Raw genomic sequence first — 115343 nt, 5'->3', positions numbered from 1 at the left:
GGTGACTGTTTGAGCTTTCAGCGCTGTAAAAATGTCGTCTACCAGCGGGGTGGGGTCTTTACGTGTGCGCTTGATCATCCAGTTCAACACTCGTTGGTATCCGGCTCTTTTTAGCCCCTGCGGTCCCTTGTAATGGATCAATAATTCCAGGATCGGCGTGCGAGTCAGGGTGCTACCAGCAAAAACTCGTTCCAGGCTGGGGTAGATCTGGGTGAGGACACTGCGAAGCCGATTGACAGTGCGAGTGCAATCGCGGGCGATGTCATCATCGAAGCCGGACAGCATCTTTAGGGCGGAGAGTACCTCATCATTGCGGTCGACGGCACGTAGCGTGTGGGGCATTGTGCGGGCGGTGTCGGCGATGATGAATGCGTCGCGTTTGTCTGTTTTTGCACGTCCCGGATAGAGATCTGCAGCTTTGCGCATCGCAAGACCTGGCAGGTATCCGACTTCGCAACCGCAGTCCCGGGCTACAGCAATCGGTAGTGCGCCGATGGTGTTGGGTTGGTCGACGATCACGAGCACGGTGCCAAGCTTCTGAAGCTGGTGAAAAACGCCTGCTAGTTCGGATTCGAGTTGAGGCAACGGTTTGTCGAAGACCTTGTTGCCATCACGGTCTAAGGCGCAGGCGTGGTGTTCAGATTTGCCGACGTCTAACCCAAGGAATATGTCGATGGAATGCTCCGGAGACATGATGAGCTCCTAGAAAACGAGATGGGTATGGCGTTGTTCCAGTCGCTGGTGTCATGACCTTCGTTGCAAGCACCCACGTTACAAAGAGACCTAGTTTAAAACTGGCCGTGTCCCTATCAGCTGTCATCGAAAGTCCTGGCACCCGGCGGCAACACCCCCCGGATTATGGAAACTACAGGGCAGGTAAGCCATACCGGACCAGCGACTATCCCCATTATCGGGGACACTCACAAGGTAACGGGCACCTTCCAGTTCCACTCACCAGGAGGCCAAACCGAGATTATCTACGCAGAGGAGGAATGTGCGCCGCTGCCGGGCTTCTCCTGCCCGTCGTTGATGGAGGAAAGTGAGGAGATCAGCCTGTCTGATTTTGAAGGCGAGGTCGTCGTCTTCAACGCTTGGGGCTAGTGGTGTGCACCGTGCCGGACGGAAGTCGATGACCTGCAGCTTGTCCAGGAGACTCTCGACCCCCTCGGTGGCACGGTGCTGGGCATCAACGTCCGTGACTACAACCAGACCATCGCCCAGGACTTCAAACTCGACAACGCGGTGACCTATCCCTCGATCTACGACCCGCCGTTTCGTATCGCTGCGGCCCTGGGAGGTGCCGACCTCGGTCATCCCGACCACCATTGTCCTGGACCGAAGCCACCGCCCGGCCGCGGTGTTCCTGAGGGAGGTCACCGCCGATGACATCCTTGATGTCGCTCTGCCGCTGGCCGAGGAGGCACCAGCATCATGACCGTTGATGTGATTGCGCAGTTGGCGATTGGCCAGCAGTTCGCCGACGCCGCGGCCACCGGGCCACTGATGATCGGCATCCTGGCTGCAGCAGCTGCAGGTCTGATCTCGTTCGCCTCCCCGTGCGTCGTACCCCTGGTACCCGGATATATGTCGTATCTGGCCAGTGTGGTCGGCGGGGAGGTCGACTACGACGCCGAGGGGGGCGCGGTGGTCACCAAACGCCAGTGGGCGGTAGCGGGTGCGGCCGGGTTGTTCATTCTCGGCTTCACCGTCGTCTTTGTGCTGGCCACCGTCACCGGGGGTGTCTCCCGAGTAAAGGACACGGCGTTGGTGTCAATCTATTGCGCAGTAAACGTGCCAATCGAATGGCTGGCTACTTCACTGTTTAATTAACGTGTCAATGAAATGGCTGCCTAGTACATAGTGCAATCTACGTGTCAATAAAGTGGCTGGGACAGAAGAGAGCACGCAAGAAGGGCCAATTGAAGCAGCAATGCACTGCACGCTGGCGATATCGCGCATGGAATTACCGCGTTCGATAGCACGATAGATACCAAGTACAGCCTCCGCCTCAGCAGGGATGATCTCGCCTGTTGAGCTGTAGCCAATAGGACGTACACCGTCGGAACACCAGCGCCCTTGCTCAGCACGCTGCTGTTGGGCGCGTGACTGCCTAGCGCCTTTACGCTCGGGTACACTGGCGGAAGCTTGCTAGCGGTAGTCAACGATTTCACCCTCCCCTGGGCCCCGTGATGGTGTAGTCACGTTGAATATGCGCTGTTGCCTGACCCCACTCGCTCGCTTTAACCCGCGCTTGGTGCGAATCGAACGATGCTTGATCAGTGAATTGTTCTGATACATTCCATACGAGCGGGTCGTCGGATTGAGTGACCTCGAAGCGCAGACACCCGGGTTCATCACGAGAGAGCTCAACGTGTTTTGGAAGGAACCGTTCAACGATTGAAACATCACTGTGGTCTTTGCAGATCAAGATGCCGTTCAGCTCGATCATGCTCATAGAACACCTTCGCTATAAGTCAGACGCGGCGCTTAAACGTTGAACTTGAACTCGACGGTATGTCGTTGCAAAGTTACTCCCTCTCGTTAACACCATCAAAAGGAGTGTTATCCAATGAAAGCGTTCGGCTTCTTAAGCTTCGGGCATTACGCCTTCGGTGGCCAGCGCGGGCCATCTGCGGAAAAGATCGCCAAGACTCATCTGGAGATCACCCAGGCTGCGGACGAAATCGGCGTGAACAACGCGTCCTTCCGAGTCCACCACTTCGTGCCGCAGGCCTCCGCCCCGATGCCGCTGCTGGGTGCTGTCGCGGCCACCACCAAACACATCGAGATGGGCACCGGTGTCATCGACATGCGCTAGCGCATATCGGGGTTGTAGCGTTTGAGTCATTGAGTCCCGCCGTCTACAAGTACCTACACACTTGATCGGTGCTGCACGTTTCAGGGTCCGGGTGTGCGGCGTCCTGTCTGAGGTCCGCGATAGTGTCGCGCAGCACGGAGAGCTGCGCGATCTGCTGCTCGATCTCAGCGAGGCGCACGTCAAGCAGGTCGCGCACGTGCTCGCAGGGCGCCTGGCCGCCGTCGCGGATGTCGAGGATCTGGCGGATCTGGGCGAGGGTCAGCCCGGCGGCCTGGCCCCGGTGGATGAACCCGACCCGACCCACGGCATCCTCGGCGTAGTCCCGATAGCCGGAGGCCAATCGCTCGGCCGGAGGGAGCAGCCCCGACTCCTCGTAGAACCGCAGGGTCTTGGTCGTGGTTCCGGTTGCTTCCGCAAGCTGTCCGATCCTCATGTTCGCCAATTCCCCTTCCAATGGCCACCACACTTGACCTTCCATTGTACTGGAAGGTTCACAATGGTTCCATAGGAACTTTTGAACCACAGGGAAGAGACATCTGGAATGACAAACGAAAAGTTCGATCTGGCGATTATTGGTTCCGGCGGCGGAGCGTTTGCGGCCGCGATCCGGGCCACCGGACTGGGCAAGCGCGTCGTGATGGTGGAGCGCGGCACCGTGGGCGGGACATGCGTGAACACGGGCTGCGTCCCGTCGAAGGCGCTCCTGGCTGCCGCGGAGGCCCGCCACGTGGCGTTGGATTCGGCCCGCTTCCCTGGGGTGGCGGCCTCGGCGGGCCCGGTGGACATGCCGGCCCTGATTCAGGGCAAGGCCGCGCTGGTTGAAAGCATGCGCACGGAGAAGTACGTCGATCTGGCCGCGGACTACGGGTGGAAGATGATCTCGGGGGACGCGTCGTTCACCGGAACCCAGGACGCACCGCTGCTCCGGGTGATCTCCCCGGATGGTGCAGTGAGAACGATCGAGGCCGGGCACTACCTCGTGGCCACTGGCTCCGCACCCTACGTACCGCCCGTTCCCGGACTGGCCGAGGCCGGGTACCTGACCTCGACGACGGCGATGGAACTGGACGAGGTGCCCGAATCAATGCTGATCCTGGGCGGAGGCTATGTTGCCCTGGAGATGGCACAGCTTTTCTCCCGGCTGGGCTCCCGGGTGACCATGCTGGTCCGTTCCCGGTTGGCCTCGCAGGAGGAACCGGAGGCATCCAAGGCGTTGGCGGGGGTGTTCGCCGACGAGGGGATCCGGGTGGTCCGGCGGGCCATGGCCGACTCCGTGGCCTCCGGCCCGGACGGGGTCTCGGTGACGGCAAACGTGGCCGGGGGCGAGGAGGTGTTCCGCGCTTCCCGCATCCTCGTGGCACTGGGCCGCCGCCCGGTGACCGAGGGACTGGATCTTGACGCCGTCGGGGTGAAGACCGGCGCATCCGGCGAGATCGTGGTCGATTCCCGCCTGGCCACGTCCAACCCGCGGGTTTGGGCCGCCGGGGACGCGACCGGTCATCGGGAGTTCGTTTACGTCGCAGCGGCCCACGGCGCCCTGGCCGTGGACAATGCGTTCACCGATGCCCTGGCCGAGGTCGACTACCGGCACCTGCCCCGGGTCACCTTCACCAGTCCCGCCATCGGGGCGGTCGGGATGACGGAAAAGGAAGCTGTCGCCGCCGGGATCAGCTGCGAGTGCCGGGTCCTCCCCCTGGAGTACGTGCCGCGAGCCGTGGTCAACCGCGACACCCGCGGCTTCATCAAGGTTGTCGCGGACCGCGACACCGGACGGATCCTGGGCCTCTCCGCGGTGGCCAAGGACGCCGGGGAAATCGCCGCCGCCGGCGTCTACATCCTCGAAGCGGGCATGACCACCGCGCAGGTCGCCGCCGCCTGGAGCCCCTACCTGACGATGGCCGAGGGCATCAGGAGCGCCGCCAAGGCCTTCACCACCGACGTCTCCAAGCTCTCCTGCTGCGCCTGAGCTGCAGCCCCCACTACCGAAGCAAAGGAATGCCATGACCGCCACCGACCAGGCCCTCACCTATCTGTTGTCCCCCGAGCACCACCGCACCGACCACGGCACCGCCTGAGTCCCCATCCCCATTCCTGGAAGGAACCACCAGACACCATGACATACCCGAGATCCCGCCGTTCTCTGTCCATTCCCCGGCCCAGGCACCTCGCCTCCGCCCTGTTTCTGGCAGCGGTCATGGCACTGACAACCGCCTGCGCCAGCTCACCGAGCGGCCCGTCGGCCGCGCCAGGCGGTTCGTCGCCCGACGCGGCCGGTGCCGTTGCTGTTACGGTCTCCGACATTGACGGCACTACCCGGACCATCCCGGACGGTAAGCCCGCAGCACTGTTCTTCTTCTCTGTCGGATGCGGTGAGTGTGTGGAAGGGGCCGATTCCCTGAACAAGGCCTCCACGGCCCTGGGAAGCTCGGCCGACTACCTCCTGGTGGACGTGGACCCCCGAGAACCGAAGGAGACCATCAACGGATTCCGCGATTACATCAAGGCCCCTGAGCTCCCTGCCGTCATCGACACCGGGGCCACACTGACCACCCGGTACAACGTCACCTCCATAAGCACCCTGGTGGTGGTCGACGCGAAGGGCGACGTTACCTTCCGGGCCACCGACCCGTCTGCGGAAAAGATCCAAGAAGAACTCACCAAGGCCAGTGCCCAATGACAGCCCTGCTTGCCCTGGCCTTCGCCGCTGGAATGATTGCCCCGGTCAATCCCTGCGGTTTCGCCCTCCTGCCCGCCTGGATAGCCCAGACCATCGGGGACGCCCGGACGCGCCCGCTCGCGCTGCGTCTGGCCCACGGGCTCCGGGCCGGGCTCGCGCTCAGCCTCGGCTTCGCCGGGACCCTGGCAGCCTTCGGGCTGATCGTCAGCGCGGGCGCCAGGACCCTGATCAGCGCAGCGCCCTGGCTGGGAATGGCCACCGGGGTGATCCTTCTCCTGCTGGGCCTGGCCATGCTCACCGGACTCACACCACGGCTCCGTCTGCCGGCCTGGGCCACGAAACCCCGCACACAAGAAGCCGCAGGGGCAGGTCGCAAAACCGGGCGCATGGTGGCCTTCGGGATCGGATACGCCGCAGCATCCCTCGGCTGCACCCTCGGGGTGCTCCTGGCCGTGATCGCCCAAGCCCAGGCCGTCGCCAGCTACGCCGGGCTGCTCGCGGTCTTCGCCGCCTACGCCGCAGGCTCGGCCACTGTCCTGATGCTCGTTTCGGCAGGCACGGCCATCGCCGGGGCCGCCCTCGGGCGAAGAATCACCGGCCTGGCCAAGCACAGCAACCGCATCGCCGCCTTCATCCTCACCATAACCGGCGCCTACCTCAGCTGGTATTGGTATCCCGCCGCCACCGGCGGAACCGCACAGGCCAACAGCCTCGCCGTATGGTCAGCCGCCGCCAGCGCCTGGATCAGCGACAACAGCACCCTGATCGCAGCCCTCGCCGCAGCCGTGGTGCTCGCATCGGCATTGGCCGCCCTCAACCGGCGCAGGAGACTGCGCATTAGACAGGGAACGCCGCCCACAGGCGAGGGCCCCGGGCAAAGCGGGGAACCCGACTGCTGCACACCAACTCCGGACAACAACTCGACCGAGGACCGGCCAGGCACGATCCCGTAGCTGGCCGAGGACTCCCAAAAAGCAAGGGGGAGAGGGAACCTTGCCCATCTTCTGGCAAACGAGGCGCCAGCCTATCAGGACAGGTTGGTACAGCGGCATCAGGCCGGAAGTCAATTCGTGCAGAGGACTTCGGGCAATCCGTCAGGAGCCCTCTGTACCGCCCCCGCAATGACGGGAACGTCAGTGTGGTGGACTTCGGAAAGCCACAGTGACACCCACTAGTTGTACTCGACCGTGACGTTGGTGGCACTTTCGGTCTTGTGAAATAGCTAGGCCTCCTGGCTTAGTGGAGCTGTCTAGTTCTTCACTGCCAGGAGGCCTCTATGCCCAACGGTAACGCCCGCTTGACCACGCATGCGAGAGCGTTGCTGGTGGCCAGGCAAGCTCATCCATATCGATGTGAAGAAACTCAGCCGCATCCCCGACAGCGGCGGTTGGCGAGTCCACGACCGATCCGCGACCGGAAGACCCGATCGGGTTCGACCACGTCCATGCCGCTGTCGATGACCACACCCGACTCGCTTATATGGCCCACTAGCGGTCGCGGAGCGTCCTGAAAACCTAAAGTTTTATGAGACACCCGGCAGGAACTGGAATGTGAGACCGTTTCATGGGGCAATTGGCCTCCTCCCCGTCTCACTAAAGCGTCTCGCCCTAAGTTGTCGCAGGGTGGTGCTCGGTAGGGGTTTGTGAGGCATAATCGAGACATGCGGCTTTTGGGGTACACCTCAAAAGAACAGTTTTAGAATTACTGTCAGAGTCAGAAGGCGTTGGCACAGATGGCCCCGGTGACCAGGGTTGTGACGACGGCTTCGGAACACCATCCGGTCAGTACTCGTGCCTAAGGGTGTGGATCCACAGCTGTTGCGCGAGGTTGACCGCGTGATCATCCTGGGAGGTGATGCCCAGCTGGAACTTCCCGACGACGCCCACGGAACGTGCGAACGGTGGGTGACTGACGAGCCGTCCAGGAGGGGGATAGAGGCGATCGAGCGCATGCGTCTGGTCCGTGACGACATCGACACGCGTGTACGCCGGCTCGTTGCCGAGTTGCTCGAGAACTGACCACCCCACCTCACACCATCAACGACCCCGCGCGAACTCGCGCGGGGTCGTTGATGCCTGAACTGATCATCAGCGTCGTCGGCCTGAAACCGGACATGCTGGTAGATACCAGGAGCGTGGCAGGTTAGGACTGAGCCTGCGGATGCTCCTCCTCCTGGTTACTGGTGGTGTCGGTGTCGTCGTCGGCGACGATCTCGACACTGCAGCAATCGGAGTTCGTATTCTTCTTGTGAAACAGGTCTTTGAAGCCCATGAGGGTCTCCTTTCGTTAGAGGTACGTGGTTTAGAGGATGATCGTCATCGCGTAGCCGGCCAGCATGGCCGCCAGCAGAATGGTGATCACGAAGGTGGCCAACAGTTTCGGCTTGAACACTGCCGCCAACATCGAGATTTCCGGTGGCGAGGCCCCGGACCCGCCGATCATCATCGCGAAGATCGGGCCGATGGCCACCCCGGCACCCGATAAAGCCAGGGCGACCGGCAGCATCGTCTCCAGTCGGACATACAGCGGGATACCGATCGCCGCAGCCAGTGGAATCAGCCACCAAACGTTTTCACCGGCCATAAATCTCAGGCCGTCTTCGGGCACGACCCCGTAGATGAATGCACCGATGGCCACGCCGATGATCATCGGAAGGAGCATGGGGCGAAGATCGTCCCATGCCTGACGGATCGCTGCCGGGGTTTCTTGTTTGATTCCACGCCACGGGGTCCCGTCCAGCTGGCGCCCGCCCTTGACCTTGACCTTGCGCAGCTGGTCTTCCATGCCCAGCGCGGTCCAGACCCAGGGTGCTCCCAGCGACAGCAGCACCATGATCACCGCGTAGCTGATCGCGACCTGCCAGGAAAGGGTCAGCCAGATCCCGCCGACGATAACCGGGTTGAGCAGCGGCGAAGCGATCAGGTAGGTCACGGTGGTACGAAAGGCCACCCCGGCTTTGAGCATGCTGACAAACATCGGGATCGTCGAACAGGAACAAAACGGAGTGATCGCCCCCAACGCCAGTCCCTTGACCTGACCGGGAACCGCTCCACCAGCCATCCAGCTCTGCAACCGCTCCGGGCCGAAGCGCCGGTTGATCAACGCGACCGCATAGGAGATCACCAGAAACAGCAGGAGCAGTTCGACCAGGAGGGTAGTGAACGTGCCGAGCGCGTTAATCAGCATCGACGACCTCGCTTTTCAGGGAGGTGTCCGTGCAGCAGGCGCGTTGTCCCTCCGGGGTCAACGTCGCCAGGTGCGCCAGCCAGCGCACCGGATCAGCCAGCTGAGTACAACACACCGAATTCAGCGTGGCACGACCCGTCGGCTCCGAGTCCACCAGTCCGGCCTTGCGTAGGGCAGCCAGATGATGGCTGACCAACGCCTGACTCATCCCGGTGGCCTCATGGAGCTGGCGGTTGGTCATCGACTTCTCCGCCAAGGTGAGCAGGATCGTCAACCGGTTTTCATCCGACAGCGCGGACAGGGTGGGTACGAGTAACTGGGCCCGCTCGGCGGGACTGAGATCCGACGCGGGGATGGATAAGGAAATCTCTGTAAGCACACCCCGATCTTAACAAGCGACTACTTGTATTTCAAGCAATGGTTTGAACGTCGAGAAAGAGGCCCCTTCCGGCCTTTCCCGAGCGCCTCACTTTCAAGGAAGTGGGACACCATCAATGGCAATGGATTGAAAATACATATCCCCAGGAGGAGCATGTCTCACAAGTCACACCCAAGCGCCACAATCTGCACCGTTCGCCATGGATTGCCCCAGCTTTTTGCTGTAGTTTTTACTGCTTCTACAGAAAGCAAGCACGCTTTGAGCTCGTTCGAGTTACTGGAGCTTGAACTCTACGATGTCGACTTTGTCATCGGCAGCTAATCCGGGATAGTGAGTATCTAGCGCTTCCTGAAGCTCGGAAAGGGAGCCAAAACCGTCATTTCTAGCTTGCTTTTCCGACAATTCACTTCGCTGGGCAGAGGCAACGGACGTAACCTGTGCCTGGATAGTGACGACCTCTCCGGATTCTTTCTCGAAGACAATTTGGGCACTTCCTTCATGGAAAGGATCATCTACCCGGATGGTTTGTTGCTTTTCTCCGCTACGAATTGATTCCTCGTAGCCTTCCCACATGTAGATGCGCTGCTCTTGTTCCATATCTCGCCAGTTGAATGCGAATGGCAAGAGTTCTTCTACGGTAGGTGCTTCAAGTCCATTGCTTCCGCGCACGATGCACCGGATGGACGGATCAACATCAAAAAGCACCTGGCGGCATTTACCGCAGGGAGGAATAATTTGACCAGTAGGTCCGTATACGGCGACTACTGCTTGGATTGGGTCCTCTGGATAACTAGCAGCATGGTTGGCTAAAGCCGAGATCTCCCCGCAAGGACCACCGAGGAAATGGTGCGCGTTCAAACCGAGTACGTGTTTTCCTGATTTGGTAAGGAGCGCTGCGGCTACAGTGTGGTCTTCTCCGTCCTGAAAACGCTGTGCATGGGTGGTTGCTTTGGCCAGTAAATTTCGAAGTTCGTTGGTAATCACTCTTTAAGGGTAATAATTGCCAACGCGCTTTATCTATGTGAAGACAGAGATCGTGAACACCGGGGTTTCTGAGATGTACCAATCGCTTACAAAGCAAGACAGGACCATACGAGGACGTTGAGTGGATAGAGCGTCGAGTTTTAAGTTCAATGTTAGCTAAGGGCCTTATTAAAAGCGTTTGGCAACACGCGCTCCTATTTACCTTCGTATCTCGCGAGACGCTGACGTGGATGGCCTCACCATCGACCGGCAGCGTCAGGACTGTGAAGCCATTGCAAAGCAGCGTGGCTTGGACGTTGGACATAGGACATAACTACGTCGATCAGTCCATTTCCGCGTCAAAGAAGAATGTGGCTCGCCCCGACTACGACGCCATGGTGGCATCCTTTGAACGCGGCGAAATCGACGCGATCATCTGCTGGGACCTCGAACTACCCGCCCCACGTCGGTGGGTAGTCCGATCAGTCGGACAAAACTACTCCCGCACCACAGCGTAATAAGGGGTGCACCTTAAAAACATCCGGAGGTGGGGGTAACTCCCCCTCGTTGCCCAGAGACAAAATACGCCAGTGGCGTCTGTACGACGAGCCGAAGGTAGGACAAATTCCAATCCAGAGAGGTCTTGCACTGTTGCGGTGCGGTTGTCTTCTTTCTCACCGTATTGGACCCTGCGAAATTAATTGGATACGATAGGCCCATGTTGATTTCAGGTTCCGTTTTCATGCGGCCGCTCACCAGCCGCTAAGGCGGTTTTCTCCCTCCCGCAGGTTAGAAACCGCTCCGGTCCTTTAGCCGGGCGGCCATTTGCCATGCCCGGCTCCGTTTCAACTCCACGGAGCACACCTGATGTCTACATACGGATACGGCCGTCACGAACATGGCCAAAATTTTCTCACAGACCACAAGATCATCAACTCCATCGTCGATCTTGTAAAACAAACCTCCGGCCCCATCATTGAGATCGGGCCAGGAAGCGGTGCCCTCACTCACCCGATATCCCACTTGGGGAGGGCAATAACGGCAGTTGAGGTAGACGCAAAACTAGCTGCCAAACTCACAAAAAAGACCGCCTCGGCGTCGGTCGAAGTGGTCCATGATGATTTCCTCAACTTCCCGTTACCCGCCACTCCCTGCGTCATTGTGGGAAACATTCCCTTTCACCTCACCACTGCCATTCTTCGAAAGCTGTTGCATGCGCCGGCATGGACTGACGCTGTACTCCTCATGCAGTGGGAAGTCGCTCGCCGCCGGGCCGGGGTAGGTGCAAGCACGATGATGACAGCTCAGTGGTCCCCATGGTTCACGTTTCACCTTGGTTCCCGAGTACCAAGGTTTGCTTTCCGGCCACAGCCAAACGTTGACGGGGGGATCTTAGTGATCCGCCGGGTGGGTGACCCGAAGATCCCGATAGAGCAACGCAAAGCCTTTCAGGCGATGGTGCACACCGTTTTCACCGCCCGGGGACGCGGGATAGGGGAAATTCTCCGAAGGGCAGGGTTGTTTTCATCACGTTCAGAGACACAATCATGGTTGCGCTCGCGAGGAATCGACCCCGCAACCCTACCTCCCAGATTGCACACCAGCGACTGGATCGATCTCTTCCAGGTGACTGGTTCCTCTTCACCGCGCCATCGGCCCATTTCACAATCGGGAAGTAGTCAACGCCCTCCTCAACGGAAAAATCGAGGCCGGCGGCGGTAATCCCCCCCACCACCAAAACCGAAATCCACCAGTAGTAGTGAACGACCCATGTTCGTCTACCGTGAGCCGCGTTATGGCAGTGACGTGTTCTCGTCGGGCACAGTCATAGTTCCCGGCGTTGCCAGCGACAGGGTTCTACACCCAGCAGCGGGACCGATCAAAATCACCCGCACGGGGAACGACCCTGCTGGTGGTTTAGATTTTGATGAAAGCGAGGAGACATAGCCCCTCGCCAACTCCCCGTAGCTGGCGAACAGTAGCTCCTGGCGCTGGCGCTCGTTGGTGAGTTTGCGTGCCACATCGAAAGCCTTATCGACTTCCCGGTCCAAGTTGTTGTGAGCCTTGAGCAGAATTGGGTCCATCGATAACGGGTTGTAGTGCTCCGCGAGTGACCGCTGGGGGTGCCGCTCGCGTGCCCGCAGCACCAACTGTCCAGCGTCGATGATTCGCTGCTGCGCCTTCTCATCTAGTTCACACAGAGCTGGTCCGCAGTTGTAGCTCCCGATGTACTCCGAAAAACGGAAAAAATAAATAGTGGGGATACATCAACCTTCCACTTTCCATTCTTCCGGCTCAGAGTATTGAGGGGTCTGGGACCGGGTCCGTAAACCCTTTATGTTTTTCGCGCACAGCGGTTTTTAGCGACGCACCCTATAGGTTTTCCGCAGAACTTATATGTGTTTCTGTGCACCCCATATGTTGTCTGTTTTAGCGGTATTTCGTTGTTAATTCCGCACGCGCGCATCAAATGGTTATTTATCGACGACACTCCGTGCCGCACCCCTATATTTAAGGATGTGGAATCGCCTACCCCTCCGGGTTAGAGCCCGCTAGATCCACTTCGCAATCGGGTACACCCCAAGCGAACAATTTGTGAATGACAAAACTTCCTGTTCGCTAGGGTTAGTTCCAAGACTAACGGAACAGAACCGTCACTGCCTCTGGAGATCACTGAACAGTTGGGGGCGATCTCAGGACAAAAGGTGGGCTATGCCCGGGTGAGTTCGAAAGATCAGAACCTTGATCGTCAGATTGAACAACTCAAGGCAGAGAAGGTCTTCACCTATTACACGGATAAGGCCAGTGGTGGATCGCGTGAGCGCCCTGGACTTGATGAAGCAATGCGATATGTCCGTGCAGGAGATCAGCTTGTCGTCACGTCGATGGATCGGTGCGCGCGTTCACTGACGGATCTGTACGCCATTGTTGACGAGCTAGTCAGCAAAGGAGTGTCGGTGAAGTTCCTCAAGGAGGGACAGACCTACTCAAAAGACTCCACCCCGATCGCCAAGCTGATGCTAGGGCTGTTGGGTTTTGTTCAGTTGGGTAAGGCCGTGAAAGAGCTGGATCAACACCGTGAAATAGTTGAAAAAAAATAACCCCGCAGGTTTCCCTGCGGGGTGTCGTTGTTAGAACGGTGCTTCGTCGTTGTCGGCGTCAGCGCCAGCCAGGGCGGCGTTCGCTGCCTCGCCTCCGCGACGGGCTGCGCGCGCAGCGGACTCCTTCTTGGAATCGATCAGCTGCACCGTGTCGATGCGTGCGACCAGCGGGTACTGCTTCTGGCCGTCCTTGTCGGTGTAGACGTCGGTTTTCAGCGAGTAGCTCACCGCGACACGATCGCCGGAGCCGATGCAGCCGAATACGCCGGGGTTCTTAGCGTCCTGGACGTAGCCGGTCAGCTCCACGATCTCGCTTTCCACCTTGCCGGTGGCCTTGTTCTTGAAGGTGTTGCGCGCATAGACGCTGAGCTTCACCGTCGCACCACCGTTTGCGTGCTCGAACAGCTTCGGTGCGCGAGCTGCGTTGCCGACGATGGTGCCGTTGTTGAAGGGGTTGGACATGATGGTTCTCCTTACGTGAGTGGGTGTGAATTGCTGTGCAATTTGGGTGTTGAAGCAGCGGCTTTGCTGCTGCGGGGGTTGCGCTGCCGTTACAGCACTGCCCAGGGCAGCGGTGTGCCTGCCGCCTCTAGGTCGCGCAGTTCTTGTGCTGCGCCCGGATCGGCGTCCTCGCCGTCGATGCCGTCGGCGAGCTGGTAGAGCAGTTCCAGGTCGGTGTGGATGAAGTCGCGCATCACGTGCCTCCTTGTTCGGATTGGTGGTCAATCCGTCTGTTGGAGACAGCTCTGCTGTCTAGGGGTCGCTCCCCTACCTCGTTGAGGTGTCTGTCGTCGCAAGCCACGGCCGACGAGAAAAAAGAAACCCCGTTGCATCGCTGCAACGGGGTATGCGGTGTTACTCGGCAAACAAGATCGTGCGGGTCTTCTCGGCGCCCTCACGGACAAGCTCGACCATCCGCTCGCCTTGGCCGATATCGGTTAGCTTCGCGACCAGCGACGGGAAGTTCTCGTCCGGCCCGATCTCGGTGGCTCGCTGCGCAGCCACGCCAGCTAGCCCCGGCTGGCCTGTGGCGTGGGCGAGCACGGCAACAGTGGCGGTGAGCTGCGCCCGCATCCCTGGCCAGCTGGTCGGGACAGCGCGCATAACCTTCTCTATGAACGCAAGGCCCGCCTGCGGGTCATCGAGCAGTGCGGCAAGCAGCGTGTCCCGCAAGCGCGGCGTGGTGAAGCATTTCAGCGCCGATCGAACAGCACGAGCGCTCGGCTGGGTGATCCCTGCCGCCGCCTGCTCGTATTCACGCTGCAGCATGTCTGAGAACATCGGCGGGATATACGCCAGCGCGTCTTCGATGATGTCGGCGTGCTCGGCAGCGTCGATGCCGTGATCGGTGCTGTTCAACCGTGCCTCGATGTCGTCTTTGCTCGGCTCCGGCAGCTCGCCGGTGTGCTCTAGCATTTGCCGCAGCGCCGCTGATGCGGCGACCTCACCGATAACGCCGTGGCGAGGCTCGTCGATGAGCGGATGCTGGTACACAGACCACCAGGCAGCCCCGGTGACGATCTCGGGTACCTGCACCACCCCGAGCAGCGGCGGTAGGTGCACGGCCCCGCTCGTGAGATACGTGGCTGTCTCGTCGAAGACCGGCTGCGCAATGTCATCGCTGATCATGTACGCGATAACAGCGTCGAGTTCCAGGTGGTGGACCCACGCTGCGAACCGCTCGCGGCTCTCGGTGAGCTTCTCCACGGCCTCGTCCAGGTCGAACCGCGCGACCGGGCCGAGGCGGATGGTGTCGACACCCTCGTCGTCGACGAAGAACGCGAGGATCAGCGAGTTGTTCGGGTAGAAGCCGAGGATGCCGGGGAGGTTCGCGAGGATCTCACCGTGGGATGCAAGCGTGTGGGAATGAGTGGACATGGCAGTGCTCCTTTGCACGAATACGGGGTGTATATGGTCAATCCCGAATTCGGCCCGGCTCTGCCGGTCGCAGGCGTATCCCAGCAGTGCAGTGCCTATGTGCCCGGGCGTCGCTAGCGCAGCCTGATGTTGGGCTTTACCGGGTGCGGGCGCTAGCGACGCAGCCTGTGCTTACACGTCGGCTTCGATGCGCTTGAGAGCGCGATAGATCGTCGGCCGTGAGACGTTGAAGGTGCGCGCTACAGCGCTGACGGACTTGCCGCTCTCAATAAGCTCCTTGGCGATCTGCGCCTGCTCGTTGCTGAGCTTCGGCTTGGGGCCGGCGACTCTGCCCTGGGCGCGGGCGTGCGCCACGCCCTCACGGGTGCGTTGGACAAGCAGGTCACGTTCCCACTCGGCCAAACTTGCCATAACGTTGATAACCACCTTGTCGGTGGGCTTCGACGTGTCCAGCGCTGGCTCTAGCACCTTGACGTTGATGTCGCGCTCCGCCAGGTCAGCGATGGTGTTCACGGTGTCTGCGAGGCTGCGGCCGAGCCTGTCGAGGCGTGTCACAACGAGCGTGTCGTCGGGGCGCATGTACGCCAGCGCGTCATCGAGGCCGGGCCGCTGCCAGTTGGTGCCGGAGATGGTGTCTGAGTAGATGTGGTTCGGGTCGCAGCCAGAGCCTGAACGCTCAGATGACTTCGAGCCTGACTTCTAGCCTGGAACCGCTGGTAGAAGTAGCTGTATCTGAGGCAATGTCGAAAGAGCCTAAGAGCCTGCACGAGGCAGCAGAAGCCTCTAAGAAGGCTCGCAGCGCTCTGCTCCAGGAGAAGGAGTCCAACGAAAAGCTGCTGGAGGAGATACGCGCAGAACGCAAGCAGTATAACGACGATATGGAAAAGTCGAACACGAACTTTATTAAGGCCTGCATGTCTGCCTCGTGGATTGCAGCCAGTGTTCTCTTCGTTGCTATTGCACTCGTTGCTGTCGGAGCCTTGGGGAAGGGGCTGCTAAGTATGCTCGGCATACCCGACGGCGTGTCTGCCTTGTGGGGTCACGTCCAGGAGGCCAACGGCATCGGCCCAACACTGGGCTGGTTGGCGTTAACACTTATCGTCATAGGGGTTCTTATAGCGCTTATGACCTGGATGTTGTCCCAGGCTGCGCCGGGTATTGCTCACTTAGTCGAGGAATACCGTCGCAATCACCCGAGGAAAGAAACGAACCACTAACTAGAACACGTGCACCGTAAAAAGTAAAAATCCCCACAACACAGCGTAGCGGTTAACCGCTACGCTTCTTTTATGCTCTTCCTATGCCCCAACTTTGCAACAGCACCAATAAACTGGCGCCCCGGTTATAAGTTGGGGCGCCAAGTCGATGTGCTCGAGTCGGGGGATGTTAGTGGCCGGTGCCAAGCCGGCCAGACAGGCGGTTCAGCCGGTCCTGACTGGGACCGTCGAGCCCGATAATGGACACGGTTTTGCCTCTGTCCTGGAACTTCTGCGTAATCGCGTCAAAGGTCGCGACCGTGGAGGCATCCCAGATCTCCGCCTCAGTGAGATCAATAGTGATATGACGGGCAGAATCGGTGTAATCAAAGCGATAAACCAGGTCATTGCTTGATGCCCAAAACAACTGGCCATGCACCCGGTAGGTACGAGTATCAATCTCGCCATCGCCGTCGCCGTCGATCTCGGAGACCTTTTCAATGGAAGCGATATGTGCCATCCGACGGGCGAACATGATCATCGCGGTGACCACACCCAACACCACACCAATGGCCAGGTTGCTGGTGGCTAGGGTGGCAATAATCGTCACGGCCATAACAATGGTCTCAGAGACCGGCATGAGTTTAAGGGTGCGTGGATGCACCGAGTGCCAGTCGATGGTGCCGACCGAGACCATGATCATGATTGCCACCAGCGCAGCCATCGGGATCATGCCAACGATGTCGCCCAGTGCCAGGACCAGGACCAGCAGGAACACACCGGCTAACAGGGTGGATAGGCGGGTACGTGCCCCGGATTCGCGGACGTTGATCATGGTTTGACCGATCATCGCGCAGCCACCCATGCCGCCGAAGAAACCGGAGGCAATATTAGCCACCCCCTGTCCCCAGGATTCACGAGTTTTATCGGAATGAGTGTCGGTGATGTCATCGACGAGCTTGGCGGTCATCAACGATTCCATGAGACCGACCACGGCCATGGCCAGGGCATAAGGCGCGATGATCTGCAGGGTCTCCAACGTCCACGGCACGTTCGGAATAAACAGGGACGGTAAGGTCTCCGGCATCTTGCCCATGTCCGAGACCGTCGGGACAGTCAAACCGGCGGCAATGACCAAACCGGTGAGCACGATAATCGTGACCAGCGGGGCGGGGATCACACTGGTGAGCTTGGGGAAGAAAATCATGATCACCACACCCAAGCCGACGAGTGGGTAGACTATCCAAGGCACATCAATGAGGTGTTCGAGTTGGGCGGTGAAAATCATAATGCCCAGTGCATTGACGAAACCCAGCATCACCGATCGGGGGATAAAACGCTGAAGTTTCGCCACACCGAGGGCGCCGAGCACGATTTGTAGGACACCGCCCAACAGGACGGTGGCGATGAAATAATCCATCCCGTAACCACGCGCCACAGGAGCAATGACTAGGGCAATAGCCCCGGTGGCGCCGGTGATCATTGCCGGGCGGCCACCGGTAAAGGCGATCGCAATGGCCATGACTACCGAGGAAAACAGACCCATGGCTGGGTCAACACCGGCAAGGATGGAAAAGGCAATGGCCTCAGGGATCAGCGCCAGGGATACCGCCAGTCCGGCCAGAATCTCTATACGGATACGGGCGGGGGAAGAAAATGCGTAACGGAAGGATGCGATGATCCCGGTAGGGGCATCAGCGCCGTCTGGACTCAGGAGGGGGCGGGGGGCCGCCGTGCTAGTTTCAGTCATAGATGTCCAATCTTTGAGGGGATAGGTAACTGGGCGAACGCCCGAAAGGAATCCAACCCTCTAGTAACTTTAGGTTTGGTGATGGTGGTCATGGTAGCGGGAGTTTTACTCAACCGCCAACCCAGGCACAGGAACCCGTGGGCAACATCACCGTGAAGGAGAACAGGCAATGCAAAACAGTAATTTCAAGATCGGCGAGGTCGTTGACCAGACGGGGTTGTCGATTCCCACCTTGCGTTATTATGACAACGTCGGCCTGATTACCCCATCGGGGCGTAGCCCTGGTGGGTTCAGGCTTTATAGTGAGGCTGATGTACGTCGTGTTTTGCTGGTGCGACGGATGAAACCGCTGGGGTTTACTCTGGATCAGATGCGGGAATTCCTGGAAGCTGCGGAGATTCTTCATAGTTCAGATGGCGGGCAGGACAGTGATACCGCACAGCAGGCACGGAGTAATGCCAAGGCCACCCTTGCCGACATTCGTGAGGAGACGCGCACCCGCTACGAAAAGCTACGCAAGCAAATTGCCTACGCTGAGGAATTCCTCGATCTGGTCAACACCCTGGCACCCTAAACTGCCCCCATCCTTCGCAGGGAGAAAAAGACCATCGTATTGAATGCGCTCTGTCGAATCGCGTTCCAAATGAAGTGGACGAACGCCCGCGGCCTCTCCGGAGTGGATGGCGATAGTACAGAGGACTTCTGAAATCCGTGCAGACGACTCCTCAAAAAGACACAGTCATCCAAGGTCACAAAATCGAAAAATTGTCACTTAACCCCATCACTTCCAAACCGGCTTAAGTGACAAAATGCCATCGCTAAAGTCCCGATTTGAGTCCCAGGACGTGCGCCTTAAGAGAAATAACTAAAGCCCCTACCAGTGTTTCTCCTGGCAGGGGCTTGGAAGTTGGTAGCGGGGGCAGGATTCGAACCTACGACCTCTGGGGTAACAAGAGCCGTGTCATACTTCCTGCGAACGCCACGGTTGAGCAGTGTCACCCCCGATACACGAAGGCAGATCCCCCGAACTGCCGGCTCCCGTGGCGTTCCTTCGTAGAAGCGTTGCGCACTACAGCGCATGCGCGCGATTGTTGACGTGTCACACACTGCAACCTAGTTCCACACGATCTGCACTGATTCAGGGTTGAAGGTCTTGCTTCCGCGCACGCCACGGCGCAGGCGCACCTGGCACAGGGTGTTGATGACACGGCGCTGCACGGCAAGCTCTGCGTTGTCGAAGGCGTCCACGGGCGAGGCGTAGCCGGTTGTGTCGAGCAGCGCCGATGCGCCAGCAAGGCGGGCACGGCGCGTTTCGAGTTTCTCGATCTGCGGCTCATAGCGGTTACGCGCGCGCTTAAGATCACGGGCCTCGATAAGCTCCTCGTCGTAGTCAGCCTGGACGCGGGCGAGCTTTGCGCGAAGCTCAGCGAGTTCCTCGTCGATGGCGCCCACCTCGTCGTCGTCCGCAGTCGGCAGCAGGTCCGCCAGGTCGTCACGGCCAAGGCGGGCGCGGATCACGGCGAGCACAAAATCATCGACGCTGTGCGTGCGCACTAAGCCACAGGCCGCACAGCGGTAGCGGTCGGCATGCGTGCGCACGGGGTTGCCACACTCGTCGCAGACATACAGGCCCGAGCCAAGATGGCGGCGAGTGTTCCGTCGCTCCTTGTTCGTTAGCCGGTCGGGATCATCGAGCACGTTTTGCACACGCCACCACAGATCGGGTGTGACGATCGGCTCCCACTGCCCTTTCACCGGCTCGCCGGTATCGGGGTCGCGGACGATATGCGTGACACGGCGGTATTTGTCCTTCACGCCTTTGCGCTTGGCCTTCTTGTACGTGGAGTAGCCGGCATACACGGGGTTGCGCAGGATCGAGTGCAACGACGTATAGGCCCACGGCTGCGCGTCAGGCACCGGCTTTTCTTCCTGGCCAGCAGCGCGGCGGCGTGCGTTGCGCTCTGTAACCACGGTGTGCATATGGCGCGGCGTGGTAGGGATATCTGGCAAGCCCGGCTGATCGACCCCAGATAAGGCGCGTGCGATGTCGCGCATGGAGTTGCCCCGCTCGACAGCGCGGAACATACCGAGCACGGCGGCGGCTTCGGATGGGATGATCTCGCCGGTGGAGGTGTAGCCGATAGGGCGCACACCGCCGGAGTACCAGCGGCCCTGCTCGGCGCGTTGCTGTTGCGCACGGGATTGGCGCATGCTTTTGCGTTCGATCTCGCCGCGCGCCACGGCTGCTTTGATACGCGCGTACATTCTGCCGCCGTCGGTGGCAAGGTCAGCATCACCGTTCGCAGTGACGAGTTTCAGCCCCTGCTCTTCCGCCCTGTCGATCCACTCTTCGAGCTGCCAGGGCTGCCGCGTGAGGCGGTCGAGGTCCCAGCAAATGATCGCGTCGATCTCGCCGCGCTCAAAAGACGCCACCATCGCGTCGTAGTCAGGGCGGTCCACATCCTTTTTCGACGCGGAGATCGACTGATCGACGTAGGTATGCACGACGTCCCAGCCGCGTTGTTCGGCAAGGGCTTCGCAGTCCTGACGCTGCCGGTCGATGGCAAGGCCGTCCATGGCAGCATCGAGCGAGATACGGAGGTAAATAGCAGCACGTGTTGTCATGCCGCTAACACTAGCGCGCCTCAGGTTACATTGAAACGAAACTCCACCACATCACCGTCGTGCATGATGTAGTCCTTGCCCTCCTGGCGAACCTTGCCCTTGGCCTTCGCCTCGGCAATCGAACCGGCCTCGACCAAGTCGTTGAAGGACACAATTTCAGCCTTAATGAAACCGCGCTCAAAATCAGTGTGAATCACGCCGGCAGCCTGCGGAGCCGTAGCACCCTTCGGAATGGTCCAGGCGCGAGACTCCTTCGGGCCAGCGGTCAGGTAGGTCTGTAGCCCCAGGGTGCGGAAACCAGCGCGAGCAAGCGAATGCAGGCCCGGCTCAGTCTGACCAATTTCGGCCAGCAGCTCATTGCGGGATTCCTCATCCAGCTCCAGCAGGTCTGACTCGGCCTTCGCATCGAGGAATACACAGTCCGCCGGTTCCACAGCAGCGGCCAAATCCGCGCGGCGGTCCTCGTCGGCAAGCACTTCCTCGTCAGCATTGAAGACGTAGAGGAACGGCTTTGCGGTGAGCAAGTGCAGCTCGCGCAGAGCAGAGAGCTTCACATCATCAGAAGCAGCGAAGAGAGTGCGCCCCTCTTCCAGCACGGCAAGAGCCTGCTTGACGGCTTCAACCTCGCCGACCTTGTCCTTATCCTTCTTGGCTTCCTTTTCCAGACGCGGCAGCGCCTTCTCAATAGTCTGGATATCAGCCAGAATCAGCTCGGTTTCAATCACACCGATGTCAGAGGCCGGGTCGACCTTGCCGTCGACATGCACAACGTCATCATCATTGAAGACACGGACGACCTGACAGATAGCGTCAGCCTCGCGGATGTTGGCGAGGAACTTGTTACCAAGACCTTCGCCCTCCGATGCACCCTTGACGATGCCGGCGATGTCCACAAACGACACCGTAGCCGGAAGAATACGCTCGGAGCCGTAAATTTCGGCGAGCTTATTCAAACGGGGATCGGGAAGCTCCACAACGCCGACGTTCGGCTCGATGGTGGCGAACGGATAATTCGCAGCCAGCACATCGTTGCGTGTCAAGGCGTTAAACAGGGTTGACTTTCCGACATTGGGCAGACCGACGATTCCAAGTGTAAGACTCACATTGCTCATCTTACGGGCTCGGGGAGAAAGATTTGAACTCGCCCTAACTTCGTGAAGTTGCCCCCTATCCCCTCCGAACCCCCATAATGAATACGTGAGCAATAAACCCAATGAAGGCGAAGAGTGGACTGCGCAGTCCGAAAAAGACGCTATCGATCACGTAATGGGATCGGAGCCTCTGCGGATAGAACAGTCTCTGTCTATCCCCTCCGACGCCCATAAGTCAGCGGCAACGCAACCGGATCTGCCGGAAGATGCTGAAAACCTCGATGAGCTTATGAGCGAAAATGACTCCGAGTCCATCGACCGCGCCGACGTCATTGGCGAGGGCGCCCGATGGTTCGCAGGTTGGTGCCTGCGTTTCCTCATCACCGCAGCGGCGCTGTACGTCAGCGCTATGATTCTGGGAAAGATTTGGGCTGGCGTTCTGCCGATTCTGTTGGCTTTGATTGTCTCCACGGTGCTGGCCCCGCCCGCCGTGTTCCTGATGAAGCACCGCTGGCCCCGCGCACTCTCCGCACTGACGGTCATCCTAGGCGCGCTGGCGCTGCTTGGCGGCGTTGTCGCGTTCCTCGCACCGACTGTGCAGTCGCAATTCCCAGAATTGCGTCGCCAGTTCACCGACGGCATTCAGGAAGTCCAGAACATCATTCAGGCTCCACCATTTAACGTCAAGGATGAGCAGATTCTCGACGCACTGGACCAGGGGTCCACATGGCTTCAGGAGCGCTCCGGCGATATCGCCAACACAGTCTTCCAGGGCATCTCGGTGGTCTCCTCGGCCGCCGTAACCTTGATGGCAATGCTGGTTCTGACGTTCTTCTTCATCAAGGACGGCCAAGACTTCCTGCCGTGGCTCCGCCGCCTGACTGGACGTCGCCTCGGCTGGCATCTCACGGAGGTGCTCACCCGCTCCTGGAACACGCTGTCGGGTTACATCCGCACGCAGGCTATCGTTTCGCTTATCGACGCGGTCTTCATCGGTGCCGGTCTTGCGATTTTGAATGTGCCGCTGGCAATGGTCCTGGCCGTGGTGACTTTCTTCGCTGGCTTCATTCCTATTGTCGGTGCGTTCACCGCCGGCTTCATTGCGGTGGTTGTCGCACTTGTTGCCAACGGCCTGACCACAGCAATCTTTGTCTTGCTCATCATCATTGCCGTCCAGCAGATTGAGGGCAATATTCTCTCCCCGATTCTGCAGTCCAAGGCTATGGACCTGCACGCCGCAATCGTCCTGCTGGTTGTCCTACTCGGTGGCGGTATCTTCGGCATCATCGGCGCCTTCCTGGCGGTGCCGGTCACTGCAGTCGTCGCGGTCTGGTTCCGCTACCTCGGCGACCTCACTGATTTGCGTACGGGCGACAAGACTGCAAAGGATATCGAGTTCGCCACGGACGCCGGATCAATCTCCGGCATTCAGATTGAAGCTGCCGGCCGTGCGATGCGCGACCGACTGGCTTCGTTCCGTCTGGGCAGTGATGACTCCGACAGCTCCGCGGAGAGCGCTGTGAAGGCAGATGCTCGCACCGCCGGTAAGGTTTCCCCCGATGCTGGTCCGACCAAGCAGGAAGAGGGAACGATGACCAAGGCCTTCCACAAGGTCACTGAAGTCGTCTCCGGGCCTTTCTCTAAGAAAAACAAGTAGGGCGAGATTCCAAGACACGGGCAGGCTCTTATACCGGGCTTGCCCGTTTTTATCACTAATAACCGGTAGGATACGCATTCGTGTCGAACAGATCAGCAATAACCCGTAAAGGCAGTGGGAACAAACCCCTGCTTCCACGCGTGCCAATGTTTGTGCCGCCGTTGCTGATGCTTCTGGCCGGAGTTTTTGGTTTGCTCTTTTCTGTTCCCAACGGTTCGCTTGGCAAGCCCTACTTCATTGCTTTTGCCGTGGCTGCTGTCGCCGGAACACTGTTGGTGGTTCCTCGCGGCCTGGTAGTTACCGTCGCTCAAATCCCCATTTTGTTCGCGCTTGTCACGTTTTTCACAGCGTGGTTTACCGGTTCTCTCGCCGATCCCGAAAATGGTGGCGCGACCGCGACGACCTCTAAACGCGCTCGCCTGGTGACCTCGGCATATCCCATCATCCAGCAGTTCCCGTGGCTGCTGATCTTGATGATCATCTGTGTCATCATCGCAGTATGGCGTTACCTCGAAATCACCCGCACCCAGGAGAAATCCCTCAACACCCAGCGCAAGGCCGCTAAACAGCGCCAGCATCGTGACGAAGCCGCTGTCGAATCCAGCTCTCAGGTGCGCCGTCGTCTCGCCGAATCTGATCGCCGCGTAGCTTCTCGCTCTCAGGAACGCCCTGCTTCACGACGTCCCGCTGCGGACATTATCCGAGATGCCGAAGCTCGCCGCCAGGCGCGCCAGCAGGCTGCACGCTCTCGGCAGGAGACTTCTCGTTCTGGTGCCCGACCGGCAGCGAGCGCCAGCTCGGCATCGCGCAACGCCGAGCAACTGCGTGAGCGACCAGTTGACCGCTCTGGGGAGCGCGCCCAGCAGCGCTCGAATTTCGCACAGCGGGCCCAGCAGCCAACATCCCGTTGGCAGTCTCGCCCGCATCCGGGACAGGCGCAGTTCACTCAGGATTCCACTTCGCCGAACTCGACTAGACAGCAGCCTCGTCGTCCGATTGAACGGCCAAACGCACCGCAGCGGCCAACGCAGGAGTTTCCCCGTCGTCAAGCGGCAGGAACGGCACGGATGTGGGGAGAACAGTCTTCGCCGGAGTCTCGGTCCGAAAAGCCTCAACAGAGTCCCGCACGCCCGGGGAGCAACCACCGTCGCACCGAGGAGTGGCCACCGCGACAGCAGCGCCCTCGCCAGGAACGCATAACCGGGCGCGATAGCAGGTCTCGTTACCGCAAGTAGCTCGGGCTTGCACTTTTACCGTCACAGTTGCCCACAGGCAGATTTAGCCTGTGGGCAACGTGCGTTTATTAGCAGGGCGATCCGCACCATCGTGTAAGTGTTGATGTATGTCGAAATTGGAAACGTCGGCCGAGAAACCGGTTCAGGTTCGACGCCTGAACCAGTTAGTCAAGGACTACATTGAGCGCCTTGGACAGATTTGGGTAGAGGGGGAAATCGCCCAGGTCAACTCCAAGCCGAGCTGGAAGCTCTCTTACATCACTCTGCGTGACACCTCCGCGGAGTTTTCGGTGTCGGTGACTTGTTCTACGGCGGCTCTGCGCAATAATCCGTTGCGCAACGGCGACCGCGTAGTGGTTTTGGGCAAGCCTGCGTTTTATGCCGGGCGGGGGCAGTTTTCCCTGTGGGCTACGGAGTGGAGGCCCGTGGGGTTGGGGCAACTATTGGCGCGGCTGGAACAGCTGCGCCAGGCGCTAGCGGCGGAAGGACTTTTTGATCCACGGCTGAAACGCCCTCTGCCCTACCTCCCCAACAAGATCGGGTTGATTACTGGTCGCGGTTCGGCGGCTGAACGCGATGTGCTTTCGGTCGCGGGTGCCCGCTGGCCCGAAGTGGATTTCCGGGTAATCAACACAATTGTGCAGGGCGCCAAGGCTGTTCCGGAGATTATTGAGGCGCTTGCACAGCTCGACGCCGATCCGGAGGTTGATGTCATCATCGTCGCCCGTGGCGGTGGCAGTGTCGAAGATTTGCTGCCTTTTTCAGATGAGGCTCTGATTCGTGCGGTGAGTAAGGCGACAACACCGATGGTTTCTGCAATCGGGCACGAGCCGGATACTCCGCTGTTGGATTACGTCGCTGATTTACGTGCTGCCACACCGACGGATGCAGCAAAGAAAACAGTGCCCGATGCTGCTGAGGAACGACGCCTCATTGCACAGCTGCGTGAGCGCTCCTCGGCATCCCTGCGGCGATGGGTTGACCGTGAAGTAGCTACTCTGAGGGATTTAACGTCGCGGCCGGTACTGCGCGATCCGCTCACTCCCATCCGCGTGCGTGAAGAGTTTGTCACGGCGCAAGTGGATCGGCTGCGTTTTCTCATCCACCGCAGTCTGGAACGCGAGGAGGCAGTGGTATCGGGATTGCGCGGCAAGGTTTCAGCACTTGGCCCCTCTGCCACACTCGCTCGCGGCTATGCCATCGTGCAGGCACAATCGGCTACTCAGCCGGAACCACAGATTGTGACCTCTATTGCAGATGCTCCGATGGGTTCCCAACTGCGAATTCGCGTCAGTGACGGCTCCATCTCTGCAGCGACGCTAGCTACGAAGCCGGCGAATTAGTAAGCAATGACTTTTCCAACCTTGAAGCTTTAACTACTAAATGTGAAGGACGTATTCGCTAATGAATGACAATGTTTTCGGCGCGGGTCAGGCTCCCTCTTCGGAGGAACAGGTACCGGTGGAGAACCTGAGCTACGAGCAGGCTCGAGATGCGCTGGTCGAGACCGTCAAGCTCCTAGAACTCGGACAGATGAGCCTGGATGAATCCCTGGCGCTGTGGGAGCGAGGCGAGGCGCTGGCCCGCCGCTGCGAGGAGCATTTGGCTGGCGCCCGGGCAAAGGTTGAAGCCGCCTTGGCCAGCAAGAATCAGGATGTCTCGGCTTCTGCCGAGAATGTGGGCGATGAGGACTAAAAAGAGACGAGAAACGATCGTCGGTTCATATCGTTTCTCGTCTCTTCGCTGATAGCTGAGTTCAGCTATTTTATGGCTCTAGTCGGGATTACCACTCCAGGTGAGTGCTCGACTCGGCCTACTTTGCTGGTGCCGACGGCATCTCGGACGCAGTCGGCTGCGGCTGTGACGAATCCGGCATTGTCGCGTCCGGATCGATTGGCTCGGCCTTCTGCATAGCCGCCGCCAACTGTGTGAACTCCTCGTCGTTGGCAGTGCCCTCGATAATTGCGCGGGAGTCACCGAGGTCCCCAACCCATACGCGACGCACGTTGTCCTCAGCCGGCTCATACTTAGTCCAGGTTGTACCTTCCACGTCAGTAGTACCGTCCCGGAGACGGTTCTTACCATCATCCGGCAGCTGACCTGCTTCCGCATCTGTTTGCGTGACCTGAATGAATGCTCCGCTAGCGGTGACATAGCCAATAATGGTCGTCTGCTTCCCCGCCGCCATACCCGCGCGGGTCGAGTTTGAAGTCCAGCCCTCAGGCACCTTCGGCAGGCGAACTGGATAGTCCACGCGCCGAGCCTCCACGTTCACGAATGGGGCAGCATCGACTTCGTGCACCGGACCGTTTTCCGGCTTCCCGGGGTTAAAACTGCACAGGCCGGTAAAGCCAATGGTGACAGCCACCGCAAGAAACATCACCACGAGGGTGAGAATCATGTCTCGACTGTCCTGCAAAATCCTAGGTTTCTCATTCGCCACGCGCTCAAGTATGCCAAAGGCCCCGCAACGAACCTAGTCATCATTCGCACCCGCACAGCTGCAGCTAGCAATACTTGATGACGGACGCTGTCGACGTCGTCAAGCGAACTGACACCGGAACAAACTTTTGATAACCGCGTGATGTGGGGGTTTAGCCCTGAAACTCCCCCCACTTTGGCGCTGCGTCCACCCCCGAACACCAAAAAGGTGGAACACTAGTAACAGATGCAAAGGCGCTAAAACTGATGCGCCAAACATCAATCAATAGAAATTGTTGCAACGCTAAACCCCAGTTTCCTGGCGTGGCGTCTCCCAGCACATTCTCAAACCTCAAAAGAGTTCTCAAAAACCACGGAAGGGCCAGAAGTCAATGAACGCCTCGAATCCTGAAGCACCAGATCGCAACCTTGCGATGGAGCTCGTCCGAGTTACTGAGTCCGCTGCACTGGCAGCTGGTCAGTGGGTCGGTCGTGGTCAGAAGGAAAAGGGCGACGGCGCTGCCGTCGATGCCATGCGTCAGCTCATCAACACCGTGGCTATGAACGGTGTCGTTGTTATTGGCGAGGGCGAAAAGGACGAAGCCCCGATGCTGTTCAACGGCGAAAAGGTCGGCAACGGCCAAGGCCCGGCCGTTGACATCGCGGTTGACCCGATTGACGGCACGACTCTGATGGCAGAGGGCCGCCCGAACTCTATCGCTGTTCTTGCTGCTGCAGACCGCGGCTCCATGTACGACCCGTCGGCTGTGTTCTACATGGATAAGATTGCTGTTGGCCCGGAGGCTGCCGGCAAGATTGACATCGAGGCTCCAGTTGAGCACAACATCAAGGTCGTTGCTAAGGCCAAGGGGCTGCGTCCGGAAGATGTCACTGTTGTCGTGCTGGATCGCCCGCGCCACGCTGACATGATTCGTGACATCCGCGAAGCTGGCGCCAAGGTTCGACTGATTGGCGATGGTGACGTTGCTGGCGCTGTTGCCGCAGCTCAGAACACGAACTCGGTCGATATCATGATGGGCGTCGGCGGCACCCCAGAAGGTGTCATCACCGCATGCGCCATGAAGTGTATGGGCGGCGAAATCCAGGGCAAACTGCACCCGCGCGATGAGGCCGAAATTAAGAAGGCTCTCGACGCTGGGCACGATCTTTCTCGTGTTCTGACCACCGATGACCTGGTCGCATCCGACAACTGCTACTTCGTTGCCACTGGTGTCACCAACGGTGACATGCTGCGCGGTGTCGCTTACCGCGGTAACGGCGCGTGGACCCGCTCGCTGGTTATGCGCTCCAAGTCCGGCACCATTCGTCGCATCGAGGCTTTCCACTCCCTGGAGAAGCTGCGCAAGTACGCCAGCATCGACTACGGCAAGGGCGAGATGCCTGACATCGATCTGTAAGTAACTACCCCTTTAGTGGTGCCCTCAGGGCACCACTTTTTTAACAAACTGATTCATACTTGAAGACGAATGCGCTAACGGTTCTGCATCGCATGAAAATTGCATGCGCAATGAGGGGTCGTTCTGCGCGCACTCAAGTTCCCCTAACTGAAAGAGGCAACGAATGACAGAGCAGCAGTTCCGCATCGAGCACGACACCATGGGCGAGGTTAAGGTTCCGGTTAACGCCCTGTGGCGCGCACAGACTCAGCGTGCAGTTGAGAACTTCCCGATTTCCGGCCGTCCGCTGGAGTCTGCACAGATTCGCGCTATGGGTCTGTTGAAGGCAGCTTGCGCCATCGTCAACAAGGAGCGCGGCCTGCTGTCTGCTGAGCAGGCAGATGCCATCGTCGCCGCTGCCAAGGAAATTGCCGAAGGCAAGCACGATGCTGAGTTCCCGATTGACGTCTTCCAGACCGGTTCGGGCACTTCTTCCAACATGAACACCAACGAAGTCATTGCGTCCATCGCAAAGGCCAACGGCGTTGAGGTTCACCCGAATGACCACGTCAACATGGGTCAGTCTTCCAACGACACCTTCCCGACTGCCACTCACGTCGCAGCAACCGAGGCAGCTGTCAAGGACCTCGTCCCGGGACTGAAGGTTCTGCAGGAGTCCCTGGCTAAGAAGGCCAAGGAATGGGAGACCGTTGTTAAGTCCGGCCGCACTCACCTGATGGACGCTGTCCCGGTGACCCTGGGTCAGGAGTTCTCGGGTTACGCTCGCCAGATTGAGGCTGGCATTGAGCGCATCGAGGCCACCCTGCCGCGTCTGGGCGAGCTGCCAATCGGTGGTACCGCTGTTGGCACCGGCCTGAACACCCCGGCGGACTTCGGTGCCAAGGTCACCGCTGAGCTCGTCGAACTGACCGGCATCAAGGAGCTGCGCGAGGCTCAGAACCACTTCGAGGCTCAGGCTAACCGCGATGCCCTGGTCGAATTCTCCGGCGCTATGCGCACCGTCGCAGTCTCCCTGAACAAGATCGCTAACGACATTCGCTGGATGGGCTCCGGCCCGCTGACCGGCCTTGCTGAGATTCACCTGCCGGATCTGCAGCCGGGTTCCTCCATCATGCCGGGTAAGGTCAACCCGGTTCTGTGCGAGACTGCCACCCAGGTCGCAGCGCAGGTTCTGGGCAACGACACCGCTGTTGAGTTTGCTGGCGCTAACGGCGCATTCGAGCTGAACGTCTTCATCCCGGTCATGGCACGTAACGTGCTGGAGTCCGCTAAGCTGCTGGCGAACACCGCACGCGTCTTCGCCGAGAAGCTGGTGGACGGCATCGAGCCGAACGTTGAGCGTATGAAGACTCTGGCTGAGTCCTCCCCGTCGATTGTGACCCCGCTGAACTCCGCCATCGGCTACGAGAACGCAGCTAAGGTCGCTAAGACTGCTCTGAAGGAAGGTAAGACCATCCGTCAGACTGTTATCGACATGGGCTTCGTCGACGGCGAGAAGCTGACCGAGGAAGAGCTGGACAAGCGCCTCGACGTGCTGGCAATGGCCAACACTGATCGTGACTAGTTCTTTCTGAACTCGAAGGTGTGAGAGCACCTTACGCATAAGACCCCGTAGTCTCACTTCGCTGAAAGACTTCGGGGTCTACTATTTTTCCTTAACGTCGGACAAGTTTCAGAGAGTGACTAACTATTCCCACCTATCGCCACACCATCGCATTTCCTCGCCGTTGCGTCGCCGAGTGGTTCTCCCGCCCAGGCGCTGTCACCCGCCTAACACCGGGGCTTCTCCCGATGTCACCGAGATCCGAATCCGCCAACCTCGCCGACGGCACGACCGTATTCTCCATGCCGGCTGGCCTCAAATGGATTGCACGTCACGACCCGGCCGGTTTCCTCCCCGGCCAGAGATTCATTGACGAAGTCACCAGCGAGCCCTTTCGCCGCATCACGGGGTGGAAGCACACCCACGTTCTCTCCGATACTCCGCTTGACGACGGCAGCGCTGGCACGGTTTTAGAGGACACCGTTGACACCAAGGTTCCGGTACCCGGGTTGGATTCGATGTTCGCCTACCGTGCTACGAAGGTTGCTGGCGACCTTGCGGCCGTCGATAGGCTTTCGGAGTATTTGGGGCATGTGCCGGAGCCGCTGACAGTGGCGATCAGTGGAGCTACGGGGACCGTCGGAACGCAGCTGCGCGCGCTACTGACCACGGCCGGACATGAGGTGATTTTGCTGGTGCGCTCACGTGAACAGACGGGTGTGGACAAGCGATATTGGGATACTGCGGCACCCGCAGCTGACTTGCTGGAGGGAGTCGACGCGGTCATCCATCTGGCCGGCGCACCGATTGCGGGGCGCTTCACGGAGGCGCATCTTCGAAAGGTTCGCCATTCCCGTGTCGAACCAACGCGAGCTCTGGCAAAGCTCGTTGCATCTACTGACAGCGTGAAGGTCGCGGTTGGAGCGTCGGCGGTGGGGTTCTACGGTGCGGATCGTGGCCCAGAGGTGCTCACCGAGGACGCTGGCCCTGGCGCGGAAGCGCAGCGTTACGACGGCAGCGCCGCCGCGGACAGTCTCTCGGCTATTGTGCGCGATTGGGAAAATGCATGGGATCCCGCTCGCGATGCAGGCAAGCGGGTCGTAAACGTCCGCACTGGTCTCGTGCTTGCTGGTGGCGGCGGTCTCTTGCCGCTACTAGCGGGCGTGGTGTTCACCGGGCTTGGAGGCAGATTGGGGTCGGGCGAGCAGTGGTTCCCGTGGATTGCTTTGGACGACCTGTTGGACATCTATCACCGGTCGTTGGCAGATTCCGGCCTTGCCGGACCTGTCAATGCGGTGGTGCCACTGGCTTTCGGAGTGAATAATGCGGAGTTCACGAGGGTATTGGGAGAGGTCTTGCACCGCCCGACGGCGGTTCCGATTCCTTCACTGGGGCCTGCAGTACTGCTGGGCAAACGCGGTGCTGCGGAGTTGGCTCTCGCGAATCAGAGAGTAGAGGCAGCAGCGCTGCAAAAGGCGGGGCACAGGTTCCGCTTCACTTCGCTTAACGACGCCCTGCGCCACGAGCTATTGAAGGAGAGGTAGCCTTCCACCGTGCCTACACAAAACACGAAGGTTGTGTAATTGAATGGCGCGTTGCGACTATCAACAACCCGACCCCTGCGCCTGAGTCCACGGCATCCTGAACAACCCAAAGATGCTCTCTGCATAGGTACTTAAACACCTGTTGACTCATCAACTTGCCATCACATTGCACTCGGTGTAACTTTGCACCTCGTGCAAATTGATGAGAATACCTATCACAGATTGGATCCGGGCCAACACCCCGAGTGCGGTCTCCGGGAGCTCAAAAGGTTTCAAACACACTGCGCTTTGGCCGATGCCGCGACCGCCCTTGTGTTGGATCGCGGATACGACCAAGTCAACATCGAAGACATCTGTCAGCGGGTCAATATCAGTCGACGCACATTCTTCAATTACTTCGACTCCAAGGATCAAGCCATCTTCGGCAACGGCATCATGTCATTCGATGCTGACGATGAAGAGGTATTCCTCGCCCAAATTCACCAAGACCCCATCGCGGACATGCTCGATTTCATCGAGAAAAAGCAGCAATCCCAGCTACTCCGATATAAAGAGCTGGGGGCAACCGAAGAGTTTCACCGTCTGCTCAAGGAGCGTATCCGCGAGATTTTGCGCAATGAGCCAAAGCTATCGACGGTTGTCATTTCGAATTTTGGCAACTCAATGCGCCGCGTCCGTTCTGCCTTTGAGCGCTATTTCGAGATGAATCCACAGTCGCGCACGCACCCCGAGCTGCCCGTCGGGCACGAGGTAGCACTGTCGGTCGGTTTCGTCCGCGAATGCGTGCTGTACTCATCGGCTCATCGGGACGAATTCACAACAGATACACCGCTTCACGACGCCGCCGACGTCGTTAAAAATTTCTGGAGGAGGAATAGTGACAGCTAGCAACACCACTGCTCAAGATCAAACCGACACCACGGTTTCTGACAACAAGTCCCACTTGGGAATCATTTTCTTCGCGCTCATTCTCACTATGCTGATGAGCTCGCTGGGGCAGATGATTTTCGCCACTGCCCTGCCGACCATCGTCGGCGAGCTCGGCGGAGTTGACCACATGTCGTGGGTTATTTCTGCATTCCTGTTGGCACAGACTGTGGCAATGCCGATTGTCGGCAAGCTCGGTGACATGATTGGGCGCAAGGGCCTGTTCATGATGGGCATCGCGCTGTTCATGGTCGGTTCCGTCATGGGTGCAATCACCAACTCCATGAGCCTGCTCATCGCCGCCCGCGCTTTTCAGGGATTTGCTGGCGGTACATTGATGGTTTCCTCACAGGCCATCCTGGCCGAGGTTATTCCCGCACGCCAGCGCGGTAAGTACATGGGCATCATGGGTGCTGTGTTCGGTCTGAGTTCCGTGCTGGGACCAGTGCTGGGAGGCTGGTTCACCGACGGCCCGGGCTGGCGCTGGGGCCTGTGGATCAACGTCCCGATGGGCGTGGTTGCACTATCGGCAGCTGCGGCCTTCCTGAAGCTGCCCCGACGCCAGAGTGAAGGAAACTTCGACTACATCGGCACGATGTTCTTGACTGCCGCTGCCTCGACGCTAATTCTCACCACCACGTGGGGCGGTACACAGTACGACTGGAACTCCGGGGTCATCATCTCGCTTATCGTTGCCTCTGTCGTTTCCTGGGTGCTGTTCTTCCTCACCGAGACTCGCGTTTCCAACCCACTGATTCCGACGCACTTGTTTAATAACCGGAACTTCGTGCTCACGACTGTGTCGGGTCTCATTCTGGGTATCGCGATGTTCGGCACTATGGCCTATATTCCGACCTACCTGCAGATGGTGCACTCAATGTCACCGACCGCTGCAGGTTTGATGATGACGCCGATGATGGTCGGCATGCTGCTCACCTCAATTGGCGTTGGCCAGATTATTTCGCGGACTGGTAAGTATCGCTTCTACCCCTTCGTCGGCCTGATGATTATGGCTGTCTCCCTCTACTTGCTGTCCACGCTGGAGACCACCACCCCGCTGTGGCAGGTTGGTGTGTACCTGTTCATCATGGGCTTCGGCCTGGGCACCGGCATGCAGGTTCTAGTTCTCATCGTGCAGAACTCCTTCCCGGTCGCGATGGTCGGTACCGCTACCGCTGCGAATAACTTCTTCCGCCAGATTGGTGGTGCGGTCGGTTCCTCCATTGTGGGTTCGATTTTCATCCACCGCATGAAGGACCTGGCAGGCGAACGCGTTCCGGCTGCTGTCGAACAGATCAAGGCCGCATCACCGGAGGCTGCAGCAGAGTTCGCAAAGCAGATGGGCCCGGAGGGCTTTTCCTCTAAGTCGATTGGTTCACTGACGCCGCATGTGCTGGATAGCATGCCGGCGCCAATCCATGAAGCGCTGATCTCCAGCTACAACGATGGTTTGACGCCGATCTTCTTGGTACTAATGCCAGTGATTATTCTGGCAGCAATCATTGTGTTCTTTGTTCGCGAGGATCCGTTGAAGGAAACCGTCGAATAATTAATTCGCGGGAGCCGCGGCTCCCGGCAGCTATGCCCCCACCTGGCCGTCGGCGCGGTCGAGCTTGTCCAGAATCGGACGGTTCGGCTCACCGGCGGCTTCTGCTTCTTCCTGGACGCGCTTCAGTGCGCGCTCCTCTGGCTTTTCCAGGAGCTTTTCCAAAATAATGACATCGCGCCACTGCCCCGCCATTGGGCCGTAGGTCATCTTTGCCATGTGGTGGTAAATCCCCACTTCACGGAAGCCGAGCTTTCGATGCAGCTTTAACGATCCCACATTCTCCGGGAAGACCCACGAGTGAATCGACCAGCAGTCGAGCTCCGTGGCATCGTCGATAAGCTTCTGCAGCAGCGTCGCCGCCAGCCCCATGCCCTGCCCGTCAGGATGGACGTAGATGGAGTCTTCGATGACGCCATTGAAAATCGGGCGCTTGGATACCGGCGCTGCCGATGCCCAAGCCAGAATCTTGTCCGGGTTTTCTGCGTCGACGGCGACGTAACACAAATCCACTCGTTTGAGTGCGATGAATTCGTCCCACTCGGGAGCGGAGTGCTCCCAGGACGCGTGCCCCGTATCCAGGCCAATCTCGTAGATCTCTTGGATCTGTGGATAGTCCTCTTCACGCATCATTCGAATCGTGAAATCGCGCTTCTTTTCAGCCATAACTACAAGTGTGGCTAATTTTTCCGCGCACGTCGAACGAAACGGCAAAAATATTGTAAAAAGATTACTTTCGCCTGCGCGGTCGACCGCTTCCACCGCTGCTTCGACGCCCGCTACGGCTACTACGCGCATGCTTTACGACGGCCCCAGCGCGCTGCCGGCGGGCTTGCTTAGCAAGCGTCTTTTCTCGGGCCGACAACTTCTTTGGAGCTTCATCAGCCTTCTTGCGCCCCAACTGCGTGCGCGTCGAGCCCTCCCTGCGCCCCTGGACAATGCCGACGAACTCCTGCCGGAGCTCGTCGTCCTCTACTTTCGGCCACACCAACCAAATAGCTGTCCGAGACAGCGGTTCCGTGGCGCCTTCCTCGGCCACCAAGTTCGATGAGGCCACCGCCTTCTTCGACAGCGCCTTCAAAATCGTGCGAGGTCCCACCACGACACCTGCACCAGTGGCCGCAACGGGCAGCATCTGTCGCAGCTCATCCGGATCCACGGAGGTCAACAGCACAGTTTCGTCCGCCAACAGCTCCTCCGGCACGGACTCTGTGAGGGAGAACACGTGCTCTTTCTCGAAGGCCACGCCCCAGGCTTCGTCGTAAAGCCGGATGCGATGGAGCGACTCGGGCAGCGAGCTTTCGGACTCTAACCGAACCAGCGCCATGTCAGCGGCGCCGCCGACCAGGTCGGACATCGGATCGTCGGCGGCGTGGGTGTGCAGTGTTGCCGGAATTCGATCCCTAAAGCGGCGAAACCACTTCTCGGGACTGGTGCCGGTGGCGAACACGATGCGCAGGACGGCGGGTTCAGGAGTCGACATACTCCGCAAGGTTACTCGAATGGGTGCTAGCGTTGAACCCATGAAACCCCTAACCGCAGCCAAAAAACTTGGCATTTTCCTCCCGGCCACACCCGAGGAATTTCGCACTGGTGAGATTTCGCACGCGCAGTTTGCCGAACTGCAATCCAATCCGCCGGAATGGCTCGCTGAGCTACGCCGCAACGGACCGCACCCGCGTCCAGAAGTTGCCCGCAAGCTGGGCATCACTATCACGGCGTTGAAGAAGAACGACATGGACAAGCCGCTGACAACGGCGGAGATTAAGGATTTGCTCGAGCAGATGCCGGAGTGGCTGGAGGCCGCTCGTGAGTCCATGGCGAAGCAGCGCGTGGAAGCCGCTGAGGCAGAGGCCAAGAAGGACGACGGCCCTGGTCGGGCTGCCGCTGAAGCTGCTCGCAACGCCGAGAATTAGCAGACACAGCTGGCACAGCTGACACAGCCAACACCTTCAAGGAGGATCTCGTGGCCATCGACTACACCGCACATGCAATCAACCACAAGGACAACGGTACGGTTGTCCTGATTGGCTCGCTGGGCACCACACAGGAGATGTGGGAGCCCCAGGTAGCCGCTTTGAGCGAAAAGTACCAGGTCATCACGCCAGATGTCCGCGGCCATGGCGATTCCCCTATCCCCGAGGGTGAGTGGGACATGAGCCACTTGGCCGCCGACATCATCGAGGTCCTCGATGAGGAGGATGTTGACCGTGCACATTTTGTGGGACTATCTCTCGGCGGCGCTATCGCCCAGACCATCGCACTAGAACACGCCGATCGCGTGGTCAGTCTGACACTGTCGTCGACGGCGCCGAAATTCGGCACACCCGAGGCCTGGCAGGAAAAGGCCCAGCTCGTGCGTGACAAGGGCACAGGCGCGCTCGCGGACACTGTCGTCCGCAACTGGTTTACCGACGAGTGCTTCGACACTACCCCTGAGCTCCCCGCCCGCTTCCGCGACATGATCGCAGATTGCCCCGATGACGGCTACATCGGCGCCTGCGGAGCACTCTCTCGCTTCGACACCCGCGAGCGCCTCGCCGAGATCACCGCTCCGACGCTGGTCATCGCCGGTAAGCAGGACACCTCTACGTCTCTCGACGTCGTCACTTCGCTTCACGACGGCATCGCGGGCTCGACCATGGTCGTCATTTCGCCGGCCAAGCACCTGCTCAACCAGGAAACCCCGGAGTACTACAACTCGGCCCTGCTGGCGCACATTGATGGGATTGCCGACTAGCGCCTAATCGCAGCAATAAAAAATAAAAATAACGCGACCTGCTCGCTGTCCATTCCACGGGGACGGCGCACAGGTCGCGTCATTTTTTCGAGTGCAATTGGAGGTTGCTATGACTGCAGTGGAAGAAGCTCGGATAATCAAGGGAACCGGTCTCCACCTGATGCTCATACTAACTACCACCAGCACTAATGGGAATAAGAAAACGAGAATGTTTCGTTAATCACCCCCATGATGACCATCCAAAACGCCTACCCTATCGACCCCAAAGCCCCAGGGTCCCGCCTGTCAGATATGACAAAAATAGCCATTCACCTGGCTTTGTAGGTTAGCATTACCTAACATTGCCGACTGTCGAGGATAGTCTGGATTCAATAGCAACCTCCAACCGCAACGGGGGTAGTTTTCCGGGAAGGTTGGGCACAATATCCGTCGTCAAGCGATTTCACGTCATCAATCGGGAAAAAACTTTTAAAAAAACAAGTGTCTCTCATCACACTCATGCATAATGGGGTACAACAGTCATAGTCACTATGACGATGAACCGAGGCCATCGCGTTTATCTGCAGCGTTTATCTGCGACGTACGAAAAGGCCTTAAGACAAAAATTCCACGACAATATTTCTAGGAGCATGTCATGAAGGACTTTCTGCCCCGTACTCACTTCGAAGAAGAGCACAACATGTTCCGCGACATGGTTCGCGGCTTCGTCGAGAAGGAAATCACCCCGAACGTAGAGCGCTGGCACAAGGAAGGTCAGCCGGACCGCGAGATTTTCAAGAAGGCCGGCGAGCTGGGCCTGATTGGTATGTCCACTCCGGAGGCATACGGCGGCGGCGGAGAGATGGACTTCCGCTACAACCAGGTCCTGAACGAGGAGCTCTCCAACGCTGACTGTGGCTCCATCGTCGTTTCCTTCGGCGTTCTCAACGACCTGGTCGCTCCGTACCTGGCCAAGTTCGGTAACGAAGAGCAGAAGCAGAAGTACCTGGCTTCCATGAACGCCGGCGACACCATCGGCTGCCTCGCTATGACCGAGCCGGGCGCCGGTTCTGACCTGGCAGGTATGCGCACCTTCGCCAAGAAGGACGGCGACCACTACGTCCTCAACGGCACCAAGATCTTCATCTCCAACGGCATGATGGCCGACTTCGCTCTCGTCGCAGCTATCACCGACCCATCCAAGGGCCGCGCTGGCGTCTCCATGTTCATCGTCGACGCTGATCTCGAGGGCTTCACCAAGGCTGGCCCGCTGCAGAAGGTCGGCCTGAAGGCTCAGGACACCGCTGAGCTCAACTTCGACAACGTCCGCGTTCCGGCCGAGAACCTGCTCGGCGAAGAGGGCGCTGCCTTCGGCTACCTGCGCACCAACCTCGCTCACGAGCGCCTGACCCTGGCTTGCGGCTCTGTCGCAACTTCCCGCCGCGCCTGGACCCTGGCTTACAAGTACGCTCAGGAGCGCGAGGCATTCGGTCGCCCGATTATCCAGCACCAGGTCCACGGCCACTACCTGGCTGACATCGCCACCCGCGTCACCGCCCTGCAGGCTTTCGTTGACCAGGCCGTTATGGCCCACAACGCTGGCCAGCTGGACGAGACCGGTGCTTCCATGGCCAAGTACTGGACCACCGAGGAGCAGCAGGACATCGTTACCCGCTGCCTGCAGATGTTCGGCGGCTACGGCTTCATGCTCGAGTACCCAATCTCCACTCACTACCTCGACTCCAAGGTCCAGACCATTTACGGTGGCACCAACGAGATCATGAAGGAGATCATCTTCCGTCGTATCGCCAAGGGCGGCGCAGAGTAAACAGCGCACGTCGGTCTAGCCGATTCGCCCCAAACCCCGTCAGGTCTTCCTGGCGGGGTTTTTGCATACCTCAAAGTAGGTGGCTGGCGATTATTTACGAGGCTGGATTAGAGCTCCCTTCCCCCGTGCCACACCCCCACTAAAAACATTACCCCCTACAAAACCGAAACTATACAATGAGATACCCATCTCATATACTAAGATTCTGTTAGGTAATGGTGATGCACTTCACCAAATTCCCTCCTAGGCCGCGCGAGCGCGTGACCGGAGATGAAGGATTGGAGTTCCAGAGGTATGAGCACAACCAACTCGACCGCTACCCCTCAGCGAAGGGAGGTGTTTTCCACCCGAGCAGCCTTCATTTTCGCCGCTATCGGCTCGGCAGTCGGGCTTGGAAACATCTGGCGTTTCCCCTATGTCGCGTATGACTCCGGCGGTGGCGCTTTCCTTATCCCCTACCTGGTCGCACTTCTGACCGCAGGTATCCCACTGCTCTTCCTCGACTTCGCCATCGGACACCGCTTCCGCGGGTCCGCACCGAAGTCGATGCGTCGCATCAAGCCCTGGGCTGAGCCAATTGGCTGGATTCAGGTCGGTATCGCCTTCTTCATTACCGTCTACTACGCCGTTATTATCGCGTGGTCCTTCATCTACGCCTGGAAGTCCATCCGCAAGAGCTGGGGCCCAGATGCCGAGACCCACTTCATGAAGGACTTCCTCCAAGTAGACACCGAGAGCGTCTTCTCTCTGGACTTCGTCCCCTCGATTTCCATCGTCCTGCTCATTGTCTGGGTACTCGTCATCGGCATTCTGGCCGCTGGTGTGGACAAGGGCATCGGTAAGGTCTCGATTATCTTCATCCCGCTGTTGACCATCCTCTTCGTCGCAGTGGTCATCTACTCCCTGACGCTCGACGGCGCTGCAAAGGGCCTGGATGCATTCTTCACCCCAGACTGGTCCGCACTGACTGACTCCAGCGTATGGATTGCCGCCTACGGCCAGATCTTCTTCTCCCTGTCCGTGGCCTTCGGCATCATGCTGACCTACGCCTCCTACCTGAAGCCACGCACGAACCTCACCGGTTCCGGCCTGGTCACCGCGTTCGCAAACTCCTCCTTCGAGGTTCTCGCCGGTATCGGTGTCTTCGCCACCCTGGGCTTCATGGCAGCGCAGTCGGGTGAGGCCGTTGACGAGGTCGCAACCTCCGGTATTGGTCTTGCCTTCATCGCATTCCCGACGGTCATCTCTGAGATGCCCAAGGTCATCGGTTCGGTCTTCGGGCTGCTGTTCTTCCTCTCCCTGGCAATCGCCGGTGTGACCTCCCTGATGTCGCTGCTCGAGGTCGTTGTCTCCGCAGTAAAGGACAAGCTGAACCTCGGCCGCGTCCAGGCCACCCTCACCGTCGGTGGCGCCATGGCCGTCATCTCGCTGCTGGCCTTCCCGACCACCTCAGGTCTGGTAACCCTCGACATTGTCGATAAGTTCACCAACAACGTCGGTATCGTCCTGGTTGCACTGCTGACCATCATCGCAATCGACTGGATCCTGCGCCGCACCAACGAGTTCGCCATGCACCTCAACGCCGTCTCCTCGTTCAAGGTCGGCACCATGTGGCAGATCTTCGTCGGAAACATCACGCCGGTCATTCTCGCCGTCATCCTGTTCCAGGAGCTCATTGGACTTTTCCAGGAAAACTACGAAGGCTACTCCGACACCCAAATCGACATCTTTGGCTGGGGTGTCATCGGCGTGATTCTCATCGGCGCTCTGATTATGGCCATCCTGCCTTGGCGCGGCCAACACCGTCTCGATGGCCCTCCGGGCTCGGACTTCGGTGTGACGCCAGATTTCAAGCGGTCCTCACACCTGCCACGCAAGCACACTCCGGAAACCGAGGAGGTTTAAGCCAAATGTCCGGTATCGCAATTGTCATGATGGCACTGTTCATCATCGTCATCTGGGGCGGTCTGGCAGTCTCGCTGGTCAGCCTATCCAAGCACCCTGACGAGGTTTCCGGTGAGCTGGGAGATCACCCAGAGCTCACCAGTGAAGTACTAGGAGCACAGGAAGAGCAGTAGTTCTTCACTACTATCTCTCCCCTGCCACTCCAGGTATCTGTCTTACTCACCTACGAAATGCGGTGGTCGCTTCTCCAAGAACGCGGCCACCGCTTCCTTATGGTCGGCCGAGACCGCCAAACGAGCCTGCGCGTCCGCCTCCGCCGCAGCAGCAGCCAAGGTATCCCGGCGCAGCAGAGCCTTAATCTCCTTCAGCGCGGCCGTCGGCCCCGCCGCAAACTGGGCAGCCAACTCGCGTGCCCGAGTCGCTGGATTATCCACCACTTCGGTGACCAGGCCGAGGCTCAGGGCCTCGTCGGCAAGCACCTTCTTATCGAAGAACAACAGCTCACGCGCCTTCGCGTCGCTGACCATACGCGGCAGCAGCGCCGACATGCCACAGTCCGTGGCCAGGCCAATCGACGGGAACGCCGCCTTGAACGACGCCTTCGGGCCCGCGATACGGAAATCACAGTGCAGCGCCAACGACCAGCCGGCACCCGCCGCAGCACCTTCGATAGCTGCAATAACCGGAACGTTAATCGCGGTCAGCTCCGCGACCATCGGGTTGTACTCCTCGACAACCTTGCCCATGCCGGCGCCGGACTGCAGGTCAGAAATGTGCTCCTTCAAATCCTGGCCCGTACAAAACGCCTTCGGCCCGCCGAGCAGGATAACAGCGCGCACATCCGGCTCCTGCGCACGCTCAAAAGCGGCTTTCAGCTCCAAGCGAAGATTCTTATCCAGGGAGTTATAGGCATCCGGGCGGTCGATGGTGATGGCTAGAATGCCGTCGGAAAAGTCTTGAGTAACGTTGCTCATAACTTCGCAGGTTATCGCAATCTCCCCCGCCTCGGACGCACTTTTGCACCAAATCACCCGCCGCGAGTAACAAGGGACACATGACACTTCCACGCCCCGCCACGCCTGACGACGTCCACGAGATCGTCGACCTCATCAAAGACCTGGCGGCCTACGAAAAAGAACCCGATGCCGTCCGACTGACCCCCGAGCGCCTGCGCGAACAGCTCTTCGGGGACAACCCTGCGATTTTCTGCCACGTCGTCGACTCCACATCCGGAAATTTGGACGACGGCGCCGGTGGCGGTGATGGTGGCGATGGCGTTGGTGGCGGTGTTGAAGGCAGCCCGCGCCTCGACGGCATTGCCCTGTGGTTCCTCAACTACTCCACCTGGGAAGGCACCCACGGCATCTACCTCGAAGACCTCTACGTCCGCCCCGAGGCACGCGGCACCGGCAAGGGCAAAGCACTGCTGCAGAACCTCGCGCGAATTGCCGTGGAGCGAGGCTACTCACGTGTCGAGTGGTGCGTCCTGAAGTGGAATCAACCCTCCATCGATTTCTACCGCTCCCTCGGCGCCTTCCCCATGGACGAATGGGACACCTTCCGCCTCACCGGACAGCCGCTCGCTGACTTCGGGGCGTAACAGACGGCAGCGCGTGGTGCGGCGGTACGGCGGTGCAGCTGCGGTGCGTTTGCGCGGTGAAAAGTCCGGATGTGGATAACTGCTAAACCGGCTGACTTATCCACAGCCTGCCCCCATAGGCGTTGTCCCCCTACATCCGGACTTTTACCTTCAAAGGCATGACAGTTCTTGGGACGCTCGCCGCACTGGCCTCGCGCGGAATGGACACGCTAGCGGAACTCCACGCCGCGCGTCCCGACGGCCACGACGCCACCTCCCACCTGGCGGCAACCCTCGGCCTTGACCCGGCGCGCCTCCGGCTTTTGCTACGCGTCGCCGCCCACTACCTCCAACCCGCTGACACCGAGGAAAACACCAAAGCCCGCGAAGACGCCACCGCCCTTGCGCGCCAGCTCGGCCTCAGCCTGGACACCTGCGTGCTTATCGACAAGCGCAGCCGCCAAGCCAACAACGCCGAACTCCACGACAACCTCCGCCTCACATTCGTCGCTGCCGCCGAACGCCTCGGCTTCGAAGAACTCGATCTCTACATGCGGGAAACTCTCACCGAGCTCAACACCGAAGACGAGCCACCCCAGCATCTGCGCGCCCGATTTTCCCGGAAGGTAGACATCCGGGGAATGAAGCACTTCCACATCTCCGGCCCCTCGGATATGCTCGACAATCTCCTGTCGCCGCTTACCATCCGTGCCGCAGAAATCCGGAAGTCCCATCCGGAGTTTTCCCACGACCGCTGCGTCGGCCAAGCGCTTGCCGAGCGCCTCGAGCATGCCGATGCCGCAACGCCCGTCGACAAGCTCGATGAAATGCGCTACCAACCCGCCATCATCATCACCGCACAAGACCTCATCGACTACAGCCCGCGATTCGCCGCCACCACCAACGGCTCTGCGCTCGCCCCCGACGTCTTCCTCAACGCCCTACTCGCCGACACCGGGTGGGCCGTGCTTTACGACGAACACAGCGCCATTACGGACTTATTTCCCATCGGCAACCCCCGCCTGGCGACTGAAGAGCAGCGCATCGCGATGCTCATCGACAACCCCATCTGCGCCTGGCCCGGCTGTGAACGCCCCGCCTATAGCGGACAAGCGCACCACCTAGTCGCCCACAAACACGGCGGCACAACCACGCTGGACAACCTCACCATGGTCTGCCGCGAACACAACGGGCTTAACGACGACGACCGGGAAGGACGCAACGGCCACCTCGAACGCATCCCCACATCCGGACATATTCGATGGCGCCCACCTGACAAGACTCGGCCGCCGCTGTTTAGCAACTCATTCGTGACATCAATGTCCGGGAGGTCCTACGCCGGATACCGGGCAGGCACGACGAAACAGCTCGGGCCGGAGCCACCACCTCCGGACCAAAACCCGGATGTACGGGAAAACCCGTCCTAGCGCACTGCTAGAACGGGTACTTGCGCTGCAAAAACGCAGAATTAGATGAGGTTCCAGTCCTCGATGCCGTCGTAAAGCGGGAATTCCTGAGCAATCTTCGAAACACGAGCACGCAGGGAGTCAACATCCGCATTCTTGCCGGCGGCGAGAGCAGTACCGATGACATCGGCGACCTCGGTGAACGCCTTCTCGTCGAGACCACGGGTGGCCAGCGCCGGAGTACCGATACGAAGTCCGGATGTAACCATCGGAGGACGCGGGTCAAACGGAACGGCATTACGGTTAACGGTGATGCCAACAGCGTGGAGCAGATCCTCGGCCTCCTGGCCGTTCATCTCAGAATTGCGCAGATCCGCCAGAACCAGGTGGACATCGGTGCCGCCAGTGAGAACATCGACGCCAGCCTCGGCGCAGTCGGAAGCGGTGAGACGCTCAGCCAGAATGCGGGCACCAGCGAGAGTGCGCTCCTGGCGCTCCTTGAACTCCTCGGTACCAGCAATCTTCAGCGCCACGGCCTTGCCGGCGATGGCGTGCATCAGCGGACCACCCTGCTGCCCCGGGAAAACAGCGGAGTTCAGCTTCTTGGCGTACTCCTGCTTAGCCAAAATCATGCCCGAACGTGGACCACCGAGGGTTTTGTGAACGGTGGTCGACACAACGTCAGAATGCGGAACCGGCGACGGGTGCAGACCGGCGGCAACCAGGCCTGCGAAGTGCGCCATGTCCGTCCACAGCTTCGCACCGACCTCATCGGCGATGAAACGGAAAGCTTCGAAGTCGAGGTGGCGCGGGTACGCCGACCAACCTGCGATGAGAACATCCGGCTTTTCTGCGAGCGCCTGCTCACGCACCTTGTCCATATCGATCCGCATGGTGTCCTTGTCCACACCGTATGCGGCGACGTGGTAGAGCTTGCCGGAGAAGTTAAGCTTCATGCCGTGGGTCAGGTGACCGCCGTGTGCCAGGTCGAGGCCCATAATCTTGTCACCGGCGTTGATCAGCGCATGCAGAACGGCAGCGTTTGCCTGCGCACCTGCGTGTGGCTGAACGTTGGCGAACTCAGCGCCGAAGAGCTCCTTGGCGCGGTTGCGTGCCATGTCCTCGACGACGTCGACGTATTCGCAGCCGCCGTAGTAACGACGGCCCGGGTAGCCTTCGGCGTACTTGTTGGTCAGAACCGAGCCCTGAGCTTGCAGCACTGCACGTGGAACAAAGTTCTCACTGGCAATCATTTCGAGCATGTCACGCTGACGAGAGAGCTCCCCTGCCATTGCCTCTGCGAGGTCGGGATCGAGTTCACGCAGCGATTGGTAGCGGACATCGTTATTGTTAGACCCGGTCATGAGTAGGTTTTCGACCTTTCAATGAAACTTCAATGCCACAGGCCATGCTAGCCCTTTATGGGGCAAACCACGAAAGCAGCACCATTCAGGTATGCCCCCTTTATTGACTCGTTTTCCGGTTTTCGGCACCCCCTTGGCACAATTGGAAGTATGACGCGCGCAACATCCCCCAGCCCGTACGTCGAGTTCAAACGCGAGCAGTGGCGCGAAATGCGCAAGAATATGCCTCTGGTGCTGACGGAAGAGGAAGCTGAACGACTTTCCGGTATCGGTGAAAACATCGACCTGGACGAAGTCGCCGAGGTCTATCTTCCGCTTTCTCGTCTGATTCACATGCGTGTGGCGGCGCATCGGGAGCTGAACGCCGTAACGTCGAACTTTCTTGGGGAAAATCCTTCGAAGGGGGCGTCGGTGCCGTTTATTATCGGCGTCGCGGGTTCGGTGGCGGTCGGCAAGTCAACGACGGCGCGTTTGCTGCAGGTCCTGCTCGAGCGCTGGGAGACTAATCCGCGGGTGGACTTGGTTACTACTGATGGCTTCCTCTATCCTTCTGAGGAATTGAATCGCCGTGGGATTATGCAGCGCAAGGGGTATCCGGAGTCGTATGATCAGCGTGCGTTGATGCGGTTTGTCACGGCGGTGAAGTCGGGGGCGCGGCATGTGAAGGCGCCGGTGTATTCGCACACGCTCTATGACCGGGTGCCGGATGAGTTCGTCGATGTCGATCGTCCGGACATTCTCATTCTCGAGGGGCTCAACGTTTTGCAGACGGGCCCGACGCTGATGATTTCCGATCTTTTCGATTTCAGTGTCTACGTCGATGCCCCGCGCGCGGACATCGAACGCTGGTACATTAATCGTTTCCTCAGTCTCCGCCAGACGGCGTTTCGCGCTCCGGGCGCGCACTTCGCGGATTACGCCACGCTTGACGACGAAGCTGCGGCCGAGGTGGCCCGACGCATTTGGCAGCAGGTGAACTTGCCGAACCTGACGGAAAATATTTTGCCCACTCGAGTGCGGGCGTCATTAGTTCTTACGAAGTCTCGGGACCACAAGGTTTCGAGGGTCCGGATGCGCAAACTCTAACATCCGGAAATTTTTCCGGATGTAGGGAGGTTATTTGCCGAAGCGGCGTGAGCGCTGCGAAAAGTCTCGAAGTGCGCGGAGGAAGTCGATGCGGCGGAATTCGGGCCAGTAGGTATCGGTGAACCAAATCTCGGAGTAGGCGGTTTGCCAGAGAAGGAAGCCGCTGAGCCGCTGTTCTCCGGAAGTGCGGATGACTAGATCGGGGTCCGGTTGTCCGGATGTATAGAGGCGGCGAGAAATGGCGTCGGTGGTGATGCTCTCCTCGAGCTCGGAAGCATCAATTCCTTCGGCGACTGATTCCCGGATGATTCTGCGTACTGCGTCGACGATTTCCTGCCGACCACCGTAGCCAACGGCGATGTTGACCTGGATGCCGGTGTTGTTCGCGGTGACTTCTTCGTCGTGACGCAGCCGGGCGGTCATTCTTTCCGGAAGGAGCTCGAGGTGGCCGACCATGCGCAGGCGCACGTCGTTAGGCGATTGCGCCAATTCGTCGACGACGTCGGCGATGATGTCGAACAGTAATTCCAGCTCTTCGGGGTCTCGCCCGAGGTTTTCGGTGGAGAGCAGGTAGATGGTGACCAGCTCGATTTCCTGCTCGGCGCACCAGCCGACGAATTCTGCGATTTTGCGGGAGCCGACGCGGTGGCCGTGGCTGACGTCGGTGAATCCAGCCTCCCTCGCCCAGCGGCGGTTGCCATCGGCCATGATGGCAACGTGCTTGGGGCGAGGTTTTCCTTCTAGCTCTTGGGCTAGTTTGCGCTCGTAGAGCGGATAGGCGATCCGCCGGAGTGAGGACGGCTGGTTTTCTTTCACATATGTAACCCTACCCAATGGGCACGGCCACTTTGTGCTTAGTCGCGTGCCTGCCGACGCTTCCGAACTTCTGCCGCAAGCGTACGCAGCAGCCGGTCGGTGGTTTCCCAATCCATGCACGCATCGGTGACGGACTTGCCGTATACGAGGCCCTTACGACCATCGGTAATTTTTTGCGCGCCGGCTTCGAGGAAGGACTCCATCATGATGCCGGTGATGCGCTCGTCGCCGCCCCCGATGAGCTTGCCGAGCTCCTCAACGACCTCGGCCTGGCGCACCTCGGATTTTCCGGAATTGGCGTGGGAGGCATCCACCATGATGCTGACGGTTTGCTCGGCCTTGTTCAGGCGCGCTTCGGCGTCGTTAAGCGATTCTTCGTCCCAGTTCGGGCCGGAGGTGCCACCGCGGAGGATGATGTGGCAGTTGTGGTTGCCGGCGGTTTCGACAACGGCGGCGCGGCCTTGGTCGTTCATGCCGAAGAAGAAGTGCGGGTTTGCTGCGGAGACCAGCGAGTCCACGGCGACCTGGACGTTGCCGTCGGTGCCGTTCTTGAAGCCGATGGGCACGGAAAGTCCGGAAGCGAGCTGACGATGGACCTGCGACTCCGTGGTGCGCGCACCAATTGCACCCCAGGAGACGGCGTCGGAAATGTACTGCGGGCTGTTGGGCTCGAGGAATTCGGCGCCGGCGGGCAGGCCGGTGCGCAGGACCTCGATGAGTACCTCGCGGGCCATGTGCAGGCCCTTGTTGATTTTGAAGGAGCTATCCAGGTCGGGGTCGTTGATGAGTCCCTTCCAGCCGACGGTGGTGCGCGGCTTTTCGAAGTAGACGCGCATGACGACCAGCAGGTCCTCGTCGAGCTCATCGGCGGTGGCCTTCAGGCGGCGGGCGTAGTCGATGGCGGCCTCAGGGTCGTGAATGGAGCACGGGCCGACAACGACCAGCAGACGATCGTCTTCACGGGCGATGACGCGGGCGACGTCGAGTCGCGACTGCTCTACCTCGTTAACCAGGTTTGGGGTCAGTGGCTGTTTGGCCATGACCTCTTCTGGGGAGGGCAGGTCGTGGAAGGCTACGACGCGGCGGTTCGCGGTCGAGGCGGGGGCTTCGAGGGAAGTTGGAGGGGTCATCTGAGGTCTCTTTTCTCTGGGTGATTAGTTGCGCATTTTGGCTGTAGATACGACAAAAGGCAGCGCCCCGATTGGTTGGGGCTGCTGCCTTTGGCTCCGGTTGGTGGCGACGTGACGATTAGCCGCCGGCTGTGACTATGTCGTCACTGCCTCCGGAGCCTTCGAAAAATAAAATCGCCACATACGCATGTGCTTGACTGTAGCGCACTGCCTAGAATCCCGCAATTCGAACTCCAAATCCCGCCACATGGGAAACAATCAGGGGTGCACACATTGCCCGTCGTCAAGCGGCGCGCACATGCCTTGACGCTAACTACTCCGCTTCACGACGCTGCTCTGCTGCAGCCATCGCTTTATCCACGGCCTCGGAATCAAAGGGATCCATACCGTGCGCCTCGGCAAACTTCCGGCGGGCGGCCATGCGCTTCGCGCGCCGCGAGAGATCCCAGCCGAGAGCCAGGATGACGATGAGCAAAACGACAATGATGAGCAGGCCAATAGGAGAGGCCTTACCGAAGTCAGCACCCCGCGGACCAGTGGGGTTCTGCGCCAGGAAAATTGTCGTGCGAGCCGCCAAGGCATCGAAGCTTTCAATCATGAGTTCCAGCTTAGCGTTAATTCCGGACTATTCCGCGTCGGGGTCGATACCGGCGAAGAGATCGGTCTCTGGCAGCTCAGTCTGCACGCGAGTGCGGGCGAGCTCAAACTCTTCGGTCGGCCAAACGCGCTGCTGAATGTCTACCGGCACGGCGAAGAATGGCCCGTTCGGATCGATCTGCGTGGCGTGCGCCAGCAGCGCCTGATCCCGCTGCTGGAAGTAATCGCCGCACTCGACCTGCGTGGTCACGCGGGTCATGATGTCGCCGGGAGTCTTAGTCCAACGACGGAAGGACTCGGCCAGCGGACTTTCCAAGCCGTTGTCACGATAGTAGTTATCCAGCGCGATGAGGCGCGCCTTGATGAAACCGTGGGTGTAGTAGAGCTTGGAAATCTCCCATGGTTCACCGAGTTCGGGGTACTTATCCGTTCCGGACTCCAGCCAAGCGCGCATGGACACGATGTGGGTCATGATGTGGTCCGGGTGCGGGTAACCACCGTTTTCGTCGTAAGTAATGACAACGTGCGGGCGGAATTCCCGGATGGTCCGAATGAGAGGCTTGGTCGCATCCTCGACCGATTGGCGCGCAAACACACCGTGCGACAGCACCGGCACCGGGTTCCCCGCAGGCAGACCGGAGTCGGTAAAGCCGAGCCACTCATGTTCAACGCCGAGGATCTCAGCGGCTGCAGCCATTTCGTGAACGCGCACCGCGGCGATATTCTCCCGCACCTCCGGCCGATCCATCGCCGGGTTGAGAATGCTACCAGCCTCACCGCCGGTGCAGGTCACCACTTTGACGCGATGCCCTTCCGCCGCATATCGGGCCATCGTTGCGGCGCCCTTGCTCGATTCGTCATCAGGATGAGCGTGAATTGCCATCAGACGAAGTGTCAATTGAAGTCACTCCCGCTACTATCTCAGTCCATGTTTTCTGGCCAAGGCCGGAGCCCTTCGACCGCAACGATGCTACTCCAGCACCGTTTCAATACCGCCCCACTATAGCGCTGCACCATCATATGACCACGCAGCATCGCTACTCGGCGGAACGACATAGCAGCAGGACACCGCGCCACACCAGAAAGATTGTTTAACTGTCAACATTTTACCACGTCGACTGAGAACTCCGATAGGCTAAAAAGCATGGCTGAAAGTTCGGAGCGAAACACCCGAAATACCGCAGCGCCTAACGAGCAGCGCGAGCGCTATGGGGACAACAGTCGCACTCTCCCCGCAAAATTGGTTGTCATCGCTATTGTTGGCATGCTCGTCATCGCCGGCGCATACATCTTCGTTCAGATGAACCGCGTCTCCGCCCCGGATGTCTCTGCAACGCAAGCGGGCTGGAGCCGCACTCCAGGTAAGGAAGATGAGCAGTTCATCTTCACCCTGGACGTCACCCGCGAAAAGCCGGAGCTGGATAGCTACTGCATTATCTATGCGCTGAACTATGACGTGGCAGAGGTCGGGCGTCGCGACGTATTCATTCCGGGCGGCGGCCCCGCTACGGTGCGTATGGACGTCCCCATTGCCACCCGCGAGCTGGCCGTCGCAGGCGATGTCTACGGCTGCTCCACCGACATTCCGGAGTTCCTCGCACCTGCGAAGTAACCTCCTTTCGCAACTGAGGATTATGCGCTTCCACGGCACATCGTAAAGCGTGCGCAACAACACTCCGATGCGCCTGTTATTGCCATGTGGCGTGACAGTGCTATCCTGTGACGCAGCCGACGGCCCCACGCGGGGCCGCTTTTGTATTAAATAGCCAAAAACACAGGAGGAACCATGACTGAGGCAAAGAACAATAGCCCATGGCTCACCCAGGAGTCCTACGACAAGCTCAAGGCCGAGCTTGAGGCGCTATATGAAAACCGCCCGGTCATCGCCGCCGAGATTAACGAGCGCCGCGAAGAGGGCGACTTGAAGGAAAACGCCGGCTACGATGCCGCTCGTGAGCAGCAGGGACAGGAAGAGGCACGCATCCGCTACCTCGAAGACCTGCTCCAGCGCGCCACCGTCGGCGAGATTCCGCAGGAGTCCGGTGTGGCTCTGGTCGGCACCGTGGTCCACGTCTACTACGACGGCGACGAAGACGACACCGAGACCTTCCTCATCGGTACCCGTGGCGCTGACTCCTCCAACCCGAACCTGGAGACCTACTCCACCGATTCCCCGCTGGGCAAGGCTCTGGTCGGCGCTAAGGAGGGCGAGACCCGCACTTACGCTTCCCCGAGCGGCGACGAAGTGTCTGTCACTGTGGTCAAGGCTGAGCCGTACGACCCGGAGATGGACGCCTAAGCGCTCCCGGCGTTAGACCGCCTCAACCCAGGCGGCAACTTCGGGCCACAGTGCCCGATTCTTGGACCGATAGAAGCCCATATGGCCTATCGGTCCATTTTTTGTGCCCTCTCCCGCTTCAATAACGCGCTTTACGACGTCACACTGAACAGCCTGATCGGTCAATATGTCGACTGCCAACAACAAAGCGCCGGCCACCCGTAATAACGGGCTAACCGGCGCTTGTGCGTTAGTTAGTTTTCTAGCGTTTAGTCCCTGAAGTAGGACAGCAGACGCAGAATCTCGGTGTAGAGCCAGACCAGGGTCACAGCCAGGCCGAGGGCGACACCCCAGGCGTACTGAGCCGGAGCGCCAGCGCGGACCAGGCGGTCAGCCTGATCGAAGTCAATCAGGAAGCTGAAGGCTGCCAGGCCGATGCAGACCAGCGAGAAGATGATCGACAGCATGCCGCCGTCACGCAGCGGGAAGCCCAGGCCGAACAGGGAGAGCACCAGGTTGCCCAGCATGAGGACCAGGACACCAATCAGAGCCGCACTCATAAAACGGGTGAACTTCGGGGTCACGCGGATAGCGCCCGACTTGTAGACGAAGAGCATACCGATGAAGACACCCAGGGTGGCCAGCACTGCCTGCATAATCAGCGCACCTGCGGCAACGCCCTGAATTGGAGCGGTGAACATGAAGCTGATGCCACCGACGAAGAGCCCCTCGAAGGCCGCGTAGGTGAGGGTAACCGGCGCGGAGCCGTACTTCTTGCCGAAGGTGGACACCAAAACAGTAATCAGACCACCGATGGCGCCGACAATGGTCAGAATCATGGCCAGGCTGGTGGAGACACTGACGGCAATGAAGAAGTTGACTGCAGCCAGAACAATGATGGTTGCCAGCGTGATGCCGGTCTTGGAAACGACATCGTCGACCGTCATCGGACGGTAGTCGGCGGCAACCTGCGACTGGTACGGGTTATCCCCGTAGCCAGCGCCCATCTGACCTTGGCCGTAGTGATGTGCGCCCGCCTGTCCGCGGGCGACGGTCTTAGTAAGTGAACTGAATGCAGGATTGCTGCTTTCGCGCACGTCGTCCTTCTTTCTTTTCTCAGTTTTTCTTACGTTTTGTATTCAGGCACACGCGCGTACGTTTGCCTACACTTTCTACAACGGGCGATGTAAAGGTATTGTTCCCAACCCTGAAAAACAGTTAGTATCAAGGTAATTCCTCGCCTGCTGGCGGTGATTTTGTAATCGCGGAAACACTCACAGTCGCCAGGCGTGGGCACCACATGAGTGATTATGAAACAGGAGGTTGGTCAAGATGTCTGATGGCCTTGACTACGATCCGGATACCACTGGTGATTTCGACGAGACCACGCTCGATGGCTCGGAAGGGCTCGATGGCGACTTCCTCACCGGTGATGGCGAGAATTATGTAATGGATCCGCCGGACCGCTGGCGGGGCGCTTCTCCGCATGACACCCTCGGCAAGCGGTTGGCCGAGGAAAAGCCGGACATCGACGTCGACGACGATCTGGATGATGACCCGGAGATGCGCTACGGCGATGTCGACGGCCACGAACCGTTCGAGTTCGGCAACGATGGCCCGCGCGACCCGGACCGCAACCGTCGGATGGGCTGGACTACTTACTAAAGTTTTCTAAGTTTTTGTAGTTTTGCCAAATTTACTATCTCGGGGCGCCGCGCAACAGTAGTATCTGTGCCATGACAGCATCTACTGCTACGACAAACCGAACTACCATCCGCAATCCGCTTAACGACGAGCTCGTTGCCCGCCTTCTTCAGCGCGTCACGGTAGCTGATAAGTCGAAGACCGCCACTATCTCGGCACCATTTACCGGCCAGGAGCTGGCGCAGATTCCTGTCGGTACCCAGGCCGATGTCGACGAGGCCTTCAAGCGTGCCCGTGCCGCGCAGAAGAAGTGGGCCCGCATGGCGCCGGAAAAGCGCGGCGAAGTGCTGCACCACTTCCACGACCTGCTCTTTACCCACTGCGACCAGGTGCTGGACCTGCTGCAGGCCGAGACCGGTAAAAACCGCGCCAGTGCCCACGAGGAGCTCGTACACACCGCTATCACCGCCCGCTACTACGGCAATCAGGGCCCGAAACTGCTTGAGCCGAAGCGAGCGCACGGCGCGGTCCCGGTACTTTCCAAGACCACCGTCTACCACCACCCAAAGGGCGTCGTCGGTGTTATTGCTCCGTGGAACTACCCGCTGACCCTCGCGGTTTCCGATGCGCTGGCTGCACTGATGGCCGGTAACGCCATCGTGCTCAAGCCGGACAGCACCACTCCGTTTACCGCTCTCTTCGCTGTCGATTTGCTCTACCGCGCTGGCCTTCCGGAGGATCTCTTCCAGGTCATTCCAGGACCCGGTCGCGTTGTCGGCCAGGGCATTGTCGGCCAGTGTGACTTCCTGATGTTCACCGGCTCCTCCGAGACCGGCCGCTCGCTGGCACAGCAGTGCGGCGAACGCCTGATCAGTTTCTCCGCGGAGCTCGGCGGCAAGAACCCGCTGATTGTCGCTGAGGATGCCAACATCAACCGCGCGGTCGAGGGCGCACGCATTGGCTGCTTCACCAACTCCGGTCACCTGTGCGTGTCCATTGAGCGAATCTATGTCGTGGACTCAGTCTGGGACGAGTTCGTCCCGGCATTCACCGACCGCGTGAAGGCAATGTCCATCGGCGCTGGCTACGAGTGGGAAACCGAGATGGGCTGCCTGCAGTCTCAGGGCCAGTTCGACACCGTCAAGTCCATGGTCGACGAGGCTATCGAGGCCGGCGCCACCGTGCTGGCCGGCGGTCGTCCTCGCCCGGATCTGGGACCGCTGTTCTACGAGCCGACCGTGCTTACCGACGTCCCGGAGGGCGTCGCCCTGCTGACCGAAGAGGTATTCGGCCCGGTGGTAGTCCTCCAGCGTGTCTCGGACGTCCATGAGGCTATCGCCAAGTCCAACGATTCCCGTTATGGCCTCAACGCTTCGCTGTGGACCTCCCCGCGTCGCGCAAAGGAGCTGGCTCCACAGCTTGAGGCCGGTACCGTCAATGTCAACGATGGTTTTGCTGCGGCCTTCGCGTCTGTCGATGCCCCGATGGGTGGTTTCAAGGATTCGGGTGTGGGCCGTCGTCAAGCAGCGGGCGGCCTGCTGAAGTACACCGATGAGCAGACAGTGACCGTGCAGCGTCTTTCCCCGGTGTCGATGCCGCAGATGCCGCGTGAGCTGTACTCGAAGGTGTTCAACACGGCACTTGTCCTCGGCAAGAAGTTCAACGTCCTGCCGTAATCCGCATGTAGCGCGCACAAATAGCAAAAGGCCAGGTCAGAAAACTCTCTGACCTGGCCTTTTGGTGCCCCCAGTGGGACTCGAACCCACACTGAAAGGATTTTAAGTCCTCTGCCTCTGCCAATTGGGCTATAGGGGCCCCTAAGAAAGATTAATGGGCGATATGGGTGTCTACCAAACTCGCCACAATTCCGTCGAGGATATCCTTCTCGCTGATGTAGAAAAAGCGCTGCTCTTCCTTCGCTGCCTCGGAAAGCGGCAGCGCCTCAAACATGTCCATCAGACCGTCCACAATGATGGAACCGCCGGCGAAGACATCCGCGCGCTTCGGATGCATCACGGGATTGGCAGCGAGGGACTCCGCGTCGGTCTCAATCACGGACGCGGTCAGCGCACGCAACGCCGCAAAGCGCAGCTGCGACAGGTGGATTGCCTCCGGGTCGTAGGTTTCTAGCCCCTGTGCCAGCGCCGACAGCGTGGTGAAGGTCCCGGCGCAGCCGACGATGGTGCGAGCCTTGTCGACAGGCACCTTCGCAACAATCTCGTCGGCCAGCTCCGCAACATACGAACGCGCCTCCTGGACCTGTTCCGCCGTCGGTGGCGAGGCCTGCAGGAACCGTTCGGTCAAGCGCACACTGCCCATAGCCACGGAATCAGAACCGGCTACCGTACCATCGTGGTCACCGACAATAACCTCGGTGGAGCCACCGCCGACGTCAATGACGCAATACGGACCGAGCTCGGGCTCCAAGTCATCTACCGCCCCGCGGAAGGACAGCGCGGCTTCCTCGTCGCCGGAAATAACCTCGGCCTCTGCACCCCACGGAGCGAGAATCTCGCGGGTCATGGCGAAGAAATCGTCGCGGTTGCTTGCGTCGCGTGTCGCCGATGTCGCCACCATTCGGACTGCTTGCACTTTTTCGACCTGCATAAGCTCCGCATACTTCGTCAGAGCCTCCCGCACGCGCTCCAGCGCCTCTGGAGCCAGCATGCCAGTGGCATCCACGCCCTGGCCAAGGCGGACGATTTCCATCAGTCGGTGCAGTTCTGTGATTTCGAGAACTCCATCGACAACCTCGACCCGGCTGATAAGCAGGCGAAGCGAATTAGTGCCGCAGTCGACGGCAGCGAGGGTCGTCATTTATCCCTCCACCCCCGGATACGCAATACCGAGCTCGGCAATCGTGGGCCAATCTGCGGGAATCGCGGTGCCGCGCAGCTTCTCGTTCTCCGCCGCCAGCGCCACCGACTCAGTACCCAGTCGGAAGTGATTCGGCCCCTTGGCCAGCGCGTAGGCAATAAGAACGTGGAGGCACTTCACGCGCGTCGGCATGCCGCCACCGGAGAAGTCCGTGCCCAGGTCTTCCATCTCATTGCGCTCTGCCAGAAACGCCTCGTGCGCGCGCTGGTAATCGGCGGCGAGCTCTTCGTCGCTTTCCAGACGCGCGGTCATTTCCTTCATCACGCCAGTCGTCTCCAACCGGGAGGCCTCCGCGGTGAGTCGCGGATCAGTTAGGTAAAAGAGCGTGGGAAACGGAGTGCCATCGTCCAAGCGCGACTTCGTCTTGACCACACCAGGAGTGCCGTCGGGGCTGCGGTAAGAGATGTCCACTACACCGCGCGGTTCACGTCCGAGCTGCTCCGCTATCACTTCCAAATCTGCGGTATCCACAGACATCGGTCACACTCCTTTTGCTTCCGTTTTACTGACACATAATCTCACAGTCGCCTTACAAGCGCGTTGCTTCGCTTTACGACGGCACACTCCGCCGCGCATGCAACCTCACCGAGAGGCCCCAGGTAGCCCTACGGAGGTTTAGGACTCCGGTACCGTCGGCAAGCTCTCTGGCCTCGTTGCCTGATCGCGCCCCGGATTAGGGCGAGTCTCTTCGGGTTCGGGCGGGATGGAAATGGAATCCCACAGCGTCTCGTACCACTTCTTGGCCTGGTGCTGCGGAATTTCCTCCGGCTGCGTCACAGGCTGTTCGCCCACGGCCGGATCGAGGATACGGAATGGGGTCTCCCCCGGCTCTACCAGCCCCAGGCGCAGACGTGCCTGCTCCTTAACATAGGCGGGGTTGGAGTACAGCTCCTTTTCATCCTCTAACTGCTTAATTCGCTGTTCCATGCGAGCAATATTGTCCTGCGTTGCGGCTACATCCGCCTGCTGTTGTGCAAAAGTCCGCAGCGGAATTGCGAGAACAGATACTAAGAAAAGCACCAGCAGACCAATACCGATCTTCTGTGCCGTGCTCAGCGAGCGCATTCCCGATGCGATTGCCGCTGCCGAACGCTGCCCCGCCCCTGCAGGGCGCGACTGTGTTCCGCGGCGAGATCGGTCCGATGCACTCATGCCCCACACTCTACCCGACCGCCAGCCGATGAAATAACAAAAACCCGCCCACAACCACGTGCGTGGTGCGGACGGGCAGTGCTAGACGCAGCTTTCGCAGCGCCTCAGCTCTTTACTTGAAACGCGGGAATGCGCTGCGACCAGCGTAGACAGCAGCGTCACCCAGGTACTCCTCGATGCGCAGCAGCTGGTTGTACTTAGCAACGCGCTCGGAGCGAGCCGGAGCACCGGTCTTGATCTGGCCACAGTTCAGGCCGACAGCCAGGTCAGCGATGGTGGTGTCCTCAGTCTCACCGGAGCGGTGGGACATCATGGACTTGTAGCCGGCGTTGTGAGCCATTGCGACGGCCTCGAAGGTCTCGGACAGGGTACCAATCTGGTTGACCTTGACCAGCAGAGCGTTAGCGGCCTTCTTCTCAATGCCCTCTGCCAGACGCTTCGGGTTGGTGACGAAGAAGTCGTCGCCGACGATCTGGACCTTGTCACCAAGCTGAGCAGTCAGGGTGGTGTAGCCCTCCCAGTCATCCTCCTGCAGCGGATCCTCGATGGAGACGATGGCGTAGTTCTCAACCAGGTCAGCGTAGACAGCTGCCATCTCCTCAGCGGTGTGCTCGCCGCCCTCGAAGTGGTACTTGCCGTCCTTGAAGAACTCGGAAGAAGCGACGTCGAGAGCCAGAGCGACATCGTCGCCCAACTTGTAGCCTGCGGCCTCAATTGCCTCAACAATCAGGTCCAGTGCAGCCTTGGTGGAGTCAACCGACGGAGCGAAGCCGCCCTCATCACCGAGGCCAGTGGACAGGCCCTTGTCCTTAATGACCTTCTTGAGTGCGTGGTAGACCTCAGCACCGACGCGCAGTGCTTCCTTGAAGGTCGGGGCGCCAATCGGAGCAATCATGAACTCCTGGACGTCAACGCCGGAGTCAGCGTGTGCGCCACCGTTGAGGATGTTCATCATCGGAACCGGCAGAACGTGACCGTTCGGGCCGCCGACGTAGCGGAACAGATCCAGGCCAGCGGACTCAGCAGCAGCCTTGGCAACAGCCATGGAAACACCCAGGATTGCGTTAGCACCCAGGCGGGACTTGTTGTCGGTGCCGTCCAGCTCAATCATGGTCTTGTCAACCAGACGCTGGTCCTCAGCCTCGAGGCCAATAATTGCGTCCTCAATCTCCTCGAGCACAGCGCGGACAGCCTTCTCGACACCCTTGCCCAGGTAACGGTCTCCGCCATCGCGGAGCTCGTGTGCCTCATGAACGCCGGTGGAGGCACCGGACGGAACCGCAGCGCGGCCCACAGCGCCGTCTTCCAACAGCACCTCAACCTCAACGGTCGGGTTACCACGGGAGTCCAGAATTTCGCGTGCGTTCAACTCGATGATTGCAGCCATAGGTCACCTTTCCGCCGGAACCGTTCCGGCACATGACTCCAATTGTGGCACGGTTTGCCAACCTTCGCCTTAAATCCTTTTCACCCTATGCGGGCTGATTCAGCGCATAGTTCGCCGCAGCGTCCCGAACATCGCGAAGATACTGCTCAGACTGGTTATATGAGCGAATTGCAGATGCCCACCCTTCCGGGGTGGCGAGGTCGCGTTCCCCACTGCAGAGCATCCGTGCGGTGGTCGCAGTTGCGTCGTCGATGTTGTTGGGGTCGGCGACACCATCACCAGACGCATCCATCGCAAAACGATGCCAGGTCTCGGGAATAAACTGCATCGGCCCCACAGCGCGGTCATACTCTGTGTCACCGTCGAGTTCGCCGTTGTCAGTATCGAGAACCTCAGCAAACCCACTCGTGCCGTCCAGCGGCGGACCGATAATCGTCGGACTGACTACCCCATCGGCGCCGATATGAGCCGGCTTGAGCCAATTGCCCGAGTACGTGCCGTGATTAGTCTCCACTTTGCCCAGTCCTGCAAGCGTGTTCCACTCCAGGTGGCAGTTCGGGAACTGTTCTGCCGCAATCACATATGCGTTGCCGTAGGCGCGGAGAGCGTCCTCAGAAATACCCGTCTTCGGGGAAATCTGCTGCGCCCACTGTCGGAGCTGTTCCGAGGTGCGCCCGGGCGCGTTGACATCAATCATCGGCGGTGGCTCAGCCGCAGCAGGCGGCACATTATCCGGAATCGGCTTCTTGGTCAACGACGGGATTACGGGTCCAGTGAACATAGCCAACGCCCCAACCGTGCCAATGATGATCAGCACCGCCAGGGAGGTTAGACCGAGGCAGCCACAGCCTCTCGAGGACTTCTTTTTCCCCTTACTGCGGCCACGCGGCTTCGCCCCGCGGGGTGCGGGGTGCGCGTATTCATCAAAGGGAGAATTAGAAGGCATGGGGAATTACTCTACGGGGTAGACCGTAAAAATCACTCAAACTCGAGGACAGAAATCACTTTTGCTGGAAACTAGCTGTCGCTTTCCGACGGGCCGAAGTCCTCAGCCTCTTCGTTATCTTCGCTGCCCGCTGCCCACTGCTCAGCACTGCCGGCCTGCTGATTCTCCATCTGGGCCAGCTCAGTCAGGAATGTGCGTGAAGCCTGTCGGGTCCGTTCTTCCGCACCGGACTCAGTCTCCAGCCCCGGGGTCGGGACCAGAATCTCCACTGGAATGTCTGCATCGGACAGTCCCAGTGCACGTGCGCGGCGGATGGCTTCCTCAGCCAAAGTCAGAGCTGGCAGCTGTGTGGCCGGGTTCGAGCGCGGACGTCCGCGGCCGTAAGCCCACAGTCGCTCCTGTTCTTCCTCCGACACCATCTCTCCCTCGGCCACAGTGCCGTCGAAGAGGTACGGCTGACGAGCGCGCATCTTCAAAATAAAGTCGGTCGCCACATCGTCGAAGTCGAAGTCCTCCGCGATTTCAGCGTGGAAGAGGATCTGCAGCAGCAGATCCGACAGCTCGCTACGAATGTCACCGCCCTCGTTGACTGCGTCGACAAACTCGTAGGCCTCTTCAATGAGATACGGCAGCAGGCTCTTGTGCGTCTGGCGAGCTTCCCACTGCCCCGTGCGCCGTGCTGCCGCCATGATGTCCACGGCCTCGACGACGTGGGGCAGACGAGCTGCGGCAAGCTGTTCCTGCGGAGTCAGCGGTTCTGCAACAGGCTCTGCCCCTGGCTCTGCAACCGGTTCTGGCTCAGGTTCTTTCACCGAGTCCTGCTGGGGAGCCGCCGCAACCTGAGCTGCCGGAGCTGCTGGGTCCGGCGCATCATCCAGCTCGACCGAGTAGACCTTCTCGCCCGCATCGAGGCGATCGAGTACCTCGTCGTTTTCCATATCGGTGGTGACCAGAATCTCCGCTTGGGACACCGAGTGCCCACCGGCGTCGGCGATTGCCCAGCGCACACGGATCGGGACTTCTTCGGTGTAGCTGACTTCACCGGTCAGCAGGCTAGCGGCTTCCAGCGGAATCGCTGTTGGAAAGCGGCTATCGAGCTTGATGATAGTCATACGGTTTCTAGTCCTTTCCCATGTGCGAGATATCCATACGTGGAATTCCCGCCATCGATGTCAAGAAGTCTGCTACCCACTGCACCAATGCAATGTCGCGGACAGGTTTTGCCCGCAACCCTCGCCCTTCCTTCGGCATTCCGACGGAAACCGTGCGCGTTGCCGCACGATAGGTCGCCTGTGGATACAGGCGCTTGAGACGCACCTGCTTGGAGTCAGCAAGCTCCATAGGGGTTATTCTAATGTGCGCACCCATGGCTTGAACTTCATGCACGCCGAATTCCCGGCAAATAATTCGAAGTCGTGAAATAACCGCCAATCTCTCCACCTCAATGGGTGGGGTTCCGTAACGGTCAACGAGCTCTTCGAGCACTACGTCGATATCGTCCAGCGCACTGGCAGCAGCAAATTTGCGGTACGCCTCTAGACGTAGGCGTTCCGACGACACATATTCGGCCGGAATATTCGCATCGACCGGCAAATCGATCCGAACTTCCTTCGGTTCGTTATCGGAAGCATCCGGAGTTTCACCATCGGCCACTGCCTTCAGTGCGGCCACGGCCTCGCCAACCAGTCGGACGTACATGTCGAAGCCGACGCCGGCAATGTGACCGGACTGCTCCGCACCGAGGATATTTCCGGCGCCACGCATTTCCAGGTCCTTCATGGCCACAGCCATGCCGGCACCCAAGTCATTGTTCTGCGCGATCGTGGACAGACGGTCGTAGGAAGTCTCCGTCAGCGTCTGATTTTCCGGGTAGAGGAAGTAGGCATAGGCGCGCTCGCGGGAACGGCCCACACGACCACGCAGCTGGTGCAGCTGGGAAAGACCCATATGGTGGGCGTTTTCCACAATCAACGTATTGGCGTTGGCAATATCCAGGCCGGTCTCCACGATGGTGGTACACACCAGCACGTCGTACTCGCGCTGCCAGAAGCCATCGACCGTGCGCTCCAGCTGCTCCTCCCCCATCTGACCGTGGGCCACTACCACGCGGGCCTCGGGCACCAAATTGCGGATAGTCTGGGCGACTTTGTCAATGGTTTCCACCTTATTATGCAGGTAGAACACCTGGCCGTCGCGAAGCAGCTCTCGCCTGATAGCTGCGGCGACCTGCTTGTCGGACTGCGCGCCGACGTATGTCAGCACCGGGTGACGATCCTGCGGCGGGGTGAGAATCTGGCTCATCTCGCGGATGCCAGCAATCGACATTTCGAGCGTGCGCGGAATTGGCGTTGCGGACATGGTGAGTACGTCGACGTGGTGCCGTAGCGCCTTGATGTGTTCCTTGTGTTCGACGCCGAAACGCTGCTCCTCGTCAACGATGACCAGGCCGAGTTCTTTCCACTGCACGCCGGTCTGCAGGAGACGATGCGTGCCGATAACAATGTCGACCGTCCCGTTCTTCAACCCTTCGAGGACCTCCTTGGAGTCCTTCGGCGAGGTGAAGCGGGACAGTCCACGGATGGTGACCGGGAAGCCCTCCATACGTTGGGTGAAAGTGGTCAAGTGCTGCTGCGCCAGAAGTGTGGTCGGCACCAACACTGCCACCTGACGGCCATCTTGAACAGCCTTGAAGGCAGCACGCAGTGCCACCTCGGTCTTGCCGTAGCCGACATCGCCGATGAGCACGCGATCCATCGGCACCGGCTTTTCCATGTCGGACTTAATTTCGTCGATGGCCTGCAGTTGATCTTCGGTCTCGGTGAAGGGGAAGTTATCCTCCATCTCCTGCTGCCATGGCGTATCCGGCGCGAACGCGTGGCCCGGCGCGGCTTGGCGCTCGGCGTAGAGCTTGACCAGCTCTTCCGCAATCTCGCGGACAGCGCCACGGGCCTTGCGCTTGGTGGACTTCCAGTCCGACCCGCCCATCTTCGACAGGGTGGGCTTTTCGCCGCCGACATAGCGCGACAGCAAATCCAGGCTCTCCATCGGCACGTAGAGCTGGTCCGAGGGACCTCCGCGCTTGCTCGGTGCGTACTCGAGCACCACGTACTCGCGGCGTGCCTGATCCTCGCCCGTGCCGATGGTGCGCTCAGTGAGCTTCACAAACCGACCAATGCCATGCGTGTCGTGCACGACATAGTCACCGGCCTTCAGCGCCAGCGGATCCACGCGACCACGGCGCTTCGCCGGCTTGCGGCGCCCACCAAGCGCACCTTCCGCGATGCGGTTACCTGTGATGTCCTGCTCGGTAATCAGAGTCAGCGCGCCACCGGGAATACGCGGGAATACCAGACCACCGTGCAAAACACCCTGGTAGACGGTAATTCTTCCGGACTCGGGATACTCCGGACCTGCCGCCATGCGCGTCGCAATTCCGGCTTCCCTAAACTTTTCCGCTTGCCGACGCGCCCCCGCGGGCGTCGCCGCCACGTACGCCACTCGCTCCCCCGCGACCGTGGCATCGCGCAGCTGCTTCATCAGGTGACCAATTTCCTTTAAGTCTCCGCGTGGCGCGGGCCCAGGCTCGAAGGTCAGTGGCAGCACATCATCTTCGGTGACTCCCGCCTCCAGCATGCCGGGCGGGGAAATATGCCACGAAGTGGGCATCGGGATAGAGGCCAAGCTGCGGTACGCGCTGGGCTCCAGCCCATCCGTGGCGATTGGCGCCGAGCCACCCATCGCAGCAGTTTCCCACGCTGCGGCCATAAACTCCTCGCCTGCACTGATAAGGTCCTGTGCGCGGGAGCGAATGCGCTCCGGCCCGCACATGAGCACATGCGTTTTCTCCGGCATGACCTCGGTGAGCATCTTCATCGGATGCTGACTAATCAGTGGGATCAGCGATTCCATGCCCTCCACCCACTGGCCATCGCCGATGCGGGTGAGCATTTCTTGGACCTGGCCAGAGCGCGTGGTGGCGAGTTTCTCCGCGGCGGCCTTCACGTCGTCGTCGATAAGCAGTGCACGACACGGGAAGATATCCAGCTGGTCGACCTCTACCTCAGAGATCGTGCGCTGGTCAGCGACGGAAAAGGCGCGCAGGTCGGTGACCTCGTCACCCCAGAGCTCGATACGTACCGGCAGCTCTTCGGTCGCAGGGAAAACATCGACGATGCCGCCACGCACGGCAAATTGGCCACGCCTGCCGACCATGTCCACATGCGAATAGCCGTGATGCACCAACCGCTCAACTAGGTTCTCGCAGTCCTGGTCCAGCTGAACGTGAATGGGGGCACTGGTTTCAGCCTCGAGGTCGTCCACAATCGGCTGCACCAACGAGCGCACCGCCGCAATCAGAACGTCGACTTTGCCCCGGCGAACGTCGTAAAGCGCCTTACGACGCTGCGCCACAGTATCCACGGCCGGCGAAAGCTTCTCATGCGGGAGCGTCTCCCACGAGGGGAACATAGCTACACGGTCGCCGATCATCGACTTGACCTCGGCGGTCAGGTCCTCCGCCTCGCGGCCGGTAGCCGTGACGACCAGCACCGGCACCTTCGTAGACATGGCGTAAATAAGGTGCGAACGCACCGCGTCCGCACCCGTGAGCGCCAGCTCGTCTTCGCCGATGCGCCCGAGCACGCCGACAAATTGAGGATCCGTGACAACGAGGCTTTCCAGCCCCGACAGCGGGTTCGGCAGAATGCTGGGTGTGGCTTTCGCCGAGGAGGACGCAGAAGTTGGCATAGCCCCAATATAACCATGCACCCCGGATCCACCCTGCGTGCTGGTTAGCCGTTCTCCGCCACCTGCATCGGGTCTGCTGCAGCACCTGCCCCGAACTTCGCGCCCTCAGCGGCCGCTGGCACATCAGCGGAACCATGCAGAGTCGGAGAACCCTCCATGCCGGCCAGCCCGTTCCAGCACAGGTTTACGATGTGCGCCGCCACTGTCTCCTTATCCGGACTGCGCTTCTCCATCCACCAGCGAGCGGTCTGCGAAACCATACCGACCATGCAGTTTCCGTAGAGCACCGACATGGCCGGGTCGAAGCCGGCGCGTTTGAAAGCCTCGGCGAGGATAGGCGTAACCGACTCAGTGGCATTATTCAGCAGCGTCTCATAGCCACCCGCCACGCCGGGGTCGCGAGAAATAATCGAGAATCCCTCCGGGTTTTCCTCCACATAAGTCAGCAGTGCCAACACCGCCTGTTCGATGCGGTAACGCGAGCGTCCCAGGGACAACGCTTCCCTAATCGTGGCCTCCAGGGTCTTCATCTCCTGGTCGACGACTGCCTGGTAGAGCCGCTCTTTGGTGCCGAAATGCTCGTAGACAACCGGCTTTGAGACCCCGGCTGCGGCAGCGATCTCCTCCATTGAGGCGGCATCAAGCCCCTTGGCGGCAAAGATTCCACGGCTGACTTCTGTCAGCTGAGCTTTGCGCTGTGGACCGGTCATACGTCGTCTCGGAGAATTGGAGGCCATGCTTTTAGATTAGTGGCTAAAGTCTTGCTATCGTATATCGCAGGCGCAAGCGAGTTGGCTGAGTCGAATCAGCCATGCAATTTTTCGCGTTTGCCCCATTCTCCCATGGTGTAATGGCAACACTCCGGTTTTTGGTACCGGCATTCTAGGTTCGAGTCCTGGTGGGAGAGCAAGCGGGGGGCCGGCCCCTTAATTAAGAAGTGACTTTTCGCCCCGCCGTGACCGTGATGCACCCTGACCGAGGAGTAGCAAGTTTCATGTCGAACGGTTCGGCCACCGCTGTGGTCATTCTCGCCGCGGGTCAAGGCACCCGAATGAAATCCGATACGCCGAAAATGCTGCACGCTATCGGCGGTCGTACCATGTTGGAGCACGCGCTCTATGCCGCCAAGGGCATTAATCCGGATGAGATTGCTGTTGTCGTTGGCCACCAGCGCGAAAAGGTAATCGACGCCATCGGGACTTGGGCTTCGGATACCGAGCACTCCAACGGTGTCGTCATTGCCCACCAGGACGAGCAAAACGGTACCGGCCACGCTGTTCAGTGCGCGCTGGAGCACCCCGAGCTGCAGAACTTCGATGGCACCATTCTGGTGACCACTTCCGATGTTCCGCTGCTGGATTCCGAAGCGCTCCAGGCACTGCTCGAAGAGCACAACCGCAAGCCACGCGCTGCCGTGACTGTGCTGACCTCCACTGCTGACAACCCGCACGGCTACGGCCGCATCGTTCGCAACGCCGACGGCGAAGTTCTGCGCATCGTGGAGGAAAAGGACGCCTCCGACGAGGAACGCGAGATCACCGAGGTCAACTCCGGTGTCTACGCATTTGATGCCGAGACCCTGGCAAACGCTCTCAAGCAGCTGGACACCAACAATGCCCAGGGCGAGCTCTACCTCACCGATGTCATCGGCATCGCCCGTGAGGCCGACCGCTCAGTACGCGGTCACCGCCTCGCCGACGCCACCGTCGTCGCCGGTGTCAATGACCGCGTCCAGCTGGCTACCCTTGGCCGTGAGCTCAACCGTCGCACCTGCGAGGCAGCTATGCGCGGGGGCGCCACTATCGTCGATCCGGACACCACGTGGATTGACGTTGAGGTGGAAATCGGCCGCGACGTCACGATTCTGCCGGGCACGCAGCTGCACGGCAAGACCGTGATTGGCGACGGGGCCACCGTGGGACCGGACACGACGCTGACCAACATGGTCGTCGGCAAGCGCGCCAGCGTCGTACGTACACACGGTTCCGATTCGGAGATCGGCGAGGATGCGACGGTCGGACCGTTCACCTACATTCGCCCGAACACCAAACTCGGTGTCGGCGCGAAGCTCGGCGGCTTCGTAGAAGCGAAGAACGCGCAGATTGGAAACGGTTCGAAGGTTCCGCACCTGACCTACGTCGGCGATGCGGAGATTGGCGAGCACTCCAACATTGGTGCCTCCAGCGTGTTCGTGAACTACGACGGCGTCAACAAGCACCGCACCGTTATCGGCTCGCATGTTCGCACCGGCTCCGACACCATGTTCATCGCTCCGGTGACCGTGGGTGATGGTGCGTACTCAGGTGCAGGTACTGTTATTAAGGACGACGTTCCTCCGGGAGCATTGGCGGTCAGTGGTGGCCGTCAGCGCAACATCGAGGGATGGGTCGAGCGGAAGCGTCCAGGTACCGCTGCTGCTGAGGCAGCGCAGGCGGCGCAGGTAGCTGACAACGCTGACAACAACAAGGAAGACCAGGAAGGCTAGACGGCAGATGACCGGCCAGTGGATCGATAACCAAAAGAACCTCATGCTCTTCTCCGGAAGGGCACACCCGGAATTGGGCGAGGCAGTTGCCAAGGAGCTCGGCACAGAGCTGACTCCGATGACCGCTCGTGATTTTGCCAACGGCGAAATCTTCGTGCGCTACGAGGAATCCGTCCGCGGTTCCGATGCCTTCGTACTGCAGGCGCACCCGGCACCGCTGAACAAGTGGCTCATCGAGCAGCTGATTATGATTGACGCGCTCAAGCGCGGTTCAGCCAAGCGCATCACCGCTATCCTGCCGTTCTTCCCATATGCCCGCCAGGACAAGAAGCACCGTGGCCGTGAGCCGATTTCCGCTCGCCTGGTCGCTGACCTGCTCAAGACCGCAGGCGCTGACCGCATCGTCTCCGTGGACCTCCACACCGACCAGATTCAGGGCTTCTTCGACGGCCCGGTCGATCACATGCACGCCATGCCGATTCTGTCGGAGTACATCAAGAAGAACTACTCCCTGGACAACCTGGTCGTGGTCTCCCCTGACGCCGGCCGTGTGAAGGTTTCCGAGAAGTGGGCCAACACCCTGGGCGACGCCCCGCTGGCCTTCATTCACAAGACCCGTTCCGTCGATGTCGCAAACCAGGTTGTCGCCAACCGCGTGGTCGGCGAGGTCTCCGGTAAGACCTGTCTGCTCATCGACGACATGATTGACACCGGCGGCACCATCGCCGGCGCTGTCAAGGTGCTGCGTGAGGCTGGCGCTGAGGATGTCATCATCGCTACCACGCACGGCGTCTTCTCCGACCCAGCTCGCGAGCGCCTGTCGAAGTGCGGTGCCCGCGAGGTCATCACCACCGATACCTTGCCGCAGTCCACCGAGGGCTGGGACAACCTGACCGTCCTGCCAATCGCACCACTGCTGGCTAAGACGATCCACGAGATCTTCGAAAACGGTTCCGTCACCACCCTCTTCGAGGGTCAGGCATAAGTTCTTTCCGCTTGCCGACGGGCATCCCGCCGCGACCAGCAACCTAGTTTTGCTGGTGGTGGCGGGGTTTGCTGTTTGACCTGTTAGTCCACTACAATTTCTCCGGTAAGTCTCGGCGAGGGCGGCCACAGTAGGTGGTTGCCGTTATCGACGCGACGCTCGCAGCCCAACTTTTGCGCCCACGGTGGCATGGATGCGGCACGTGCTCGACTCGACGACTCAATATCGAATCGTTTAGGAGTCCATTTTCATGGCAAAGCCCAACATCATCAAGATTGATGCTCGTAACCGCACCGAGTTCGGCAAGGGTGCCGCTCGCCGTGCCCGCGTTGCTGGCGACATCCCGGTTGTCATCTACGGCGCTGACCTGGATGCCCCGAAGCACATCCTCGTTGACACTCTGGATTTCCACGCTGTCATCCGTAACCACGGTGTCAACGCTGTTCTGGACGTCAACATCGAGGGTGAGTCCCAGCTGTCCATGGTCAAGGCTGTTGACCAGAACCCGCTGACCCTCGACATCGACCACGCTGACCTGCTCGCCATTCACCGTGACGAGAAGGTTGAGGTTGAGGTTCCGGTCGTTCCGACTGGCGAGCTCGCTCCGGGCGCCCTGCTCATGCAGGATGCCGAGACCATTCTGGTCAACGCACCGGTTCTGGCTATTCCGGAAGAGATCGAGGTCTCCGTCGAGGGTGCAGAGGTCGGCACCATGGTTCACGCCGGCGACGTTACCCTGCCGGAGGGCCTGGTCCTCACCGACGACGCTGACCTGCTCATCTTCAACATTGTCGAGCCGGAGGAAGAGCCGGCTGGTGACGTCGATGCCGATATCGAGGGCATGGGCGAGGCTGAGACCCCGGATGAGCCAGCTGAGGAAGAGGCTGCTGAGTAGTTAACCTCTCGCATGCTTAGCTAACACAGCTGCGTAAGAAAGGGACGGACTTTTGTCCGTCCCTTTCTTTTTTCTGAAACTCCCCGAAGTCAGAAGTCCGCGCGCTGTGTGCCAAGATTGAACTCATGAACGCCTCCACCACACCTCTGCTTGTCGTGGGGCTCGGCAACCCTGGGCCCAAATATGAACTCACCCGCCATAACGTCGGGCATCTGGTGCTAGATGAACTAGCCAGCCGCACTTCTCCGATGCCGTCGTCGTTTAGCGTGCACAAGAAGTCGAATGCTGAGATAGTCCAGACTCGGTTCAAGACTTCCGACGGTGGCGAGCGGCAGGTGATTCTGGCTAAGCCCCGGACGTACATGAACCTGTCGGGTGGACCGGTCGCGGCGCTGACAAAGTTCTTCAACGTCGCACCTACCGACGTCGTGGTAGTCCACGATGAGCTGGACCTGGACCCGGGCGTGGTGCGCCTCAAGCGCGGCGGGGGCGAGAATGGCCACAATGGCCTGCGCTCGACCACGAAGTCGTTGGGCACGAAGGACTACATGCGGGTACGTATTGGCATTGGCCGTCCTCCGGGCCGCCAAGATCCGGCGGACTACGTGCTGCGTAATTTCAATGCTAAGGAACGCGAGGAGCTCGCTTTCACTCTGCCCACTGCTGCGGAGGCGGTGGAGCTAATCGCCAGCCACGGGCTGGAGATTGCGCAGAACCAGATTCACGGGCGGTAGCAGTAGCGGGAAGGGGGCTATTTTCACGTTCCCGGGAGCTTCAGTCTTTACAGCTCGTCGGTGTTCGTGCTGCTCGGCGTTTTCGTCGGCGTTTTCGCTCTGTCCACCGAGCGCCTGGCGGTGGGATTCGGGAAGCTGCGGCAGGGCGCCCGTGAGGGCATCGACCAGGTGATGAGGATCAGGCGCCCGAGGAGCTCCCCGTCCGGCACGCCCACGACTCGGCGTAGCGGCCGCCCTTCGCCAGCAATTCATCGTGCGTGCCCCGCTCTGCGACCGTCCCGTCCTCCGAAAGCACGACGATGAGGTCGGCATCGCGAACGGTGTGCAGGCGATGGGCGACGACAATCACGGTGCGATCGCCGCGCAACGCCTCCATCGTGCCGACGATCGCCCGCTCAGTGGCCGCATCCAGCGAGGACGTCGGCTCGTCGAGAAGCACCACCGGGGAATCCTTCAGAAGCGCCCGGGCGATGGCGAGGCGCTGCCGCTCGCCTCCCGACAGCAGCGTCCCCTCCTCCCCCACCGGGGTATCCCACCCGGAAGGCAGCAGCTCCACGATGCGGTCCACCCCGGAACGCCGGGCGGCCTCGCGCAAGCGATCCCCGTCACCGGGCTCGGAACCGAATCCGGGATCGGCGAAGACCACGTTGTCCCGCACGGACGAGTCGAAAAGGAACGTCTCTTGGAACACCGGGGTCACCAGCGAGTTCACGCCGTCGGTGCCAATCCGAGGCAAGGGTACCCCGCCGATGAGGACCTCCCCCGAGTCCGGATCATGAAAACGCGACAGCAGCCGCATGACCGTCGTCTTGCCCGCCCCCGACGGTCCCACTACGGCAACCAGCGCTCCCTGAGGTGCACGGAAGCTGACGCCGTCGAGAACCTTCTTATCCCCGTACCCGAAGCTCACGTCGCGGAACTCCACGTCATGCCCGTCGGGCAGCTCCGGTGCGGCAGGTTCGGGAAGGGCGGGGATTGCCCGCAGGTCACGCAACGCAGCCAACGTGTTGCGGCCCGCACCGAAACCGCCGGACAACGCTCCCGCCGTGGTGATCGGTCCGGTGAACTGGACGACCACGATGAGCATCGGCGCCAAATGCGCCGGCGCCATCCCGCCCGTCGCGGCGACTGCCACGGCGACTATCACCGCCGCCGTGAACACCGCATGGACGACCGAACCCAGTCGTCCGATGGCCGCCCCCTGCGTCGACGTCGCCTTCGCGAACGCATCGTGTTGGGCCCGGATTGCCTCATCCACCATCGCGTCCGCCGCCGAACCGTCGCCCGCGGCGCGAATCGCCTGCTGGCAGCGGGTGAACTCGATCAGCCTGCCGGAGACGGCAGCGACGGCGTCAGCATGCGCTTCGTCCGACTCCCCGCCGACCCGACCAATGGCCCGGTAGGCGAAGAAGATCACCGGCGCCGACGCGACGAGAACCAAACCGACGCGCCAATCCACCGCCAGAATTCCGAAGGCGATGACGGTCGGCGCAACCGCCGCGGCGATGACAGGCCGCAGGATCACGTGCGGCACGGACGCCGCGAACGCGATACCCGACGATGCCATCTCCGAAAAGCGGCCGGCCGTGGACTTGGTGACGTACCCGAGTGGCAACGTCAGCACGCGTTCGCCCAGGGAACGCAGCAGGGACGACAGCACCGCTGCGGAATTCGCCCTGCCGACCGTCCCCGCGGCGAGAGACAGCACCGCATGGGCGGCCGCGAGGCCGGCGATGACGCCGGTGAAACGCCACGCCGTCGCATCATCTCCCTCGGCCAGAGCCGACAGCAGCGGCAGCAGCGCGACGAACGCCGCTCCGTGAGCCAGCGCGGCAAGCGCGGCCAACGCAATGAGCCACGCCAGCGTCATTCTCGAGCGCCGATCCGTCATCGACCACAAGTCCCGAATCATCGGTTCCCCGCCTTTTCATCGTCTAATTCAGTGCCCCGCGGGGCGGATGGTTCGTCGTCGAGCGCGAACGCGCGCCACAAATCCCGGTAGCGGCCACCGCGCGCAAGCAACTCGTCGTGGGTACCCGCCTCCGCGACCGCTCCCCCGTCGAGAACGAGGATGCGGTCGGCGTTGCGGATCGTGCTCAACCTGTGCGCGATCACAATCACCGTCCGTGAACGGGCCAAACGCTCGATTGCGGACTGGATGAGGGCCTCGGAAGCCGGATCCGCGTAAGCGGTTGCCTCGTCGAAGATGAGCACCGGCGCGTCCGTGACGATCGACCTCGCGATGGCCACGCGCTGCGCCTCACCACCGGAAAAGGTCACGTCGACGTTGACCACCGAATCCAGGCCCTTCGGCAGCGCCGCGATGACCGCATCGAGGTTCGCGAGCTTCGCGGCCGCCATGATTTCGCCGTCGGTGGCGTCTCTCCTGGCCAGCCGGATGTTCTCCCGCAACGGCAGCGTGAGCAACTGCGGATCTTGGAACACCACCGACACCGAGCGGTGCACGTCACGCACGGCGATGTCGCGAAGATCGGCGCCGCCCAGCAGCACCGAGCCTTCAACGGGGTCGTAGAAACGCGCCAACAGCCGGGCGACGGTGGACTTTCCGGAACCGGAGGACCCCACCAGCGCAGTGAGGGTCCCCGGTTCGAACGTCGCGGACATCCCGTCGAGGACCCGCGGCCCATCGCCGTAGGAGAAGACCAGGTTCCGGGCCTCGAGCGCGCCTCCGCGCGCGGGCACCGGATCGGCGGGCTCGACGATCGGCGGCGTGCCCAGCACCTCCGCGATGGACTTCAGGGCAGCGATCCCCGCGATGATGGGTTCGGAGTTCATGGCCACCCGCACGATCGCCGCGGAGAGTCCAAGGCCGAGAACCAGCCCGGCGACGAGCCCCTCCGGTAGGCCGCCCGCGGCGTCCCTCAGAGCGAGGCCGGCCCCGCACACCACTGCGAGGACTGTGATCGGGGACGTCACCACGTCGATGACCCCGAGATAGATGTTCGACTGCCGGGACCAGGCAGACCACGCACGGACGAACGACAGCGCCGCGGCATCGTAGCGACCCGCGCCCTGGTTGGCGCGTCCGAAGGACTTCATCACTGAGATACCTCGCACCAACTCGATGACCGCGGCCGTCACTCCTTCGGAGGCTCGCTCGTAGTCGCGCTGAAGACCGGCTCCGCGCGAAATCATCACGCCCATCAGGGCGAAGGTGACCAGCACCGGGACGACCGCCACCGCCGCAATCCGCCAATCCACCGCAACGAGCGCGATGAGGGAAAGCATGGGAACCAGCACCGCCACCACGGTCTCACCGACGGTGTGGCCCATGAGCTGGTGGATAGCCGCGACGTCCTTCTCAACCGACCCGATGATTCCCGACGAGCGCCGGGCGTCCAGCCAGCCCAGCGGCAACTTCCGGATTTGGGCGACCAGCCGGCGCCGAAGGTGGAGCTGCAGGTCGTTATCCGCCCGGTGCGAGAGCATGCCGGCGGCGCCGTCCGCGGCCATGCGCACCGTTGCGGCGACGACGATGATAGCCACGGCCAACCACGTCCGATGCTCCGGGGCCTCCGGGTACGTCATCGCGATGTCGATGATGCCGACCAGAGAAGCGACGGTAGCCACCGACGACAGGACGGATAACGCGACCACCGCACGCATCCGTGTCCGGATCGGGGCGAGCAGTGACCACGGGCCTACAGTCCCGTCCACGGCGCTCACTTGCCCGCCTCCCCGATTGCGCTTTTCTTCGTGAGAGTACAGAAGTACACCATGCCGGCGTGTGAGGCTCCGCCCAGCTTCAGCCCGTTGGCTTCGGCGAGGTCCTCGAGCTCGCTGTCCCGGAACACCCGGTGGCCCATCTTCGCCATGATGGCCATGTCGACCCGCTCGTTCACGTCGGGATCCTCGGCGAACGTCTGCACGTAAGCGATGCCGTCGTCGGCGAGCAGCCCGGCGACCCTGCCGAGCGCGGCACCCGCATCCTTCATTTGGTGGAGCGCGCCGCACACCCAGATTTCATCGGCCCCGCCGGTCTCTCCCGCGAGCGGCGCGAGGACGTCGGCGACGTGGAATTCCGTCCGGGCCCCGAGCCCTTCGACGGCGGCGCGTTCGCGGGCGATGCGGATCGCATTGGGCGACAGGTCGTAGCCGACGATGTTCGCCCTGCGATAGCGAGGCTCGGCGGCGAGCATGCGGGAGAGCCACCCGGTTCCGCAACCGAGGTCGAGAACCCGGGCCGGCGCATCCGGCCCGGGATCCAGCGCACGGAGCTGCCGATACACGGCGGCGGCGTCCATCGGTTCACGCGCATAGCGGCTGAGGAACCTCGGCTGGACCTTGTCCTCGTAGGCCACGAGGAGTCTGCGGTTGTTCTGGACGATCTGGGCAATCGACTTCATCTGGTTCTGCCTCCGGGTGTGTGGGCCGCGTCCACGCGGCGGTTTCGGGTTAGGTGCTCGGGTTCGCGGGCCGTCGTCGGCGGCGCCGCGCCCGTGGACGTGCCCGTCATGCAGACTCCCCCGGCCTCGTTTTCACGGCGATGCCCCACGCCGCGAGCACGGCGATGCCTAAGAACCAGGCCGCGCAGACCACCAGACCCGCAGCCCCGGTGCCGTTGACGGCCTCGCCGGCCGCGGATACGGGGGTGTGCCCGGCGATTCCGCGCAGGAGAGGACGGAAGTGGTCGGCGGGCATGAGCACCGTGTTGACGAACATCGCAACGATGATTAACGGGATGAGGGCCACGGAACCCTGGGGGCTGGTGATGGAGAACGCGATGTACGTGCCGGTGCATGCGGCCGCCGCGGCAACCATCGTGCCGGTCACCGCGATCCTCCACCACCAGGACACCTCCGGGGGGCCGTCGGAAAGCAAGGCGGCCACCGCCGCAACAACGACCGTCATCGCCATGATCCGGATGAACTCGGCAATAATCCGTGCGGCCGGCACGGCCGCGTACGGTGACGGCATGGTGATTAACCGCTCGTGGAAGCCATTGCTGCGTTCAACGAACACGGTGGACGATCCCGTGATGGCCAGGATGAACGCCCACGCCGTCACGACCAGGATGACCGCGTTCCGGAGTTCGAACTCTCCGGTGAGCTGCCTGACCAGGCCACCGAACATGCGGTTGACGATGAACAGGTACACGAGCGGAGCAATGAACGTCATGAACCAGAAGTCGGGGCGCCGCAGCCAAATGTGGGCGATGCGCCGCAAATGCACGAAGATGGCGTCGATCATGATTCGCTCCTCGAAGTGAACCGGCGGATGAACAGGACGATTCCGGCGACCACCGCGACACCGAGCCACAGGGCTGCCTCTTCCCCGGCGCTATCCGGGAAGGCGTCCGGGGACGCTGCCCTGATCACCTCGATCATCGGCGAAAACGGCATGTGACGTACGACGTCGCGAAGGGAGCCGTCCAAAGCGGTCGCCGGAATGAACGCGGTGGAGAACATAAGCAGCAGCATTTCCAGCGCCTGGATCGATGAGGCCGTCGACACCGGGGCGGGCACCATCAGGATCACCCCGTCCGTGACCAGGGACAGAACCGCTGCGGCGAGCAGTGACCACAGGACAGTCCACGCGACGTCACCGACAGCCATGTCGAGGCCACAGGCCCACGCGACGACCAGCAGCGCCGCGATCGACGCGGACATCCGCAGCAAATCGGTGGCGAGCCTGCCGGCGACATAGCCGCCTGTGGCCCCGGGCAACACGCGCACGCGGTCAACAAGCCCGGATTCGACGTCCTGTCCCACCGCCATCGCCGACGCCGCGGCGGTGAACATCGCCGCCTGGAACAGGCAGCCGCCGAGCACGAAACGCAGGTACCCGAAGCCGGATTGCCCCGCCGAGTACCCAAACACCGCGTACAGGCACAGCAGGAAGAGGGGCGGAACTACGAACATGGAGATCAGCGACGCGGTGTTGCGTCGCAACAGCAGCAGATCCCGATGGAGAAACGCCGCGACCGACGTCGCACTCATCGCGCCGCACCCCCTGCGTTCATCGATATGAACACCTCGTTGAGGGTGGGCGGCGACACGCTCAGCGAATCCGGCAACGCTTCCGAGGCCTCCATCGCCCGCGCCACCGCCTCGAGGATCCGCGGTCCGGGGTCGACGTCGAGGGACACCGACTTCCCCGCGACGCGGGCGCGGTCCAGGCACGTTCCCCCGAGGCAGCGGGCGAACGCCTCCGCCCCGGCGGCGGTGGCGAAGGACACGCGGAGCACGTGCGACCCGAAGTCGCGGCGCAATTCCTCCGGCGTTCCGCTGGCGACGATGCGGCGGTCCTTGAGCAGATGGACGTGGTCTGCCAGCGCCTCCGCCTCTTCCAGGTACTGGGTGGTCAGCACCAGGGTCATTCCGTCGTCCCGCAGCTGCCGGATGAAGCCCCACAGCTCTTCGCGGCTGACCGGGTCCAACCCCGTCGTGGGTTCGTCGAGGAACAGCAGCCTGGGCACGACGCACAGCGACGCGGCGATGTCGAGGCGCCGCCGCATGCCACCCGAATAGGCCGACACCAACGTCGAGGCACTGTCTGCGAGCGAGAATTGCGCGAGTAGTTCCGTCGCGCGGGCGGCCGCATCGGCGCGGTCGAGTCCGCGCAGCCGCCCGAAGAACTCCAGGTTCTCCCGGCCGGTGAGGTTCTCGTCGATCGCCGCGAATTGGCCGGTGGTGGCAATGTCGGCGCGCACGCCCACAGGATCCTCTTTCACATCGCGCGAGAAGATGCTCACCTCGCCGGAGTCTGCGGTGATGAGCGTCGACAGGATTCGGATGAGAGTGGTCTTGCCTGCGCCGTTGTGGCCGAGGAACGACACAATCGCCCCGGCGGGCACGGTGAAACTCACGCCGTCGAGCACATGCTTGCGCATCCGGGCACCGCGCTTTCCCTTACGCCCGCCGTCCGGCGGGGCACCTGCACCGCCTTCGGGCGCGGTGCCCGCTTTGCCCGCAATCGGGTAGCTCTTCGTGAGGTTGCGGACGACGATCGCCGCACCTCGTTCAGCTTTCTCCGTCATCGTTTCCCCTTTTCTTTGGTATCGCAGTGGGCCGCTGTCGGCAGCGGCCCCGTGGTCGGGTTGTCATGCGGCACCTCGATATGGATGCCCGCATCGCGGGCGAAGGCGAGGACCGGTTCGAGGAGCCGGGGGTGGCCGACGAGATCCCGGCACCCCGGCGTGACCGGCTTCCCCGCCACCGCCACAACGGTGGCGGCAGCAATCGCCGCGGTCATTTTGTAGGAACCTGGGCCGGTCGCCCGGACGACGGTCGTCTCGGCCGACGGCCCCGCATCGCCCGCGCCGGCGGACGACAGTGCGGCGACCAGCTCGGCGGGTTGCGGAGTGCCCTTCGCCCGCGCCTTCCGCGATGTCACGGCCGCCCCGAGACGGGCGAGCAGACCGGAGACAACGGGCATCGCGTACAGTCTCGACGTGCAGATCTTCTCCACCAACGCATCGGGGAGGGCATCGAAGGCGACGTGGTAGGAATATCCACGGATCGAAGGGCACACCTCGCGTACGACGTCGACGTCCGGGCATTCGTAGCCGATTCCGCTTTGCGACGACACCGGGTTGCGCCGCACTTCGACAATGGCGCCGCCGAGCATCGCGCGGTATCCGCCGCGAATGGTCCGGAACATCGACTCGACCGACGCGGCCCCGGATTCCTGGTCGGCGCCGATTCTCAGATCGACCCGCACATCGCGGACCTCTTCGACCCCCGCAGCGCGGGCCCCGAGAATCAACAGTGCCGTCGACAAGCCCGGGCACAGGCCGAACCCGGTGAGCACGGGAACCCCCTCCCGCCGGGCATCCCCGTCGAGGGCCATGATTGCGCGGCGGGCGTCGATCGAATCGTTGACGTCGATGTATCCGGTGCCTGAGTCAATGCAAGCACGGGCGAGTGAGTCTGCGTGCACCTCGAACGGGCCGGTGCAGTTGACCACCCAATCGTGTTTGCGGAATACCCTGCAGATCTCGTTGTGGCCGGCGGCGATCCTCAGCGGGAAGTGCCGCCCCGGGCCATCGTCCGGTTTCTTTCGGGAAGTGTAGGCCAGCTCGATCCCGTCGACGGCGCCGAGCATCCCCCGGACGAGCCGTCCGGTGACGCCGGTACCTCCGGCCACCAGCACTTTCACAGGTTCGCCCGCGTCGCGGTCCCGTGCTTCCCCGCCGTTTCGTCGATCAGTCACTTTCCATCTCGTTTCCCCGGTCCCGCGACCGGTCGATTCCATCGGACGACGGGTCCACTGCCCTGTCGTCCGTTTCCGGCGCCCGGCGCCGGTGTTCGATGTACTCCCCGATGAGAGCCCCAGTCAGCGCGGCATCCTCTCCGAGGACGAACGAATAGTGGTTTCCCGCGACGCCGGCGACGCAGAGGTCATCGACGAGGTGGTCCCGCCACTGGTCGTGGTTGTGAGCCTCGCCGTCATCGGGGAAAACGAACAGCGCCTCCCTCACCCGCCCCTCGGGCCGGTACCGAGTGCGGGCATCGATGAGCGAGCGCAGCGAGTTGAACTCCGTCGCTGTCACCCGGTCGCCGGAAAGCCCAAGGTCCTCCAGGAGCGTCGGTGCGACCGCTGCGGCCAGGGCACGCAGGCGGGCCCCTCGTTCCTCATCGGTCTCGTCGACCCCGCCGAACTCCGCCCAGAGGCGGGCAACCGGCGTTCCGTGCGGGAGATCGGCGATCGAGGGCATCACCCGGGACAGCAGCCCCTTTTCGGATTCCGCGTCGAAATCCCCGACGTCGACCGCGATCCCCGGAGCCAGGCTGTCGAGAAACACCAGCGCAGGATCGAGATCGGCCAAACGGAGCGCCATCTCGGCCGCGATGGTGCCGCCGAGGCTCCATCCAACGATCGCAGGGGCGGCACCGTCGACGAGCACCTCGCGGACCCGGCCCGAGTAGTGGGCCGCGATATCGCCGATGCCGATAGCGTGGGGGAATGGTCTCTCGAACTCCGCGAAGCCGACACCCCACACCTGCCCGCCACCGGGGATCGCGAGTGCCAGGTCTCGGTAGATGTCGACGGTGCCGAATCCGCCGTGGACGAGGAAGATCGGGCGCGCCTCATCACCGCTGCGCAATAGAACCAGCGAACGGTCCGTGGCCGACGCGCCGGGGTCATCCGCGTCCCGCCGGTCGGTCGGCGTGGCCGTCGACTGGCCGACGAGCTCTGCCACGCCACGTGGCGTCGGCTTGGCCAGCGCTTCCGCGAGCGGCACCGACGCCCCGGTGATGTCCTGGATCCGCTGCATCAGTTTCACGAATCCCAGGGAGTCGTAGCCGAGGAGGAACAGGTTGTCGTCCGCGCCGGCTTCGGCGCCGCCGAGGTCGGCCCGGACTATCCCAGTGATGACCGTCAGGTATCCGCGAACTCGGCCCATCAGGTCCCCGGATGCGATCCTCGAGATCGCGCCCGCCCTGTCGCGCTCTGCCGATAACACGCCCGCGACGCCGTCGTCGATCACCCCACCGCCGGAAGAAGTGCCCCCGACCGCCAGGCGCAGGTGCCGAACCTGGCCGACGCTCAGCGGCGCCGCTTCGGAGCAGCCCCCGGCGAAGCCCGACACCGACCTGATGTAATGGTCGAAGATGTCCTCCACCAGTTCCGGTTTCAGGATCTGCTCGACGAAATCCCAGGCGACGTTGATACGCCCGTCGACCTCCATCACCTGGTTGTCCAACAGCACCTGCGGAGTCTGGGAGATGGCGTAATCGACGTCTCCCAGGACGTGGGCATCCTTGCCCGAGCCATCGCCTGCCGCGGCCCCCTCGCCGAACAGCAACGAGGTGTACACGAACGGCGCTATGGCCTGTCCGACGGGCAGACCCCGGTGGCGCGCGATGGTGCCGAGCAACGACACCCCGGAGTACCCGGCCGCCATGTGCCCGAGCAGCCGGTTGCGCAGTTCCGCCGTCCACCAACGGAGATCATGGTCGGCGGCCGCTTTTACAGGCATCAGAATGACGCCGGTGAAATCACCGAAGACGCCGGCGACGTCGGCGATTTCGGAATCACGGTTGTACGTGGTGATGTTGATGCCGACCGAATCCCCCTTCGACCACAGCGACAGGCTCGTCGCATAGCAGGCGAGAAGCAGTGCGGACACGCTGCCGTCGGCGGCGCTGGCCCTTTCCCGCAACAGTGCGGTTTCCTCAGCGGTGAACGTGTACGACAGGCGACGCATCCGCGGCACATCCACGTCCGCGGCCGCACCGCTTGATGGAAGGGTGTTGCCGGGCGGGAATTCCTCGACCACCGTCCGAGTCAACGTCTCTTCGCCCCGCCCGACCGCCGAAGCTTCCCGACGCTTCATCTCCAAGACGTACGTGCGGTAGTCGCCAGTGACGGGCGGAAGCTCCGTTCCTCGGTACAGCTTGTCCAGGTCGTCGATGAAAATCCGCTGGCTCGCCCCGTCTCCGATGATCATGTCCACGCTGAAGAACAGGCGGTGCCGCCCGTCCGGGAGCGCGAACGCCGACAGATGGAACAAGGGCCAGCTGCCCAGATCGAATACCTGGTGGCTCAGCTCATCGCGCTTGCGCCGCACCGCCTCGACCACGGTCGCCTCATCGGCGGTCCGGTAGTCGGCGACATCAATACGGTAGCGCGGAACCTCCGGCAGGATCCGCTGCGTGGCTTGTGCGGTGAACACGACGCGCAGCATCGGATGCCTGCGGATTAGCTTGTCGAGGGCGTCTTCCAGGCGATCGATGTCGGTACCGGGTTCGGTGACGGATTCGATGTAGTAGTGCTCGGTGACGCCGCCCAGCTCGAACCCAGAGTTCCGGCCAACGTAGTAGGCCTTCTGCATGTCAGTCAAGGGGAACGGCGCGTGGGGGTCATCCCCGAATTGTTCCACCGGATCCTTTCCGTGGGCACTCGCGGGGCATTCTCGGGCGCCTCCTGCGGCTGAACCGGCACCGACGGCACAATCGGGGGAAGGCACTGCCTCGGAGACGGCTTCAGACTCGGCCCCGGACTCCCGCATGGCATCTGAGACAAGGCCGGCGATGTGCGCGATGGTCGGATCTTCGATGACGTCGCGGAAACGGAGCCGGACTCCCGTCTTCTGCCGGATCGCGCGCATCATAACCTGGAATTGCAGGGAATCGCCGCCGCGGCGGAAGAAGGACTCTCCCGCGCCGCACGCCGGATCCGCGGCACCCGTCGACGGGGCTTCCCCGAGAATCTCGTCGAAGACTCCGGACACCAACTCGATCGCCCCGGGGTCGGCGACGGAACCAGCCGAGCCCACGGCTCCGGCCCCCGCCCCGGCGACCTCGCCATCGGCCGTTGCCCCGCCGCCCGCGGCGCCGACGTGCCTACGAATTTCCTCCTGATCCAGTTTCCCGTTGACGGTAACGGGCAGATGCGCCACCGGCAGCAGGACCGTCGGTACCATGTACGCTGGCAAGCAGCGGGCAAGCTCGGCCCGGACGGCATCCCGCGAGCCGGTCATATCGTCCACCGGAACGTAGAGGCACGCCAGTAGTCCCCGATCGCCCGATTCGACGACGGCCGCCATCGACGCGGTCACCAGGCCGGACCGCTCGAGGACCGATTCGATTTCTCCGAGTTCGACGCGGAAGCCCGCGATTTTCACCTGACGATCGCGGCGGCCGAGAAATTCCACAAAACCCTCCGCGTTGAACATGCCCACGTCTCCGGTCCGGTAGCAGCGACCGATGCCTGGGACATACCCGAAGGCGGCAGCGGTCCGCTCCGGATCGGCCGCATACCCCTGCGCGACGCCGAGGCCGCTGATGTGGATTTCCCCCGGCACCCCGACGGGGCAATGCACCCCGTCGGGCGCGAGCACGTGGATGCCCTGGTTCGCCAGCGGGTACCCGTAGGGAATGCGGTTTTCCAGGCTGTCGCGTTGCAGCGGGTACTGGATGGACCAAATACTTCCTTCGGTCGCACCGCCCAGGCTATTAATCGACGCGTTCGGGAACATGTCCATGGCGCGCGCCGGAAGCCCCGCTGCGATGCGATCGCCGCTGAGCAATACGGTGCGCACATCCGGGAACACGTCGTCGTCCGTCGCCCGGACCAGGGCGAGCTCCAACAGGGCGGGCGCGGAGTTCCACAGCGTGACCCGCTCTTCCCGCAAGACGTCGAGGATTTCATCGGCGTTGCGTTCGTCTCCGACCATCGTCACCGTCGCGCCTGCCGCGAACGCACCGAACACGTCGTAGACCGACAGGTCGAATCCCAGCGACGACAATCCGATGATGCAATCAGCGGAGGTGACCCCATACCGCCGGTTCACGTCGAGGATGGTGTTGACACAGTTGCGATGACTGATCCGCACACCCTTTGGCCGGCCCGTGGTCCCCGAGGTGAAGATGACATAGGCAAGGTCGTCAGGGGCAGTGCCGGGCGAAGAGTGCGCACCCGCGCTGCCCGCGCGGTCGCAGACTTCCGCGGCTGCGGGCTTGCCGACGCCCTCTACTCCGCTTTGGTCCAGTTCATCGATCACGCCGGTGTCCAGAATCGGGCCCGCCGCACCTGAGGCTTCCACTACGTATTCTTGTCGCTGGGCCGGCATGCCCGCGTCGACAGGCACGAATGCGGCTCCCGCACGCAATGCGCCGACCATGTTGACGATGTCGTCGGGATGCTTGGTGTAGCGCACGATCACCGCATCCCCCGCCCCGACGCCGGAATCCGAGAGTTGGCGGGCGATGCGTCCGGCCCTGGCCCAGACCTCGGCGTAGGTGTACGAGATGCCCCGGGCGGCTAGGCGCACGGCCGGCGCATCCGGAGTCGCCGCGCATGCGGCTTCGACAAGCGAAACCAGGGTGTCATTGTGGATCGGGCCCGCAGCATCGTTGTAGCGGGCGACGGCCCTCTCCGTCTCCGCATGACGGATGGGCAGAGCCTCTCCCCCCTCCGCCACCACGTCCAGGGCCTCCGCAACGGCTCCGAACATCGCATCTACCGCAGGGAAGTAATCGTCGACCACGTCCCACGACAACGCCATCCCGCCCGATGCCGGCATCACCTGGATGTCGAGGCACACCTGCGCGGTTTGCGTGTAGACGCGTTCGATGACCGGGCTGCGCCCGCTTCCCCGCTCGCCGCCGAGGTAGCTGGTGAACACCACCGGAGCGGTGGCCTGGGACTGATTGGCCGCGTCCCGGAGGAATCGCTGTAGCACCTCCACACCGGAAACGCAGCGGTGGGACAGCCCTTCGCGGATGTCCAGGTCGATTGCCTCCGCCAACCCGTCGATGGTCGCGGCTCTCCCGGCGTCGACGCCGACAAGCATCGATGAAGTGAAATCTCCCATCACCCTCGTGCCCGCGGCGAGGCCGCTGCGTTCGCTGACAGTCACGTTGACCGTCAACGCGGATTCGGGCAGCCACCTGCAGACGACGGCGGCGTTGACGGCCATCACCAGCGACGACAGGGTAACTCCAATGCGGCGGGCACGTTCGCTGAGCTTGGCGGTGACCTCCGCGTCGAGCACCGTGCCCAAGCGCCGGGTCGACCAATCGTCGCCACCCCCCACGGCCGCCGGGAACTCCGGACGCCGCGGCAGATCTGCGGCCTTCTTCTCCCAGTAGGCGAGGTCCTCGGCCCGTTTCCCGTCGCGCCGGCGCGCAGAGATTGCCGCCAGGGCATCCCCATATCTGGAAGCCGGAGCCGGCGGCTCCCCGGCCAGCAGGGATTCGAGCTCGTCGAAGAACAGGTACACCGAACCCGCATCCATGACGATCATGTTGAAGTAGATGAACATCCTGCACCCGCCCGCATCTGCGAGCAGCCTCGCGGCGACCATGGGGCCGTCCTCGTTCGACGATCGCGCCGCGGTTCGCATGTCCCGACGGATCTCCCCCACCGCCGCGTCGATATCGTCGCCGGACCCGACTACCTCGACGGTGGCGAGGCACACGCCGGTCGGGCTCAAGACCCCGGCATCGACGTCGAGCCGATGGAACAGCACGTCGTGACGCCCGAAGACCGCCCGCACGGCCTCCTCCACCTGCGGCAACGAATAGTCGTGCCGGGATTCCGCGTAGATGTACGTCGCTTGGCCACCAAGCTCGATGTCCTCGTCCGCGCCGAGCAGGTAGGCGGTCTGGATTGGATTGAGCGGGACCGCATCCGCGGGACCAGCCCCATTTTTGCCGGCACAGCCGTCATCCGACTCACCCGTCGCTACAGCGGGATCGGCCCCGGCAGCGGCGCCTGCGGCAGATCCGGCATCAGCGCCACCCCGGGCGGCGTCGATGACGGCCGCCAAATCAGCGACCGTGACCCCGGGGTCCATCGCCGCGTAATCGATGGTGACCCCGTACTCGTCCTCCAGCGCCAGCAGCATCTGGAGGAAAGTCAGGGAGTTCGGGATGTGGTCGCGGAGTTTCACGTCCGCCGAATCCAGGTGCACGCCGATGGCGTCGGCGATGGACTCCGACAGCCGTTCGGGGGCGACTCGAGCCCCGGTGCGGGCTCTTCCCACGGCGGTAGATGCGACGGCCGGCGCGATCGTTTCATTGGTCATCGTCATCGCCTCAGAGCAGAGCCTCGAGCTTGCGGCGGAGCTTCTTGCCGTTCGACGCGACGGGCAGCTCGTCGACCCACAGAACCCTGGAGACGGGCACCCCGGCGACGCGCATCAGCTCGGTCGTCGCGGACCGGGCCACCGCCTGTTCATCGATCGGAGGTTCATCCCCGTCCGATTGCCCGGCACCGGTCGCATCGTCGGCCTTACGATCGGTCGGGGTCCGCCTGGCCAAGAACACGGCGATCTCCTCTTCGCCCGTGGCTGGGTTGCTCCGGCCGAGAACGGCAACATCGCGGTCAAGCACATTCTCCAGCACGGCTTCCAAATCAGCCGAATAGTAATTCCGGCCGTTGACGAAGATGATGTCCTTCTTCCGGCCGAGGACGAACAACTCGCCGTCGCGGAGAATGCCCATGTCCCCCGTTGCGAACGCCCCATCATCGGTGAGCTCGTGCTCCACGATCCCCTCTGCTGTGATCGCGGCGCGGGTCATCGGAGCGCCGGCGATGTGGATTTCACCGACGGTGCCGTCGCCGAGGACCCCGCCCCCGTCATCGCGGATGGTCAAGGAAATCCCCGGGACGGCCTTGCCCAAGGCGACGAACTCAGCTCCGGACTCGCTCTCGATGTCCTCGAAACGCTGCCCCGTGGCGATGCCCGTCCGGTCAAGTCGCACCGTGGACAGACCCGAGTAGATATCCCGGGTCGTGACCAGCAGGCAAGCTTCGGACATTCCGTAGGCGGAGGTCAGGGCATCCTCCCGGAGGCCCATGGCGGACATCGCCGCGAGGAACTTCCGGGCCAATGGAGCGTCGATGGGCTCAGAACCGCTCATCAGCTTCTGGACGTTGGAGAAGTCGTAACCGTGGTCATCCCCGAGGGGCCGGCGCTCGAGATGGCGCAGGAAATGCTTGAACGCGAAGTTCGGGCACACTGTCACCGTCGGCCGGTGCCTGGTCACGGCCTCGAACCACCTCGGGGGATCGGCGACCACCTCGGAAACCGGCAGCAACACCTGGTCGTACCCACGAAAAAGGGCGTAGACGTGGAAGCCGATCAGCGAAAGGTTGTGGGTCAAAGGCAGCCACGTGAGCATCTTGTTCTCGTACCGGTGCGCGTGGCGTGGGATCGTCGCGCGCAGACCGTTCAGCACGGACTCGTTGGTTACGATGACGCCCTTTGGCGATCCCGTGGAGCCGGACGAAAACTGGATGAGGGCTTCGCCTGCCGTCCCACCTCGCACCGGGAACGCGGGGACCGCCCCGGCGCCATCCCCGGAATCCACGTCACCCGCCTGAGAGAAGTCCGATTCAGCATCACCCGGCATCGCCGCATCCGGTTCCGCGGCAGCGTCATTGACGATGGACACGTCGAGCAGCCGATCCTCGCCCACGACCACGGCACCGTTTGCGCCGGTGAGCAGCGTGTAACTGCGTTCGTCGACCAGGATCGGGGCCCCGGGCATCATGTCCGAGAGCGTCCGCACCCTGTCGACGTCAACCGGGCCCGACACCGGCGGCGCAAGCGCCGGAACCGCGCCGGCGTAGACGCAGCCCCAGAACGCCCGGATGAGCCCGCGGTTCTCCGAAACCTGGAAGATCACGCGATCGCCGGGGCCGATGCCGGCTTCGGCCAACCGATTCGCAGCCGCCACCGCCTCCGCATGGACCCGGCCATACGGGACGAAGACGTCCCGCCGATTCTCGACGAAGGTGATCCCCTTTTTCGTCTCATCGGCCTTGTCCCGAAGCACGTCGCTGATGGTCCGGATCGTGTTCATTGGTACCTCTTTCGGTTGTCGGCGCCATGCCGGTGCCAGGCGGACCGGGCCCGCATGGCGTGACCCGGAGGATGTGTCTGAAGGGTTGAAAGGGTGAAGCAACTGGGTGGGGCGCGTCTCCGCACAAGCTCAGAAACGCTCGCGGGCCCGGGACCCGCCGGTTCCAGGCGCCCGTCAAGTCACTGCGGACACCAGGGCGGCGACGAAGACCGCGGCGGACGCTGCGGCCGCGAACCCGTCACGCACTCGCCAGGGGTGATCGGTGCGGAAGGTACGCCGCGGATAGAGGCCGAAGTTGCGCATCGCCAGGGTCAGGGACAGCTTTTCGGCGCAGCGCACGGCGCTGACGAACAACGGGAAAGCGATGCGCGCGGGCGTCGTCGCGCGAATGAAACCGGAGCGGAAAGACTGCTCCGGTCGCATCGAGCGCAATCTAATCGCCCATGTCAGCTGGGGGATTTCACTGCGCAGGAACGCTGCGATGCTCACCCCGGAAATCGCTATGGTGCACCATGTGTAGGGCACCCGGAGGCGTTGCACCATGGCGTCGAAAAGCTCCTCGACGCGCATGCACGCGGAGACCAGGACCGTCCCCGCGAACACGGCCATCAACAGCAGTCCGTGATGGATGCCGTGGCGGACGGCTTCCGACGCATCCCCACCTCCGTAGAACTCGGAGCGCCACCCGAGCAGGCCGAAGAACACCCCGATTAACAGGACAAAAAGGACCTTCCCCGCCGTCGCCCGAACGTCGCGTTCCGCGATCGCAGCGAGTGCGAGGAACGCGACCACCGTCAGGGCGAGAACGGCGTCTCCGCCGGAGAGCAGCCCGGCGACGAGGACGAACATCACCGCCGCGACAATCGTGATGGCGTTCAACCCCGCGCGCCTTCTAGCGGCGGATTCATTGGTCCAGGGGCTTTCGTCCAAGGACGTCCGTGCACCGGCCGCGGGCAGTGGGCGATCCCGCCGGGACGACTCCGGGGAAGCCGGCAGGTCGGCTGCGGGACCGGACCAGACGACCTTCCCTTCGGCGACGATGCTCGCCCTATCTGCCCACGTTCGCGCGACACGGCGGTCGTGGCACGTGAACACAACGGTTCCGCCGGCCCCGGCGTATTCCGCTAGCGCATCCAGTACGATGCGCGAGCTCGGCGAATCCAGGTGCGCCAACGGCTCGTCGAGAAGCAGCAAACGGCGATTGGCCGCCACCGCCAGGAAGATGCCCAACCGTCTTTTCTGTCCGCCCGACAGGACGAACGGCGAGACGGGGTCAAGTGCCCTGGGGCACAGGGCTTCCCGCAGTTTCCGCAGCTCATCGGCGCCGAGTGGTCCGTGCGGGTCCGTGCCGGCCAGCGCGGAGTCGATTTCCGCGGCGACGGTCGCGCGGGTGAACTGGTGCTCGGGGTTCTGGAACGCCCACGACGCGAAGGCGTCGGGGACGCGCCGGGCGGACGCGCCGTCGATCCGGAAGTTCGCTCCCGCCTTCATCTGGCCTGACAGCACCGCCAGCAAGGTGGACTTACCGGCTCCGTTGGCGCCGACTAGGGCATGAATCTCGCCCCGTTCCAGTGTCAGATCGGCCCCGTCCAGAATCCTCTCCCCGCCTCGGGCCACGTGGGTTCCGGTCAAGGCCAGCAGTGGAACGGCATCCGCCTCCGATTCCAAATCGGGACGGTCCGGTGCCCCCGTGCCCGGCGTACTGGCGTCCGGCGCTCCGGCGGGCGCGGCCGACGTCGCAATGCCCTTCACCGCGATGCCCTCCGGTGCTCCGTGCGCGGCGACGCTCCCGTCCGCATCGAGGATTGTCACCGTGTCGACCCACCCGTCGAACGGGCGGAGGTCGTGCTCGATGAGCAGGATAACGCGCCCCGGGGACCGCAAATCACGGATGGCGGCGAACAGCGACCGACGACCGTCCTCGTCAACGTGGGCCGCGGGCTCGTCGAAGATCATGACCTCCGGCGCCCTGGCCACAGCACCGGCGATGGCCATCCGCTGGCGTTGCCCACCCGACAAAGCCCACGGATCCTTCTCCGCGAGCTCTGACAGCCCGAGCTCCGATAGGGCCTCGGCTGATTGCTTGGCGACGATGCCGGCTTCCACGAGGGAAAACTCGAGGGCCATCGACACGTCATCGACGACTCGGAGCGTGAGCACCTGCGTCGACGGGTCTTGCCCGACGAAGGTGACCCGGTCCCCGTCCACGGGGCGTTCGGTGCCGTCGGCATCGACGATGTGCACGAATCCGGCATGGTCGATGGGGATGTGCGAGGGGATCAGTCCAGCGATGAGGTGGGCCAGGCTCGTCTTTCCGCATCCCACGGGTCCCGTGATGGCGTTGATCGTGCCGAAATCGAAGGAGAGATCCACCATGTCGGGTGCCCATCGCCCATCGGCGTGCCGGACGCCCGCGCCACTAACCCGTAACCGGGCCGGGGCCGTCCCGCGTGTCGCACCGGCGCACGCGGGTGCTCCGCCGGTCACCGGGTGACCCCACGGCTGCGAAGCCCCTTTGCGACGGCAAAGCCCAGGACCAAAAACACCAGGCTCGATGCCAAGGCTACGGCGAAGCTAATCAGGGTCATGGGCGTGGTCGGCGAGTCGACGCCGACTGCGCGCGGGGCCATCGTTCCCATCAGCGCGGAGAACAACATCGCCGACGCCACGAACTGGGGACGCGTCCACCGCCGGTACAGGGTGACCATGAACGGAAGCTCGATGAGCAATCCTTCCATAGTCAGCGCCCCGATTGCGGCGACGCCGAACGGGGTGGTCGCCGCGGACACGACGCCCATGGCAAGGCACGCGATAAGGCTCGCGCCAGGCTTGCGGACGACGATGAGGGGAACAACGCACTGCAGGAACCACAACCCGAGCGTCGCCGCGACGAGATAAACGTGGGCGATGCCGGCGAACACCTGCAGGTAGGTCAGGGGCACGATGATGAGAGACCCCGCGACGCCGATCGCGGCGGCGACGAGCATGTCGCGGGTGGATGGTCGGCCACCAGCTGCGACCGGTGCGACGTGCACCAACCACCCGTCATCCGTCTGCGACGCCACCGCGTCCCCGGCTCCCCCTCCGGAGAGGGGTTCTCCGGTCGATCCACGTTTTCCGTTCATCGTCGCCGCCTCGCTTCCGTTGCCGATTCCCGATCGGGGACACCACCTGAAACAGTATTAGGTTAGGCAATGCTTATCGGCTTACGCCAGGCTCAATTTACTGAAATTACCCCCGCCTCCCCCCGAACGAAAAACCGCCTTCCCAGCGTGCTCACACAGATTCGCCCCGTACTCGAGCGCGTCTTTGCAGGCGAGATTCTCTCCCGCACGCTGGTGCTGGACTCGCTCATCCACTACGAAGGTCCGACAAAACTGGCCGCCGCAGGTCGAGGCCGGGTCCTGAAGTGGATGCGCAACCGCGCCAAGAAGGACCCTGCTGCCCTGGTTGACGCATTTTTCGCCGCCCTTGCCGAGCGAATCGTCACGGTACCCGACACTGCGGCAGCAGAATTGGTCATTCCCCAGCTGGCGGCGAACATCAAAGCGCTTCAAGCACAGCGCGACACGATTGCCGGACAAGTCGAGGAGATGCTTGAATCGTTCCCTCTTGCCCAGGTCTTGATGTCGATGCCCGGCGTAGGCATCAAGACCGCCTCTAACATCGTGTTGCCCATCGGCGATTGCCAGGACTTCGCCGACGCCGCGCACTTGGCCGCTTACGCCGGCATCACACCGACCACCCGGCAGTCGGGTACGTCGGTCCGCGGCGAGTTTCCCACCAGGGCCGGCAATAAACAGTTGAAAAACGCGATGTTTCGATCGGCGTGGATCGCGTCGCACTGCCATCCCGCATCGCGCGACTACTACCTGCGTAAACGGGCTGAAGGACAGAAGCACAATGCCGCGGTGATGTGGCTTGCCCGGAGCCGCTGCAACGACATCTATGCCCTGTTGACTCGGCGTGAGTTCTTCCGAGAAATCCCTGCTAGAACCATCGCCACGGCTGCGTAGACCGCTGCGCTGATCACCGCCGGCCCGCACGATGCGGCCCGGCGATCAGTCATGGCTACACCCCTCCCATACGATGTACGTGAAAGTCCCGCCTGACTATTGACAATCCACATAGGGCCCCACGCGGATTGGAACCGAGTGGCGGCCGGACGCCGCCACCAAGGCGCCGAACAGGGCCACTTCCGCCGAGCCGTATTCGACGATCCCGAAATCACTTTCCCGAATCTTCATCCCCCGCCCGTGCTCGATGTCGCCGGAGGCCCGGAATTGGAGGCCGAAAACCAGATCCTCGTCGCTCAGTTCCGGCAGGATCACAATCCTCACCAACTCGAACGGCTCATACGCGGAATCCAGGTCGTCGTCGATGGACAGAAAAACCTCCCCGTCCCCCTCCCCTGCCCTCCCCATCGCCTCAACCCCCGTGGTTTTGGAGGGGGGGGGAAGAGGGCGTTCGAGGGCTCAGCAGCTCAAGCTCAGGTCCGCCGCCTTAGAGCTCGTCGATGTGCTTGCGCTTCGGGTAGACCCGCGGACGAGCGCCTGCGATCTCCTCAGCAATGCGGATGACCTGGTTGGAGTAACCGAACTCGTTGTCGTACCAGACGTAGAGCACCAGGTGCTTACCGTTGGCGATGGTAGCCAGACCATCGACGATGCCAGCATGGGTGGAGCCGACGAAGTCGGTGGAAACCACTTCCGGGGAGTGGATGTAGTCAATCTGCTGGCGCAGAACGGACTTGAGGGAAACCTCACGCAGGTAGTTGTTGACTTCGTCGCGGTCGACCTCAGTGTCGAGGGTCAGGTTCAGCACCGCCATGGAAACGTCCGGGGTGGGAACGCGGATGGCGTTACCGGTCAGCTTGCCCTCGAACTCCGGCAGAGCCTTGGCGACGGCCTTTGCGGCACCAGTCTCAGTGAGAACCATGTTCAGGGTGGCTGCGCGACCACGGCGGGAACCCTTGTGGAAGTTGTCAATCAGGTTCTGGTCATTGGTGAAGGAGTGGACGGTCTCGACGTGACCGAACTCGACACCCCACTTGTCATTGACGACCTTCAGCACCGGGGTGATGCCGTTGGTAGTACACGAAGCTGCCGACAAAATGTTGTCAGATTCCTCGATGATGTTGTGGTTGATTCCGTAGACGATGTTCTTCACATCGCCCTTGCCCGGCGCGGTAAGCAGAACCTTGGAAACACCCTTGGACTGAAGGTGCTGTGACAGTCCCTCGCGGTCACGCCAACGACCGGTGTTGTCGATGACAATCGCATCGTTAATGTCGTAGGCGGTGTAGTCAACAGTTGCCGGGTCATTGGAGTAAATGACCTGAATCGGGGTGCCATTTGCCCAAATAATGTTGTTTTCGCGGTCAACCGAGATGGTGCCGTCGAATGCACCGTGGACGGAGTCACGGCGCAGCAGCGAAGCACGCTTGACAATGTCGTCCTCACCATTCTGGCGAACCACAATAGCGCGCAGGCGCGGGCCGTTGAACAGTGCCTCACGAGCCAGCAGAATGCGAGCCAGCAGACGGCCGATGCGGCCGAAACCGTAGAGGACAATGTCGGTCTTCGGGGTCTGTGTCCCGGCACCGATGACGTCGGCAAGCTCACGCTCGAGGAATGCGCGCAGATCGCCGCCTTCCTCTTCGAAGCTGGTAGCCAGGGCGCCCAGGTCAATGGAGGCGGTGCCGAGATCCATCTTCACCAGTTCCTGCAGAATCGGCAGGGTCTGACTCAGGGGCAGCTCCTGCGAGGTGATGCGACGGGCGTAGCGGTGCGACTTAATGATGCCGGTCTCGGTAACGTTTTCCAGTCGGCGGCCGAAGATTGAAGTCACGACATCATTGTTGCGGCGCAGTTGTCCCAGGAGGGGGATCATCTGCTCTGCAAGGCTGATGCGCTCATTCCAGTCATTGCGCTTGATGGGGGCCGAATCCGACATAAATCCTCCTGGCTTAAATGAGTATGAGTTCCCCCTCAAAATACCCCGCACACGCTATTCACCGGCTATCGCCCTCAACTGGGTACCCCGTATTGTGGCCCAGCTTTCACCCAATCGGGGGAGACACCGGGAGACACCTCAAGGAAGAAAATTGAACCCTACTTACCCGTTAGAATAAGAGCCATGACGGAACCCCTGGATATCCAGCAGCAATCTCCCGCCCAGCCGCCATACCGCCTTGTAGTCACGGATATGGACGGGACTCTACTAAATGAAGACAAGGAAATCCCGGAGTCCTTTTGGCCGGTAGTCACGGAGCTGCTCGACCGCGGTGTCCACTTCGCTCCCGCGTCGGGCCGCCAGTACGCAACTCTGGCCGACCAGTTCGCCCCCATTGCACACCGCATCCCAATCATTGCGGAAAACGGCAACTATGTCGCGGATGCGGGCGAGGTGGTTTCGGTTACCAGTATCGACCACGACATCGTCACTCAGTTGGTACACGCGATCCGCCAGTTCAACGACAACCGTGTGGCGGCGGGCCGTACTCCCCTGTCGGTTATTATCTGCGGCGCTGCCAGCGCATACGTGGAGTTTTTCCCGCCGCATTTCAATATTCCGGAGGAAGTTCAGCAGCTGCAGTTCAACGAGGCCGCCAAGTACTACCTGAAGCTGCAGAAGGTCGATGATGTCATCGCCGCTGCCGCCGAGGACGGCATCGTCAAAATTGCCGCCTTTGATCCTTACTCCGTCGAAGAGGAATCGGCCGATTACCTGCGTTCCCAAAGCTCGCACTTGCGCGCGGTAGTCTCCGGTGCCCACTGGGTCGACCTCATCGATGCCAACACCAACAAGGGCACGGCACTCGCCGCCCTGCAGGAGGCCCTAGGTGTCTCTCCTGCCGAAACTGTCTGCTTCGTTGACTACCTGAATGATCTCGAGCTCATCGACCACGCAGGCCGTTCGTTTGCCATGTCCAACGGTCACCCGGAAATCAAACGCCGCGCCACCGACATCTCACCGTCGAACGCGGAGGAAGGCGTCATCACGACGCTGCGCGAGCTGTTCAACCTCTAACTGCAATTGACCCCTTACCCCACTGGAGCGGTAAGTTAGAAAGGTTGAACCCGATTCCCTTATTCCGATTTTCTTTTTAAGGAAAGCGTAGTTTCCCTGTGACCACTCTCGCCGAAGAAGCCGCACGCCGCCGCACATTCGCCGTCATCGCACACCCGGATGCCGGTAAGTCCACGCTCACCGAGGCGCTGGCGCTACATGCTCATGTCATTAACGAAGCCGGTGCTGTCCACGGCAAGGCCGGCCGCAAGTCGACTGTGTCCGACTGGATGGACATGGAGAAGGATCGCGGCATCTCGATTGCCTCTTCCGCGCTGCAGTTCGAGTACCAGCCAGAGGGGCACGACGGCGAGCCGTACATGATCAATCTCGTCGATACGCCTGGTCACGCTGATTTCTCCGAGGACACCTACCGTGTGCTCACCGCTGTCGACGCCGCTGTCATGCTTGTCGACGGTGCCAAGGGTCTCGAGCCTCAGACGTTGAAGCTGTTCCGGGTTTGTAAGTCCAACGGAATTCCCATCGTCACCGTCATCAACAAGTGGGACCGCCCGGGTAAGGCTCCCCTGGAGTTGATGGATGAGATTGTCGCGGAGATTGGACTGCAACCGACTCCGCTGTACTGGCCAGTTGGTGAGGCCGGCGACTTCCGCGGTCTGCTGGAGCGTGGTGAGGACGGCGAAGCCAAGCAGTTCATCGGCTTCGAGCGCACTGCCGGTGGCGCCACTATTGCCGCTGAGCGTCACCTCACCCCAGATGAGGCCTCCGCAGAGCAGGGCGACGCCTGGGAGACGGCAGCCGAGGAGTCCGAGCTACTTTCCGCCGATAGCGCTGACCACGACCAGGAGATGTACCTCGCTGGCGACACCTCTCCGGTGATTTTCGCCTCCGCCATGCTGAACTGGGGTGTCCACCAGATCCTGGACACTCTCTGCGAGCTGGCTCCGGCACCTGGTGCCCGCGAGTCCGACCCGGCTGCCGTTGCCGCTGCAGCGGCTGGCGGCCAGGGGGCTATCGTCGAAAAGCGCGAACCGACGGATGATTTTTCGGGCGTCGTGTTCAAGGTGCAGGCGGGTATGGATACGCACCACCGCGACAAGCTGGCCTTCATGCGCGTTGTCTCTGGCGAGTTTGACCGCGGCATGCAGGTCACGCATGCGCAGTCGGGACGTACTTTCTCCACAAAGTATGCTTTGACCGTTTTCGGCCGGACACGTTCGACTGTGGAGACGGCTTACCCGGGCGACATTGTCGGCCTGGTCAATGCGGGTTCACTGGCGCCGGGTGACACGATCTACGAGGGCCGCAAGGTTCAATTCAAGCCGATGCCGCAGTTCGCGCCCGAGCACTTCCGCACTCTGCGCGCCAAGAGCCTGGGCAAGTACAAGCAGTTCCGCAAAGCTGTCGATCAGCTCGATGCCGAGGGCGTGGTGCAGATTCTGCGCAACGATACCCGCGGCGATGCCGCCCCGGTGATGGCCGCGGTCGGCCCGATGCAGTTCGAGGTCATGATGGCACGCATGGAAAACGAGTACAACGTCGAGACCATCGCCGAGCCCATCCCCTACTCCGTCGCCCGCCGCACGGACGAAGAGACCGCGCCTGAGCTGGCAAAGCAGCGCGGCGTGGAGATCTTCACGCGTTCCGACGGCGCCCTCATCGCCCTCTTCGGCGACAAGTGGAAGCTGTCCTTCATTGAGAAGGAGCACCCGGAGTTCACGCTCGAGACGCTGGTCGCTGACTAGAGTTTTAAGGAGATTTCACCAACATTGAGCCAAACGGTTGAGCTTCCTCCACAACCAAGTGCATGGCAACTTTTTACTGCCTTCCACTCCCGTGCGCAGAGATGGCCAGGTGCCCTCCGCGCAGCACTCGCGCTATTCCTGCCGGGTGCCGTGGCACTTCTCACCGGACATGGCTCGGAGATGCTCCTTATCGCCGCTGGTGGGTGCGTGGTCATCTATGGCGAAGGCCACCCCTACCGCAGTCGTCTGCGCGTGATGGCCATCGCCGGGCTATGCCTGATCGCCGGAGTTATGTCCGGCAGTTTTGTCGGATCAGTGGTCCACGGTGAGATCGCTTCCGGCGGCAGCAATCTATGGCTGCTGCTCATTGCGCTTTTTACGACGATACTGGCCACCATCGGCGCTTTTATTCAAAACGCACTGCGCCTGCCACCGCCGGGTTCATTTTTTATTGTGATGGTCTCCGGCGGCACAACAATGATCGCCCGCCTCGGCTTCAACCCGGTGGAAACCGCCATGTGGGCTACCGTTGGCGTGCTTTCCGCGATAGTCATCGGCATGGCACCGCGGTTGTGGAATCCGCATGGCCCCGAGATGGCAGCTGTCGAATCCCTTGAATCAGCCATCGATGCGATGGAAAAGTCAGACTCGACATCGTTCGCCGTTCATCATCAGGCGCAAACTGCACTCACTGACGCATGGGAATCGCTTGCCGACGCAGGCATCATCCGTGGCAGCAAAATCGTCAGGCCTTCCCATACAGAACTGGTCAACCGTGTCATTGCTGCTCATCAGCGGCTGATTGCTATTCGCGGACGCTTGGGCGTGCACGGCAGCGCTGTGGACATCGTGGACACGCCTAACCTCTTCGACGAGACACAGACAACCATTCCACTCGCGCGACCAAGCGTGAGTTACCGAATCTTCCGCTCTTTCGATCGCTATTCCCATGCGTCAATGACTGCGGCAAAGGTTGCTATTACTGGTGGCTTAGCTGGTCTCATTAGCGTGCTTGTCGGTCTCGACCGGCCTGACTGGGCGGTGGTCAGCGCATTGATGACTCTGCAGTGGGGTCCCGACCGCACCGCTGGTTCGATCCGAGGGATTCACCGCATGGTGGGCTCGATTATCGGCATTTTCCTCTATGCGCTGCTCTTTTCCTTTGGCCTGGACAGCTGGACGCTACTTATCGCGCTTGCAGCCTGCCAATTCGGCGCGGAGGTTCTCGTGGTGAAGAACTATGCGCTGACGACAATCGTCACCACTCCATTGGCGCTGCTGCTGGGCGGAAACGTCGCTGGCGAACTCGCACCGATTGTGACCGATCGTGTCTTGGAAGTCGGTATCGCCTGCGCGCTGGCTCTCGCTGTCCTGCACTTCTGGCCAACCGAGAGCATTGAAAAGCACTACCTGCGTCATATTCCGCGCTGCTATCGACAGATGGGCGCTCTTCTCGGCGCGCTGCTAACCGGTACTCCGAATCAGGCGCTCGATATTCGTCGAGATCTCCAGTACGAGCTGCTCAGTGAGCGCCAGGCCATCTCGTCTTTGGCCACCAACGACCCCGAAATCGCCACTCCACACTGGGATGGGCATCGTCGCATTCGCACAGCTGGCTATTTGTTGCTGGACTACTGTCGCACGCATCCGGATATCCGCCCCTCTCACGAGGAGATTTCCAAGCTCGCTGAGGTAGTCCAGGCAGCTAAAGCTGAGGAGCGCTAGTCCTCCGGCAGCGGGGGCTCCTTGCGCAGGTCGCGGGCTGTTGCCCGCCGTACCTCGCGCGGTTCCTCCTCCGAGCCCCGCGAACGGAACTTAGCCGCGATGTCCTTCAGCGAAGACGACAGCGGCGGCAGCTTCTCCAGCGCGTCACGGCCCGCGTCCCACGCGTCGGTAGCAATATTTTCCGCTTTCCGACGGAACTTGCGGACCTTCTCCTCACGCTGCCGCTTAGTCTCTGCCGCGTCATTTTGCCGCTCGCGCTCACGTTCAAAGGCTGCGACATCGCGGGCCTCCGCGTCGGAAAGCCTCTTCGAGGCGTGTGCCGCGGCGTCCCACGACTCCTCCAGCGATTCCGCGAGGTGCAACATGGCATCGATGCGCTTTTCAACTTCGCGCAACTTCTCGCGGTAGCCCCGCTGAATGTCATAGCGGCGCATGATGCGGCGGGCACGAGTGGCCTCATTGCGCCAGGTGATGATTGCGCCCTCAGAAATCGACTCATCGACGACGAAGCGCATCGTCCACGGGTCGACATCAGCGCTGGCCAGATTGTTGCGTACCCGCTCCTCGCGGTCGAGGACGTCCTGCACGAGACTGCGGGCACGCTCTTCGGCTTGATGGGCGCGGTTGGTACGGGAGTTATCTGGTCGGAAGCTCACCTGGACTATCCTACCGCTCGGCTGCTGCCAAAGCCGGTACTTGGTCGGTCTCGGAGCTCTTCTGCTGGTCACTGTCGCTCTGGTGCTCGAGGCGAACCCAGGAGACAAAGCCCCAAATAACGAAGCATCCGTAGAAGAGGTACAGCGCCGCCGACGGGTAGTAGCCACCCTTGAGCAGCAACGGCACTCCCACGGCGTCAACGGCAATCCAAATTAGCCAGAATTCGTTCCACCCGCGGGCCATACCCCAGGTCGCCAACATCGAACCGACGAAAATCCAGGCATCGGCCCATGGCCCCCACGAGCCCAGCATCTCAAAGATATTGGCACAAATCACAGTGGCGAAGATAGCCACGGTAATCATCCCAATGCGTTCCGATGCCGTCGCCCACCGCGGCTCAATTGCGACCTCGTCACCGCTCTGATTGCGGCTCTTGACCCAGCTGAACCACCCGTAGAGACTGACGACGATAAACATGACCTGACGCCCAGCCTGGCCATAGAGATCAAGATTTTGTGGCGTGTGGAAAACTCCGCCGAGGAAGACGGTAAACAGCAAGGCATTTCCGATAATGCCGACCGGCCAAGCCCATACCTTCCGTTTCATACCTAGGAAGGCACACGCCAGGCCAAAGAGGTTACCGACAATTTCACGAATCAAGATTGGTGCTCCCGCCACACTGAGCTGTGCAGTGAGGAAACCCACCAAAAAATCCGACACGTATTCCACGAATTATTCAACTCCTTCTCTTTCATCCGGACTATGACCGTCGGTTTCGGATTCCAACCGAAATCTGCTTGTCCCCTACCTGACGACCCTTCTGGCCACAGGTAGGGCGCTCGTGGACTTGTCTGCGTCAGCCGCAGCATCACCACCGGTGAGGAATTTCACCTCGCCCTGAGAATGCGAGTTCAACGTTAGCACTGTCGCCTTGCGCGCATGTGCATTTTATTCAATGAGGTTTCAATATGAGGTTCTAATACAGCCCCGACATAATTACGCATCTACAATGCGTAGTATGAGCCAAAAGCCCCGCCAACCACGTCCTCCCCGCCCCGCCCGCCGCTCCCATCACAAGCGCTCCGCTGGCTGGGTTCCGGACCAGCACGGCGCCTGGTTCATGGTCACCATTCCCCCGCTGACCGCTCTCGCCCTCACCCCCACATGGACAGGCCTTGCCGTCACCGCGACCTGGCTGCTCGGCTACTTCGCATTCTTCGCCGTGAGCGTCTGGCTCCGCTCTCGTCGCCAACGCCGCCACCTCGCACCCGCCGCCACGTACACCGCGCTCACTGCCGTCGCCGGCTGCATCACACTGCTTGCCGACGTTTCCCTCCTCACCTGGGTCGCCCTCATTGCCCCTCTTGCCGCTATCGCTATTTGGGAGACCTACCGCCGCCGACCGCGCTCACTTCTCTCTGGTGTCTCCACCGTTCTGGCCGCTAGCCTCATGGTGCCTATCATCGCCGGACCAACCCCGAAAGCTTGGGCAATTGCGGCTATCTACGCTGGATATTTCGTCGGCACCGTGCCCTATGTAAAAACTATGATTCGCAAGCGCGGCAACCGCCAGTGGCTCATTGGCTCGGTCACGTATCACGTTCTCATTACCGCCGTGGCCATCATCGGGTGGCTCCTCCTCCACGACCGGAACCTCATCAGCATCGGTGTGCCCATCGTCGCAATTGGGCTTCTCATCAGGTCTTTTACCATGCCAATCTCCGGCGCTCGCCGCGCTCGGCCGTGGACTCCGAAACAGGTCGGAATTCTCGATGCCTTCTTTGGAGTCGCCGTCGTCCTGGCTGCGTGGTAAAAACGACGGCGGGGACATACTTTGGGGATTTTTGGGGAGGGGATGAAGTCTATGGCTTCCACCAAACACGCAGTCAATCACGCAGTTTCCGTCTCAGACTTGGCCGCTAGCCTGAACTCGCGGCAGGCACCACAGTCGGGCTGGCGCAGCTGGGTTCATAAGGCCACCTGGGGCGCAATTTCACCGCGGGAATCATCGTCGGCACGCAAGCAACGCGAGCTGATAGAGCGGGTGCGACAGCCTATCTACGGTGACTACAACATCGCTGTTATCAGCGTGAAGGGCGGCGTTGGCAAGACGTCGACAACCATGTGCCTGGGCGCCACGCTTGCAAGCCTGCGCAGTGACCGAATCGTCGCAATCGACGCGAATCCGGACTTTGGCACCCTCGGTGCACGCGTCACCGCAGCCAATCCCGCATCTATTCGCGATCTGCTCCGAGCCCCGGATACGGACAAATACGCGCAGGTCCGCGCATATACATCACACACGCCGTCACGGCTGGAGGTTGTCGGCAGCGACCAAAATCCGACATCGACGATCGCGCTTTCCGACGGCGAATACTGCGCGGCCCTCGACATCCTTCGGCGGCATTACAACGTGAGTCTGACAGACTGCGGTACCGGCCTGACGCAGCCCATCTCCGCTTCGATTCTGTCTGCGGCCAATTGTCTGGTGCTGGTCACCACGCCTGCACTGGACGGCGTGAAAAGCGCCTGGACGACATTGGACTGGCTTTCAGCGCACGGCTTCGAACGGCTGGTCTCTACCACTGTCGTGGTGGTCAACGAGCTAAATAAACAGGGACTGTCCACAGAGACCGTGCACGAGTTATTTGCCCAGCGCTGCCGCGCAGTACAGGTCATCCCCTACGATCCGCATATCGCGAATGGTGCCAATATCGAGCTGGACAATCTCCAGCCCGCCACCACCCAGAGTTATCTCGAATTGGCGGCCATGATTGCCGATGATTTCGCGCCGACGACTGGCCGTCACAGTTTTATTTAGCTCAGGTGCTGACGAATCCCCTCGACATCGACCTCCTGAACGGAGGCGGGCTTGAAGGTGGCGTCGCGGTCCTTGTCCACCAAAACCGCCCGCACGCCTTCGGCAAAATTGGGGTGCTGACGCATGTAAGCGCCAAGCTTCATCTCCCGGTCTAGCGCCTCCTGCAAGGTGACCTCGTGGGCCGAGTTAGCCGCATAGAGTTCCACGGCCGCTACGAGACTTTCCGGGTTGGCGGGTGCCAGCAGGTCGCGAAAAGTCTCCACTGTTGACGATGCACAAGAGCCCGCCTCAGCGGCTTCGTTGAGAGCTCGCTCAATCTCCGCCCAGGTATCAGCCCCAAAGCAAGCCTCAATGCAGTCGCTCCACTCGGCCAACTGCGGATCCCCGAGCAGATCACGAGCCTCAGCTGAGTCCACATCGAGCGCATACTCCGCGAGCGCCGAATCAATTCCATCGCGGTCCAGAGCCGCAACAAACTCGTCCAGCTGCGCGGATGGCACCGCATGTGTCGCCCATCCAGACCACAGCATGTCCGCCGCAGTTAGGCGGTAACCGGTCAGCCCGGTAAACCTCGCGATTGCCGACGAGGGCCCTCCTAACCGCGTGTTCACATGCTGCGAAAAGTGGGTAATTCCAACGTCGGGAATAAAGCCGATTGCCATTTCTGGCATGGAAGCGCTGGCACGCTCGGTCACGATTCGGTGGGAGCCGTGCATGGAAACACCAAGGCCACCGCCCATAGCGATGCCATCAATAATCGCGATATATGGCTTGGACTGCGCGAATTCCGCAATCATCGCGTTCATCTCGTACTCATCCCGGAAAAACTCCTCCCCCTGCTCCGGAACACCATCGAGCACAGCCTGCCGAACTGCGCGCACATCACCACCGGCACAAAACGCCTTGGGGTGACCGGATGAAACAACAATGTGGTCCACCGAGTCGTCGTCACGCCATGCGCGGAGCCCCTCGACGACCTCGGTGACCATATCCAAATCGAGCGAATTAAGTGCCTTCGGCCTATTCAGCCGAAGGTGACCAGATCGCCCGTGGACTTCTCGCAGCACCTTCGGCTCATCGACCTCGGTGCGTGCAGTGCCAGAACCGTTATCAGTAGCAGTCATGTCACCCAGTGTGACACAGATAACTAACCAGGGAAAGGTTCTGACGGGAAGGTTCTGCTGCGAAGGTTCTGACGACCAGAACCTCACTGAGACTAAGGAGCTACTTCTTCTTGCTCTTCTTGTCCTTTTTGCCCTTCTTGTGCTTCTTGCCCTTCTTATCGGACTTGCCTGCGCCCTTTACGCGGTCAGCCTCGAGATTGGCGGCAACGTCCGGCACATAGCGGAACTCCGTGCGCGGCGGACGCTCGTAGCTTCCCTCCGACTCCGGACGCTCCGGGATTTCCGGAACATCGCGGTGAATGCGCTCGTACGGAATGGTCGTCAACAGGTGGTTGATGACATTGATACGCGAACGCTTCTTATCCTCAGACTCAACCGTGAACCACGGTGCGGACGGGATATCGGTGTGGATGAACATCTCATCCTTTGCACGGGAGTAATCCTCCCAGCGGGTGATGGACTCCAAATCCATCGGCGAGAGCTTCCAGCGGCGCAGCGGATCCTCACGGCGGGACTTGAAGCGGGCAACCTGCTCCTCGTCCGACACAGAGAACCAGTACTTACGCAGGATAATGCCATCTTCGACCAGCAGACGCTCAAAAATCGGCGCCTGATGCAAGAAGCGACGGTACTCCTGGGAGGTGCAGAAGCCCATGACCCGCTCAACGCCGGCACGGTTGTACCAGGAGCGGTCGAAAATCACGATTTCACCAGCAGTCGGCAGCTTTTCGACGTACCGCTGGAAGTACCACTGACCCTGCTCACGGCTAGTTGGGGCCGGCAGAGCCTCAACACGGCAGGTACGGGGGTTCAGGTACTGCGTGATGCGCTTAATGGCCGACCCCTTGCCGGCAGCGTCACGCCCCTCCATCACGATGACAATTCGGGCACCGGTTTCTACTACCCACTGCTGCATTTCGACGAGCTCTGCCTGGAGCTTTTTAAGCTCGGCCTCATAAGCCTTCTTGTCGAGCTTCGGTGGGCGCTGGACGTCGTCATTATTCATAGTCCACAGTTTACCCGGCAGGGCGCGACGACCCTATTCGCCGGGTTTAACCGCGGGGCCTAATAGCTAACCTTTTTGCAACCCTAGTCGCGTGAGTAAAGACGCAGCGTGACCTGCGCAACAAGCCCAGCGAAGACCATGCCAATAACGACCACGATCGGCGCCACCACACCGATATCGCCGTTGGTCAGCGGCGCCAGGAGCTGTGCCTTGTACAGGTTACTCAGCGCCGGATCGATGACCGTCGCCTTGCCCAGGAACAGCGCACCAATGGCCAGCACACCACCAATCAGCGACGCAATCACAGCCTCGAGGACGAACGGCGCCTGCGTGAACCAACGGCTGGCACCGACCATGCGCATAATCTCAACTTCCTTACGACGCGAGAACGCCGCAATCTGCACCATGTTCGCAATCAGGAACACAGCGGCAACGGCCTGCACCGCAGCCAGCAGGAAGGTCGCATTTCGCACCGAATCCAAGTTCTGAGCTGCAGTACCGATCTCTTCATGCTGGTCAGTAACGTGGTCGACCTGTGGCAGCTCCCGAATCGGATCGAGCGGGCTGACATCGGTCGGATCGCTCAAACGCACCATCACGACAGCCGGCAGCGACTCCGGCGTCGCATTTTCCACGAGCACGGGGTCACTGTCCTTGAACATCTCCACGAAGTGGTCAAAGTTTTGCTGACGATTTCGGAAGGTCACCGAATCAATGCCGTCAGCCTCTTCAAGCTTGCCGACGACGTCAGCGCACTCCGGCGAGGAGCAAGTTTGGTCTTCGGCGGAGATTTGTTCATTCAGCTCAATCTGCACTTCTACTCGATCGAGATAGAGATCCTTCGTGCGGCTGGTCTGCTCAGTAACCAGGATGCCCGTCGCAAGCAGCGCCAACGACACCGCAGTCGTAATAATCATCGCGATGGTCATCGTGATGTTTCGGCCCAAGGAGGAGAAAGCCTCACCGAGGACAAAGCGAGTCTTCATAGGTCAGTAATACCTTTCGAATGAGTTCTTCTACCGATGGACTGTCTGCTAGTTGTTCAGGCCGTAAACACCCGTGGCGTCGTCACGCACGAGACGCCCCAGCTCCAGCTCCAGCACGCGGCGACGCATGGAGTCCACGGCATCGTTGTCGTGAGTCGACACAATAACGGTCGTGCCCATGCGATTGATGCGGTCAAGCAGGAGCATGATGTCACCGGAGGTGCTTGGGTCGAGGTTGCCGGTGGGCTCGTCGGCAAGCAAGATGAGCGGGCGGTTGACGAAGGCGCGAGCAATGGCGACGCGCTGCTGCTCACCACCAGACAACTCGTGCGGGTAGCGGTTTTCCTTGCCCGAGAGCCCGACCATTTCGAGCGTTTCCGGAACTGCCTTGTCGATTTTCGCCTTCGGCTTGCCAATTACCTGCAACGCGAACGCGACATTTTCGTACACCGTCTTCTTTGGCAGCAGGCGGAAGTCCTGGAAGACATACCCCACTTTTTGACGCAATTTAGGGATGTTGCGACGAGAAATCTTGGTTAGATCCTGGTCTGCAACCGTCAGTTTTCCTGAATCCACTTTCTCTTCACGCACCATAAGGCGCAGGAAGGTCGACTTACCAGAGCCCGACGGTCCAATGAGAAAGACAAACTCACCTTTATCTATGTGGACTGAAACGTCGTCGAGAGCTGGTCGGCTAGAAGTCGAGTAGGACTTGGTAACCCCGTCGAAAGTGATCATAAGTAGACACTCTAATCACTTAAGCCACTCAAGTCACTCTGGAATGCGTGGAATTGGTCGCCGTGACGGGATTGCGGGAACAGGCGGCGTCGAACGCTACCCCAGAGCGCGCGACTGCACGAAAGCTCACGCCATAGCGGCATTCGAAATTATTTTCCCCAAAAATCTTTAAATACCCCTTTAATTCGCTTGCCTGTTCGATTACAATGAGCCATGAAAGATTAAACACGAGGATTAAAAACACCGAATAGCATCGCCGAGCTGCTTGAAGCTCGGAAAGTTAACACTCAGAGCTAGTCGAAAATACTTTCCCTACCTCTTCCCTATTCCAACATTTCAACGTCCAGGCCTTATCTTTCAGGGGGATTCAACAATGGCCAGCGGGGAAAATATACCACGCAAACGCACTTACACTGCGGCGATGGAAGCAACAGCGCCACGCTTTCACCATGAGATTTCTCAAACAGCACCAGCACGTCTTGGAATTGACCGCAATCGAGCTGACTTGAAGCTTGCCCTTGCTTGTGTTCCCTGTTCTTCAACAAAAGATGTCGAAGATTACATCGCCAAAATCGCTCCAGCTCTTGGCATGTCACGTGGGAGAACACTCCAGTACATCGATATCGGGATGCAGCTAGAGCGGCTCCCGCGGTTGAAAGAGCTTCTGCTCAAACGCGCACAGCTACCGCTTCCCCACATGCGGGTCATTGCCACAGCCATCCTCCCCTTGGATGACTCCTCTACTGTGAAATATTTCGAAGACCATCTCCTCGAACTGATCACGCCGAGAGTCAATGGTGAAGTTCTTCGCGGAGTTCGGAGTCTTCAACAGAATATTCAGCGATTTATTAATGAAGTCAGCCCGCTATTGCGCCCTAAAAATGAGTACGACCCGCCGATTACTTCGTTTCAAAAAGGCATCGAGCAAAAAGCTGGCGAATCTATAAAGTTCGAGTTAAAGAACAACCTCACTGAAGTCACCATGGAACTGATGCCTGAGCGGGCAATTGAGTTTCAGAAAGTCTTGGAAGAAATTACCGCTGATCAGGACTGCGACTTCGTCGAGGCTTTTTCACACCTTCTGCACGGGACTGCTCAGGTCACCGCCACATTGAATCTGTACTGCCCACTTACTCAAGACAAGCCGCAGGAGGCATGGATCGGCGGTCTGGGGTGGATCAACAAAATCGCCACTGAATCCTGGCTCGATCGAGTCACTAGCATTCGGCTACTAGCGGACGAGAAAACGGAAAAGTACTCGCCAACAGAGCGACAGCGTACTTACGTCCAAGGTAGAGACGGCACCTGCCGCTTTCCCGGATGCGATGTCGATGCAACGAAGTGCGACATCGACCACATTCAGTCGTATAACCACGAGAATCCCGAAGAAGGTGGCCAAACCGAAACGCCTAACCTCCATTGCCTATGCCGCCGCCACCACAATCTAAAAACGGCCGGTCTTTGGAATGTCGTGCGCGATATCGACGGCGTGGAGTACTGGACCTCCGTCACTGATCAAAGCACCGAAAAAGCTGCGCTTATCAGCACAGAATCAGGACCGCTCTCCGGCCACGGTCGCTACTCTTTCGACCTGCGCAAGACAAAGAAAGCACAGACACTCAAGGAATACAACGAGCAGAGGTTGGAACACCTCCGCGAATCACAGGAGCTGACAAATCAGGCTCGCGAAGAACTGGGAATGAACAAAAACGAGAGAAACGGAGAAGCCGACGAACCCACCACACCGGAAACACCCGAGGCACCGGAAGCGCCCGAAGACGAACCGCCCTTCTAGCGCTACTCGCCTTCGGACTGCTGAGCCATGCGCCAGCGAATACCGGCCTCGATGAAACCGTCGAGGTCACCGTCGAGGACCGACTGTGGGTTGTTGACTTCGTATTCGGTACGCAGATCCTTGACCATCTGGTACGGGTGCAGCACATAGGAGCGCATCTGGTTACCCCACGAGGCATTGCCGCCTGCGCCGAGAGCATCCAGCTCCGCGCGCTCTTCCTGGCGCTTCTTCTCCAGCAACTTCGCCTGCAGAACTCGCATGGCAGATGCCTTGTTCTGGTGCTGGGACTTCTCGTTCTGGCAAGTCACCACGATGCCGGTCGGGACGTGCGTAAGCCGGACCGCGGAGTCCGTGGTGTTCACCGACTGCCCACCTGGGCCGGAGGAGCGGTAGACGTCGATACGCAAATCTGACTCGGGGATGTCGATGTGATCCGTTTCCTCCACAACCGGCAGCACCTCGACCTCAGCGAAGGAAGTTTGGCGGCGGCCCTGGTTGTCGAAAGGACTAATACGAACCAGCCGGTGCGCGCCCTGTTCGACCGAGAGGGTGCCGTACATGTACTCGCCATGGACGACGAAAGTAGCGGACTTAATACCGGCCTCTTCAGCGTAGGACGTGTCGTAAACCTCGACCTTATGCCCGTGCTTGTCGGCCCAGCGCAGGTACATGCGCATGAGCATCTCGGCCCAGTCAGCGGCATCCACGCCACCGGCACCGGAGCGGATGTTGATGACCGCCTCGCGCTCGTCGTAAGGCCCCGAAAGCATCGTCGTGACCTCGAGGGATTCGATGTCGGCACGCAGCTCAGCGCGTTCGGCATCGGCCATCTCGACGGCGTCGGGGTCGCCCTCCTCTTCCGCGAGTTCATACATCACGGAGAGATCGTCGAGGCGCCCGCGCAGCGAGTCGATCTTTTTCTTCTTCGCCTGCGCCTGCGACAGTGCACTGGTGACCTGCTGCGCGTGGTCGGGGTCATCCCACAGCGACGGATCGGCGGCCTGGGCTTCCAACTCCCTGATCCGGTCGGAAAGCTCGTCGACATCGACCACCTTCTCAATGGTGGTCAGCGTCGCGTCGAGTTCTTTGAGGTCAGCATTCAGATCCGGGTTCACGGGTACTACCTTAGCTATACCGCCTGTTTCGGTGCACAATAGGACGTATGTCTGAATCCACCGCCAGCCAAGATTCCAGCCAAGACCCGCACCAAGATTCCAGCCAGGACCTAGAACTCTTTCTCGCCCAAGTGTCCGAGTCGATTGTGGCATCGGATACCAGTGTTGCGGTTGCCATCGTGAAGCGTGCCGCTGCCATTGCTGCTCGCATGCGCGACGAAGGCCTGGTCACGGAGTACAAGACATCGATTTCCGACGTCGTCACCGCGGCCGACCGCGCAGCGGAGAAATTCGTCGTCGAGGCTTTGGCCGCGCTCCGCCCGGAGGACGGCATTCTTGGCGAGGAAGGGTCCGCGAAGGAGTCCCAGTCTGGTCGCACGTGGGTGATCGATCCTGTCGATGGCACCTACAACTTCACCACTGGTTCGGACTACTGGTGCAGCGCATTGGCGCTGGTTATGGGCGATGCGAACAATCCGGATGAGGTCGTCCTCGGCGCGGTGCACCGCCCGGCAACGGGCGAGAGCTGGATTGGTGGCCCCAATCTCCCGACCACTCGTATCAACCTCGATGGCACTGTTGATGACCTCCGGGTCACTGACCGCCCCCTCTCGGAAGTCTGCGCAGCGACCTACCTCCACACCACGGTGGTGAGCTCGAGCGAGGAATCCGAGGCCACGGCTACAAAGTCCTGGCTGGATGCGGTGTCCCGCAGCGCTACCTGGCGCATGCTGGGCTCAGCGTCGGTGGATATGGCAGGCGTTGCCGACGGCCGCATCGGCGTATGGTTCCAGCGCGACGTCGCAGCCTGGGACTGGCTGCCTGGGTATGCGCTTATCTCGGGCGCAGGCGGCGAATGTACGTCGGTGGGGCGCTGGAAGCTTGCGGGCTCGAGTGGCCAGGTCGCAGAGCTGAGTGAGGTTCTGCGCTAGAATTTCGGCCATGACCACCTCTTACTCCGAAGATCTCGCCCTCGCACTCTCGCTTGCCGACGCAGCCGACGACCTCACGATGTCCCGCTTCGAGGCGGCCAATCTAATCGTCGAGTCCAAGCCCGACCTGACTCCGGTCTCCGATGCCGATATCGCGTGCGAGAAGCTGCTCCGCGAGATTCTGTCGGACAAGCGCCCGAGCGATGAAGTTCTCGGCGAAGAATTCGGCGGCGAAGCTGTGTTTGAGGGCCGTCAGTGGGTCATCGACCCCATCGACGGCACCAAGAACTTCGTGCGCAATGTCCCGGTCTGGGCCACCTTGATTGCCCTGCTGGAGGACGGCAAGCCGGTTGTCGGCGTAGTCTCTGCCCCAGCACTGGGCCGTCGCTGGTGGGCATCCAAGGGCGACGGCGCATTCAAGCGCACCCACGTCGGTGGCCGGGAAGCCGCTCAGCGCCGCATTGAGGTCTCGAAGGTGGCAGACATCGCGGACTGCTCAATTTCCAACTCTTCGCTCACCGGCTGGGCCGAGCGCGACCTGCGCGACAACTTCATCGGTCTCACCGATGACGCCTGGCGCCTGCGTGGCTATGGCGACTTCTTCTCCTACTGCCTGGTAGCCGAGGGTGCGGTCGATGTCGCCGCAGAGCCGGAGGTTTCCCTGTGGGACCTGGCAGCGCTTGCGATCCTGGTGGAGGAAGCTGGCGGCCACTTCACTTCCCTAGTGGGAGTCGACGGGCCGCACGGCGGGGACGCAGTTGCGACGAATGGGGTGCTTCACGACGCCGTCGTCAAGCGCCTGGGCGGGTAAACAGGGTTTTCCAACCTATCGCAATTTGCGACGAGCGGCTCACTATCTCCCGTCCGCGTGACCGATATCCAGGATACGTCGCAGCTCAGCAAATACCTCAGGGCGTACCTCATGGGTTACCACCCGTCCACTCTTAGACCTAGTTAGCAGCCCGGCATCCGCCATGGTCTTTAAATGATGCGACACCGTCGGCTGACTAAGCCCAGAAACAGCGGCCAGCTCCCCTACGGTCATCGGACTACAGCCAGCGGCAGCGAGCTGAGACAAAATTTGCAGGCGCGCCGGTTGCGCCAGCGCTTTGAAGAGCGTTGCCGCAGCCTGCGCTTCCGCCGCGTCGAGAGGCCGACCGCCAAGTGCACAGCATTCTGAGATTTCGTCCATACCCGTTGAGGCTACACGGCCTCCCCTCTAAATATATTGACAATCATCGATATATTGATTACACCGGAAACTATGACACAGACTACAAAGTCACTCAGCTTCCTAGACCGCTTCTTGCCGCTATGGATTGCAGCTGCAATGGCAATTGGCCTCATTCTGGGCAAAATTGCACCGTCACTTGTGAACTGGCTGGCAGAGGCAAAAATTACGACAATTTCCGTACCAATCGCCATCGGATTGCTGGTCATGATGTACCCACCGCTCGCAAAGGTTCGATACGACAAAACGGGCAAAATTTTGACATCAAGGAAGCTGATGGGCATCACAGTCTTCCTCAATTGGATTCTCGGCCCCGCACTGATGTTCACCCTTGCCTGGATATTCCTCAGTGATAGTCCAGAACTGCGCACTGGCGTGATCATCGTCGGTCTCGCCCGCTGCATTGCAATGGTTTTGGTCTGGAACGACCTATCTTGCGGCGATACTGAAGTCGCTGCCGTATTGGTGGCCGTCAACTCGCTATTTCAAATTTTCATGTTCGGCGCTCTAGGGTGGTTCTACCTGCAGATTCTGCCCTCCTGGTTGGGACTGGAAACCACTTCCGCCACCTTTTCTTTTTGGGCAATCGCACTATCTGTAGTGGTATTCCTCGGTATTCCGCTTCTGGCTGGCGCGGCATCACGCATAATTGGTGAACGCACCCGTGGTCGCGACTGGTATGAAAATGAGTACTTGCCCAAAATCTCACCATTGGCACTTGCCGGCCTTCTATACACAATCGTGTTGCTCTTTGCGCTTCAGTCACAGCAGATTCTTGAGAATCCCTGGACCGTTGCGAAAGTGGCACTACCACTAGTGATCTACTTCCTCGCCATGTTCGCGATCGCTCTCACTTCGGCCAAGGCCGCGGGCATGAACTACGCAACCTCCGCATCGATTGCCTTTACGGCCGCCGGAAATAACTTCGAGTTGGCAATTGCGGTTGCGATTGGCACCTTCGGCCCATTGTCCCAGCAAGCACTTGCGGGAACGATTGGACCACTTATTGAAGTACCCGTACTCGTTGCACTTGTCTACGTCACCCGCTGGCTCGGGCCGCGCCTTTTCCCCAATGACCTTTCCGTACCGGACAAACTATAGAAAAAGGGTCCTGAAGTGAAGGAAATCCCGAAGGTACTTTTCATCTGCGTTGCAAATGCCGGTAAATCCCAGATGGCCGAGGCCATTGCGCGTGCAAAATATGCCACGCAGTTCATCGCCCTTTCAGCAGGAACGAACCCCAAAACTACTACCAATGCGCTTGCAGCCAAATCAGTTGCAGAAATCGGCGCCTCTATGGACGGTGCATCACCAAAGCCCATTGACCCCACGCTCCTCCAGACTGCAGATCGTGTTGTCATCATCGGCGATGTCGCTCATGTAGAGCTCCCCTCGGACGCTGAAGGCTCACTCGAGCGTTGGCTTACTGACGAGCCTTCAAAACGAGGCATCGACGGAGAAGAACGCATGGATCTGATTCGCGATGACCTCGAGCGCCGTATCGACGAGTTAGCTGTCGAACTCCGTTCCACTAAGAATCCCTAAGCGGCAGAATCCAACAAAAGCCTCCTTATCGCCAGCGTAAGCCACACGACTGCGCCAACGCCTGCGATGAGGCCGAGGAGCAGGAATATCAGACCGACTCCCCAAAGCCCGGTGGTGTCGTCAGTGCCGGCGATGATGCTCCAGCACAGGGCATAGCCGGCGACCGCTGCCCACCACGTGGGCAGAAGGTTCAGAGTTGGGGCGGGCACGCGCATCATGGCAGAGGCAGTAAGGATGACCATCGCGAAGCCACTGCAGAAAACCTGCCATGGCGAGTAGTCGTATTCGCCCTCGAGCGTCCACGCGAGCGTACAAAAACAGATTAGAAATGCTGCGACAAAGACGAAAATCGTGTGCCCAAACGCGATACGCTCGCCGGACTTTTTGGCCAGCCACGCGGCACCCATCCAAGCGAGAGCGGTGGGGATGGCAATAATCAACAGGTACGCGAGGAAGACTCCTGGCACCTCAGCCCAGGTGAAACTCGTCAGCATTGATCTCATGCCACTAGGTTACGCGTGCCCCTGGGCTTTTTGAACGCGCTAGTTTCCCAGTAAAAACACAGACGAAACACCGTGTTTTACACATACTCACTTAATGTATTGTCAGATTCGGCTGCTACAACTAGAAAGTCGTTTTCAATACGCCATTTGTAGAGAGTGCTTTTTACCAAAGAGCACCTCCCTATAAGTTGTAGTAAAGGAGAAATCTGGGGTGAATAAACCTACCCGAATCGTGGGGCTTGATATAGCGCGCTCACTCGCCATCATCGGCATGATCATTGTCCATATGGCCTCACTACTTTGGAGCACAAAGGTTGTGCTCTCTGGCCTACCCTCATCACTGTTCGCCATCATCGCCGGCGCCACAATGATGATCATCGGCCGTAATTACAGCAGCACTACCTTCTTGCGTCTAATCACCCGCGGTGCCCTGATCATTCTCATCGGCCTGGCACTATTGCCGGTCGGTGGAGAAATTCAGGTGGTCCTCGTCATCATGGGCCTGGTAATGATGCTGGTTTCCTGGATGCCAGCGCTCGGAACCTGGTGGCGAGTCGGCTTCTTCATCGCCGCAACCATCGCCGCCACAATCAAGTACGCGCCTATGACGCTGCCACAGATCTATCCGCTACTCGCGTGGATTGCATATTTCATCGGCGGCATGCTGCTTTACGACGTCTACTTGCGCGGTCGCCTGCAAAGCACTTCCACCTCTGAGACGAGCACTAATACTCGGTTGAGCTGGATTGTTACCGCTGTCAGCGTTGTCGTCACTGCCGTCGGCATGTACTTCCGATTTGATCCAGAGATTGCTGGCTGGCTCCGCTTTACCGGACACACTGGCGTCTTCGGAGAAATCATCCTCTCCGTCGCAGTTGCCGCCATTGTGCTGCACTTGTGCCTTTTCGTAGGCGACCGCTTCCCAGCTGTGGTTTACCCATTCGCGGCTATGGGAACAATGTCACTGACTATCTACATCCTGCACGTTCTCACCGCGTTTTATTGGCAGCAGAATGTTGTATTGCATTCCACGTTGTCCGCAGCAGGTTTCATCGTATTCTTCCTCGTCATTGCTAGCCTCTGGAAGAAATTTGTCGGACAGGGCCCTGCCGAAAAACTCGTTGCCACCGCAATCAAGGCCATTGTTCCTTCTGGGAAAGGGAAATAACCGTGAAGAAAACATCTTTTTCCATCGCAGCAATTGTTAGCAGCACCCTGCTTCTATCTGCAGCCCCAGCTCTTGCATTGGAAAACGGCGAACCCGCACCTGCGAATGCTGAAAGCAGTTCTGTGGCCGCGCTGAAGATTGGCAAAATCGGCAATTTCGGTGACTGCACCGGAACGCTGGTTGCCGACCAGTGGGTGCTCACTGCACGCCACTGCCTGGAGTCTGTGAACAACGAAGGGACCCAGGCCCGCATCGGCGGGAAGGTCTACGATGCCGATTCTTGGGCGCTGTCTCCAATGTCTGATGCGGGCCTGCTTCACCTGACCCAAAAGGTCACTGACGCAACACCCGCGAATGTTTCCCGCGATATCCCAACACCTGGACAGACGGGAACTCTCTACGGTTGGAGCAGCAGCTCGTCCATGGCCCGATCCGGACAGCTTCCGATGACCAAGATGGTCGTCAATGAGTTGCTAGGCGGAGGACCGGCTGATGGAACTCCAGGTGAGGCTGCGCCTGGTGGTGCTGTTCCGGGTGACGCTACTCCAGGCGAAGCTGTTCCGGGTGAGGCTATTCCGGGCGGCGCTGTTCCGGGTGACGCTATGGAATCAATGGAGATGCAGCCAGGAGCTGCCATGCCAGATGACTCCAAAACCGAGTCGATCCCGGCAGGGACAGAAAGTATCCCAGCCGACGCTGCCATGATGCCAATGATTCAAAGCGCCATCCTGGACGCACATTCCGTTTCCGGCGCGGGTATGCAGGGAGGCGACTCCGGTGGCCCATTCTTCGTCGACGGAAAGCTCGCTGGTCTCGCTACCGCCGGAACCTCCAATGGCGACCCTGACCTGCCCTCCCCCAGCGCAGCTATCACTACCCTCACTGGCACTGCTGACTGGATCGATGACATCACCTCCGGCCGTGACACAGAAAGTGTGCTGACTGCGGAGAACACTCCTGCTCCGCCAAAGACCATTCAGACCAGCGGTGATCACGTGTGGGCCTACCTCGCCATCGCATGCGCTGGCGTGGTTATCGCAGCGGCTTGGTCGCGCATTAAGAATGGCCGACAGTAAAACCGTCTGACCTCAACCAAAACCACCTCCCAGAATGAACTGGGTAGGTGGTTTTTCTGCAAAGGAAGTGAGCTCAACTGGGGCCGAAGCCTCAAAATCTCGCGGTAGCTAACATACAATCGCAACGTATCCCTATGGTTCTAACCCTTTTCTTAGAATCCATGATGTGGTTCGCATAATTGTTAAATGGTGAAACCCCACCTACGAGAAAGGCAATAAGTTCACGTGGATGGCTACACACCCTTCGACGTCTTGATGGATATCGGTTGGATCTCGCTGCTGCTCATCATCGGTAATTTGATGCGACGGTTCATCCCCTGGTTCCAAAAGCTTCTCATCCCCGCACCGATTACTGCGGGCTTGCTCGGCTTGCTGCTAGGCCCCAACGCTTTGGGAATAATCCAGTTCAGCGAGCATTTCGGCGACTACGCGACCATTCTCATCGCGGCAGTCTTCGGTGCCCTGCCATTCACAATGGATTTCGATGCCAAGGTGCGCCAGCGCGCGCGAACGATGTGGTCCTATTCCGTAGGCATGTACCTGGCGCAGTGGGGATTCTTCGCGCTACTCGGCGTGATAATTTTCGCCCCACTGTTCAATACGCCGGACTGGTTCGGCATCATGCTTCCCGTTGGTTTCGTCGGTGGCTTCGGTGTGGCCGCCGCAGTTGGTGGCGCGCTGGACTCAGCAGGCATGACCGAGGCCACGAGTTTGGGTTTTACGGCCGCAGCGGTGGGCATGTTCTCCGCAATTATCGGTGGCGTGATTTTCGCCCGATGGGGCTCGAAGAAGGGCCATACCAACGAGCTGCCAGACTTGGATAAACTGCCGGAGGATATGCGGACAGGCATCATCTCCCTTCCTGGTCAGCGCCCAAGTGTGGGGCGGGCGACTACAAGCCCGTCCTCAATCGAACCAATCGCGCTGCACGTTGCAGCACTAGCGGTGACGCTCTTCCTGGCAAATATCCTGACCAACTGGGTCAATGACATCTTCCCTGCACTGAGCTTCCCACTATTCGCAATGGCATTCCTGGTCGGCCTGGCAGGTGTAGGCGTGCTGCACCTGATTAAGGCACCACACTACCTGGATGCAAAGTTGATGGGTTCGGTCTCCGGCGCGTCGACGGACTTCCTGGTTGCAGTCGGCATCGCGTCGATTGTGCCGGCAGTGGTGGCCACCTACATCGTCCCGCTAATTATCCTGTTCGTCGTGGGCCTGGCCTTCTGCCTGGTGTTGTTCTTCTACGTCGCACCACGCATCTTTGAACATGGCTGGTTCGAGCGCGCCGTATTCAGCTGGGGCTGGGCAACTGCCTCCGTGGCCACGGGCATCGCCGTACTGAAAATTGTGGACCCGGAGCAGAAATCCGGCACGCTCGAGGAATTTGGCATGGCCTATGTGGGATTCGCGCCCTTCGAGATCGCGGCAGCCATCCTCGCACCCATCGCAATCCTCGCCGGACTGGTGTGGCTATTCGGTGGAGTCGCGCTTATCGGCGGGCTAGCCCTGTTGATTCCGCCGATGATCATGCTGAAGAAATCGAAGACCAGGGCTTCGTAGAGTTCTTTATAGAGGGCGGGGACAGGAAAAGTTTTCTCCCGCCCTCTACTGTTGCGACCCCACCGTGGACTGACTAGGCCCGTCTGCCAGCTATTTTCTAGCGCTGCGCTCACTTATCGATGCATGATTCACCTATCGATGCGCTCCAGCGTATCCATAAGTGAATAACTCATCGATATGTGAAACCGAAAGCCAGCAGCGCGTACATGAGCTGAGGCAAATCGACCGGAATCAACCCAGCACCCCCTCAAGCTAAGTACCTTCAGGCCGACTAATCGAGCAGCGCCTCACACCGCATTTCTGATGGCCGCCCCTTTAATGCCCGGTTGTGCAGTGCGCGAGTTCGTCAGACCCAACGGCTACCCAACGACTTACCCCCCCCCCAAAAAAACGGTGAAAAACGGTGATTTGGGGGTTAAGTAAAGAAAAGTGTGTCCGCATGCCACCATAACCCCAGACCACACACCACAAATCACCAAAGAATAGCTCCCCGAAAGCTATTACCCACACCATCCCACACCTCCGGCCACATTTGTGCTAACCGCACACCGGTTGGATTAAAGGATGACCACCAACCGCCCCAGCTGCCCACTATGCGGCAACAACACAAAGAAAAACGGCACCACCAGCAAATCAACCACCCGTTGGCGCTGCACCCACTGCGGACACTCCTTTACCCGCAACACCCAAACCCACAACAAAAACACCGCCACCATGGCTTTGTTCATCCAATGGGCCACCGGCACCCAATCTCTAACCACCTTCGCCGCACACCATGGCGTAACCAGGCAAACCATGCACCACCGATTCCGATGGTGCTGGTGGATCATCCCCACACCCACCATCGACTCATTCCGCATCCATGACCAAATCTTCCTCGACGCGACCTATCTAAAGTCCGGATGCCTCCTGATCGCAGCCAGTAAAACCCACGTCATCAACTGGACCTGGGCCAGACACGAAACCACCGCCGCCTACACCGAACTCCTACGCCCCATTGCCGCACCACTAATCGCAGTCACAGACGGCGGACAAGGTGCCCAATCAGCCATCCACCACTGCTGGCCAACAACACGCATCCAACGCTGCCTCGTCCACGCCCAACGAACAGTCCGCCGCCACACCACCAGCAACCCCCGCACCGATGCCGGCAAAACCCTCTACCGCCTAGCCCTGAAACTCACTCGCATCACCGACCTTGACCAAGCATCCACATGGGTCGCCCACCTGCACGAATTCGACCACACCTACCGGGAATGGATGAACGAGAAAACCACCATCAAAGACCCCGTTACCGGCGCCTACACCAAGGTCTACACCCACCAACGCGTCCGAGCGGCCTATCAATCATTGCTATCTCTGCACCGCAGAGACCTGCTGTTTACCTACCTGCAACCCCCACCAACAACCATCGACCCCGACAACCTTGCAGCAACAACAAACAGCCTCGAAGGTGGCATCAACGCCCCCATAAAAGAACTAGCCCGCAGACACCGCGGACTATCACTACCGCATCAACGCACAGTGATGGATTGGTGGCTGTATCTACATACAGAAGTCCCTGACGATCCGGTCAAGATCGCCAGGGACCAACGATGGGGTCAAGACGCACTTTCCACAGCAACAGACCTGATCACCCACAACACCACAGCCACTACCAATGACATCGGTGCACCAGCAGAATACGACACCGCCATCGACACCAGCTACCAACACAACCTCGGCATCCAAAAAGGCTGGATCAAATAACCGCAACACGCCCGGAAAAGACACACTTTTCTTTA

The 115343-nt window shown here is 60.6% G+C and carries 103 protein-coding genes, 2 tRNA genes, 5 pseudogenes and 1 riboswitch (1 of these 111 running past the window's edge); of the genes and pseudogenes, 54 read left to right on the top strand and 56 right to left on the bottom strand.

What is annotated here, in order from left to right; translation table 11 throughout:
• On the bottom strand, positions 1-693 hold the 5' portion of the coding sequence (locus ADB08_RS08040) for an IS110 family transposase (protein ID WP_011273191.1). The gene continues 519 nt to the left of window position 1, outside the view; 693 of the gene's 1212 nt are visible here — the first part of the coding sequence; it begins with the start codon at positions 691-693; its stop codon lies beyond the left edge, outside the window.
• Positions 694-858: 165 nt separating this feature from the next.
• Here ADB08_RS08040 and ADB08_RS11390 point away from each other — a divergent pair.
• Both ADB08_RS11390 and ADB08_RS08030 read left to right on the top strand, forming a co-directional pair.
• Positions 859-1435 (top strand): annotated as a pseudogene (locus ADB08_RS11390) (TlpA family protein disulfide reductase).
• Positions 1432-1734, top strand: a pseudogene (locus tag ADB08_RS08030) (cytochrome c biogenesis protein CcdA); the annotation flags it as partial. The pseudogenes ADB08_RS11390 and ADB08_RS08030, both read left to right, overlap by 4 nt.
• 433 nt (positions 1735-2167) lie before the next feature.
• Here ADB08_RS08030 and ADB08_RS08025 read toward each other — a convergent pair.
• The gene (locus ADB08_RS08025; RefSeq protein WP_048734831.1) at positions 2168-2455 is read right to left on the bottom strand and encodes a putative quinol monooxygenase; all 288 of its coding nucleotides are present in this window, start codon (positions 2453-2455) and stop codon (positions 2168-2170) included.
• A 114-nt stretch (positions 2456-2569) separates the two neighbouring features.
• Here ADB08_RS08025 and ADB08_RS08020 point away from each other — a divergent pair.
• Positions 2570-2815, top strand: a pseudogene (locus ADB08_RS08020) (LLM class flavin-dependent oxidoreductase); the annotation flags it as partial.
• Between the two features lie 46 nt (positions 2816-2861).
• On the opposite strand, the gene ADB08_RS08015 reads toward ADB08_RS08020, so the two are convergent.
• On the bottom strand, positions 2862-3251 hold the full coding sequence (locus tag ADB08_RS08015; protein ID WP_004601215.1) for a heavy metal-responsive transcriptional regulator: 390 nt from the start codon (positions 3249-3251) through the stop codon (positions 2862-2864).
• 108 nt (positions 3252-3359) lie between these two features.
• Here ADB08_RS08015 and merA point away from each other — a divergent pair, with 108 nt between their 5' ends.
• The 5 genes and pseudogenes from merA to ADB08_RS07995 form a co-directional block, all read left to right on the top strand.
• Entirely contained in the window at positions 3360-4784 is a 1425-nt protein-coding gene (merA, locus tag ADB08_RS08010) for a mercury(II) reductase (RefSeq protein ID WP_049172305.1), read from the top strand.
• Positions 4785-4931: 147 nt separating this feature from the next.
• Entirely contained in the window at positions 4932-5495 is a 564-nt protein-coding gene (locus ADB08_RS11805; RefSeq protein WP_049172303.1) for a TlpA family protein disulfide reductase, read from the top strand.
• Positions 5492-6448, top strand: a complete 957-nt coding sequence (locus ADB08_RS08000) for a cytochrome c biogenesis CcdA family protein (RefSeq protein ID WP_049172301.1) — start codon at positions 5492-5494, stop codon at positions 6446-6448. The genes ADB08_RS11805 and ADB08_RS08000 overlap by 4 nt, the downstream gene beginning before the upstream one ends.
• Before the next feature lie 375 nt (positions 6449-6823).
• Positions 6824-6974 (top strand): annotated as a pseudogene (locus tag ADB08_RS11800) (IS481 family transposase); the annotation flags it as partial.
• 314 nt (positions 6975-7288) lie between these two features.
• Positions 7289-7513: pseudogene (locus ADB08_RS07995) on the top strand (low molecular weight phosphatase family protein); the annotation flags it as partial.
• Positions 7514-7637: 124 nt separating this feature from the next.
• On the opposite strand, the gene ADB08_RS11840 reads toward ADB08_RS07995, so the two are convergent.
• The 4 genes from ADB08_RS11840 to ADB08_RS07980 all read right to left on the bottom strand — a co-directional run bounded on the left by ADB08_RS11840 (position 7638) and on the right by ADB08_RS07980 (position 10044).
• Entirely contained in the window at positions 7638-7766 is a 129-nt protein-coding gene (locus ADB08_RS11840) for a hypothetical protein (RefSeq protein WP_005285980.1), read from the bottom strand.
• A gap of 30 nt (positions 7767-7796) precedes the next feature.
• Positions 7797-8681 (bottom strand): permease, encoded by an 885-nt coding sequence (locus tag ADB08_RS07990; RefSeq protein WP_049172299.1) that lies wholly within the window; start codon positions 8679-8681, stop codon positions 7797-7799.
• A complete protein-coding gene (locus ADB08_RS07985; RefSeq protein WP_049172296.1) occupies positions 8671-9060 on the bottom strand; it encodes an ArsR/SmtB family transcription factor in 390 nt (129 codons plus the stop codon). Before ADB08_RS07985 ends, ADB08_RS07990 begins: the two co-directional genes overlap by 11 nt.
• 273 nt (positions 9061-9333) lie before the next feature.
• Positions 9334-10044: an ASCH domain-containing protein gene (locus tag ADB08_RS07980; protein WP_049172294.1), complete on the bottom strand. Its 711-nt coding sequence runs from the start codon at positions 10042-10044 to the stop codon at positions 9334-9336.
• 263 nt (positions 10045-10307) lie between these two features.
• On the opposite strand from ADB08_RS07980, the gene ADB08_RS07975 reads away from it, so the two are divergent.
• Positions 10308-10541: a recombinase family protein gene (locus tag ADB08_RS07975; protein ID WP_224784272.1), complete on the top strand. Its 234-nt coding sequence runs from the start codon at positions 10308-10310 to the stop codon at positions 10539-10541.
• Between the two features lie 349 nt (positions 10542-10890).
• Positions 10891-11745, top strand: a complete 855-nt coding sequence (erm, locus tag ADB08_RS07970; protein WP_049172293.1) for a 23S ribosomal RNA methyltransferase Erm — start codon at positions 10891-10893, stop codon at positions 11743-11745.
• A 71-nt stretch (positions 11746-11816) separates the two neighbouring features.
• Here erm and ADB08_RS11795 read toward each other — a convergent pair whose 3' ends face one another.
• On the bottom strand, positions 11817-12170 hold the full coding sequence (locus ADB08_RS11795; RefSeq protein ID WP_016423158.1) for a type IIL restriction-modification enzyme MmeI: 354 nt from the start codon (positions 12168-12170) through the stop codon (positions 11817-11819).
• A 558-nt stretch (positions 12171-12728) separates the two neighbouring features.
• On the opposite strand from ADB08_RS11795, the gene ADB08_RS07960 reads away from it, so the two are divergent.
• A complete protein-coding gene (locus tag ADB08_RS07960) occupies positions 12729-13124 on the top strand; it encodes a recombinase family protein (protein WP_255351587.1) in 396 nt (131 codons plus the stop codon).
• A gap of 30 nt (positions 13125-13154) precedes the next feature.
• Here ADB08_RS07960 and ADB08_RS07955 read toward each other — a convergent pair whose 3' ends face one another.
• The 4 genes from ADB08_RS07955 to ADB08_RS07945 all read right to left on the bottom strand — a co-directional run bounded on the left by ADB08_RS07955 (position 13155) and on the right by ADB08_RS07945 (position 15647).
• Complete coding sequence (locus ADB08_RS07955; protein WP_042406442.1) at positions 13155-13586, bottom strand: single-stranded DNA-binding protein; 432 nt, start codon at positions 13584-13586, stop codon at positions 13155-13157.
• Between the two features lie 89 nt (positions 13587-13675).
• Positions 13676-13819 (bottom strand): hypothetical protein, encoded by a 144-nt coding sequence (locus ADB08_RS11675; protein ID WP_005291046.1) that lies wholly within the window; start codon positions 13817-13819, stop codon positions 13676-13678.
• Between the two features lie 160 nt (positions 13820-13979).
• On the bottom strand, positions 13980-15020 hold the full coding sequence (locus ADB08_RS07950) for a DUF4192 domain-containing protein (protein WP_239660043.1): 1041 nt from the start codon (positions 15018-15020) through the stop codon (positions 13980-13982).
• 153 nt (positions 15021-15173) lie between these two features.
• On the bottom strand, positions 15174-15647 hold the full coding sequence (locus ADB08_RS07945; RefSeq protein ID WP_080971500.1) for a recombinase family protein: 474 nt from the start codon (positions 15645-15647) through the stop codon (positions 15174-15176).
• A gap of 35 nt (positions 15648-15682) precedes the next feature.
• Here ADB08_RS07945 and ADB08_RS07940 point away from each other — a divergent pair, with 35 nt between their 5' ends.
• A complete protein-coding gene (locus tag ADB08_RS07940) occupies positions 15683-16219 on the top strand; it encodes a hypothetical protein (protein WP_224786635.1) in 537 nt (178 codons plus the stop codon).
• A gap of 169 nt (positions 16220-16388) precedes the next feature.
• Here ADB08_RS07940 and ADB08_RS07935 read toward each other — a convergent pair whose 3' ends face one another.
• A complete protein-coding gene (locus ADB08_RS07935) occupies positions 16389-17948 on the bottom strand; it encodes a SulP family inorganic anion transporter (RefSeq protein WP_034664651.1) in 1560 nt (519 codons plus the stop codon).
• A gap of 169 nt (positions 17949-18117) precedes the next feature.
• Here ADB08_RS07935 and ADB08_RS07930 point away from each other — a divergent pair, with 169 nt between their 5' ends.
• The gene (locus ADB08_RS07930) at positions 18118-18522 is read left to right on the top strand and encodes a MerR family transcriptional regulator (protein ID WP_005293770.1); all 405 of its coding nucleotides are present in this window, start codon (positions 18118-18120) and stop codon (positions 18520-18522) included.
• A gap of 539 nt (positions 18523-19061) precedes the next feature.
• Here the strand turns inward: ADB08_RS07930 and ADB08_RS07925 are convergent.
• Both ADB08_RS07925 and ychF read right to left on the bottom strand, forming a co-directional pair.
• Positions 19062-20573 (bottom strand): recombinase family protein, encoded by a 1512-nt coding sequence (locus ADB08_RS07925; protein WP_049172284.1) that lies wholly within the window; start codon positions 20571-20573, stop codon positions 19062-19064.
• A gap of 20 nt (positions 20574-20593) precedes the next feature.
• Complete coding sequence (ychF, locus tag ADB08_RS07920) at positions 20594-21676, bottom strand: redox-regulated ATPase YchF (protein WP_049172282.1); 1083 nt, start codon at positions 21674-21676, stop codon at positions 20594-20596.
• Positions 21677-21770: 94 nt separating this feature from the next.
• Between ychF and ADB08_RS07915 the strand changes: the two genes are divergently transcribed.
• The 4 genes from ADB08_RS07915 (at position 21771) to ADB08_RS07900 (ending at position 26251) form a co-directional block, all read left to right on the top strand.
• Positions 21771-23321: an AI-2E family transporter gene (locus ADB08_RS07915; protein ID WP_049172279.1), complete on the top strand. Its 1551-nt coding sequence runs from the start codon at positions 21771-21773 to the stop codon at positions 23319-23321.
• A gap of 80 nt (positions 23322-23401) precedes the next feature.
• Positions 23402-24556, top strand: coding sequence for a DUF6542 domain-containing protein (locus tag ADB08_RS07910; protein ID WP_016423169.1), 1155 nt, complete (start codon positions 23402-23404; stop codon positions 24554-24556).
• A 107-nt stretch (positions 24557-24663) separates the two neighbouring features.
• Positions 24664-25899 (top strand): exodeoxyribonuclease VII large subunit, encoded by a 1236-nt coding sequence (xseA, locus tag ADB08_RS07905; RefSeq protein ID WP_005510622.1) that lies wholly within the window; start codon positions 24664-24666, stop codon positions 25897-25899.
• A gap of 61 nt (positions 25900-25960) precedes the next feature.
• A complete protein-coding gene (locus tag ADB08_RS07900) occupies positions 25961-26251 on the top strand; it encodes an exodeoxyribonuclease VII small subunit (RefSeq protein ID WP_005510689.1) in 291 nt (96 codons plus the stop codon).
• Between the two features lie 118 nt (positions 26252-26369).
• Here ADB08_RS07900 and ADB08_RS07895 read toward each other — a convergent pair whose 3' ends face one another.
• A complete protein-coding gene (locus ADB08_RS07895) occupies positions 26370-26999 on the bottom strand; it encodes a DUF4245 domain-containing protein (RefSeq protein WP_005510716.1) in 630 nt (209 codons plus the stop codon).
• A gap of 370 nt (positions 27000-27369) precedes the next feature.
• On the opposite strand from ADB08_RS07895, the gene glpX reads away from it, so the two are divergent.
• The 5 genes from glpX to ADB08_RS07870 all read left to right on the top strand — a co-directional run bounded on the left by glpX (position 27370) and on the right by ADB08_RS07870 (position 33958).
• A complete protein-coding gene (gene glpX / locus ADB08_RS07890; RefSeq protein ID WP_005510610.1) occupies positions 27370-28395 on the top strand; it encodes a class II fructose-bisphosphatase in 1026 nt (341 codons plus the stop codon).
• A 163-nt stretch (positions 28396-28558) separates the two neighbouring features.
• A complete protein-coding gene (locus ADB08_RS07885; RefSeq protein WP_016423173.1) occupies positions 28559-29959 on the top strand; it encodes a class II fumarate hydratase in 1401 nt (466 codons plus the stop codon).
• Positions 29960-30186: 227 nt separating this feature from the next.
• Positions 30187-31482, top strand: a complete 1296-nt coding sequence (locus ADB08_RS07880; protein WP_239660042.1) for a TIGR01777 family oxidoreductase — start codon at positions 30187-30189, stop codon at positions 31480-31482.
• Between the two features lie 192 nt (positions 31483-31674).
• Positions 31675-32370 (top strand): TetR/AcrR family transcriptional regulator, encoded by a 696-nt coding sequence (locus ADB08_RS07875; RefSeq protein ID WP_049172273.1) that lies wholly within the window; start codon positions 31675-31677, stop codon positions 32368-32370.
• Complete coding sequence (locus ADB08_RS07870) at positions 32360-33958, top strand: MDR family MFS transporter (protein WP_049172271.1); 1599 nt, start codon at positions 32360-32362, stop codon at positions 33956-33958. Before ADB08_RS07875 ends, ADB08_RS07870 begins: the two co-directional genes overlap by 11 nt.
• 30 nt (positions 33959-33988) lie before the next feature.
• On the opposite strand, the gene ADB08_RS07865 is transcribed toward ADB08_RS07870, so the two are convergent.
• Both ADB08_RS07865 and ADB08_RS07860 read right to left on the bottom strand, forming a co-directional pair.
• Complete coding sequence (locus ADB08_RS07865) at positions 33989-34621, bottom strand: GNAT family N-acetyltransferase (RefSeq protein ID WP_016423177.1); 633 nt, start codon at positions 34619-34621, stop codon at positions 33989-33991.
• Positions 34622-34685: 64 nt separating this feature from the next.
• A complete protein-coding gene (locus ADB08_RS07860) occupies positions 34686-35438 on the bottom strand; it encodes a LysR family transcriptional regulator (protein WP_049172269.1) in 753 nt (250 codons plus the stop codon).
• 40 nt (positions 35439-35478) lie between these two features.
• Here ADB08_RS07860 and ADB08_RS07855 point away from each other — a divergent pair, with 40 nt between their 5' ends.
• The 5 genes from ADB08_RS07855 (at position 35479) to metS (ending at position 40580) form a co-directional block, all read left to right on the top strand.
• Complete coding sequence (locus ADB08_RS07855; RefSeq protein ID WP_042389451.1) at positions 35479-35871, top strand: DUF5997 family protein; 393 nt, start codon at positions 35479-35481, stop codon at positions 35869-35871.
• A gap of 50 nt (positions 35872-35921) precedes the next feature.
• A complete protein-coding gene (locus tag ADB08_RS07850) occupies positions 35922-36695 on the top strand; it encodes an alpha/beta fold hydrolase (RefSeq protein ID WP_016423180.1) in 774 nt (257 codons plus the stop codon).
• A gap of 634 nt (positions 36696-37329) precedes the next feature.
• Positions 37330-38502 (top strand): acyl-CoA dehydrogenase family protein, encoded by a 1173-nt coding sequence (locus ADB08_RS07845; protein ID WP_005510658.1) that lies wholly within the window; start codon positions 37330-37332, stop codon positions 38500-38502.
• Between the two features lie 294 nt (positions 38503-38796).
• Positions 38797-40407 (top strand): sodium-dependent transporter, encoded by a 1611-nt coding sequence (locus tag ADB08_RS07840; RefSeq protein WP_049172268.1) that lies wholly within the window; start codon positions 38797-38799, stop codon positions 40405-40407.
• Positions 40408-40412: 5 nt separating this feature from the next.
• The gene (gene metS, locus ADB08_RS07835; RefSeq protein WP_048733989.1) at positions 40413-40580 is read left to right on the top strand and encodes a methionine/alanine import NSS transporter subunit MetS; all 168 of its coding nucleotides are present in this window, start codon (positions 40413-40415) and stop codon (positions 40578-40580) included.
• 42 nt (positions 40581-40622) lie between these two features.
• Here the strand turns inward: metS and ADB08_RS07830 are convergent, their stop codons facing one another.
• A complete protein-coding gene (locus ADB08_RS07830; protein ID WP_049172266.1) occupies positions 40623-41381 on the bottom strand; it encodes an enoyl-CoA hydratase-related protein in 759 nt (252 codons plus the stop codon).
• 80 nt (positions 41382-41461) lie between these two features.
• On the opposite strand from ADB08_RS07830, the gene ADB08_RS07825 reads away from it, so the two are divergent.
• Together ADB08_RS07825 and ADB08_RS07820 are read left to right on the top strand one after the other, a co-directional pair.
• Entirely contained in the window at positions 41462-42007 is a 546-nt protein-coding gene (locus ADB08_RS07825) for a GNAT family N-acetyltransferase (RefSeq protein WP_049172264.1), read from the top strand.
• A gap of 158 nt (positions 42008-42165) precedes the next feature.
• The gene (locus tag ADB08_RS07820) at positions 42166-43413 is read left to right on the top strand and encodes an HNH endonuclease signature motif containing protein (protein ID WP_239660041.1); all 1248 of its coding nucleotides are present in this window, start codon (positions 42166-42168) and stop codon (positions 43411-43413) included.
• Between the two features lie 41 nt (positions 43414-43454).
• Here the strand turns inward: ADB08_RS07820 and glyA are convergent, their stop codons facing one another.
• Positions 43455-44756, bottom strand: a complete 1302-nt coding sequence (gene glyA, locus ADB08_RS07815; protein ID WP_049172262.1) for a serine hydroxymethyltransferase — start codon at positions 44754-44756, stop codon at positions 43455-43457.
• Between the two features lie 150 nt (positions 44757-44906).
• Between glyA and coaA the strand changes: the two genes are divergently transcribed.
• The gene (coaA, locus tag ADB08_RS07810; protein WP_038626177.1) at positions 44907-45842 is read left to right on the top strand and encodes a type I pantothenate kinase; all 936 of its coding nucleotides are present in this window, start codon (positions 44907-44909) and stop codon (positions 45840-45842) included.
• Positions 45843-45872: 30 nt separating this feature from the next.
• Here coaA and ADB08_RS07805 read toward each other — a convergent pair whose 3' ends face one another.
• From ADB08_RS07805 to mca, 4 genes are all read right to left on the bottom strand, one after another.
• A complete protein-coding gene (locus ADB08_RS07805; RefSeq protein WP_038626180.1) occupies positions 45873-46658 on the bottom strand; it encodes an isoprenyl transferase in 786 nt (261 codons plus the stop codon).
• A 38-nt stretch (positions 46659-46696) separates the two neighbouring features.
• Positions 46697-47788 carry a 3-deoxy-7-phosphoheptulonate synthase gene (locus tag ADB08_RS07800; protein ID WP_049172260.1) on the bottom strand — a complete coding sequence of 364 codons (1092 nt, stop codon included), beginning with the start codon at positions 47786-47788 and terminating at the stop codon, positions 46697-46699.
• 313 nt (positions 47789-48101) lie between these two features.
• Complete coding sequence (locus ADB08_RS07795) at positions 48102-48386, bottom strand: hypothetical protein (protein ID WP_048733974.1); 285 nt, start codon at positions 48384-48386, stop codon at positions 48102-48104.
• A gap of 27 nt (positions 48387-48413) precedes the next feature.
• Positions 48414-49268 carry a mycothiol conjugate amidase Mca gene (gene mca, locus ADB08_RS07790; protein ID WP_049172258.1) on the bottom strand — a complete coding sequence of 285 codons (855 nt, stop codon included), beginning with the start codon at positions 49266-49268 and terminating at the stop codon, positions 48414-48416.
• Positions 49269-49529: 261 nt separating this feature from the next.
• Between mca and ADB08_RS07785 the strand changes: the two genes are divergently transcribed.
• Both ADB08_RS07785 and greA read left to right on the top strand, forming a co-directional pair.
• Positions 49530-49997 carry a DUF4307 domain-containing protein gene (locus tag ADB08_RS07785; protein WP_038626188.1) on the top strand — a complete coding sequence of 156 codons (468 nt, stop codon included), beginning with the start codon at positions 49530-49532 and terminating at the stop codon, positions 49995-49997.
• 174 nt (positions 49998-50171) lie between these two features.
• The gene (greA, locus tag ADB08_RS07780) at positions 50172-50684 is read left to right on the top strand and encodes a transcription elongation factor GreA (RefSeq protein WP_048733968.1); all 513 of its coding nucleotides are present in this window, start codon (positions 50172-50174) and stop codon (positions 50682-50684) included.
• A gap of 248 nt (positions 50685-50932) precedes the next feature.
• On the opposite strand, the gene ADB08_RS07770 is transcribed toward greA, so the two are convergent.
• Positions 50933-51760: a Bax inhibitor-1/YccA family protein gene (locus ADB08_RS07770; RefSeq protein ID WP_048733966.1), complete on the bottom strand. Its 828-nt coding sequence runs from the start codon at positions 51758-51760 to the stop codon at positions 50933-50935.
• Positions 51761-51995: 235 nt separating this feature from the next.
• Here ADB08_RS07770 and ADB08_RS07765 point away from each other — a divergent pair, with 235 nt between their 5' ends.
• Both ADB08_RS07765 and ADB08_RS07760 read left to right on the top strand, forming a co-directional pair.
• Positions 51996-52328 (top strand): hypothetical protein, encoded by a 333-nt coding sequence (locus ADB08_RS07765; protein WP_048733964.1) that lies wholly within the window; start codon positions 51996-51998, stop codon positions 52326-52328.
• 71 nt (positions 52329-52399) lie between these two features.
• On the top strand, positions 52400-53983 hold the full coding sequence (locus ADB08_RS07760; protein WP_049172253.1) for a succinic semialdehyde dehydrogenase: 1584 nt from the start codon (positions 52400-52402) through the stop codon (positions 53981-53983).
• A gap of 62 nt (positions 53984-54045) precedes the next feature.
• On the opposite strand, the gene ADB08_RS07755 is transcribed toward ADB08_RS07760, so the two are convergent.
• The 9 genes from ADB08_RS07755 to ADB08_RS07715 form a co-directional block, all read right to left on the bottom strand.
• Positions 54046-54122, bottom strand: a tRNA-Leu gene (locus ADB08_RS07755).
• Between the two features lie 12 nt (positions 54123-54134).
• On the bottom strand, positions 54135-55124 hold the full coding sequence (locus ADB08_RS07750; RefSeq protein WP_049172251.1) for a Ppx/GppA phosphatase family protein: 990 nt from the start codon (positions 55122-55124) through the stop codon (positions 54135-54137).
• The gene (locus tag ADB08_RS07745; RefSeq protein ID WP_049172249.1) at positions 55125-55661 is read right to left on the bottom strand and encodes a DUF501 domain-containing protein; all 537 of its coding nucleotides are present in this window, start codon (positions 55659-55661) and stop codon (positions 55125-55127) included. It lies immediately after the preceding gene.
• 138 nt (positions 55662-55799) lie between these two features.
• Positions 55800-56336, bottom strand: a complete 537-nt coding sequence (locus ADB08_RS07740; RefSeq protein ID WP_048733957.1) for an FtsB family cell division protein — start codon at positions 56334-56336, stop codon at positions 55800-55802.
• 112 nt (positions 56337-56448) lie between these two features.
• The gene (eno, locus tag ADB08_RS07735; RefSeq protein ID WP_048733955.1) at positions 56449-57723 is read right to left on the bottom strand and encodes a phosphopyruvate hydratase; all 1275 of its coding nucleotides are present in this window, start codon (positions 57721-57723) and stop codon (positions 56449-56451) included.
• Positions 57724-57808: 85 nt separating this feature from the next.
• A complete protein-coding gene (locus ADB08_RS07730; RefSeq protein ID WP_049172246.1) occupies positions 57809-58669 on the bottom strand; it encodes a lytic transglycosylase domain-containing protein in 861 nt (286 codons plus the stop codon).
• Positions 58670-58740: 71 nt separating this feature from the next.
• Positions 58741-59781, bottom strand: coding sequence for a MazG nucleotide pyrophosphohydrolase domain-containing protein (locus ADB08_RS07725; protein WP_049172244.1), 1041 nt, complete (start codon positions 59779-59781; stop codon positions 58741-58743).
• Between the two features lie 7 nt (positions 59782-59788).
• Positions 59789-63415: a transcription-repair coupling factor gene (gene mfd / locus ADB08_RS07720; RefSeq protein ID WP_049172242.1), complete on the bottom strand. Its 3627-nt coding sequence runs from the start codon at positions 63413-63415 to the stop codon at positions 59789-59791.
• Between the two features lie 44 nt (positions 63416-63459).
• Positions 63460-64152 carry a TetR/AcrR family transcriptional regulator gene (locus ADB08_RS07715; RefSeq protein ID WP_141744756.1) on the bottom strand — a complete coding sequence of 231 codons (693 nt, stop codon included), beginning with the start codon at positions 64150-64152 and terminating at the stop codon, positions 63460-63462.
• Between the two features lie 99 nt (positions 64153-64251).
• On the opposite strand from ADB08_RS07715, the gene ADB08_RS07710 reads away from it, so the two are divergent.
• The 5 genes from ADB08_RS07710 (at position 64252) to pth (ending at position 68514) form a co-directional block, all read left to right on the top strand.
• Positions 64252-64322, top strand: a tRNA-Gln gene (locus ADB08_RS07710).
• 87 nt (positions 64323-64409) lie between these two features.
• Positions 64410-65900: a bifunctional UDP-N-acetylglucosamine diphosphorylase/glucosamine-1-phosphate N-acetyltransferase GlmU gene (gene glmU / locus ADB08_RS07705; protein ID WP_049172238.1), complete on the top strand. Its 1491-nt coding sequence runs from the start codon at positions 64410-64412 to the stop codon at positions 65898-65900.
• A gap of 7 nt (positions 65901-65907) precedes the next feature.
• A complete protein-coding gene (locus ADB08_RS07700; protein WP_016423206.1) occupies positions 65908-66885 on the top strand; it encodes a ribose-phosphate diphosphokinase in 978 nt (325 codons plus the stop codon).
• Between the two features lie 250 nt (positions 66886-67135).
• Positions 67136-67780: a 50S ribosomal protein L25/general stress protein Ctc gene (locus tag ADB08_RS07695; protein ID WP_049172236.1), complete on the top strand. Its 645-nt coding sequence runs from the start codon at positions 67136-67138 to the stop codon at positions 67778-67780.
• Between the two features lie 125 nt (positions 67781-67905).
• Complete coding sequence (gene pth, locus ADB08_RS07690) at positions 67906-68514, top strand: aminoacyl-tRNA hydrolase (RefSeq protein WP_049172234.1); 609 nt, start codon at positions 67906-67908, stop codon at positions 68512-68514.
• A 178-nt stretch (positions 68515-68692) separates the two neighbouring features.
• Here the strand turns inward: pth and ADB08_RS07685 are convergent, their stop codons facing one another.
• The 11 genes from ADB08_RS07685 to ADB08_RS07635 all read right to left on the bottom strand — a co-directional run bounded on the left by ADB08_RS07685 (position 68693) and on the right by ADB08_RS07635 (position 87862).
• A complete protein-coding gene (locus ADB08_RS07685; RefSeq protein ID WP_049172232.1) occupies positions 68693-70426 on the bottom strand; it encodes an ABC transporter ATP-binding protein in 1734 nt (577 codons plus the stop codon).
• Positions 70423-72201 (bottom strand): ABC transporter ATP-binding protein, encoded by a 1779-nt coding sequence (locus ADB08_RS07680; RefSeq protein ID WP_049172230.1) that lies wholly within the window; start codon positions 72199-72201, stop codon positions 70423-70425. Before ADB08_RS07680 ends, ADB08_RS07685 begins: the two co-directional genes overlap by 4 nt.
• Positions 72198-72881 carry an SAM-dependent methyltransferase gene (locus ADB08_RS07675; protein WP_049172229.1) on the bottom strand — a complete coding sequence of 228 codons (684 nt, stop codon included), beginning with the start codon at positions 72879-72881 and terminating at the stop codon, positions 72198-72200. Before ADB08_RS07675 ends, ADB08_RS07680 begins: the two co-directional genes overlap by 4 nt.
• A 106-nt stretch (positions 72882-72987) precedes the next feature.
• A complete protein-coding gene (locus ADB08_RS07670; protein WP_049172227.1) occupies positions 72988-73725 on the bottom strand; it encodes an ABC transporter permease in 738 nt (245 codons plus the stop codon).
• Entirely contained in the window at positions 73722-74474 is a 753-nt protein-coding gene (locus ADB08_RS07665) for an ABC transporter permease (RefSeq protein WP_049172223.1), read from the bottom strand. Before ADB08_RS07665 ends, ADB08_RS07670 begins: the two co-directional genes overlap by 4 nt.
• On the bottom strand, positions 74471-75514 hold the full coding sequence (locus tag ADB08_RS07660) for an ABC transporter ATP-binding protein (protein WP_049172221.1): 1044 nt from the start codon (positions 75512-75514) through the stop codon (positions 74471-74473). The genes ADB08_RS07665 and ADB08_RS07660 overlap by 4 nt, the downstream gene beginning before the upstream one ends.
• Positions 75511-76689: a saccharopine dehydrogenase gene (locus tag ADB08_RS07655; RefSeq protein WP_239660040.1), complete on the bottom strand. Its 1179-nt coding sequence runs from the start codon at positions 76687-76689 to the stop codon at positions 75511-75513. Before ADB08_RS07655 ends, ADB08_RS07660 begins: the two co-directional genes overlap by 4 nt.
• A complete protein-coding gene (locus ADB08_RS07650) occupies positions 76682-83014 on the bottom strand; it encodes a non-ribosomal peptide synthetase (RefSeq protein WP_049172315.1) in 6333 nt (2110 codons plus the stop codon). Before ADB08_RS07650 ends, ADB08_RS07655 begins: the two co-directional genes overlap by 8 nt.
• Positions 83015-83024: 10 nt before the next feature.
• Entirely contained in the window at positions 83025-84797 is a 1773-nt protein-coding gene (locus tag ADB08_RS07645) for an AMP-binding protein (RefSeq protein WP_049172216.1), read from the bottom strand.
• A 174-nt stretch (positions 84798-84971) separates the two neighbouring features.
• Positions 84972-87173, bottom strand: a complete 2202-nt coding sequence (locus tag ADB08_RS07640) for an ATP-binding cassette domain-containing protein (protein WP_239660039.1) — start codon at positions 87171-87173, stop codon at positions 84972-84974.
• Positions 87174-87280: 107 nt separating this feature from the next.
• Complete coding sequence (locus tag ADB08_RS07635; RefSeq protein WP_224784316.1) at positions 87281-87862, bottom strand: ECF transporter S component; 582 nt, start codon at positions 87860-87862, stop codon at positions 87281-87283.
• A gap of 207 nt (positions 87863-88069) precedes the next feature.
• Here ADB08_RS07635 and ADB08_RS07630 point away from each other — a divergent pair, with 207 nt between their 5' ends.
• The gene (locus tag ADB08_RS07630) at positions 88070-88813 is read left to right on the top strand and encodes an IS110 family transposase (protein ID WP_049172312.1); all 744 of its coding nucleotides are present in this window, start codon (positions 88070-88072) and stop codon (positions 88811-88813) included.
• A gap of 96 nt (positions 88814-88909) precedes the next feature.
• Here the strand turns inward: ADB08_RS07630 and ADB08_RS07625 are convergent, their stop codons facing one another.
• Together ADB08_RS07625 and ADB08_RS07620 are read right to left on the bottom strand one after the other, a co-directional pair.
• Positions 88910-89221, bottom strand: coding sequence for a hypothetical protein (locus tag ADB08_RS07625; protein WP_065421662.1), 312 nt, complete (start codon positions 89219-89221; stop codon positions 88910-88912).
• A 79-nt stretch (positions 89222-89300) separates the two neighbouring features.
• Entirely contained in the window at positions 89301-90752 is a 1452-nt protein-coding gene (locus ADB08_RS07620; protein WP_049172209.1) for a glyceraldehyde-3-phosphate dehydrogenase, read from the bottom strand.
• A gap of 183 nt (positions 90753-90935) precedes the next feature.
• Here ADB08_RS07620 and ADB08_RS07615 point away from each other — a divergent pair, with 183 nt between their 5' ends.
• The 3 genes from ADB08_RS07615 to ADB08_RS07605 all read left to right on the top strand — a co-directional run bounded on the left by ADB08_RS07615 (position 90936) and on the right by ADB08_RS07605 (position 95299).
• Positions 90936-91829: a Cof-type HAD-IIB family hydrolase gene (locus ADB08_RS07615; protein WP_049172207.1), complete on the top strand. Its 894-nt coding sequence runs from the start codon at positions 90936-90938 to the stop codon at positions 91827-91829.
• A 98-nt stretch (positions 91830-91927) separates the two neighbouring features.
• Complete coding sequence (locus ADB08_RS07610) at positions 91928-93574, top strand: peptide chain release factor 3 (protein WP_049172204.1); 1647 nt, start codon at positions 91928-91930, stop codon at positions 93572-93574.
• A gap of 24 nt (positions 93575-93598) precedes the next feature.
• Entirely contained in the window at positions 93599-95299 is a 1701-nt protein-coding gene (locus ADB08_RS07605) for an FUSC family protein (protein ID WP_049172202.1), read from the top strand.
• Here the strand turns inward: ADB08_RS07605 and ADB08_RS07600 are convergent.
• Complete coding sequence (locus tag ADB08_RS07600) at positions 95296-95955, bottom strand: hypothetical protein (protein WP_016423226.1); 660 nt, start codon at positions 95953-95955, stop codon at positions 95296-95298. The genes ADB08_RS07605 and ADB08_RS07600 overlap by 4 nt on opposite strands.
• Positions 95956-95965: 10 nt before the next feature.
• Positions 95966-96685 (bottom strand): nicotinamide riboside transporter PnuC, encoded by a 720-nt coding sequence (gene pnuC / locus ADB08_RS07595; protein WP_049172200.1) that lies wholly within the window; start codon positions 96683-96685, stop codon positions 95966-95968.
• A gap of 10 nt (positions 96686-96695) precedes the next feature.
• Positions 96696-96865, bottom strand: a riboswitch (FMN riboswitch).
• A 109-nt stretch (positions 96866-96974) separates the two neighbouring features.
• On the opposite strand from pnuC, the gene ADB08_RS07590 reads away from it, so the two are divergent.
• Positions 96975-97769: a YwiC-like family protein gene (locus tag ADB08_RS07590; protein WP_065419938.1), complete on the top strand. Its 795-nt coding sequence runs from the start codon at positions 96975-96977 to the stop codon at positions 97767-97769.
• Positions 97770-97820: 51 nt separating this feature from the next.
• Positions 97821-98777 carry a MinD/ParA family ATP-binding protein gene (locus ADB08_RS07585; RefSeq protein ID WP_239660038.1) on the top strand — a complete coding sequence of 319 codons (957 nt, stop codon included), beginning with the start codon at positions 97821-97823 and terminating at the stop codon, positions 98775-98777.
• On the opposite strand, the gene ADB08_RS07580 is transcribed toward ADB08_RS07585, so the two are convergent.
• The 4 genes from ADB08_RS07580 to ftsE form a co-directional block, all read right to left on the bottom strand.
• Positions 98774-99901, bottom strand: coding sequence for a 3-hydroxyisobutyryl-CoA hydrolase (locus tag ADB08_RS07580; RefSeq protein ID WP_049172196.1), 1128 nt, complete (start codon positions 99899-99901; stop codon positions 98774-98776). The genes ADB08_RS07585 and ADB08_RS07580 overlap by 4 nt on opposite strands.
• Positions 99902-100001: 100 nt before the next feature.
• A complete protein-coding gene (gene ppk2, locus ADB08_RS07575; protein WP_049172194.1) occupies positions 100002-100907 on the bottom strand; it encodes a polyphosphate kinase 2 in 906 nt (301 codons plus the stop codon).
• Between the two features lie 83 nt (positions 100908-100990).
• A complete protein-coding gene (gene ftsX, locus ADB08_RS07570) occupies positions 100991-101893 on the bottom strand; it encodes a permease-like cell division protein FtsX (protein WP_016423232.1) in 903 nt (300 codons plus the stop codon).
• Positions 101894-101941: 48 nt separating this feature from the next.
• Positions 101942-102631, bottom strand: a complete 690-nt coding sequence (gene ftsE, locus ADB08_RS07565) for a cell division ATP-binding protein FtsE (RefSeq protein WP_016423233.1) — start codon at positions 102629-102631, stop codon at positions 101942-101944.
• Positions 102632-103052: 421 nt separating this feature from the next.
• On the opposite strand from ftsE, the gene ADB08_RS07560 reads away from it, so the two are divergent.
• Positions 103053-104426 carry an HNH endonuclease signature motif containing protein gene (locus ADB08_RS07560; RefSeq protein ID WP_239660037.1) on the top strand — a complete coding sequence of 458 codons (1374 nt, stop codon included), beginning with the start codon at positions 103053-103055 and terminating at the stop codon, positions 104424-104426.
• A 2-nt stretch (positions 104427-104428) separates the two neighbouring features.
• Here the strand turns inward: ADB08_RS07560 and prfB are convergent, their stop codons facing one another.
• A complete protein-coding gene (prfB, locus tag ADB08_RS07555) occupies positions 104429-105541 on the bottom strand; it encodes a peptide chain release factor 2 (protein WP_038626269.1) in 1113 nt (370 codons plus the stop codon).
• Between the two features lie 47 nt (positions 105542-105588).
• Between prfB and ADB08_RS07550 the strand changes: the two genes are divergently transcribed.
• On the top strand, positions 105589-106473 hold the full coding sequence (locus ADB08_RS07550; RefSeq protein WP_049172190.1) for an inositol monophosphatase family protein: 885 nt from the start codon (positions 105589-105591) through the stop codon (positions 106471-106473).
• 10 nt (positions 106474-106483) lie between these two features.
• Complete coding sequence (gene hisN, locus ADB08_RS07545) at positions 106484-107284, top strand: histidinol-phosphatase (RefSeq protein ID WP_049172187.1); 801 nt, start codon at positions 106484-106486, stop codon at positions 107282-107284.
• 42 nt (positions 107285-107326) lie between these two features.
• On the opposite strand, the gene ADB08_RS07540 is transcribed toward hisN, so the two are convergent.
• Positions 107327-107665, bottom strand: coding sequence for an ArsR/SmtB family transcription factor (locus tag ADB08_RS07540; protein WP_016423238.1), 339 nt, complete (start codon positions 107663-107665; stop codon positions 107327-107329).
• A gap of 72 nt (positions 107666-107737) precedes the next feature.
• Here ADB08_RS07540 and arsB point away from each other — a divergent pair, with 72 nt between their 5' ends.
• Both arsB and ADB08_RS07530 read left to right on the top strand, forming a co-directional pair.
• Complete coding sequence (gene arsB / locus ADB08_RS07535) at positions 107738-108805, top strand: ACR3 family arsenite efflux transporter (protein ID WP_049172185.1); 1068 nt, start codon at positions 107738-107740, stop codon at positions 108803-108805.
• Positions 108806-108820: 15 nt separating this feature from the next.
• Positions 108821-109249 carry a low molecular weight phosphatase family protein gene (locus tag ADB08_RS07530; protein WP_049172183.1) on the top strand — a complete coding sequence of 143 codons (429 nt, stop codon included), beginning with the start codon at positions 108821-108823 and terminating at the stop codon, positions 109247-109249.
• Here the strand turns inward: ADB08_RS07530 and ADB08_RS07525 are convergent.
• Positions 109246-109752: a hypothetical protein gene (locus ADB08_RS07525; RefSeq protein WP_049172180.1), complete on the bottom strand. Its 507-nt coding sequence runs from the start codon at positions 109750-109752 to the stop codon at positions 109246-109248. The genes ADB08_RS07530 and ADB08_RS07525 overlap by 4 nt on opposite strands.
• Before the next feature lie 211 nt (positions 109753-109963).
• Here ADB08_RS07525 and ADB08_RS07520 point away from each other — a divergent pair, with 211 nt between their 5' ends.
• From ADB08_RS07520 to ADB08_RS07505, 4 genes are all read left to right on the top strand, one after another.
• Positions 109964-110920, top strand: coding sequence for a DUF418 domain-containing protein (locus ADB08_RS07520; RefSeq protein ID WP_049172177.1), 957 nt, complete (start codon positions 109964-109966; stop codon positions 110918-110920).
• A 2-nt stretch (positions 110921-110922) separates the two neighbouring features.
• Entirely contained in the window at positions 110923-111996 is a 1074-nt protein-coding gene (locus ADB08_RS07515) for a trypsin-like serine protease (protein WP_049172174.1), read from the top strand.
• Positions 111997-112221: 225 nt separating this feature from the next.
• Entirely contained in the window at positions 112222-113559 is a 1338-nt protein-coding gene (locus ADB08_RS07510) for a sodium/glutamate symporter (RefSeq protein WP_053087322.1), read from the top strand.
• A gap of 564 nt (positions 113560-114123) precedes the next feature.
• On the top strand, positions 114124-115308 hold the full coding sequence (locus ADB08_RS07505; RefSeq protein ID WP_015382061.1) for an IS256-like element IS3503 family transposase: 1185 nt from the start codon (positions 114124-114126) through the stop codon (positions 115306-115308).
• Positions 115309-115343: the final 35 nt, after the last annotated feature.

This window comes from Corynebacterium sp. 239_CJEI (genome assembly GCF_001055995.1).
GTDB classification, from domain to species: Bacteria; Actinomycetota; Actinomycetes; order Mycobacteriales; family Mycobacteriaceae; genus Corynebacterium; species Corynebacterium jeikeium_D.
The sequence above is the reverse complement of the archived record's forward strand: the minus strand, read 5'-3'. Positions and strand labels throughout refer to the sequence as shown.

What these genes read in the sequence shown, in the direction of transcription:
- ADB08_RS08025 (WP_048734831.1), bottom strand. Translation starts at nt 2,455, where the DNA reads ATGAGCATGATCGAGCTGAACGGCATCTTGATCTGCAAAGACCACAGT.
- ADB08_RS08015 (WP_004601215.1), bottom strand. Translation starts at nt 3,251, where the DNA reads ATGAGGATCGGACAGCTTGCGGAAGCAACCGGAACCACGACCAAGACC.
- merA (WP_049172305.1), top strand. Translation starts at nt 3,360, where the DNA reads ATGACAAACGAAAAGTTCGATCTGGCGATTATTGGTTCCGGCGGCGGA.
- ADB08_RS11805 (WP_049172303.1), top strand. Translation starts at nt 4,932, where the DNA reads ATGACATACCCGAGATCCCGCCGTTCTCTGTCCATTCCCCGGCCCAGG.
- ADB08_RS08000 (WP_049172301.1), top strand. Translation starts at nt 5,492, where the DNA reads ATGACAGCCCTGCTTGCCCTGGCCTTCGCCGCTGGAATGATTGCCCCG.
- ADB08_RS11840 (WP_005285980.1), bottom strand. Translation starts at nt 7,766, where the DNA reads ATGGGCTTCAAAGACCTGTTTCACAAGAAGAATACGAACTCCGATTGC.
- ADB08_RS07990 (WP_049172299.1), bottom strand. Translation starts at nt 8,681, where the DNA reads ATGCTGATTAACGCGCTCGGCACGTTCACTACCCTCCTGGTCGAACTG.
- erm (WP_049172293.1), top strand. Translation starts at nt 10,891, where the DNA reads ATGTCTACATACGGATACGGCCGTCACGAACATGGCCAAAATTTTCTC.
- ADB08_RS07955 (WP_042406442.1), bottom strand. Translation starts at nt 13,586, where the DNA reads ATGTCCAACCCCTTCAACAACGGCACCATCGTCGGCAACGCAGCTCGC.
- ADB08_RS11675 (WP_005291046.1), bottom strand. Translation starts at nt 13,819, where the DNA reads ATGCGCGACTTCATCCACACCGACCTGGAACTGCTCTACCAGCTCGCC.
- ADB08_RS07940 (WP_224786635.1), top strand. Translation starts at nt 15,683, where the DNA reads ATGACTTCGAGCCTGACTTCTAGCCTGGAACCGCTGGTAGAAGTAGCT.
- ADB08_RS07935 (WP_034664651.1), bottom strand. Translation starts at nt 17,948, where the DNA reads ATGACTGAAACTAGCACGGCGGCCCCCCGCCCCCTCCTGAGTCCAGAC.
- ADB08_RS07930 (WP_005293770.1), top strand. Translation starts at nt 18,118, where the DNA reads ATGCAAAACAGTAATTTCAAGATCGGCGAGGTCGTTGACCAGACGGGG.
- ADB08_RS07925 (WP_049172284.1), bottom strand. Translation starts at nt 20,573, where the DNA reads ATGACAACACGTGCTGCTATTTACCTCCGTATCTCGCTCGATGCTGCC.
- xseA (WP_005510622.1), top strand. Translation starts at nt 24,664, where the DNA reads ATGTCGAAATTGGAAACGTCGGCCGAGAAACCGGTTCAGGTTCGACGC.
- ADB08_RS07900 (WP_005510689.1), top strand. Translation starts at nt 25,961, where the DNA reads ATGAATGACAATGTTTTCGGCGCGGGTCAGGCTCCCTCTTCGGAGGAA.
- glpX (WP_005510610.1), top strand. Translation starts at nt 27,370, where the DNA reads ATGAACGCCTCGAATCCTGAAGCACCAGATCGCAACCTTGCGATGGAG.
- ADB08_RS07885 (WP_016423173.1), top strand. Translation starts at nt 28,559, where the DNA reads ATGACAGAGCAGCAGTTCCGCATCGAGCACGACACCATGGGCGAGGTT.
- ADB08_RS07880 (WP_239660042.1), top strand. Translation starts at nt 30,187, where the DNA reads ATGTCACCGAGATCCGAATCCGCCAACCTCGCCGACGGCACGACCGTA.
- ADB08_RS07865 (WP_016423177.1), bottom strand. Translation starts at nt 34,621, where the DNA reads ATGGCTGAAAAGAAGCGCGATTTCACGATTCGAATGATGCGTGAAGAG.
- ADB08_RS07860 (WP_049172269.1), bottom strand. Translation starts at nt 35,438, where the DNA reads ATGTCGACTCCTGAACCCGCCGTCCTGCGCATCGTGTTCGCCACCGGC.
- ADB08_RS07855 (WP_042389451.1), top strand. Translation starts at nt 35,479, where the DNA reads ATGAAACCCCTAACCGCAGCCAAAAAACTTGGCATTTTCCTCCCGGCC.
- ADB08_RS07845 (WP_005510658.1), top strand. Translation starts at nt 37,330, where the DNA reads ATGAAGGACTTTCTGCCCCGTACTCACTTCGAAGAAGAGCACAACATG.
- ADB08_RS07840 (WP_049172268.1), top strand. Translation starts at nt 38,797, where the DNA reads ATGAGCACAACCAACTCGACCGCTACCCCTCAGCGAAGGGAGGTGTTT.
- metS (WP_048733989.1), top strand. Translation starts at nt 40,413, where the DNA reads ATGTCCGGTATCGCAATTGTCATGATGGCACTGTTCATCATCGTCATC.
- ADB08_RS07830 (WP_049172266.1), bottom strand. Translation starts at nt 41,381, where the DNA reads ATGAGCAACGTTACTCAAGACTTTTCCGACGGCATTCTAGCCATCACC.
- ADB08_RS07825 (WP_049172264.1), top strand. Translation starts at nt 41,462, where the DNA reads ATGACACTTCCACGCCCCGCCACGCCTGACGACGTCCACGAGATCGTC.
- ADB08_RS07820 (WP_239660041.1), top strand. Translation starts at nt 42,166, where the DNA reads ATGACAGTTCTTGGGACGCTCGCCGCACTGGCCTCGCGCGGAATGGAC.
- glyA (WP_049172262.1), bottom strand. Translation starts at nt 44,756, where the DNA reads ATGACCGGGTCTAACAATAACGATGTCCGCTACCAATCGCTGCGTGAA.
- coaA (WP_038626177.1), top strand. Translation starts at nt 44,907, where the DNA reads ATGACGCGCGCAACATCCCCCAGCCCGTACGTCGAGTTCAAACGCGAG.
- ADB08_RS07800 (WP_049172260.1), bottom strand. Translation starts at nt 47,788, where the DNA reads ATGACCCCTCCAACTTCCCTCGAAGCCCCCGCCTCGACCGCGAACCGC.
- ADB08_RS07795 (WP_048733974.1), bottom strand. Translation starts at nt 48,386, where the DNA reads ATGATTGAAAGCTTCGATGCCTTGGCGGCTCGCACGACAATTTTCCTG.
- mca (WP_049172258.1), bottom strand. Translation starts at nt 49,268, where the DNA reads ATGGCAATTCACGCTCATCCTGATGACGAATCGAGCAAGGGCGCCGCA.
- ADB08_RS07785 (WP_038626188.1), top strand. Translation starts at nt 49,530, where the DNA reads ATGGCTGAAAGTTCGGAGCGAAACACCCGAAATACCGCAGCGCCTAAC.
- greA (WP_048733968.1), top strand. Translation starts at nt 50,172, where the DNA reads ATGACTGAGGCAAAGAACAATAGCCCATGGCTCACCCAGGAGTCCTAC.
- ADB08_RS07765 (WP_048733964.1), top strand. Translation starts at nt 51,996, where the DNA reads ATGTCTGATGGCCTTGACTACGATCCGGATACCACTGGTGATTTCGAC.
- ADB08_RS07760 (WP_049172253.1), top strand. Translation starts at nt 52,400, where the DNA reads ATGACAGCATCTACTGCTACGACAAACCGAACTACCATCCGCAATCCG.
- ADB08_RS07750 (WP_049172251.1), bottom strand. Translation starts at nt 55,124, where the DNA reads ATGACGACCCTCGCTGCCGTCGACTGCGGCACTAATTCGCTTCGCCTG.
- ADB08_RS07745 (WP_049172249.1), bottom strand. Translation starts at nt 55,661, where the DNA reads ATGTCTGTGGATACCGCAGATTTGGAAGTGATAGCGGAGCAGCTCGGA.
- ADB08_RS07740 (WP_048733957.1), bottom strand. Translation starts at nt 56,336, where the DNA reads ATGAGTGCATCGGACCGATCTCGCCGCGGAACACAGTCGCGCCCTGCA.
- eno (WP_048733955.1), bottom strand. Translation starts at nt 57,723, where the DNA reads ATGGCTGCAATCATCGAGTTGAACGCACGCGAAATTCTGGACTCCCGT.
- ADB08_RS07730 (WP_049172246.1), bottom strand. Translation starts at nt 58,669, where the DNA reads ATGCCTTCTAATTCTCCCTTTGATGAATACGCGCACCCCGCACCCCGC.
- ADB08_RS07725 (WP_049172244.1), bottom strand. Translation starts at nt 59,781, where the DNA reads ATGACTATCATCAAGCTCGATAGCCGCTTTCCAACAGCGATTCCGCTG.
- mfd (WP_049172242.1), bottom strand. Translation starts at nt 63,415, where the DNA reads ATGCCAACTTCTGCGTCCTCCTCGGCGAAAGCCACACCCAGCATTCTG.
- ADB08_RS07715 (WP_141744756.1), bottom strand. Translation starts at nt 64,152, where the DNA reads ATGGCCTCCAATTCTCCGAGACGACGTATGACCGGTCCACAGCGCAAA.
- glmU (WP_049172238.1), top strand. Translation starts at nt 64,410, where the DNA reads ATGTCGAACGGTTCGGCCACCGCTGTGGTCATTCTCGCCGCGGGTCAA.
- ADB08_RS07700 (WP_016423206.1), top strand. Translation starts at nt 65,908, where the DNA reads ATGACCGGCCAGTGGATCGATAACCAAAAGAACCTCATGCTCTTCTCC.
- ADB08_RS07695 (WP_049172236.1), top strand. Translation starts at nt 67,136, where the DNA reads ATGGCAAAGCCCAACATCATCAAGATTGATGCTCGTAACCGCACCGAG.
- pth (WP_049172234.1), top strand. Translation starts at nt 67,906, where the DNA reads ATGAACGCCTCCACCACACCTCTGCTTGTCGTGGGGCTCGGCAACCCT.
- ADB08_RS07685 (WP_049172232.1), bottom strand. Translation starts at nt 70,426, where the DNA reads ATGATTCGGGACTTGTGGTCGATGACGGATCGGCGCTCGAGAATGACG.
- ADB08_RS07675 (WP_049172229.1), bottom strand. Translation starts at nt 72,881, where the DNA reads ATGAAGTCGATTGCCCAGATCGTCCAGAACAACCGCAGACTCCTCGTG.
- ADB08_RS07670 (WP_049172227.1), bottom strand. Translation starts at nt 73,725, where the DNA reads ATGATCGACGCCATCTTCGTGCATTTGCGGCGCATCGCCCACATTTGG.
- ADB08_RS07665 (WP_049172223.1), bottom strand. Translation starts at nt 74,474, where the DNA reads ATGAGTGCGACGTCGGTCGCGGCGTTTCTCCATCGGGATCTGCTGCTG.
- ADB08_RS07660 (WP_049172221.1), bottom strand. Translation starts at nt 75,514, where the DNA reads ATGACGGAGAAAGCTGAACGAGGTGCGGCGATCGTCGTCCGCAACCTC.
- ADB08_RS07650 (WP_049172315.1), bottom strand. Translation starts at nt 83,014, where the DNA reads ATGACCAATGAAACGATCGCGCCGGCCGTCGCATCTACCGCCGTGGGA.
- ADB08_RS07645 (WP_049172216.1), bottom strand. Translation starts at nt 84,797, where the DNA reads ATGAACACGATCCGGACCATCAGCGACGTGCTTCGGGACAAGGCCGAT.
- ADB08_RS07640 (WP_239660039.1), bottom strand. Translation starts at nt 87,173, where the DNA reads ATGGTGGATCTCTCCTTCGATTTCGGCACGATCAACGCCATCACGGGA.
- ADB08_RS07625 (WP_065421662.1), bottom strand. Translation starts at nt 89,221, where the DNA reads ATGGGGAGGGCAGGGGAGGGGGACGGGGAGGTTTTTCTGTCCATCGAC.
- ADB08_RS07620 (WP_049172209.1), bottom strand. Translation starts at nt 90,752, where the DNA reads ATGTCGGATTCGGCCCCCATCAAGCGCAATGACTGGAATGAGCGCATC.
- ADB08_RS07615 (WP_049172207.1), top strand. Translation starts at nt 90,936, where the DNA reads ATGACGGAACCCCTGGATATCCAGCAGCAATCTCCCGCCCAGCCGCCA.
- ADB08_RS07590 (WP_065419938.1), top strand. Translation starts at nt 96,975, where the DNA reads ATGAGCCAAAAGCCCCGCCAACCACGTCCTCCCCGCCCCGCCCGCCGC.
- ADB08_RS07585 (WP_239660038.1), top strand. Translation starts at nt 97,821, where the DNA reads ATGGCTTCCACCAAACACGCAGTCAATCACGCAGTTTCCGTCTCAGAC.
- ADB08_RS07580 (WP_049172196.1), bottom strand. Translation starts at nt 99,901, where the DNA reads ATGACTGCTACTGATAACGGTTCTGGCACTGCACGCACCGAGGTCGAT.
- ppk2 (WP_049172194.1), bottom strand. Translation starts at nt 100,907, where the DNA reads ATGAATAATGACGACGTCCAGCGCCCACCGAAGCTCGACAAGAAGGCT.
- ftsX (WP_016423232.1), bottom strand. Translation starts at nt 101,893, where the DNA reads ATGAAGACTCGCTTTGTCCTCGGTGAGGCTTTCTCCTCCTTGGGCCGA.
- ftsE (WP_016423233.1), bottom strand. Translation starts at nt 102,631, where the DNA reads ATGATCACTTTCGACGGGGTTACCAAGTCCTACTCGACTTCTAGCCGA.
- ADB08_RS07560 (WP_239660037.1), top strand. Translation starts at nt 103,053, where the DNA reads ATGGAAGCAACAGCGCCACGCTTTCACCATGAGATTTCTCAAACAGCA.
- ADB08_RS07550 (WP_049172190.1), top strand. Translation starts at nt 105,589, where the DNA reads ATGTCTGAATCCACCGCCAGCCAAGATTCCAGCCAAGACCCGCACCAA.
- hisN (WP_049172187.1), top strand. Translation starts at nt 106,484, where the DNA reads ATGACCACCTCTTACTCCGAAGATCTCGCCCTCGCACTCTCGCTTGCC.
- ADB08_RS07540 (WP_016423238.1), bottom strand. Translation starts at nt 107,665, where the DNA reads ATGGACGAAATCTCAGAATGCTGTGCACTTGGCGGTCGGCCTCTCGAC.
- arsB (WP_049172185.1), top strand. Translation starts at nt 107,738, where the DNA reads ATGACACAGACTACAAAGTCACTCAGCTTCCTAGACCGCTTCTTGCCG.
- ADB08_RS07525 (WP_049172180.1), bottom strand. Translation starts at nt 109,752, where the DNA reads ATGAGATCAATGCTGACGAGTTTCACCTGGGCTGAGGTGCCAGGAGTC.
- ADB08_RS07505 (WP_015382061.1), top strand. Translation starts at nt 114,124, where the DNA reads ATGACCACCAACCGCCCCAGCTGCCCACTATGCGGCAACAACACAAAG.